The following is a 115,343-nucleotide window of genomic DNA, read 5'->3' on the forward strand; positions in this document are numbered from 1 at the left end:
CAGCTTGGGGCCGGCATTGCCCCAACGCATATCGATCAGACGCGGCGCCTGATCCGCAGCACGGCCGACGGCGTGAATCATCGGGAAACTCTGCTGTATCAGAGCCTCTCCGGCGATCACGCCGCAACTTGCTTCAAAGGTTTGCGCCAGATCTTCGGCGGCCTTCTGCAACTGCTCGGGCCCCATATCGGCTGCCGGTGTATTCACCAGATCACGGGTCAGCCCCTCGGCTGCGGCCAAAGCTTCGATCAGGTCTGAGTCAACCGTATCCGGAGCAATCAGCCGTGCATTGGCAGCCGACTGGGCGGCATACCGATCAAAGGTATAACCGGTCAGCAACCATCCCAGACACTCGACCTCGGCGACGTCAGTGGGAAGGCCTGAGGCAATCCGATAGGTGCCTTCGGGCAGGGCCTGCGCGGCAGCGGCCAGAGGGAACCGTTTGCGCGCCCGGCTTGCGGCTGTTCCGTACCCGGCCAGCGCATATTTTGGCGCGCCATCGCCACGCGGTATCAACAGAACCTGCCCTAAACCACCTGAGAACCCATTGGCGCCAACCCAGATCCGGATTTGATCTGGTTGGTCGGCCAGCCAGCGCTCCATTTCCGATTGGGCAATGATATGAAGGTCGATGGCCGTGTCTGAAGCGGGGGCGAAGGTGAGGGGCATGGGGGATCCGGCTGGTTTCGTGCTGCGCTCACACTAGCCGCCCACACTGCATCGGCAACCCCCGTTAGACAGAAAGGTCCTGTTGGTCCCAAACCGCTGTCAGGGATTTTTCACCCACGCGGATCAGACGATTGAGCGTGGCCCCAGTGCCCACGGCATCCCCGGCTTCGACCGTTTGTACCACGTCGCTGGCAACGCGGGCCAACACGGTCATTCCAGCCTGGTCGGCGATAGCGACCAGCGAGCGCGCGCATTTGCGCAGCTCGGTCCAGTCGCGCTGCCGCCAAAACCGCTCGCAATGGGAAAGCCGCACGGCCAGCTCTTCGATGGTGCGGCACAGCACATCAATCGCGTTGGTGTCCCCCAGATGAGCGCACAACCCCTTTAGCCTATCCGGATCAAGGCGTACGGATTCCTTTTGTTCAAGTGTGATTATCTTTTCCACCACATTCACCCCAATGTCTTATGCCCCCACGGCACAGTGGCGATATTGAGTACAATGGGTTTGCAAAACCTTGCGGCGAATACGGATAATGTCTCGAATTTTGCGAGAATTCAGGTTACAGCGGCCCTTAGTGCGAAGTTCAAGGATGACAAGATGGAATTTGCCAAACCATTGCCGACCTATCTGGCGAAGCGGTATCAAGGCTGGAAAGCCACAACCTTTTCGGAAAACCACGGGTGGTATAAACGTTTGGCAACGGAAGGGCAGCGCCCGCGTGCCATGGTGATTTCGTGCTGCGACAGCCGGGTGCACGTGACCTCAATGTTTGGTGCGGATCAGGGCGACTTTTTCATCCATCGCAACATTGCCAATCTGGTGCCGCCCTATCTTCCGGATGGGGATCACCACGGTACAAGTGCTGCGATTGAATATGCTGTGACCGCTTTGAAAGTGTCGCACCTGATCGTGTTGGGCCATTCGCAATGCGGCGGCATTCAGGGCTGTATCGACATGTGCAAAGGCCATGCGCCGCACCTGGAAGCGAAAGAAAGCTTTGTGGGGCGTTGGATGGATATCCTCAAGCCGAAATACGATCTGGTCTCGGATATCGAAGACCCTCAGGAACAAGCCCGCAACTTCGAGCGTCAGGCCGTCGTCGCCTCACTTGAAAACCTGATGACCTTCCCGTTTGTCGCGGACGCGGTGATAGGGGGTGAGCTGAGCCTGCATGGTCTGTGGACCGATATCGGCGAAGGGGGTTTGCAATGCTATGACCCGCAGCAAAAGGCCTTTGTCTCGGTCTAGGCTGTAAGATTCGGCCCCGGTCCATGTATCATCCCGGCATAACACCGGATTCGGAGTGGTTTCATGAGACTGATTAAGCGAATTTTTGGTTTTCTTTTGGTTCTTATCCTGGCTCTTGTGGGCATATCCTATTTGCTGCCCGGCAAGGCCGAAGTGTCGCGCAGCATAGCGATCAATGCCCCTGCTGATGCGATCTTTCCATATGTGAACTCGATGCAAGAGACGGAAAAATGGTCACCCTGGCTGTCACGCGACCCGGAAACGCAACTGAGCTATAGCGGCCCCGAGGCTGGCGTGGGCAACATTCTGAACTGGAGCTCTGAACACCCTCAGGTCGGCACGGGTTCGCAAGAGATCGTCGAAAGCGTCGAGAACGAGCTGGTCAAGACCGCGCTGGATTTTGGTCCGATGGGCAAAGCAACGGCTTCGTTTCAATTGCAGCCGGAAGGAAGTGAAACCCTCGTGACATGGGGTTTCGAATCCGATCTGGGGCTCAACCCGATGTCGCGCTGGATGGGCCTGATGATGGATGGATGGGTCGGTGGCGATTACGAGCGTGGTTTGGAAAACTTGAAAACCATGGTTGAAAGCCAGGGTTGAGGTGCGAAAAGGCTCTAATTCAGCTTGAAGCGGGCGAGTTTGCCCAAGTGGTCCGATCCCATATAGGGACGCAGCTCGATCGTGCCCTGGGTGCCTTCAGGCAGCAGGACATTGTCGATCGACAGCGGCAGGAACGTGCCCCCTAAGTAATGGGTGTTCTCAATGGTGCCGAACAGTTCGTTCCCGGCGGCCTCGGCAATCCGGCGCACGCTTGCGCCCCAAGGCACCATGTTGAAGTCACCGGCGATCAAAACCGGCGCGTCCAGGGCTGCGATGGTCTCTACCGCCTCTTTGGTCTGTTCGAATTGTTCGAAGGGAAAGGGCCAGTCCAAATGTACGGACACGGCCCAGATTTCCTGACCGTCTGGTGCGATCACTTTCACCCCGGCCAAACCACTTCCCTCGGTACAGAACTCGGTCCCCTCGACCACAGGCAGTTGCGTCAGGACAACGACGTGCTGATCGGGGCGAAACTGGCAAAATACGCGGTTTGGAAAAAACGCGAACATGTTGGCCATGTATTCGCGGTTATGGGCCGAGACCTCTTGCAGCGCGACGATATCGGCATCCGAGGCGATGATGTCATCGGCCAGAGAATAACGCGGCCAGGCTTTTTGCAGCAGGTTCTTTTGATACAGGGTCAGGCAGGTGTCATCGCAATCGCCGGACGGCCCCCTGAGATCGCCAAGGATCGAGCCGAAAGCAAGCGCGGAGAACAGAGCCGAAACCAGGGCCAGACGTATCGACCGAAGCAACACGAATGCAAGCGCGCACAGCAAAAGCAACGCACCGGCCTGCGGGCGCAAGATCGCCAGCGAGTCTCCTACACTCAGAAACCGCCCGGTGAATCCGGCCAACACAAGCGCAATCAGCAAGGCGCAGAAAACCACAAGCAGGGTATGCCACCGGGTATTGCCTGTGAAAACCGCCATATACTGCCTCGATTGCCCCGCTTGGATTGTATGACGCGGGTTATTGAGTTTTTGGAACCGAATGGTCTGCCCTACTCGTCAGGTGACGCGACACCAAGGGTTTGTCAAGAATTGCATTAGAGCTGCTATGCCAAGGTCAAATCTGACCAACAAAAAAGCCGCTTCTAGGCGAAGCGGCTTAAGAGGGTTGCAGAATATCAACCTTAACCCTTTTTCAGAACCTCACGGCCCAGAAGTTCGGCGATCTGTACCGCATTCAGCGCAGCACCTTTACGCAGGTTGTCTGAGACGCACCACAGGTTCAGGCCGTTTTCGATGGTTGAATCCTGGCGGATGCGGCTGATGAAGGTGGCGAAATCGCCTGCGCTTTCGATGGGCGAGACATAACCGCCGTCTTCGCGCTTATCGATCACCATGATGCCGGGGGCCTCGCGCAGGATGTCGCGGGCTTCGTCTTCGTCCAGGAATTCCTCGAACTCGATATTCACGGCCTCGGAATGGCCCACAAAGACCGGAACGCGGACGCAGGTGGCAGTGACCTTGATCGACGGATCGACGATCTTTTTGGTCTCGACCACCATCTTCCACTCTTCCTTGGTCGAGCCGTCTTCCATGAAGACATCGATCTGCGGAATGACGTTGAAGGCGATCTGCTTCTGGAACTTCTTGGGTTCAACTTCGGTGGTCGGGTTGTAGATGGCTTTGGTCTGATCCCACAGCTCATCCATCCCGTCTTTACCGGCACCAGAAACCGACTGATAGGTCGACACAACCACGCGCTTGATCTTGGCGCGGTCATGCAGCGGTTTCAGTGCGACAACCATCTGCGCGGTCGAGCAGTTGGGGTTGGCGATGATGTTCTTGTTCTTGTAGTCGTGGATCGCTTGCGGGTTGCACTCGGGCACGATCAACGGAATTTCGGGGTCATAGCGATAGAGCGAGCTGTTATCGATCACAACGCAACCCGCCGCAGCCGCTTTAGGGCCATAGGTCTTGGTTGCGTCCGAGCCAATGGCAAACAGCGCCATGTCCCAGCCGGTAAAGTCAAACGTGTCGATGTCCTGGGTCGTCAGTGTCTTGTCGCCAAAGCTCACCTCTGTTCCCAGCGAACGACGGCTTGCCAGTACGGCAATTTCATCGACGGGGAACTGGCGTTCTGCCAGGATGTTCAGCATTTCGCGGCCCACATTGCCTGTGGCGCCGGCGACAACGACGCGATAGCCCATTTCATGTCTCCAAAGTTAAGGACGCGCGTTCATAGCCGCGTTGCAGCAAAGAAAAAAGGGCAATCGGTGTGGATTTCGCCGAATTGACGCCGATTTTAACCGGTTCTTTCGCCCAACAGCGTCTGATAGAGGGCCACCAGCGTTTTTGCTTCACCATTGATGTCGAAATTCGCTTCGACATGGGCGCGTGCAGCCTGACCGGACAGTGCAAGGGAATCGCGGTTCTCCAGTATCTCTGCCGTGGCGTTGGTCATTTCCGATATGTTGCCGGGTTCGACTATGCGCCCCACTGAAACGTCTGTTACGATCTCAGAAAATGCGCCAACATCTGTCGCGACCACAGGCACGCCGCAGGCCATGGCCTCAAGCGGGGTCAGACCGAACCCTTCCCAGCGTTGCGGGGCGATGAACAGATCCAGCACCTGATACCATTCGGCGATCTGATCCACTGTGACCTCGGGCTTGAACAGGATACGATCAGAAAGCCCTGCGGCGGTGACCTTGTCTTTCAGCTCTGCCAGAAAGCCCGTGTGCTTTTCGGTCGCGCGGCCCATCACGATGCCTGAGACATCATCGAAAAGTCCACAAAGCGCGATCATGGTATCAACGAAAGCGTCCGTGCCCTTCTGATGGCGGATGCGACCATAGCAGCCCAGCACAAGCCCATCCGGCAGACCCAACCGCGAACGCAGCGCGGCTTTGTCCTGCGGCGGGGTGAAGTCTTGAAGGTTGATGCCGTGCAGGATGACCTGAGCATCACGCTCCAGATACCCGGCGGTTTTGCGCGAAGTGGCCACAAGTGCGTCCATCTTGCCGATCAGCCATTTGGTATAGCCGGTATGTGCCCGTTGCGAAGCGCTGGTGAACAGCAGCTTGAGCCGCAATCGCAGGACGTCGCGCAGGATCAGGCCCAGCAGCATCTCGGTATTGCGGCGGGCATGCCAAACTCGCAGGGTTTTGCGCGACAGAAATGGCAGGCGGCTTAGTGGGATATGCGGGATATCATCCGGCAGACCGGGCCCGGTGGCAGCGATGTCGATCCACTGCGCCTGGAGGGGCACCAGCCGCGCAATCGTTGCAGTGACGCCCGACAGTCTGCGCTTGAGATTGGGGGCAATGACAACCGGGTCTTTCACGCAGGTCTCCTGAGTAAGATCAGTCCAGGCTGTCGCGACTGAACAGATAGATCAAACAGCCGATCGCTAGCGCGACAGCGAAAAAGCCGAATATCGCTGTGTAGGGTGCGGTTGGGCTGATGTCTACCGTTGCCGCGTGGATGCGACCGGTTGCGAATTGGGCGATCCCCACACCGCCAATGCCAAAGAGGTTCAGCAGTGTGACACCACGCCCGACCAGATGGGGTGGGATGAATGCACGACCATGAGCCATGATGACAGGGAAAGACGCCCCGGTGAAACCGATGACCGCGGCCAGCGCAATGGAAATCCAGACAGCGTTCTGTATCCAGAGGCACAGCAGCACCAAGGCAAGGACACTCAGCGCGTTGCCGCCAAAGATCACCCATTTTCGGGTCTGTAAAAGGCGATCAAGCGGGCCATAGGCGAATGTGCCCGTGATCATCGCGGCGCCCATGACCAAAGTGGCCTGACCGATCTGGGTGATGTTTAGGTCAAAGACATCTCGCAAATAGGGCCCGATCCACAGACCCCGGAGCGCGGCAGAGGGCACATAGGCGACCAGCATCAAGGGCAAGATCGTCCAAAGCGCGGGCTGCTTGAGCAAATCCAGCAGCGAGCCTTTATGTTCGGTCACAACCTTTTCGGGGTCACGCACCGTTGCCCAGATCGCGATGGCGATGATCGCCGAGATGACAGCTAACCCCGTCAATGTACCGCGCCAGCCAATCCATTCCACCGCCAATGCGGTCGGGTAGGAGGCAACCAGGTTGCCGACCGAGCCAACCCCTAACATAACCGCTGCCAGCGTGGCGAATTTTGCCGGAGGATATTCCCGGGCGAAGATGAAATACGAGGCCATTAGGACGGGTGAGCATCCGACCCCGATCAGGGCCATCGCAAGGCTGACATGAAACGGTGTACTGGCCATGGCAAACAAGGCTGCCCCTCCGGCACCACCGATCATCAGCAGAACCGCCGAGCTTTGCCGGGGACCAACGCGGTCAAGCGCCCATCCGACCGGGATCTGCATGGCGGCAAAGACCAGAAACCAAAGCCCGGACGCAAAAGCCAGATCCTCGGGTGTGGCGCCGATATCTTCTCCGAGATCAACTGCCAGAACCGCCAGGAATGCCCTGAAAAACTGGCTGAGGACGTAAGCCAGACATAATACAATCAAACCTGCCTGCATCTTTGTCCTCCTTGTCTGCATGCTTTGCATGTCTGAGGAACGTGCACAAGCGCGTGCAATTTGCTGCCGGAGGCTGACAACATTCACAATTGCTCTAGCTTTTTCAGCATTTACACCTCACCGTTGAGAGACCCATGACCAACGCGATTTCAGACTTTTACGACTCGGTTCCCGTGACACGTGACTTTCTGGGTCTCAGTAACCCTGCGGCCTTTACACCTGTGCCCGATGATTGGGTCCTGGGTGTCGCGGATATCGTCAACTCGACCGGCGAGATCGCAAACGGGCGCTATAAGGTTGTGAATATGGTCGGGGCTGCCGTGATTTCCGCCATGATCAATGCGATGGATGGAAAGCTGTTTCCCTACGTGTTTGGCGGCGATGGTGCAGGGTTTGCGATCCCTGCTGCTGATGCGGAGGTCGCGCGCGAGACATTGGCCAAATTGCGCAGTTGGGCCCAAGAGGAATTCGGCATTTCGCTAAGAGCGGCACTGGTTCACGTAACCGAGATTCGATCTGCAGGGCGCGATCTGCGCGTGGCGCGTCATGCGCCCTCATCCGGGGTTGATTATGCCATGTTTTCGGGGGGTGGGCTGGCCTGGGCAGAGCAGCAGATGAAAGCTGGAACAATCGGGGTGCAACCGGCCGAAGACGATGCGCTGCCAGACCTGACTGGCCTGTCGTGCCGATGGTCCAACAGTCCGGCGCAAAATGGACAGATCGTGTCTGTTGTGATTCAGCCGACAGACAGAGCAACCGAAAGCGACTTTGCCGATCTGGCACAGTCCGTCGTTGCGGCCTCGGAAGGTCTGAGACGTGCCGGACATCCGGTTGCCGAACAGGGGCCGCCGATGAAGTGGCCACCGCCCGGTGTAACGCTGGACGCGCATGTGTCGCGTGCTGGGCGTAATTTAAAGCTCCACAAGATGCGGTTGTTGTTCGAAAACCTGATGATCGGGGGGTTGTTTAAGTTCAAAATCCGCCTGGGTTCGTTTGAGCCTGTGCGGTATCAACGCATGGTCAGCGAAAACGCGGATTTCCGTAAGTTCGATGACGGTCTGAAGATGACGTTGGATTGCGATTCTGAAACTTTGGCCAGGATCACCCAGATGCTGGATCGCGCAAAAACCGAAGGCAAGATCACCTATGGTCTGCACGCCCAGACCGAAGCAATGATGACCTGCTTTGTTCCGTCTGCGATGCGCGACGATCACGTTCATTTCGTGGATGGTGCGTCTGGAGGATATGCACAGGCCGCAGCTGAAATGCGCTCGAAATAGGCTCTAAATAGGGCTTCTTCTCTTCACAAATTCGAGATTTTGAAGATACCCCCGAGTGATGTAGAATCGCGTATGGCCGGTAAACTGCCCCTGACGTCTCGATCCTTGCCGATCGCGTTGCTGCGTGCTCGGGAAAAGGTGATGGGTCCCATACGTGCAACACTGACAGATGCGGGTGTAACCGAGCAACAATGGCGTGTCCTGCGCGTTCTGAACGAGCAAGGCCCGATGGAACCCACGCAAATTGCCGAACAAGCCTGTCTTTTGCTGCCAAGCCTGACGCGTATTCTGCGTAAATTGGAGCAAAAAGGTCTGATCGACCGACAGCCGGACGTGCAGGATCGACGTCGGCAAAAGATCCAGATCAGCCGCAAGGGGTTGAATGTCATCGAAGCAAATCTGACCGCAATCCTGGCGCAGGCCGACCGTGTGCGCGAAGCGCTGGGCCCGGATCGACACGAATTGCTGCTGGATCTTCTGGGTGATTTCAATACGCTTGAAAGCTGATCTCGCGCTTCGAATGGGTCGCGGACGCGTTCCGCCGAACCTCAAATGTCGTTAAACAGGGTCCCGTAACCAGCCATCCTGAAATACGACCTTGTCCAAGCCTGCAAACCTCCGGACCCGATCCAGCTCGGACTCAAGACGTTTGGTGCGGGCGTCAGACCAGCGGATTTTCCGTTCAGGCCATACGGCCTTTATGCTCAGTTCAGAAGCATCGCGCTGGGCTTTCATATCAATCCGCCCAATCAGGCGATCCCCTTCCAAAAGCGGAAAGACGTAATAGCCATAGGTGCGCTTGGCTTCGGGCACAAACACCTCAATGCGATAGTAAAAGCCAAATAGGCGCTCGGCCCTGTGACGATCCCTGAGCATCGGATCAAATGGGCTGAGAACACGGATACGTCCGGGCGCTGGCGGTACCGCTTGCGCGGTGGCCACGGCCTCGGGTCTGGTAAAGCATTTGCGCAGACGACCATCTGCGCACTCAACCTCGATCTCTTGAATTTCGCCTTTTGTTAGAGCCTGAGCACACCAGAGTTTCGCTTCGGCTGGCGCAACCGTATCCCAAAAGGCCGCGATCTCGCCTGACGTGGCAAAGCCAAGCCGATCCAGCGCCGCATTGCACAGCCAATCGACCGTTCGGTCTGCATCACAGGGCAAGACACCGGGACAAAGATGATGTTCGATCACCCGTTCGGTCAGGTCAAAGTGCTTTTGAAACCCGACCCGCCCCACGACGGTCAGAGCGCCAGACCGCCACAGATACTCCAGAGCGGTTTTCGATGGGTGCCAATCCCACCAACCACCGGATGTCTTTTCCTCATCCTTGCCGACATCAGATGAACAGACGGGCCCGTGGTCTTGGATATGGCGCAAGACGGTCTGAAAGCGTTCCTCATACCCGTCACGACGCCAGTTTTTCCATCGCGCTCGAAGCTTTTGTGCATCGCGCTGAAACCGTAAATGCCAATGCGGGTAGAACGTCATCGGAATGACAGCGGCATCATGGGTCCAGTGTTCGAACAGCGCTTTGTCGCTCTCGTACAGGCGTTTTAGGTTCTTTGGCCGGTAGGACGGGCGGCGCGAGAACAAGATCATGTCATGCGCCCGCGCGACGGTGTTGATACTGTCCAGTTGAACAAATCCCAACCGGTGGATTAGTTCCAGCAGATCTGCACCCTTGGCACCGCCCGAGGGTTGCTCGGCCAGCGCATGGTGGTGCATGAAAAGGGCCCGTGCGGCCCGGTTGTCCAGTCGCGGTAGCGCCAAGCGTCTAGCGCCGCTTCAACGTATCGCCAAAGTTGATCTTGGGCGTCAGGGTCACGCGGGTTTCAACCTCGGCCTCCGGATCCTCGAGCTGTGCCGCGATGATCTGCGCCGCGTTGCGCCCGATTTCCAGACGACAGGCATCCATTGTGGCCAGCTTGCGGGGAAGGCCCTGCAACAGTTCGACATTGTTGAACCCGGCCAGACCAATCTGACCGGGCACATCAATACCCTGTTCCAGCAGATACAACAGCCCACCCGCGCCGATCATGTCGTTCGAGTAATACAGAAAATCCAGATCGGGCGAGCGTTCCAGCATGGCCTGCGTCATCTCTCGCCCTTTTGCCAGGGCCGAGCCGCCGGAATAGAACTCGCGATCTTCGATTTCGATCCCGTTCTTGCCCAGAACTTCGGTAAAGCCTTCAAACCGCTTGCGGGCGCGGTGATCCAGCGGCATCTTGGTGCCCATGAACCCGATATGCTGATACCCGGCTTTCAGAATCGCCTGCGCCATTTCGCGCCCGGCGCGCCGGTGCGAGATACCAACCATCGCATCCACCGGTTTACCATCTGTATCCATGATCTCGACCACCGGAATACTAGCCGCATCCAGCATGGCGCGCGACGCCTCGGTATGCTCCAGCCCCGCGATGATCACCCCAGACGGACGCCAAGATAGCATCTCGTACAGAACTTTCTCTTCTTTTTCAGGAAGATAATCGGTGACGCCGACCACGGGTTGTAGCTCTGTATCTTCCAGAATCTGGTTGATGCCGGTCAGAACCTCAGGAAACACCATATTCGACAGCGACGGGATGATTACTGCAACCAGGTTCACCCGGCTCGATGCCAAGGCACCTGCAATCTTGTTGGGCACATAACCCAACTCTTTCGCCGCGGCCAGAACCCGAGTGCGCGTGGCATCAGACACATCGCCTCGATTGCGCAACACCCGGCTGACCGTCATTTCGGATACTCCGGACGCTTCTGAAACATCACGAAGGGTAAGCGGGCGTTTTGTGTCTGTTGTCACCGGAGGACCTGCGTCGTTGTTTTGTCCGATGCTATCGTAAACAAGGCAAACTGTTCAATACTCGAGCAAAGCCGATGACATCGCCGAAAAAGCCGGTTACAGACATCGACGCGCGGCCCCGTGGCTCAACTGGATAGAGCAGCCCCCTCCTAAGGGGCAGGTTGCAGGTTCGAATCCTGCCGGGGTCGCCAGGCGATCTTCAAAACTATGTGGTGTCTTTGCCTTGGGGTCCGTATGCGTTGGTCGTCGGCGCGTCGCCTGTTTCGCAGTGTGAACCTGCTCTACCGCTGCGGTTCGGGCTCACGAAATCTCATTGTCGATGGCAACAGCAAGAACCCGAGCGCGAAAAGCTCTGATCACTGCGAGCACTCCCGTGATCCGGTTGGAATGAAGTGTCACGATCATTCAGAAGGTCTGTGCCTTACCGGAGATCAGAAAAACACGTACAAAGATCAACCGGTATTGAGGCCACAACGCACATGGGCGAGCCTAGATGTGATGGGCTATTGCACTCGAGCCAAAACCAAACTATCCGAAACTATCTCTGCGGGTGGTGCTATCTAATCGCCTGTAAGACACAGTTTACTTGGCACTGTCGAGGAAAGTAGTGGTATGAAATCCGTATGTGGACCTATCTTTATTTTAGGCTTTCCTCGTTCTGGGACCACTGGGTTAGCGAGTGGATTAAGCTGTTTGGACGGATTTGCGTCTTACTCTAAAGAGGGTCATTTTATATACCTCTTTACTGAGGCAATACTGCGCATCAGAGACAATCGAGTTAATCCGAATTGTATCGTTCGGGAAGAAAGTGCCAAAGCTGCGCTGTTTTCTTCAATTGCCAAGGCCGTTGACGAAGCTTTTATTAATTCCCTGGATGCAGACTCTTTAAAGTGGATTGATAAAACACCTGATATTCAACAGGTGAACGCAATTCCAGCACTCATCGAACTGTTCCCCGAAGCGTGGTTTTTTTATATTTACAGAGATCCGCGTGAAGCTGTACGTTCGAACGTCGCAACTTGGCCAGATATCTTGAATGGAAAAGAGCTGGAAGTAGCGAACCGCTGGGTTAAATGCCAAGAGGCTTGGCGGAAAATGCGAAGTCATATCCCCGAAGAGAAGCGTTTGGAAATTTTTCAGCCTGACCTAAGAGACAGGCCTGAAAATGTTGTCGACGAGATTCGAAGATTTCTTTCTCTTGGAACCAGAGACTCTGAGGCGTTAGCTGCCTTTTGGAAACAAAACCGTGTTGTCAACAGACCAAACCATGGTGAGGCCGCAAAGAGTTACGATAAGCTCGTTTTGAGCAAAAAAATCATCAAGAAAGTTGACGAAATTTCCGCACAAGAAATACAAAATTGGCCAAAGATTCTGGAATAGTGAGATAATGAAAAAGCGCGCTGCGTTTATTGGACATACATTTCACGAAAAAACTGGGTCGAGTAAGTTTTTTCAAGAAATCGTATCGAAGTTCTTCGAAGTTGACTCTTTCTTTTTCGATCCAGCTGACCCTTACGGGTTTGACTATACTCCGTTTCTCGATAACGAGTATGAACATCTATTTTTTTGGCAATCAGAACTCGCAGCGAGCCGGCTTTACCATCACGTTTCCGGACAATTCAATATTATTCCAATGTATGATGGCTCGATTCAACTGAAAGAAGAATTTTGGCAACGATTTCCAAGAGCAACCTTTGTATCGTTCAGCTTTGCTATGCATTCCATTCTTCAAGCTGCTCGCTGCAACAGTGTCCTGGTTCGGTATTATCCCGAGGTCGAGACAAGGCTTTGGCAAGCTGACGGGCCATTATCTGCATATTTCTGGGAACGTCGACCGGGCACGGATTATGACGGAGAAACAGTAATCGAGGCGTGTCGCGTTCTTGGGATCCAAAAACTACAAATACATCTTGCCGGAGATTTTTCGTCTGAGATAGAAGAGCGAAAAGCAACACTGTTGGCTTCCGCTTCGTCTGGTGGGCCTACGATCGAGCTTGCGTTTTCCCAGTGGTACGAGAGCAAAGCACAGGCTATCGCAGAAGCGCGTAAACACGCTGTCTATTTTGCACCGCGTGAAGCCGAAGGTATTGGAATGAGCTTTCTTGAAGCAATGGCGAGCGGGCAAATTGTCATTGGACCGGATAAACCTACGCTTAACGAATACATTTCGGACGGAGAGACCGGGTTTTTGCTTGGAAAAAACCATGGTTCAGAAAGTCTTCCATCTCTGACCGAAAATGGTCTTTTGGAGATGTCAGACCGGATTCTCGAAAGCGTAGCGCGCGGTCGCAAGAATTGGCTGCAGGACGTGAAACGGCTTGAGGACGTTCTCACGCAGGGATACACCGCTAACATCTCGGATCCCGGATCCGAGTTTGAACGTCAGGTGACAATTCAAGCTGGTCTTCGTCAATGAAGATCTCGGTCGTCACAATTGTTCTTAACCCTGACAGTGACTTTGCCAGGACTGCAGAAAGCGTTCTCGCGCAGAATTACACAGAAGTCGAATGGGTCGTTCTTGATGGGTCCAGCTGGTCTGACCCTGGCCGCCAGTATCTCAATCGGTATAAAGAAGCCTTTGATTATTATGCGTCTTGCCCTGACGAGGGTGTGTACGCGGCGATGAATACCGCGTGTGAAAAAGCTACCGGTGAATATGTCGTGTTTCTGAATTCGGGTGACATCTTCTTCAAGCAGGGCACTTTGACAGAGGTCTCACAGTTTCTGCAAAGAGAACCCGATATTCTATATGGTGACCATGACTACGTGTCCGGCGGCGCGCATCATTTCCGAAGAGCTTCTGGAATGGATCAGCTCGCCAAGCGTTTATCTGATGGTAATTTAGAAGGTGGCTGGCATGGACGTTTTCCCTGCCATCAGGCAACCTTCTACAAACGTGAGTTGCTTGCGAAAGAACCCTTTGACACTCAGCTACGCATTGTCGCGGACCACGATCTGCTGCTTCGTGCGCATGCAAAGGGTTACCAAATTCAGCATGCTGAACTGTTCGTATGCAGGTACTATGGCGGAGGGTTTTCCGCACAAAACGCAACACGCTGCGTTGCCGAGTGGGCCGATGTTTACAGTAGATATTCAAACCATCCTGAGAAGGTAATCGAAAGGTTCTATGGTCAGGAATTTGTGAAACGGTATGTGCGGAGAGAAAAAATTCGGACAGAAAAACCTATTGAGACAAAAGATTCCAACGCGTCGACTGACTCTGACGAGATTACGTTCGACGAAAAATTTAGGTCGATTGCCCCAAGGTGGCTAAAGAAGGAAGGCCGTTTTGAGAAGCTTCTCGAAGACGAGCGTAGTTTATTGCAATTGGCTATCCGCTATCCGCATAAACTGCCTCGTCTCATCTACATCGGTCGAATCCGACGGCGAATGAAGAGAGATCGTTCGAAATAAGACCGTTTACGCATCGGTTTGGATACAAGCTGGCGCATAGCGCGATCGACAGCAAACGCCTCCAATCGCGCTAACTCACGAAAGCACATCGAGTGTGACCTGTGCAACTCTTTGCCATTTGTGAGTTGCCGACGCTGAAAAGGCACCAGCGGGCGTTTTGCCGAACAACGCTTGCCGTGCGCGCGATGGACGTGACCACTATCGAGCATCATTTCTTTGATGGTTGGAACGGCACATTCGATGGCATCTGGCATCTTGATGGTCGGTAATCTTGCAAACGTAAGTGTTGACCGTCGCACAGGTAGCCAATCTAAGGAGAGCGTTCAAAGGATCAGATCGACCACCGATCTGTCGCATTGTTCAAGAACAAGCCTTGCGTTGACAAGGTCGTTCTCAGTTGCTTTTTCAAGCGCTTGGTTTGGGTGATAGCCATGATCGAGCCATCTGTTTATCAGTCGCTCTTTGAGCACATCAAGCTTGGGTTCAATAAACACGCTCAACGACCAGTATTGGGTCAAAGGGCGCCATGCTGGATCTTTTAGAAAGAGATAGTTGCCCTCAACGACCACGTGTCTTTGAGACACGTCAATGCGCGCAGCGTTCTGAACGACGCAATCCCTGCTTCGATCAAACAACGGAACGGTGACGGTGTCTTCGCGTAATGCGCGCGAAAGAAGATCGTTGAACCCTTCGGTATCAAAGGTTTCAGGTGCACCTTTACGGGCCAGAAGACCGCGATTTGACAGAGTGTCATTGTCCAGATGAAAGCCGTCCATGGGCACCAGCCCGCAGGGTATCCCGTTTTGCTCAAGCCGTTGGCGGACCTTTTCGGCAAGCGTGGACTTGCCCGATGCGGGTGGCCCGGCGATTGCGATCAACTGGCGTGTGTCTTTGACCTTGGACGGCTTAATCAACGCAACAATGCGGTTGACCTGTTCCTCGAGATCCATGGGTGTCACGCAGCGGCTGTTTCCGGCCTTTTCGCGCCGGTCATATAAGCGACGGCGTCGGACATTTCATGGTCTTTCGGATCAATGACAGTCAGGCGCTTGCCAAGGCGGTGGATATGGATGCGGTCGCAGACCTCGAACACATGAGGCATGTTGTGGCTGATCAGGATGATCGGGATACCGCGCGCTTTGACATCCTGGATCAGGTCCAGCACGCGGCGGCTTTCCTTGACGCCGAGCGCCGCAGTCGGTTCGTCCAGGATAATAACCTTGGATCCAAAGGCAGCCGCGCGTGCCACAGCCACGCCCTGCCGCTGCCCGCCCGACAATGTTTCAACCGCTTGGTTGATATTCTGGATCGTCATCAGGCCCAACTCGGTGAGTTTCTCGCGCGCGAAATCCTGCATCTTCTTTTTGTCGAGTTGACCAAAGACTTTGCCCATGATGCCAGGTTTGCGCAACTCGCGCCCCATGAACATGTTGTCTGCAATCGAAAGTGCGGGGCTCATGGCCAGGGTCTGATAGACGGTTTCGATGCCTTGTTCGCGCGCTTCGATCGGTGATGAGAACGCGACTTTGGTTCCATCCAGAAACACCTCGCCCTGATCAGGGATGACGGCGCCGCAGAGGGCTTTGATTAGGGTCGATTTACCGGCCCCGTTATCTCCGATCACGCCGAGAATTTCACCGGGCATAAGCTCAAAATCGCAATGATCCAAGGCCGTTACACGCCCATAGCGTTTGACCAGGTTTCGGGCTTTGAGGATCGGTTCCATTATGCAGATACCTTTCTGATCCATTGATCAACGGCGACGGCGGCAATGATAAGCAGGCCGATCAGAAGGAAGGTCCATTGGGCGTCGGCCCCAAGCAGGCGCAGCCCAAGGGTGAACACGCCAACGATAAGTGCTCCGAATAGCGCGCCCAGGATCGAGCCGCGCCCTCCGAACAGCGATATGCCTCCGATCACCACCGCGGTGATGCTTTCGATATTGGCCAACTGTCCGACCGTGGGCGAGATCGATCCGATGCGTCCGACCATGGCCCAGCCTGCAAAGGCGCAGATCAAACCGGACAGCAGATAGACCGAAATCAGCGTGCGTTTGACGTTCACCCCGGCCAGTTCAGCGGCATCCGGGTCGTCGCCCACCGCGTAAACATGCCGCCCCCAGGCGGTCTGTTTCAGCGCATAGGCCAGCGTGAATACCAGCGCGAGCATGAAGATCACGCCCAGCGTCAGTTGTGCATCTCCAACTTTGAACTTGGTACCGAAGATTTGCAGCAAAGGAGCCACCTCTTCGATATCCGCGCTACGGATGGTTTCATTGGCGGAATAGAGGAAGTTCGCCGCCAGAATGATCTGCCAAGTGCCCAGGGTCACGATGAAGGGCGGCAGCTTCATATAGGCGACCAACCAACCGTTGATCAGCCCGCAGATCATACCAACAGACAGGCCGCACAGCACGGCAAGCTCCACCGGCATTCCATAGCGGAAGGTAAACTGACCCATCACAACTGACGACAGCACCATGATCGCACCAACGCTCAGGTCGATGCCTGCGGTCAGGATCACCAGGCTTTGAGCCGCGGCCACGATGCCCACGATCTGAACCTGCTGCAGGATCAGCGTCATGGCGAAGGGCGAAAAGAACCGTTGGCCAATCAGCATTCCGAACAGGATGACCGAGGCCAAAAGGACGATCAGCGGCACCAAAGCCGGATTGACATGCAGCGAGTGCTGGATGCGCCCGATGATACCCTTCCGTGTGTCTTCAAACTCGGCAACCGTGTCTTCGGCGCCGACCAGCCCCGATTCGAATTCCTTTTCTGCCTTGCTGTCGGACATGATCCCCCCTTGGCGCGTATGCAGGATTGCGGTGTTTCAGGCTTTGGGTGCCTGAGGCAGAACGGAGGGCACAGGCTGCGCCCTCCGTGATGTGCCCGGGATCAGATCAGCCCCAGCAGAGCTCTAGCCCTTCAGCCGATGAGATCGAAGGAACACCATCGACCGGGTTATCAGTGACAAGGGCCACACCTGTGTCGAAGAAGTCTTTGCCAGGTGTATTCTCAGGCTTCGCACCCGTATCGGCCCAGGCTTTCACCGCCTCAACACCCAAAGATGCCATCAGCAGCGGGTATTGCTGTGAGGTCGCGCCAATTGCACCATCGGCAACGGCCTGTACGCCCGGACAACCGCCATCGACGGATACTACGATCACATCATCGACTTTGCCGAAATCCTTCAGCGTCTCATGTGCACCAGCGGCTGCCGGTTCGTTGATTGTGTAAAGAACGTTGGTGCCTGCATCCATGGTCAACAAGTTTTCCATCGACTTGCGGCCACCTTCTTCATTGGCGTTTGTCACCTCGTTGTTCACGATCCGCGCGTCGGTTTCATCGCCCCACTTGGCCGGATCACCAAGGTCGATGCCAAAGCCCTGGAGGAAACCCTGATTGCGCAGAACGCCTACGGTGGGCTGCGATACGTTGATATTCATCATGCCGATCTTGGCCGAAGATGTATCGCCAATCGTGCCAGCGGCCCATTTTCCGATCAGCTCACCTGCCAGGAAGTTGTCAGTGGCAAAGGTCGCATCGGCAGCGTCAATCGGTGAAAGTGGTGTGTCCAAAGCAATGACCAAAAGCCCCGCATCGCGCGCCTGTTTCACGGCAGGAACGATGGATGATGTATCAGAAGCGGTCAGCAGAATGCCCGAAGCTCCGTCAAGGATACAGGTTTCAATCGCCTGAACCTGGGTTTCATGGTCACCGTCGATCTTGCCTGCAAAAGACTTGAGCGTCATGCCTAGCTCAGCTGCTTTTGCCTCGGCGCCTTCGCGCATCTTCACGAAAAACGGGTTCGTGTCGGTCTTTGTAATCAGGCAAACGCTTGTCTCTGCAAACGCCGCGCCAGACCACGCCACAGTGGCCGCAAAAGCGGCTGTCAGTAATGTCTTCATGATATCCTCCCAGTAGATCGGGCAGGCTTGGCCCACCCGCGCAATTGAATTGCGCTGTCAGGATCGTAATTGCGATTCGCCTCTGCGGTCAATAAATAAATCAACTTGATTTAGTATTGACGAGATATATGACCTGCCGCCATTCTAGTGCCGAAGGGAAAACGTGCCGTGGATGGACCGAATTTAAAACTATCTGATAACGTAGATAAATTTGAGAATTCGGGCTCAAATCACATTGCCATGCGCGAACGGAACGAACGTCTGGTGTTGACTATCCTGCGCCGCCAAGGACCTCTGCCCAAGGCCGATCTGGCCCGAAAGACCGGACTTTCGGCTCAAACCGTGTCGGTTATCATGCGTGCCCTGGAGCGAGACGGGCTGCTGCAAAAGGGCGAAAAGATCCGTGGCAAGATAGGTCAACCTTCGATCCCGATGCGATTGGCGCCAGATGGCGCTTATTTTCTGGGGCTAAAGGTCGGGCGGAGGTCCACTGAACTGACCCTTGTCAATTTTGTTGGGCAAGAGCTGGCGCATATCCACAAGGACTATGCCTATCCGACCCCGCAAGAGGTGCTGGCCTTTGTGAAAGACGCGGTCGCCGAGCTGTGCGCGACCTTGCCTGCGGCACAACAAGCCCGCATCGCCGGTATGGGTGTCGCCTCACCCTATTTCCTGTGGGAATGGGCGAATGTCATCGGAATAGAGCCGCAAAAGATGGCTGGCTGGAAGGGATTTGACCTTGCCGCCGAAATCGATGCCCTTGTCGATTTTCCGGTGTACCTGGGGAATGACGCAACCAGCGCCTGCGGGGCCGAACTCACCTTTGGAACGTCCGAGCTCCCACCCGATTTTCTCTATATCTATATCGGGTATTTCGTGGGCGGAGGTGTGGTGTTGAACGGCGCGCTTTACGCCGGGCGCGCGGGCAACGCAGGTGCGGTGGGGCCTTTTCCTATTCTGTCCCAGACAGGCGAGGCCTCGCAGCTTATCGACAAGGCCTCGATGATCGGGCTGGAACGCCGGTTATTCGCCCGTACCGGACAAGAGCAGCTGTCGTCTCAGGTCGCCGCCGAGTGGTCACCCGCCGAACATGAGATGGTCGAAGATTGGTTGGAGGATGCCATTCCCCCTTTGACTCAGCTGATTGTGGGCGCGTGTTCGATCATCGATTTCCCCGCGATACTGATCGACGGCAACATGCCAGACACTTTGCGCGACAAGATCGTGGCCCGCGTATCCGCGGCGCTGGACCAAATGCCGCTTTCGGGCCTGATCCGACCCGATGTACAAGCCGGAACGCTCGGAGCCAGAGCGCGCCCTTTGGGGGCAGCAAGCCTGCCACTGTCGGAACGGTTCATGCTTAGGACATAGGTGTTTTTGGGATCAGATACGAATGTCGAGATCTTGAAAAAGCCCGCGCCAGAAGGGCTGACCGTCCCAGAATGGACCGAAATGATGCATCTGCTGCACGGGTACAAAGCGCAACGCCCGGCTGGCGGACAGGGAGAGTGCCCAATCTCGCAGCCTGTCTGGATCTGCGATATGCCCGACAGTTTGTATTTCATCCGGCAACGTCGCGAGGGCCTCTTCGCGCGGCTGGGCGATGACGCTCAGGCTCATCAGCCCCGGCAAGTCCTCGGGTGCTGGTGCTCCGGCCACGAATACCGCATCCCCGTTTGCGGTGCGCACCGCATGCCAGCCATTGGCGCGGGCCACCTGATCGGCCATGAAGCTGTCAGATGCGATATGAACGGGCGGGTTTGTGCCCGTCTGCGCATCGCTCAGTTCCTTTAGCCGGTTGGCAGTAGCGATTGCGTCTTTGGGCTCTGCGTCGATCAGCACAAGGCTTTGCGGCGACGTGCATCCAGCCTTGCCATAGATCCTGAAGACACGCAGCAAAGTGGTCAGCGCCGCGTCATCAAGAGCGGCGGGATCAGCCCAAACCAGTGAGCTGTGATCGGCAAAGGCAAAGAAGGGTGTGCCGGGCTTGTGTGGCAGAGATTCGACCGACAATGCAGCGGCGTCAGAACCAAAGAAGATCCGCGCATCTGCGGCAGAAGACCAGTCTGCATTTCTGGGGTCGTGGCGGTCAAACTGTTCGACGGTCAGGTTCTGTTGCCAGAGCCGTGTCAGGATTGGCCCGGCCCCGTTTTCCAGGATTTCATCTCGCAGATGCGCTGTCAGGTTCTCTGAACCCGTTCCGGCCTTGGCGCGAACATGCGCGCCGGTCAAAAGACACAGAGTGGTCGTAAGCGGCCCCAGAAGGCTGACATTATTGGGCAGCCAGATCGCAACATGTGCGCGCGGGCGGGCGATGCGCACAGGCATTGAATCCAGTTCGTCGGATGCAGGCCCAAAACCTTGGGTGAACACCGCACGCAGGGCTGAGCCGCGCATAAAACCCAAAAGATACCCCCACTCGTCGCGGCTGAATGCCGGTGGGGCCGCACGCCGTGCCATGCGGGCTGTCACCTCGTCATATTCGGCGCACAAAGCGTCGAGCGCAAAGGGGAGCGCAACCTGAACCACGCCACCGTTGCCGTCGCGAAAGCCGTGGTAGACGGGGGAGGTGTCAGACATTGGCGCATCCCCGCGTCTCGGACTTGGGCAAGCGCCCCAGCAGCTTGAACCGACGCCCGGACCGGCCACAGGGGCAGGGATCGCGGCGCACTTCGCCCTGATCTTCGGTCAGCACGCTGTGGTAGGGCGCGCCGCGCGGTGTCACGTTCATCAACTGAAGCTGTGCGGGCGTGTCATAGATCACATCATGGCTGATCGGATCACGCCCCAGCACATCGGCCCAAACCGGGACATGGCGCCACCCCGCCACGCATTCGGGATAGAGCAACCCGTTTTGTTCAACCAGCCCGTAGTAGTCAATGATCTGAGATCCGGGGCCTGAAATCCCAAGCAATTTGTCTTTCAAAGCGGCGGGCGCAACCCGTTCGGATTCCAGCTTTTTCCAACCGCCGCTGTGCACATAAGTCACTTTTACATTACGCAGGCGTTCGGCCAGATCTGCGGGCATGTCGCTGCCTGCCCAAAGGCGCCACAAGACCCAGGTAAATCCATAAACCAGAACGCTATCGCTACTGTGCAGGGCATCGCGCAGGTGATCCCACAAGACCGCACTGTCATGGTCTTGCGAGGCCAGCCCGAAATACAGCCGCGTCGCAAACGGGCGCAGCGCAAGCCCCGCCGCGATACGGGCACTGACCGTGCCACGCTGCACAAGTGCTGATTTCGCGTCGAGGATGATCAGCGGTTGTTCGGCCTCACCAATGAAATCCGACAGTATGGCCCGGCTGCTTTTGGCTTGCAGCACTGTGCTGTCCCGATCCAGCGCGATTTGGCTTGAGAGGTTCGACGATGTGGCGGATGAGTTCAGCACCCTTTCATAGCGGATCGTCCCATCCTGGGTTTGAAACAACACATGTTTGAAGGCCGAGACATGCAGAAAGGGCAGATCCTCAACGCGCGCGACCGGTGTGAAACCGGGGAAAACCCGGGCGTATTCCGGGCAATGGTCGCTGTGAAATTGGGTCAGCCGGTTCATCTCGGCTAAGAACGCTGTATCGTCGCGTGGCCCATAGGCGGGCATGTCGATCAGCGTGTTCATTGCGCGCTGACCTCAGTGATCAACGCGGGCAGCGTACCGTGCCGCACCGTCGCGACGTTGGTGCGGGTGCAGACGTCGCGCAGGATGGATTTCCAATGTGCCTCGATCAAATCGGGCCAATCCAGGGGCAGGTCAAGCGCGGGGGTCGAGATCGAATTGGCCAGCGCCAACACCGCATCGCGGTCGATACCCACCGCTTTCAGGCGATCCGCCGCTTTGTCTGAACGCGTGAAATTATACCGCAGAACCGGGGCCAGAAAGCCCGAACACAGGCGGGCGTGACCCAGTTGATCCTCTCGTCCCATTGTAGCCAGTTCGGCCCGCGCGGGGGCCTCAAGCACATGTGCCAGCCCATGCACCAGACCAACCGAGGCCTGCGCCTGACCCGCGCTTGCCAGCGCAGACAGTTCGAACCATTCGGCATCGTAGGAGTCACTCAGGTCCAGCATGGTGTGTAGTACATCAGCAAGATCTGCGCGCAACGCGTCTGTCGCCAGGGGGGACAAGAGCCCTTCCAGAGCGTGAGTCAGCGCATCGCCTTTTGACCAGAGAAGCGCGTCCTCGGGCAGGGTCTGCAAAAAACCCGGCAGATAGGCCCGGTATTCGGGTCGGAATTCCGGGCCTTTCAGAATGGTCTTGGCACCGCGATCATCCAGTACGGCGATATCATTTGCCTCGGCCCCGCTACCGAACCGGGTCGGGATGGCCAGCAAGGCGCAGTCGGGTCGGTTGCGACCGCGCCAGGCTTTTGCCGCGTCCAGCCGCGTACCGCCGCCCAGCCCCACCACTAGTTCTGCATCTGATGGGGTCTCAGCCGGTGTCTCGACAACGGGAAGCGCGGCCAAAGAGGGCACATCCTGCGCTGCCGCCACCCTGCCGGTGATCACCGCGCGTCGACCCGACAGCAGATCGGGCAGATCCGTCAGGGCGATGCGCGGGGGCAGGTCAATCAAAGGCGACACCCTTGGCTTTCAGGAAGGTGATAATGTCCGTGACACTGGCCAGCGCAATGGCTTCTTCTTCGGTCGGGTGATGACCAAACACCTCTTCGACCCCAATCGCCACTGCAACCGTTGCCATCGAATCCCACGTCTCGACCCCGTCCCGCGTCAGATCAAGCGAGAACTGCCCGTCTTCGAGCAAAAGCACGTCCTCAAGCAGATCCTGCAGCTTTTCGAGATTGGTCATGAAGATATGTTCCTTTTACACGCGCTGATCCCAGAGGATTTCCTGATCCGGCAGCGTTTCCAGTGCCAGAAGATCGATTTTTGAATTGCTCAGCCGTGGCAGCTTGTCAACGCGAATGATTTGCAGCGGCCAATGTGCCCGCGGATGGGCCGCGCGAAACCTATGCAGGATGGTGCGTGCGGCGGCACGATCCGCCGACCCTGCCAGGAATAGCTGCACCCCAGGCTCGCCAGAGCGATCCTTTGCAGGTGCCAGAACGAATTCCTGATCCCATACGGTTTCAATGGTTTCCCGTAGCCGCAGCAGCGAGATCTTTTCTCCATGGCGCTTGAACACTTCGCTTGTGCGCCCCAGAAGCTGCCAATGACCCGAGCTATCCTGCTCAGCGCGGTCTCCGGTCGCGATCCAGCCATCTGGCGCAAAGGGAGTATAGCCCTCGGGCGCGACAGAGCCCAACGCGGCGTAGGGGCTTTGGAACTGCAGCTCACCGCTGTCAGAGCTGCGCAGGGTGATCCCGGTCAAGGGAGTACCAAGCTGACCCAAAGGCGGCGTGGTATCGGCCTGCACATGCGCGGTGACGTCCGCGATGGTCAGGCGCGGCATGGCTTCGGCGCAGCCGTAATTGTCAAAGAAACGTGCATTGGGAAACAGCCGGGCAAGGGTGTGGGACTGAGCCCAGGGAAACGGGCTGCCTGCAAATGCCACGGTCTTGATTTTGGGAAAGCTGACTTCACCCAAAGCGCTCAGCAACGGCACTTGGGCCGCTACAAGGCAGAGCAAACCCCGTTCGCGTTCCCCCAGAACCTTTGCGAAGTGGTCCGGATCGGACAAGCGCGCAAAGATCCTATTTAGACTCTGTTTCTGTGCCAGCACCCATTGGTTTACGAAAGAAAAACAATAGCTGAGCGGCAGGGTCATGATCGCCGTATCCCCGGGGGCCACGCCCTGCATCTGACCGATCTCAACGGCGATGGCTTCGGCACGTAGTCTGCTGGCCACCAGCAGCTTGGGCGCCCCGGTTGAGCCTGACGTGGCCAGCAAGACATGATCGGTGCGCAGCGTTTCGGGCAGCGCCTGCACGCAGGCTTCGATCCACGCGCTGTCCTGATCAAACCGGTGCGGCAGAAGGGCAAAGCTGGGCGTGCCGGGCTGCCACATCCGCGAAAGATCGTGCAGAAAGTCCGGGGTGGTTTGGTCGTGAAGGATCATGAGCGCGCAGGTGACAGGTCAGGAATTGTGGTTTTCAACTCTTATCCCTGCAAAGAGGGGAAGGAAACTCTTGTGACGAGGATAATCTTGGTCGGTATCCTGGTAAAATCACTTCGCAATTTGGTGTTCATGCGTTTGGCAATGGCATCGCGCGACCCGTTGTAATAGCACATGGGGCGAGACAAACGATGGGGCTTAGGGTGACGCAAGACAGCGACATGCCAAATTCGACCGAGGCGGCACATACAGAAGCCTGGGACGCGCTCAACGCCGAGCTGGATCAATGGCAGGCTCAAGGGCACATCGCCACGTTCTGGTGGCGCGATGATGATGCCTCGCGCCCCGGTCCACAGTTGTCGCGCCTGCTGTCGCTGTCGGCCAAGACGGGCACACCCGTTGTTCTGGCCTCGATTCCGGCGACTGCGGATGTTGCCTTTGCCGATACGGTCCTGGCCCATCCAACTGCCTATGTCGCGCAGCACGGGTATGCGCATATTAACCACGCCAAGGGCAGCGGTGACAAAGGGGCGTGGGAATTGGGCCGTCACAGACCGTTAGAGACTGTTTTGGACGAGCTGCAACAAGGCCGCCGGGGCCTGTCGGACCTGTTTGGGCCTGACCGGTTTCTACCTGTCATGGTGCCCCCTTGGAACCGCATTGACCCGAGCGTTGTCGCGGAACTTCCGGCGTTGGGCTATACCGCGCTGTCCTTGTGTGATGCGCGGCCGGCGGCAGAGGCCGCGCCGGGGCTGCGCTTGGTCAACAGCCATTGCGATCCAATCAAATGGAAAGGCGGCGCCCGGTTTACCGGCACGGCCAAATCCATATCGTTCCTCACCGACCATTTGATCGCGCGTCGGACCGGTTCTGCCGATGCGGCTGAACCCACCGGGCTGCTAACCCATCATATCGATCACGACGCCGCCACCTGGGATTTTTGCGAAACGCTTTTGGGGCACCTCACGGCGCATCCGGCTGTCCGGTTTCCCGCACCCAGCGAGGTTTTTGCGTCATGATCATCCGACCTGCCGAAAAAGAGGATACCGAGGCCGCAGTGGCGCTGCTGCATGGCAAGATGAACTCAAAACTGTCGCCAGAACGCTGGCGCGGCATCTTTGATTATGACTGGAACATGCCCAAGCCCAACTATGGCTATGTGGCCGAGGCTGATGGGCGCATTGTGGGGTATCTGGGGGCCGTTCACTCCCAACGCATGTTGCCGCAAGGGGTGCTGAACCTGACAAATATGTGCGCGTGGTATGTGGAAAAGGAATACCGTGGCAGTGCCGGGCTGCTGATGATGGTCCGGGCCACAGCGGACCCGGATCGACACTATACCAGCATGACCAGCACCAGCAATCCGCGCACAATGGCGGCGCTAAGGGCCTGCGGATTTGCCTCGTTGGACGATTATCGCTGGGACTGGCAGCGGCGCAGCGCCGGGTCGGAGGTGTTGGACGTGATCACCGATCCTGCGGATCTGATGCCACATCTTCAGCCGCATGAGGCGCGATATATGCAGGATCTGCTGCCCTATGGGGTGCGCCCGGTGTTGATGCGTCACCCCGAAGGTGAAAGCTTCGCCATCTTTTCGGTGACGCAAAAAGGGGCGGATCAGCCGTGGTGGGATGTGCTCTATATTCGTGACGCGCATGAGGGGTTTCTGACCCGTTTCGGGCAAGAGATCGCAGACGCCCTATTGCCAGCCGACAACGCGGTGCTTTCGGCAGATGCGCGGTTCTGCGGCGGTGACCCAGACGATGCGACGCGTATCAAACTGCCCGCACCGCGCTTTGTGAAATCCAAGAGCCTGAACGGGCCAGAGCTGGATCACCTTTATACCGAGCTTCAGCTGCTGTCGCTCAAGCTGGATTGAACCACGCGCCCTTGGGTGGCGCGCCAAGATGTGTCACAAGCAGTTGCAAACAAAGACCAAACCTCAGCAAAGGCCGGCCATGCTTACCAAGTTGCGCAAGATGTTTTATCGGGCACGGGGCTATTACAATGGCCGCCTCAATGGGGATCCGTTCCGGCTGGATCCCTATCACTCCAAATTCTGGCGCAAAGCGACCGCCGGGGATTGGGAGCCCGAAACCTTTGCCGTGCTGGACAAGTTTCTGTCGCCTGATCGCGACTATATCGACATTGGGGCCTGGGCCGGGGCCACTGTACTCTATGCCGCGCGCCGAGCGCGCCATGTGTGGTGTTTTGAGCCCGATCCCGTTGCCTATCGCTATTTGATCTGGAACCTCGAATTGAACGGGATCACCAATGTTTCGGCCTTTGGGGCCGCGCTTTGGGGAGAAACCGGAGTGATGCGCATGGCGAGCCTGGGCGGCGAGCCGGGGGATTCCATGACGTCCGTGCTTGGAGACACCAGCAAGGGCACCGAGGCACTGAGCCTGTCATGGGAGGTGTTTGAAAAAGCGGTGGATCTGAGCGATGTTTCATTGGTCAAGATGGATGTGGAAGGCGCTGAATTTGCGCTGGTGCCACATCTGCGCCCCTGGTTGCAACAACAACGCCCCGCTTTCTACCTGTCCACCCATGCGCCTTTTGTCGAGCAGGATGGCGGGGCTGTAGCGTTGCAAGAGCTTGCGAAGAATTTGGAGTTCTACGGCGGATGCAGCCTTGATGGGGTGGAACAGCCGGTCCAACAGGCTTTTTCCTCGGACCGGGCGCGAACTCAATTCCCAAGCTTTCTGTTCACTTGAAGCCCAATAGGGTCCGGGTTTTCACGTGACACGGAGTGCCCGCCAGGACACGGTAGAGTGACTTTTTGGTCACATGCTTTGCAGGGCGCGCCTAAAACCTTTGAGTGAATCAGCGTTCCCAACTAAACGGCGGTCTCACATCGGTCAATCGGACCCAAACCGTAACCCCTAGCAAAGAAAGGGAACCACATGCATATTCGCAATTTTGCCCTTTCGGGGCCGATCAATACCTAAGCTGAAATCAGATCAGGTTTGATCCCAATCGCTGGCGTTTGGCTGGCGTTTTTACATACGTTTTTGGGTACTATCTTATGGGCAATTCTGTCTTGGATGGTCGCGCGTCCGCTGTGATCAGCGACGGCATCATCACGAAATTCTATACATCTGCGGCCTGGATTGATGGTCGGGCCGAACAACAACTTGAGGACATCGCGGGATGGCCCGGCGTGCGCAAAATCGCGGCGTTCCCGGATCTGCACCCCGGTAAATTCGGGCCGATCGGTTGCGCCGTTCTGGCAAACCGGATCTATCCGCAACTGGCTGGGAACGATATCGGCTGCGGCATGTCGCTGTTCCAGCTGGATTTGCCTGTGCGCAGGCTGAAGTTGGACAAGGCGCTGCGGCGGCTGCGCGCGCTGGGTGTGCCGACCGATCACAGCAACGGAGCACGGTTGGAGGAGGCAGGCCTTGCGCCCGACCTCTTTGCTGATGCTTTGGGCACCATTGGTGGTGGCAATCATTTTTGCGAGGTTCAACAGTTGGACGACGCCGATGCTCAGGTCGGTCTGGACAAGACGCGCCTGTATCTGCTGGTGCATGCCGGCTCTCGCGGATTTGGCAATGCGGTTTTGGGTGCGCTACGCACGGGGGCCTTTGCGGGCCTTGCCGCAGACAGCGAAAGCGCGCGGGCCTATATTCGGGATCATGACCGGGCGGTGCTCTGGGCGCGCCTGAACCGTCAGATCATTGCCGAACGGGCCGCCGAGGCGTTGCGGGCTGAGCTGCAATTGGTGGTCGATGCGCCCCATAACCTGATCGAGGAGACAGCGCAGGGTTGGCTGCACCGCAAAGGGGCGGCGATTGCCGCGCGCGACTATGTTCCGCTGGCGGGATCGCGCGCAAGCGCAAGCTATCTGCTGGCGCCTGCTGGTCACGGTGACGCGCTGGGTAGCTTGGCGCATGGTGCGGGGCGGCGCTATGATCGGTCGTCGATGCATGGGCGGGTTCGGGCAAAGAAATCCGACCTTGAAGCCATGCAGCAAACCCCGTTTGGCGGGCGCATCCTGTGTGAAGACCGTGATCTTTTGGTTGAGGAAGCGCCTTTGGCCTATAAATCCGCCCAATCCGTTGCGGAGGATCTGCATCGCACCGGTGCGGCAGATTGCGTGGCGCGGTTCCATCCGCTCATCACCTTCAAGAAGGTCCGAGAGGGTGGGCCGAGATGAGCGCGCCTGACCATATCTCGCTTTTGGTGACCAGCGGCTCTGGCCCTGCTGAATGTCAGCTGGCGGTGGCGCATGTGCTAAAGGTCATGCGTTCCGAGTCCGAAGCATTGGCGTTGGATTTCGATGCGCATGCCGAACGTTCTGAACACGGCGTCAGATCTGTCGTGGTTGTCGTCAGCGGTGCAGCTGCGGCGGATTTCGCCCGAAACTGGCGCGGTACGATCCAATGGCGCGCGCCAAGCAGGCTCCGCCCATCGCATAAGCGCGCCAACTGGTTCATTGGCGTGTTCGATTTGCCCGTGCCCGCGATAGGTCCCGAACATCTTCGTGCGGGTGATGTCGTGTTCGACACGTTCCGCGCCGGTGGTCCCGGAGGGCAGCATCAGAACACAACGGATAGCGCGGTGCGGGCGACACACCGGCCAACCGGGCTTGCTGCGGTGGCGCGTGCGGCACGGTCACAACATCGCAACAAAGCGCTGGCGCTGGCGCGGCTTCAGCAATTGTTGGCCGCCCGCACCGCCGCGTCAGAGGCCGACCAGAAGGCGCTCCGCAATGGGCTGCATCACGCTTTACAGCGCGGCAACCCGGTGCGGTGCTTCAAAGGCCATGACTTTCGAGACGTAACAGGGGGCTAGGATGGCGATCGTGGATCAGTTTTTGACCAATGCCCTGACCAGCGACTTTTTCGCCGGCGGTCTGGCGCTGGGTGCCTTTGGGGTTGTGGTTGCCTTTCTGCGCCTTGCGTTCCTGTCGCTCTACCGTTTGGTTCTGCGGCGCATCTGGGTCAGCCTGACATTGGACAACCGCAGCCCGTCCTATCGCCATTTCTGCATCTGGATGGAGCAGAACAACGTTTTGTCCCAGTCCCGACATGTACGCATGATGGATGGCGAATGGGCGATTGGTACCAAGGGCTATGCGCCGTCACCCGGTCAGCACTGGTTCTTTTGGCAAGGCAAGCTGTGTCGTCTGGGCCGTGACATCGACGAAAAGTCGAAGGTGGGTGGCGCGCATAACCAACGGCCAATGGAAGTGTTGACCGTGACGGTCCTGTTCGGGCGGGTGCAGACCATTCTGGGCTGGATCGCCGAAGGACGCGCGATTTCACAGACCCGGGACCGTATCGGCCCTGGCCTTCATATCCTGAAAGGTGACTGGTGGGATCATGTGGGCGATGTGCCGCGCCGAGGGCTGGAGTCGGTGCTGGTGGATGATGACCGTATCTACAAGGTGCTGGAGGATATGCGGTGGTTCTATGGCGCCAGAACCTGGTACGCGGAACGCGGTGTGCCGTGGCGGCGCGGCTACCTGTTTCATGGCCCGCCGGGTACGGGCAAATCCAGCCTTATTCGCGCGCTCGCGTCAGAGCTTTCGCTGGATATCGCAACGCTCGATATCGGGCGGGTGACCCTGACCGATGACGATCTGCGCGAGGCGATGATGTGTGCCCCGTCCGGGTCCCTGATTGCCATCGAAGATGTGGATGCCGTGTTTACGCAGCGCGAGGGCGGGGAAAAGCGCTCGGGCGTCAGCTTTTCGGGCCTGCTCAACGCTATTGATGGCGTGGCGGCGCAGGAAGGGCGCGCGCTGGTCATGACAACGAACCACAAGGAACGGTTGGATCCGGCTTTGATCCGGCCGGGTCGTGCGGACGTGCATACCGAGCTTGGCCTGATCAGCGCCAGAACTGCGCGCCGCCTGTTTGATCGGTTTTTCCCCGGTGAGCTGGAACTGGCGGAGCGTTTCGAACAACATTTACAAGATCAAAGGCACAGCCCGGCCCGGATACAAGGTTGGTTGTTAGCCAACAGCAAAGATGCCGCCGCGGCTGCAACCGCATCTGGGCTTGTGCGCCAATTGGGCGACATAGCCGCCGAATAGACGCGCGGGACTGACGTTAGAGCGCGCTCCATTCCAACCCGAACTTCCCCAGATATTTCCTGAGCCGATCGGCGTCATTCTGGGTTTTGCGCTTTGCCCGCGACACAGCAAACAATGCACGTCCGGCCGCGCTCAGACTTGAGGACTGGCGACAGATACGGATCACTTGCGCCAGTTGCACCAGGTCAAACGGGTCCACATCCGACACCGCGTCGCCCATCACATCAGCCACCAGCTTGAAATCATCATTTGACTGCGCGGATTTCCAATCGGCCAAAAGTTTCTCGATTTCCGATGACACCATCGCGCGCGTGATCCGGCCACGGGGCGCAAGCGTGCACAACCTGCGGATCGAGCCCGAAAAATCGCGAAAATTGCCGGGCCAAAGGGTCGCCGGATCTTTGGCAAATTCAAGATATTGCGCGCGTGCATCCGCGTTGAATCCGACATGGTTGCCCAGATCACGTTCGCATCGTTCCAGCTCATGCCTCAGATTGGCCTCAATATCCTCAGTGCGGTTGCGCAGCGCAGGCAGGGTGAAACTCCAAGTGTTCAGCCGCGCCAGGAGGTCCGGGCGAAAGTCTCCTGAGGCCGTGAGGCTGCGCAGATCCCGGTTGGCCCCGGTGATCAGGTGAAACCGGCTTGAGATTTCATGGTCGGCCCCCAGCGGATAGAAGCGCCCGGTTTCAATTGCGTGCAGCAGGACCGACTGCATATTGGCGTTCAACTCGTCCACATCATCCAAAAACAGCACGCCGCCATCCGCCTCACGCAACAACCCGCTGCGTTCGGTCCCCGCCGCCCCAATGTATGATCGGCGCTGGCCAAACAAAGTGGCCATGGCATCGGGTCCGTTCAGCGTGGCGCAGTTGACGTGAACCAGACGTCCCTTGATGCGGCGTCGATCCAGTTTGAGGCTGTGTATCCGTTCGGCCAGTTCGGTTTTGCCGGTCCCGGTTTCCCCCAGCAGTAAAATGGGTTCGTCCGAGTTGCTGGCAATCAGCTCGATCCGGTCGATCAGTGCGTTGTACTGCGCGTTGCGCGTTTCGATCCCACCCTTCAGCTGGTCGCTATACTCACGCGACAGCTGATCGAAGCGTTGTTGCAAAGCGTTATATCGGCTGAGGTCCAGATCGATGATATCAAACTTTGGGACATCATCGTTCGGACCGGGAGGGCCGGTCTGGATCAGACGTGCGGGGATATGGCGGCTTTCGGTCAGCAGGAACCAGCAAATCTGGGCCACATGGGTGCCGGTGGTCAGGTGGACGTGATATTGCTCACGATCTTCGTCAAACCCATAGGCGCGGGCGAAATCGAACAGCTTGCCGTAGACCTCCTGGAAATCCCAAGGGTCGGCCAAATCCATGCGCTGCAGCAGCACTTCGGTCTGGGGCGACAGCTCTTCGATTTCGGCTTTGACCTGATGGGCCAGGCGATTGAACCTGTGGTCATGCAGCAGTTCCAGCCGGTCGACATTGAAATGGTCATGCATTGCCAGACTGGGCGTGGGCTTCCAGCGCCGTTTCTTGCCCATGTCCAGCTGCGTTCCAAGGAATCCAATGACGATGTTCTGCATGATATATCTAAATTTATAAAATCCGATCCATTCCTATCGTAATGTCAGGAGTGTATTTGATCAACTGGGGTAAAAGTTGTTTAATTACAAATATTTATGCGTTTTTCGGGTTTTTCTCGGTCCGGGGTGCCTGACATGGCAAAACGTCCTCAAGAAACAAACGAGGACAAAGAAATGGCGAACAAATCCGTGTTTGCATCGATCAAAGGCCGGTTGTTGCCAAAAGCGACAGCGAAGAACGCCCATGGCGCGCCGGCCTATGCTTATTCCGATGCCCATGCTCTGGCACAGGTCGCCGTGACCGGCACTTTCGGGGGCATGTTCTATCAAACGCCGCAGGACGAGCTGGAATACGTTCTGGATGTGGCCGAAGCCGTCGAGCCGCGCTTTCTGGCGCAGGCCGCGATCTATGCCCGCCGGTCGGGATACATGAAGGATATGCCCGCTGTATTGCTGGCTGTTCTGGCCCGGCGTGATCCGGTCTTGTTCCGGGTCGCTTTTGGCCAGGTGGTCGATAACGGCAAGATGCTGCGCAATTTTGTGCAGGTTATCCGGTCTGGTCAGACCGGGCGGAAGTCGCTGGGGTCTGCGCCAAAAGCAATGGTGCAGAACTGGTTGAACACCGCCTCTGACCGGGCGCTGCTGAACGCCAATATCGGGAATGACCCGTCTTTGGCGGACGTGATCAGGATGGTGCACCCGAAACCGGCCTCGGCCGAACGGGAGGCGCTGTTTGCCTGGATCGTCGGGCGGCCGTGTAATCTGGCACGGCTGCCACAGGCCTTGCAGGACTGGATCGCGTTTCGCGAAACCGGCAAAGGGCCGGTGCCGGATGTGCCGTTTCAGATGCTGACGCAGCTGGAACTGTCGACCGAGCATTGGGCGCGGATTGCGCGCAGAGGCTCGTGGCAGATGGTGCGGCAGAACCTGAACACGTTTTTGCGCCATGGTGTCTTCAACGTGGCCCGGAATTTGGATCATGTGGCTGCGTTGCTGCGTGACCCGCAGGCCATCGCCAAGGCGCGCGCGTTTCCGTACCAGTTGATGGTGACGGCACAGAACGTGTCTGGAGAGATGCCGGCCAAGATCGTTGACGCGTTGCATGACGCGATGGAAATCGCCGTGCAGAACGTGCCGAAGGTTTCGGGGCAGGTTGTTGTCTGCCCGGACGTTTCGGGCTCGATGACCTGGCCGGTGACCGGGTACCGCCCGGGTGCGACCTCGGTCGTGCGCCATGTGGATGTCGCGGCCTTGGTGGCGGCGTCCTTTCAGCGCGTGAACCGCGGGTGTCAGGTATTGCCGTTCGACTTCGACGTGCGTGATGTACGTCTGAGGCCGCGCGACACGATCCTGACCAATGCCGAGCGTTTGGCTGCTCTGGCCGGAGGTGGGACGAACTGTTCCGCACCGCTGGACTGGCTGAACAAACGTGGCCACGCACCGGATCTGGTGGTGTTCGTGTCCGATAACCAATCCTGGGTTGATGCCGGGAACGGGCGTCAGGGCACAGCGATGATGCAGGAATGGGAAGTGATCAAGCGACGCAACCCAAAGGCCAAACTGGTCTGCATCGATATCGCCCCTTACGGGACCACCCAGGCGCAGACGCGCAGCGATGTGCTGAATGTCGGCGGTTTCTCGGACGCGGTCTTTGACCAGATCGCAGCCTTTGCTGACGGTAAAACCGGCCCGGATCACTGGGTCGCACAGATCGAAAGGATCGCAATTTGAAAACGGGTCAGGCGGAATGCCTGTGGGACTACATTTAAGGTAATGTCACTGTCTCACAACCGGACTTGTCCGCCTGACTCAACCGAATTTTCCGGCGAATGCCGGTGGAACTACATACCCAACAGGTCGCGGGTTCGAGACCCGCCATCGCGCTCCGCGATGTAGCTCAGGTGGATAGAGCAGTTGGCCTCAATGTTTCACCCCGGTCGTGATTTGCTTGCAAACATGACCAACTTGTCGCCGGGACCCGAACAACATCAGGCAGAATGCCGGTGGGACTACATCGCTGAACCCGATCAGCACCCGTGAAAGGGTGCTGTCTCACCAACTCTTGTCTGCCTGACCCGAACAAAAGGAAAATCTCGGCGAATGCCGGTGGAACTACAGAATGTTAATCTCCGGGTCGCGGGTTCGAATCCCGCTCGTCCCAGCCCGTTAGGGAGGGACGGTAGCTCAGTCAGGTAGAGCAGGTGTTTCACCCCGGTCGTGCTTTGCACGCAAACACGACCGATTTGTCGTCGAGACCCAATTCGAAAGGAATACCCCGGCGAATGCCGAAGGAACTACATGGCACACCATGGGCAGGTCGAGCGGGTTCAACTCCCCTCCTTGCCGGCGCCAAGACGGAAAACGCATCTGCCCATTCAGGTGCGGGGCGGGCCTTCCAAACGTTTCTTCACCTTTTGTCGTCGGGGCCAGTTGAGCAAAATTATTGAGGTATCAAAATGGTAATCAATACAGGACAGCTTTGGGCAGTCGAGGCCACACATGAGGCACCGGCCCTTTTTGTAAAAATCTGTCGGTTGGATGAGTCTACACAGCAAGGTGTTCAGTCTGGCAAAATCGTAGGGGTCTCTTTGATTCCGCAAGATGAGCAAACGGACTATCCGTCGCTCTCACATGCTCCAATTCATGAGCATTCCCTTGGGCTGAGCGAATCTAAACTTATCGCTGACGACATCGCGCCGGACGAAGATTTTGACGAAGGCTACACAATTTGGCTGGAAGCCTATCAGGACGGAAAGGCTGGCGCGTTTTCGCTTTCGCCTTCGCAAGTCTATCACCTTGTTACTTCAGTTGCCCATGACGGGCAGAACTCGGACTAAGAAAATGACCGAAGAAAACACATTCGATCCCGTAACCGGGGACCACCTGAAAGACTGGGGTCACCACCCTGGCAAACAATTCCCCGCCCTGCTGGCGCGCGCGAATGAGATGCGGGCCGAGGGGTTCGGCCTGGTGCGCATTCGTCAGGAGTTGGAGGGCGAGATCCCTCCGGTCCCGCCGACGATGGATCTGCGCGCACCCGAAGAGGTGGCGTTTCACGAAAATATCGACGCGGGCGATGCGGATGAAGAGGACAACGTTCTCAAAGTGCGCGAGACCATGACCCAATTGATGCGGACCCCGACCATCGAGTCCGGGGCGATCATGCCGGATGCCTGTCCGGCTGGTCCGGTTGGCACGATCCCGGTCGGGGGTGTGGCCGCAGCGCGCAATGCGATCCATCCGGGGATGCACTCGGCCGATATCTGTTGTTCGGTCATGATCACCGATCTGGGCAATGCCGATCCCAAAGCGGTGCTGGATGCCGCGCAATCGGTGACCCATTTTGGCCCGGGGGGGCGACCGCAGGGTAAACGGTTCACAACCTCGCTGAAACTGCTGGATGCGTTCCGGGAAAATCCGTTTCTGGACAACCACAAATCTCTGCGCATGGCGCAAGAACATATGGGAACGCAGGGCGACGGGAACCATTTCCTGTTCGTGGGACGCTCGCGCAATACCGGGCGGACGGCGATTGTCACCCATCATGGCTCACGCGGGCCGGGGGCGGTTCTGTACAAGAACGGCATGGTCGTGGCAGAACGGTTCCGTAAGGAGCTGTCGCCGCAAACCGCCAAGCAGAACGCCTGGATTCCAGCCGATACCGAAGAGGGGCGCGATTACTGGGATGCACTGCAGCTGATCCGTAAATGGACCAAGGCCAACCATAACGCGATCCATCAGGCAACGGTCGAAGCCGCGCGTGTAGGCGACGTCGGCGATCGGTTCTGGAACGAGCATAACTTCGTCTTTAGGCGGGGGGATTTGTTCTATCACGGCAAAGGCGCAACCCCAGCCTGGGGAGACTATGCCGCCGATGCGACAGGTCTCACGCTGATCCCGTTGAACATGTCCGAGCCGGTTCTGATCGTGCGCGGCAAAGATGCCGGTCACGGTCTGGGGTTCAGCCCGCATGGGGCCGGGCGGAACTTTTCGCGGTCCGAGCATAAACGTCGGATGGGGTCGGTGACACCGGATGAGATGCTGAAGGCGGAAACCGAAGGCCTGGACGTGCGCTTCCATGCCGGTGGCGTGGACGCCTCCGAACTGCCGTCGAGCTATAAAAGCGCAGACAGCGTGGTGGCGCAGATCAAATCCTATGATCTGGCCGAGATCGAGGACTATATCGATCCCTTCGGCTGTATCATGGCCGGAGACGTTCCACCGTTCTGGAAAAACAAAAAGAAAGGTCGCCGGTAATTGCTGGCGACCTTTGTCTTGCCGGCTCAACCCTCGTGTCAAGAAAGGGAGATGTGCTTCGATTGCACAGGCATCCGAGCGGATATCATCAAGACCAGCACCAGCCTAACCACGCGCGGGGAAAACGATACATAGTAAACAGTGGTGAGCCGTACAGGATTCGAACCGCGGACCTACTGATTACAAATCTTATCAGCCCCTTTTCGACAGCATTGTAGCCAATTCGATTTGGCAGTAGATTCCTTTAAATAAAAGGAGTTTTTGCCTGCTGAGATTTCTATAAGACCCTTCCCAACTCTCTGCACTTTGCTTACCTTGTGCTTACCCATGTCATCTGGAAGCACTATGCCCAAAGCCCGATTAACAAAATCAAGTGTCGATCGCCTTTCAGCAACAAACCGGGACACGATCTATTGGGACGACGGTCTGCCGGGTTTTGGACTCCGTGTGAAAACGACCGGCGTCAAAAGCTTCGTAGTTCAATATCGCAACAAACAAACCGGTCGGTCGAAACGCAAGACACTTGGGCGATATGGGCCGACCATGTCTTTGGGCGTCGCCCGCGAAATAGCACGCGCGCTTCTTGCAGACGTAGTGCGTGGCGCAGATCCTGTCGCCGATGCTCAAAGCCTAAGGCATTCACCAACGGTGAACTCACTTGCCACGCAATACATGACCGAACATGCGGAACCGAAGAAACGTCCCGGTAGCGTTCGGAATGATCGGTCAATGCTGGACAGATACATTCTCCCCAAGCTTGGGGATCTTAAAGTCATTGAAGTGACGCATCAGCATGTTCAGAAGCTTCACAATCAAATGCGTGATACGCCCTATCAAGCCAATCGCACTCTGGCGCTCATGTCGAAAATGTTTGAACTGTCTGTGCGCTGGGGTCAGCGTTCTGACAATCCGGCGCGCGGCATAGAAAAGTTCCTCGAGGAAAAGCGGGACCGCTGGTTGTCAGACGGTGAGCTGCAAAGACTTTTAGTGGCTCTGTCAGAGCATCCAAATCAGGTTGCAGCCAACGCTATTCGCCTGCAGCTCCTGACAGGCGCACGGATCGGCGAAGTGCTGAATGCAAAATGGGAAGACTTCGATTTGGACCGCGCGACCTGGACAAAGCCGTCGCACCACACAAAGCAAAAGCGACGAGAGCATCTGCCGATTTCGTCAGCAACCTGTAATTTGCTTGCGGCAATGAAAGCAGGGGCATCTCCTGAAAGTCGTTGGTTGTTTCCGGGACGCTCTCCGGACCAACCGTACAAAGATCTGAAGAAATTTTGGAGCTCGGTCACCACATCAGCAGGTCTTCAAGACTACCGTATCCACGACAATCGGCATACGCATGCGTCGCATCTCGTTTCCAGCGGTCTGAGTCTGCCTATAGTCGGTCGATTGCTTGGACATACAAACCCCTCCACAACCCAACGCTACGCCCATCTTGCAGACGACCCGTTGCGGCAGGCAGCGGACGTGGTGGGTAAGAAGATCAGCGATGGCAGTTCCTGAAACCTGAGAATTTCCTGTGTTGCCGCCGGATGCTGTAGTGATTGCGCCAAGCTGGCAAGCGCTTGAATATTCCCGCTGATGTCATCACAGCCATAGACCGCATTGATCCTGGCCTAGTTGCTTAGGTCTGGGCGACGATCGGGTGCGCATTTAGAAAACGGTGATGTCGCAGAGCCTTGCTTTGTAGGGGGACACCTCTGTTTTTTTACGCGGTCCGGTCCGTTGGCTGCTGAAATTTCGAACACAGCAGCGGTGGTCCCGCTGCAATACCAATAGAAACTTGCTGTCGGACGGTTTGCCATCGGATTTCGGAGAATCCGTCGCTTTGTGTTATATTGCTATAACTTACACGGATTGGGAGGGCGCAACATTGTCAAAAAACATTAACCTTGAGGAACTCGTTGAAACATTGGGGCCGAAATTTGCAGATCGGATTGCGGAACTGGATTCGACGGACGAGTTTGTCGCGGAGAACTATGATGAGTTGAAAGAGGCAAAAGTCTTTTCGGCCCAGATACCGCAAGACCTCGGCGGTGGCGGCGCGTCACACAGCGAAATGTGCGCCTTCCTGCGCGCGCTGGCGCATCACTGCAGTTCCACTGCACTTGCCGTTGCTATGCACCAGCACCTCGTCGCCGCGGCGATCGTTAATCACCAGGCGGGAAGACCGGGCAAAGCGCTGCTGGAAAAGGTTGCAGGAGCTGAAGCCATCCTGATTTCGACAGGCGCCAACGACTGGCTTGAGTCCAACGGCAATGCCCAAAAGGTAGAAGGCGGTTATCGCGTCTCAGCGGTAAAGCCCTTTACAAGCGGATCGCCTGTCGGCACGGCCTTTGTCACTTCAGCGGCGCATGACGACCCGGTAGAAGGGCCACAAGTTCTGCATTTTCCGGTTCCAGCGAATGCGGACGGAGTGGTTTTTCTTGACGATTGGGAAACTCTTGGAATGCGCGCAACAGGCTCCCAAACGGTGCGTTTCGAGGAGGTATTCGTACCAGAGGAGGCGGTAGCGCTGAAACGTACACAGGGCGAATTCCACCCGGCTTTTAACGTTATCCTGACGGTTGCCCTGCCGCTGATCATGTCGGTTTACGTCGGCGCGGCAGAGGCCGCCTGCGCAATAGCTCGCGCTCAGGCCAGGAAAAGACTGCGGGACCCGGTTACACCATTCCTCGTTGGAGAAATGGAAAACCTTCTGACGACAGCACAGCTCGCTTGCGATGATCTGGTACGCCTTGCCAACGATTTCGATTTCGAGCCATCCCAAGACCTGTCGAGCACCGTTCTCATACGCAAGACAATCGTTGCAAAACACGTGATCGCGGCCGCTGAGAAGGCGATGGAAGTCTCAGGCGGCGCCGGTTTTTTCCGAAAAACAGGCATTGAGCGCCTTCTCAGAGACGTGCATGCGGCACAGTTCCATCCGATGACCGAAAAACGTCAACAACTCTTTACTGGCCGCTTGTCCATCGGATTGGACCCGGTGGACAAGCCTGCGAATGCGAAAATGGTAGCAGAATAAGCGGCAGCTTTGTCCGCAGAGCGTCAGCCGTCAGGGCTACCCCTGTCGTCATATCTTTTGCAAAGCGGACGTTCAGCAGCATCCCAATTCGCCCAATTTCGCTAATTGTGCTAAATTAAGATATGAGCCGAGTATTTAAGCATGTGTTTGCAATCACCTCCGCAGCAAGCCTCTCGATTTTGGCTGATCATTCAACTGCGGACACGGCATTGCCTGACTGCCCTGCGCTGCATCGGGTGCTCAACGAACCACCGGGTGAGCCGTTTGAGTGCATGTGTACTCCCGAGATCGCGAGAACTGAAGGGACCGTCAAGCTCTATGGAAGCGGTCCTTACGATTCCGTCAGTAACATCTGCATTGCGGCCATACACGCCGGTGTAACCTCTCAGGAAGGTGGACCTGTTCGCGTGGTTCCACGACCTCCTGAGGACAGCTTTGAAGGAACCATTGCAAACGGCGTGGCTAGTGAGAACTGGGGCAAAAGCCTATTCAACACTTGGGATGTTGAGGAGGTCGCGCGCTAGAAGAAGGATTTGATATATGGAATTTCAGACGTTGAAACCAGTGGCCTTGGCAGTCTTGGCTGCAGCGGGTTATGGCATTGCAACAATCGGAATGAAACTGGCCTCAGCCGAATGGACGGCAGTAGCGCTCGCGCTGATCATTTTGGGTTTTCTGGCTGCTACTCAATCCGAAGTGGTACTGATGCGGGCAGTCCCGCTTTCCGAACTGTATCTGATAATAATAGCGCTGGAGACGCTGATCGTACTGGCCTACGCCTACAGCATCGGCGAAGGGCTAGAGCCGCGCGATTGGACAGGTGGCGCGCTCATATTCGCGGGGCTCGCGATTGTCTCACACTGACAGGTCTGAGGCGAGGCTCTCGGATGAGATTTCTATCTGTTTGTTTGGCACTCTAGTTTCTTTCATCAACGCCACTGGCGGCACAACCAAGAGACGCAAATGACGCGGAGCAGGAGATAGCAGCGTTTTCTACGGACATAGCGCATTTCGCGACGTTGCTTCGCCTCAGTGAAGATATCTCTTTTTGGCAGAGTGTCTCGATCATGGGTGCCGAGTATGATTGGGAGTTCAGTTACAACAACCAAGGTACAGAAGTATCTGCGTGGACAGTTCGTCTTTACAATGCCTTGGAGGAATCCAAGTCCGAAGGGATTGCGGCCTCTCAAGCAATCGCAAGAAGCACAGTGCTCACTGATAAGGAAAAAAAGCAGGCAAAGCTCTTTTTGCTCAACACGAAGAAATGCGTAGGTATGGAGAGAAGGTCTACCGCTTGCTCAAGGAAGGCATCGTTTCCGAAGCATCAGATATCTATGAGGCGGAAGTTATTCAGCTTCGTCGCGATATTTCAATTTCAGCCACGTCAGCAGTAATCTTTCTACGAGATAGGCTCAAAAGGATTGCGCTAGAGGTTCGCTTAGGCAAGTAACCCGGCGCCAAGTCCAACGTCAGCTTTGTCCGCATTGCGGGCATCGGGCTGAAATCACTGAACGTCTGCACCGAGCCCAAAGCTGCCGTTGTTCCAGTCTGTGGGTGCCGCTCCGCAGCGAATGGCCGTTGTGAGCCCAGAGCGGACCAACCGCGAAATCTTTGCGCGCGGTCGCAGCATAACGAACCGCTGCGCCGCCGCATCCCTTCCACTGCACGGTTGAAGGAAATGCGGATGTTCAGGCAAGATGCGGCGATGATTCCAAGGGCAACGCCCGGCTTCGCGGACAAAGCTGTCGTTTGTTTCCGGCACCATCGATCGGCGAAATTGGCTTATAAACCAATAAAGAACGGGAACGGTTTTTCTTAGAACTTCATAACCGGGACCAATTTGAATAAAATCAAAACAAATGTCGAAAAAGGCGCGGCATTCTTGTCCGAGAAATGCTAGGATTGCGAGACATCGCTTTGCCTTCTTTTGGTTAATAAGCTCATATGTTGAGACGGTTCCTTGCCTTCGCTGCGTTTTGGGCAGCAAATACGACAAATCCGTCCCTTGCTCAAAGCGTAAATCCTGACGCCTCCGAGGCTGCTGCACGAGCGGCTTTGTCTGTCTTGAGTATCGCTGCCACCCCAAACGAGACTTTATCGTCGTTTTCATTTCTTGATGCTTCCGGAGGTACCAAGAGTCTACGCTCGACGCAGCTGCGAGGAGGCTACAAGCCGTTTGGAAACGGGCTGTATTTAGAAGGTCTTGTTGCCTATCAAAAGTATAATCCAGTACTCTTTTTCCCAGAGATCGCCTCCGGTACTGAGTTGGATGTAACTTGGTCCAGTGTGGCAGCAACTGTAGGCATCGGCTGGGAGTTTCCATTGGTTAATGAGTGGAAGATCCGACCGGTCGGACATGCCTCACTTGGCCAAGTAACTGCTGATGCCATTCTTGGCGACTTTCCATTGTTGCGGTCGGGATCCAGCTCCAACGAATTGATCGATGGAAATTTGAATGCATTCGGCATTGGGGCTTCGCTTAGCATTTTCAGAGAGGCACAAATTGGACGGTGGCAGGCAGAATATCGCATCCGCCAAACTTTCTTGGAGTTTGACCCGATCAACGAGCCGCAGGCTGGGAACGCAAGCGCGAGTTCTAATCAAACAACCCTGTTCTCACGTCATCGCTATCCGCTGGAAGACGTCAAAATCTTCGAACTCCCAACGCAACTTGTTCTGGATGCTGGCGTTGTGCTGTATCACGGTGACAGTGCAACCGTTCTTGATACCGATTGGCTAGCAACGGCCGGTATCGGACTTGAGATTGATACTCGTTTGACCGGCCTACCGGCCGTTGAAGCGGGACGTATAATGTTAAACGGTGTAGTTGCTGAAGAATTTTCCGGTTTTTCGGTAGGTTTCGGTCTTCGGTTCTAAGTCGAGACCGCTCCTGTCCAACAACAACCAGTAAGCTCAATATCGTTTTGAACCGCCACTTGTAAGAGCGCTGATTTGAAAAACGACTGAGTTGGACTCAATACGGTCGTTCGGCAAAAAACAGTGACGCGTTGCGTGCTCCGACTTTTGAAGCAGTTGGAACCATCTAATGTCCAATTTGGATACATAAATCGGCAAGGATCGGAATATCAGAATGTTTCACGTACTGAGTGCGTTCATCTCTTTGATTACCTAGCATTTTCCTACAGCCCCGCGTTGATCTTATCTGATGGTAATCGACTCGGGGCAGCTGATTAAAATCACCTCCATAAGCAACTACGCTATAACGTTGCAATTTTGCCGATGTACATTGTCCGTTGGTCTTGAGAGCAAACGTGTAATGCGATCAAACTAGGTTAACTCCCCGTCTAAATAGGGTTCGCGCGGTACCGGGAGTGGCTGGAGGGCGGGAAAAACCACAGGTTGACTTTGCCTGCCAATGTTCCGGTTCGGGATTTCTGGTCGAAATGAGACCCAGAAGCAAGACACGCGCAGCTTCGAATTACGAAAGCTCCACATTAACACAAATGAGGTATGTTGGCAGCCCCTGTGCGTTACCCTCTAAGACGCTTATTGCCTTGATTACCTGTCAATTTAGTTCAGTCTTTCGATAGGGGTAAAACTCCGTTGCGATCTAACGAGCTAGAAGCACAAAACAGTTGGGCACGCATGGCAAATTGGCCGCGGTTGTCGCTATTCAAACTTGTCGGTTGCGACCAGCTTTTGAAGCTCTTTCTTGATCAATTGAGGAACGAAGATGAATTGACCTTGAGACAGATATCGTTCGGACAACAGATCGAACACTTCTCGGGACAGTATGACCGGCAAATAATCCGAATGACCTTTAGCAACAATCTGGTGTTCGGTTTCCAGGTCGGTCACATCGTAACCGACGGTAAGGCTGCCCTCACGCGCAGGTTTATAACCAAGCAAAGCCAATCGATGATAGAAGGCCGCGCGGTATTTTTCGTCTCCTCGCACTGATGCCCTAAACAGTATCTGCCTGCCATCTGCGACTTCGATGATCTTTTGCAAAGTCACATCGGTTGGGTCGACCAGTGTCACATTCTCATATGTCCGCGCAATTGAGTTCAGCGTGACCCGATCGATCTCGGATTCGACAATCCCGTTTTCCGAGGCAGTTACAAAACGGCTCGTTTGTTCTCGATCTCCGACAATGAGGATACGTTTTTTTTTCCAGTCCTGCGATTTCTCAAATTCCCGGATTCGTCGAACAGCAATCTCGACGCGATAAGGCGGAGTGTCGTATTCCTCGGGTCCCGGTAGGAACAAATGATCGTCAACGACGGGGAAAAGTACATATTCGCCCGCATCCTTTGCATTGAACTGGTCTAGAACTTTTTCAAATCCGTCTTCACCATCTAGAGCCGAAAAGCGCCCCCATAGCGGCGAATAGTTAGGACGTACAGAAGAGATTGTTGGTCCGAGCGTGGGATCATCCAAAACCAGACTTTTTGCGATCCGGTCGCCGTCGCCGGCAAAGAGAAACGAAAACCCAGGTGCGAAGTCAAAGCGTCCCGTTCCCTCGACAACTGCGGTTTCTAATTTTTTGCGAGCCTCTTCTACTTGATCTTTCCAGTTGTTCTTGTGGATTTTCCGCCAAAGCAACCGGACCCCGGCAACGCCAAAAGCGTAAATAATAATGTTTGGTAGGTGGTACATAAGATGCTGTTTTTTAACCGGTTTGCCAACCAACCCCCATAGATAGTCGAGCGCTTTGGCCAGCCGTTCGGGAAGAAGAAAAAAGCCGGGCAGGATCTCGATCAGTTTCTCACCTACCTCGGGAAAAATGACCAGAACAGAAGCGAAGAATAAAGAAATCCATGCTGCAACCCGGAGCATGAATCTTCCGAAAGATGTATTGTCGGGAAAGCTGTGATCCAGAAACAGCGCAGCGACTTCTGCGCTGATCCGCTCGCCCGCATTGATCTGCTTGGCCAGCCTGATCAGTTTCTTCTTCGAAAGAGGTCCTTCCATTGCTGACCTGCGCAAATACTTGAACTAGCAAAAATACGTGACCATTGAAGGTATTCATACCTTCGAATGCACTAAAATAAAACGAAAACAACAATTCCAATGAATCCTCCGATTAAGAACTGCATGTCAGTTTCACTTAGCGGTTGAAATTTCCGTGCAACTCATTCGAATTCAACCGATAGCATCGGGAATCGTGTCGAAATCGGACACTGTTTTGGGCTTGGATAAATTCATTAACGCATGAGGGGCGGATAAAGCGGACGGAACTATGTTTAACTAAGTATTACAAACATCAAACTGTGATAGGTTCGCTGAGGATCTCAGATGCGTTTGTCCTGCCGCCGAAATGCAGCAGGTTCATTCAACAGTTCCAGCCCGGAGCGGACATTCGTCACTGAACTATTCAATTTCCGCGATGCAGACCTAGGGTTCATATGATTAAGCGACTTCGAACCAATCCATCATCCCAGTCGCCTGATGTGACAACATATGACAGTGGATCATCCATTTGCCAGGATTGTCCGCGACGAAAGCCAGCTCGACAGTTTCATCAGCAAGGATGAGAACGGTGTCCCGTAGGTCTTTGTAAGGGGCAGAAACACCGTTGCGTGACAGAACAGTAAAATGATGTCCGTGGATACCAGTAGCTTACTTCACCGATCGCACTCGCTGCGGCTGCACGAGTCCGGAAAGTCCGCAGAGCAGACATTGGGTGGATTTCACTGAACATCCGCCAAGCGGACAGCTTACCGTTCTATGTTCCGCTTCTAAAGTCTGTTTTGCGCACTTAACCCGCTTCCAACTCTTAGAAAGCCGGCTTTGGTCCGCGCCATTCAAGTTCTAGCGATCATATTCTGTGCACGGATCACGAGCGGCAGATCAATCATCTGACCATCAACCTGGAAGATGCCTTCCCCCCGTTCTGCGGCAGTTTCGGCGGCCTCTATCACGCGGCGTGCCCAGTCCAATTCGGCGTTGGTTGGTGTGAACACGTCATTAAGGACTTGGACTTGAGCCGGGTGAACAGCGTAGGATACTCGTCGCTTTTGCGCCAGTCGAATACGGAGGCATCCATTAGTGTCCTGTACCGAACCCCATTCAAAAGTGACCTTGAAAGAGGAGCCCGAGACCCATGTCAAAACACACCTCGGATAAACTGCGCATCAAGCGCAAACACCTCGTCTGGCTGAAGGACGCAAAGGGGCTGTCGCAATCTTCGATCGACAAAGCTGCAGCATCGATTGCCATCTATGACAGATGGCTCAAAGGTAAGGACTACAGGGCGTTCCATTCAGAACGGCCCGCGCGTTCAAACGCCATCTGCAAGCTCTGCGCAATGAACGAACGGGCGCGCCACTGTCGGAAGCTACGATCAACGGAGTGTTGCGCGATGTCATGAAGCTTTTTGACTGGATGGCGGACCAACCGGGGTACAAGTCCAGGATCTCGCGCGCGGACATTGCCTATCTCACGCCGGATCGCAAATCGGAACAGGCCCGTCGAAGCACCCTGTGGAAGCCGCATCCGTCCCATGAACAAGTAAATCACCTTTTGTCCATCGTGCCTGCAGAAACAGTGGTCCAGCGCCGTGACCGCGCCCTGATCGCCTTCCTTTTCTTGACCGGATCACGTGAAGGTGCCGCCATCACCGTGCAGCTGCGTCATGTCGATCTAGCCAATAAATGCGTGCAGTTTGACGGCCGTTCCGTGGATACAAAGTTTGGAAAGTCCTTCACGACCAGTTTCTTTCCCTTCGGTGATGATGTCGAAAGGATTCTGCTAGACTGGATCAGAGAGCTTCGTCAGGACCATCTTTTCTCGGACATGGATCCTCTGTTCCCAAAGACGCGCGTCGCTGTTGGCCCGTCCAGACGCTTTGAGGCAGTAGGTATCGCGCGCGAGCCGTGGGCGGGCCCGTCGTCAGCGGCCAGGATCTTCAAGCAAGCTTTCGTCAACGCCGGGCTGCCACCATTTTCGCCGCACCGCGTGCGAGATACGATCGCAGAGCTGGCAAAACTTCACTGCAGGACACCAGAGGATTACAAAGCCTGGTCGCAGAACATGGGACACAACGACGTGATGACGACGTTCAGCTCCTATGGCTCCGTTTCACATGGTCGTCAGGTCGAACTGATGCGGCGGTATCGCCGCCGTGGACCGTTGCCAGACGAGGACGGGTTATTGATGAATGATCAGCTCCGGTAGCGCACCCGAACGACTACGCGTTCGGGAGCAAGCCGGTATCCGTTCCAAGAGAGATTTTCGATCAACTCTTCGGGCCTATCAACTGACAGACCAGCGGACTCGAATCTCTTTGCAATCGTCCTTCGCGCGGTCAGTATTCTCCGCCTAACGACTTCGTCGGTTTCAACGCCTAATTTTTCGACGAGGTCGCCCGACTTCAAGCAGGGATACTCCAAAGGTTCGAGACCTTTGCCTGCTGCACGGAGCCACTCTTCAGCCAAAACGATCAACAGATCCACTGTGGCGTTTTTCTTAAGCTCAATATGTTCGCCGATCAAAACCAAACGTGAGGTTTTGTCGATTTCTATGGTCAGCGGTCGTTGCTCTTTCTCGTTTTTTCAACTAACGCGAAAGCTGTGAACTTGTCTATTGCATCGCGATCAAGCGCCTGCTTCTGCCAGACGGTTTTGCCATACCAGCCGCCCGCATATTCTTCGACAATTCTAGACACTTCAAATGTGTGCTGGGCGAGGGCTTTTTGAAATGTCACTCGCTGTGCATCGGTAGAAAAGCGTCGATCCTCGCCAGTGTGATTGGCGAGTTCCCGGCTCAGATAGTAGTCTAGCGAGCGGTATGTCAGCCGGGCAAAGAAATCCCGCGCGAGTCTCGCAAATGCATCGCCCGAGGCGAAGCTCGCGAGTGCTTGGCGAATTTCTTGCGGTGTAGGTTCAAACAGGGATGGCAACCGGTCGTGCAGCTGAACGGAAAGGCTTTCCAAGAGCGCGACCTTCGCCAATTCTCCTGCATCAGAGGAACTTCGGAGATCGAAGCTGTTGCGATCAATGGCACGATCCAAACCGGCCAGCAAGCCGGTCACTGAACTGAGTTCCGACGTCGCAATGCCCAAGTCAGCCAAAGCGCCTTCGAAGCCCGGAGCCCTTGCAAGCAAAGGCAGCCTCACGAGGAGATCACTTACAAACTGAAACCTAGGGTCACGACTCGCGCGCGAGAGATCTTTGTCGGATGCATCAGCCGCCGCCTCGGCGATCTCTTCTACCGACGCATCGGTTGCAATCAGATCAACGACCTCGCGCCACTTCCTGGACCGAGGCAACGTGCCAAGCCTGATGTGTCCCATCAGTTCCTCCCTTGTCTGCAGAGTTCTGCAACCCTCGGGCGAATGTAAAAGGAAAAATCGGCATCTATGCTTACCCTACGCTTACCCGACTTGAGTGTCAGGCGCGAGATCGTCTCGTAAGTCTTTGAAAAAAGTGGTGAGCCGTGCAGGATTCGAACCTGCGACCCACTGATTAAAAGTCAGTTGCTCTACCAACTGAGCTAACGGCCCACTCTTGTTTGGATCTGTGCGATCCGTGGCGCTCTCTAAGGTATTTCCCTGTGCAGGTTCAAGACCCATTTTTGCGCCTCGTTTCGCCCAACTCATTGCTGTGTCAGGCGTCCCGATAGGCGGCCTAATTAGGCAGGTGGCGCGGGGGGGTCAACCCCTTTTTTCAGGAATCTGCGTGGCAGGGTGGATTCCGTTCTCGGGCAGGGTTATATGCCCGCCATGCAAGGAATTATGGAAAACAATTTGCCGTTCATGAAGATGCACGGGCTGGGCAACGACTTTGTTGTCGTTGATGCGCGCGCGCATCCGGTTGGCGTGACGCCTGCGCTGGCCAAGGGAATCGGGCATCGGCAATTTGGCGTCGGGTTTGATCAGCTTGCTGTGATCGAACCCGGTGACGCGGACGCGCATCTGGTCTTTTTCAACGCCGATGGGTCAACCTCGGCGGCCTGCGGCAATGCCACGCGCTGCATCGCGCGCTTCCTGATGACTGAAAGTGGCAAATCCGAGCTGACGCTCACCACCGAACGGGGCACGCTCTATGCGCGCGACGCAGGTGATGGGCTTACAGCGGTCAATATGGGTGCGCCACAGCTGGACTGGCAGCAGATCCCGCTGGCCGAACAGATGGATACGCTAGAGCTACCGATCGAGGGCGCGCCGACCGCCACCGGCATGGGCAATCCGCATTGTACCTTCTTTGTCGAAGACGCCGAGGCGATTCCGCTGGCCGAATTTGGTGCGCGCTATGAACATCACCCGCTCTACCCCCAACGCACCAATGTTCAGGTGGCGCAGATCATCGGGCCGGACCATATCCGCATGCGTGTTTGGGAACGCGGTGTGGGTATCACTCTGGCCTCTGGCTCGTCGTCCTGCGCGACGACCGTTGCTGCCGCCCGACGCGGCCTGACAGGGCGGAATGTACGTATTGAACTGGATGGCGGCTCTATCTGGGTCGACTGGCGTGAGGATGGTGTCTGGATGACGGGCCCGACGCGCCATGTCTTCTCCGGCAACCTGACGCCCGAGTTCCTGAGGTCGCTGGGATGAACGCGCCCAAATTCACTACCTTGGGCTGCCGCCTGAACGCCTATGAGACCGAGGCGATGAAAGAGCTGTCGCAGCAGTCCGGACTGTCAAACGCCGTGGTGGTGAACACCTGCGCCGTGACCGCCGAAGCGGTCCGCAAAGCGCGGCAGGAGATTCGCAAGCTGCGCCGCGAAAACCCTGATGCACGCCTAATCGTGACCGGCTGCGCCGCCCAGACCGAACCTGAAACCTTTGCGGCCATGGTCGAGGTTGACGCGGTCATCGGCAACACCGAGAAGATGCAGCCAGACACCTGGACGGGCCTCGCCGCGGATTTCATCGGCGAAACCGAGGCCGTGCAGGTTGATGACATCATGTCCGTCACTGAAACCGCAGGCCATTTGATTGATGGGTTCGGCACCCGCTCGCGCGCTTATGTGCAGGTTCAAAACGGTTGTGACCATCGCTGCACCTTCTGCATAATCCCCTACGGCCGTGGCAACTCACGCAGCGTCGCCGCAGGCGTGGTCGTGGATCAGATCAAACGACTGGTGGACAAGGGCTATAACGAGGTGGTTCTGACTGGCGTTGACCTGACCTCCTGGGGCTCAGACCTGCCCGCGCAGCCAAAGTTGGGCGATCTGGTGATGCGTATCCTGAAACTGGTGCCGGATCTGCCGCGTCTGCGCATCAGCTCGATTGACTCAATCGAAGTGGATGAGAACCTGATGCAGGCTATCGCAACCGAGCCGCGCCTGATGCCGCATCTGCACCTGTCGTTGCAGCATGGCGATGATCTGATCCTGAAACGGATGAAACGCCGTCACTTGCGCGATGATGCCATCCGCTTTACCGAAGAGGCCCGCAAACTGCGTCCCGACATGACCTTTGGCGCGGACATCATCGCGGGCTTCCCAACCGAGTCCGAGGCGCATTTCGAAAACTCGCTGCGCCTGATCACTGACTGCAACCTGACCTGGCTGCATGTCTTCCCCTATTCGAAACGCGAGGGCACACCCGCCGCGCGGATCCCGCAGCAGGTGAATGGCAAGACCATCAAGTCCCGTGCAGCGCGCTTGCGCGCCGCTGGAACGGAACAGGTCGCCAAGCATCTCGCCGGTCAAATCGGCAAAACCCATCACATCCTGATGGAAAACCCCCATATCGGTCGCACGGAACAATTCACCGAAGTCAGTTTTGCAGCGCCCCAGCCCGAAGGACAGATCGTTACAACAAAGATCATCGGGCAGAACGAAACCCAACTGACTGCCTGATCGGCGCTTCATCGGGCCAACATATCCGGTGGGTGAGTTGGTCGCAGACCAAGAGGAGGGCCGAACCTCCGACCATTATAGAATAAGAAACCCCCGCAGCCTTTCGGTGCGGGGGTTTCGATTTCTCTGCTTTGGGTGACCCTAGTCCTTGCGGGCTTTGCCCTTGTGCGGCGCCCAGATGCGCTTGTTGACCAGGTAGAGAAGTACCGACAGGACAGACAGGAAGATAACGCCGACAAAACCAGCATTCTTGCGATCCATCATCTTGGGCTCGGCCGCCCACATCAGGAAAGCCGCTACGTCTTCGGACATATGTTCGACCGAATTCGAGTGGCCGTCAGCAAACTCAACCTGTTCATCCGACAGCGGCGGCCCCATCGAGATCCAGCCGCCCGGGAATGCGGTGTTCTCGTACAGGATCGTGCCCGCTTCTTCCTTTTCCTTGCCGGTGTAGCCATCCAGCAGCGATGCGATGTATTCCGCACCTCCCATGCCTTTGACCAACTGGTTGATACCCAGACCATAAGGCCCGTGGAACCCGGCACGCGCCTTGGCCATCAGGCTCAGGTCGGGTGCGCCAACAGCAGTGTTCGCCGGGAAGTGGTCGGTTGGAATCGCCGGGCGGAAATCGTCCAACTCCGGATCGAACACTTCGAAGTTGTCCGCTGCATAGACGATGACCTGCTCTTCGCTGTAACCCAGCGCTTCCAGATCGCGCAAAGGCACGTATTGAAGGCCGTGGCAAGCCGCGCAGACCTCGGTATAGATCTGAAGTCCGCGTTGCAGCTGGTTCTGATCCCAAGTGCCAAAGGGGCCTTCGAACGAGAAGTCGAAATCCTCGATATGCCCCTCGGCACCTGCCGCGAAAGAAGCAGCAGGTGAAAGAGCCAGAGCAAACGCGGCGCCGATTGCAAGTTTCTTGAACATGTTTCCGGTCCCTCTTCTTACTCGGCCGGCGTGGCGTCGGCGTCAGCCTTGCCATAATGCGCGTTGAAGTCGTCTTCGATGGTCTCGGGCTGTGGCAGCGGTTTCTCGATCACGCCCAAGACGGGCAGGATTACGAAGAAATACGCGAACCAATAGGCCGATGCGATCAGCGAGAAGGTTGCATAAGGCTCTTCCGCGGGCATCGCACCCAGCCACATCAGGGCAAAGAAGTCGATGATCAGCAGGTAGAACCACCATTTGAACATCGGACGATACTGACCCGAGCGCACATTCGAAGTGTCCAGCCACGGTGCTAGCGCCATGGCCAGGATCGCACCGAACATCGCCAGAACCCCAAAGAACTTGGCGTCGATGATGCCACCGGTGATGAAGCTGGCGAATTGCACAACCCAAACCTCACCGGTAAAGGCGCGCAGGATTGCGTAGAAGGGCAGGAAGTACCATTCGGGCACGATATGCGCCGGTGTCACCAGCGGGTTGGCCTCGATATAGTTATCGGGGTGACCCAGATAGTTCGGCATGAAGCCGACAATTGCCCAGAAGACAACCAGGATCACGGCCAGCGCGAACAGGTCTTTGATCACGAAATAGGGCCAGAACGGCAGGGTGTCTTTCTCGGCCTCGGCTTTCGATCCACGACGCACTTCAACACCTGTCGGGTTGTTGTTGCCAGTGGTGTGGAAGGCCCAGATATGCACGATCACCAGCGCCGCAATTACAAACGGCAGCAGGTAGTGCAGCGAAAAGAAGCGGTTCAGTGTGGCGTTGTCCACGGCGGGTCCGCCCAGCAGCCAGGTCTGGATCGCCTCACCCACAAACGGGATCGCGCCAAACAGGCCGGTGATCACGGTCGCACCCCAGAAGGACATCTGACCCCAAGGCAGAACGTAACCCATAAAGGCCGTGCCCATCATCATCAGGTAAATCAGCATCCCGATGATCCAGGTGATCTCACGCGGGGCTTTGTAGGAGCCGTAGTAAAGGCCGCGGAAGATGTGGATATACACCGCGACAAAGAACAGCGACGCGCCGTTCTGGTGCAGGTAGCGCAGCATATAGCCACCATTCACGTTGCGCATGATGTGTTCGACACTGGCAAAGGCCAGATCAACATGCGGCGTATAATGCATCACCAGCACGATACCGGTGACAATTTGCAACGCCAGGCAGAACGCCAGAACGATGCCCCAGATCCACCACCAGTTCAGGTTCTTGGGGGTGGGGATCATGATGGTATCGTAAATCAGGCCGACGATGGGCAAACGGCTGTTCAGCCACTTTTCGCCACCTGTTTTCGGCTCGTAATGATCGTGGGGAATTCCGGACATCAGTTGGGTCTCCCTTAGCCGAGTTTGATAGTGGTGTTGTCGACCCATTCCGCAGGCGGAACAGGCAGGTTCTCGGGCGCGGGGCCTTTGCGGATCCGGCCCGCCAGGTCATAGTGCGACCCGTGGCAGGGGCAGAACCAGCCGCCGAAATCTCCGGCATCACCCAAGGGCACACAGCCCAGATGCGTGCACACGCCCATCTGAACGATCCAAGCTCCGGGCGCTTCCCCTTCGGGCGACGGCATGACGCGATTGGCGTCGGTCGCAGGAGCATCGGCGTTCAGGTTGAAGTTCCGGGCCAGAGGGTCCGGCAGATCACCAACAGCCTCTTCATCCTGCTTTTGCGCCTCGGCAATCTCGGCACCGGTGCGGTGACGGATAAACACGGGCTTGCCCAGCCACTTAACGGTCAACTGTGTGCCCGGCTCAACCCCGCTCACATCGGTGCGGATCGAGGACAGCGCCTGAACGTCTGCCGACGGGTTCATCTGGTTGATCAGGGGCCATACGGCTGCACCGGCAGTCACGACACCTGCACCGCCAGCGACGTAATACAGGAAATCTCTGCGGGTGCCTTCGTGGTCTTCTGCGTGGGACACGAGGTTTTCTCCGATTGTCTGGCGCCCGCGAACGGGCAAATAGCTCGCGCACCGCACAAAGGCGGTGTCTTAAACGCGCTGTCTATCGACGCAAATAGATTTCGTCCAGCGGTCATAAACGCGCAATACGCCGCATCTGTGTAATTTGTCACCATGCGGCGGTGTTTTTTGATGTTTCGCCACCACATCTTTTGGTTCATCGACGAATCGAGCGCAGTTGATTCGGCGAGGGACTGCAGGATTGCAGAGATCTTGAAGGGTTGACCGATCAGCGCGGCGGAACTGTTGCCATCATGCTGGGGCGCTGGCTGATTGTTTCATACCAAGCCGCCAAGGCATCATTTCCGTTCCGCCATCCTCGCGCCTCGTGTCGCAGGTCCAGATAGCCAAGCGCACAGGCAACCGCGATGTGACCCATGTCAAATGGCCCCGACAGATGCGCCATCCACCGCTGATTCAAGACAGCACAAGCCCGGTCGATCTTAACCCATTGCGATTCGACCCAGGGCTCCCATTTCTTGTCATCGGGGCGCAGCCGATCTTCATAGGTCATCAGCAGGGCTGCATCCAAGATACCATCCGCCAATGCTTCAAGCGTCAAAACATCCCAGCGGCGCGCGCCCTCGGGATAGAACTGCCCGCCAGCCCGCGCGTCCAGAAACGCGCAGATCACCCGACTGTCGAACAAGGTGGGGCCATCCGGGCGCTCGAGCGCCGGAACCTTGGTCAAAGGGGCCTTGCCCAGCAAAGGTGCCGCGGGTGTAATTGGTGTACCGGCCACCGTTTCCAACGCAACATCCTCAAGCTGGTTGGTTTCATGTAGCAATACCATGACCTTGCGCACATAGGGCGAGGTGTGGCTGTGATAGAGTTTCATCGGCGCTCTCCTTGATCCACGCGACCTTACAAGAGCGGTGTGGAAACGAAACCCGTCAATTTTCGGCTTCCTTAATTGCCTGCATCAGGTTTTGCAGCTCTGATAGTTCAGAGCCAAACCCATGCGCACCAATCTGATCCGCTGCCCGCAGGCGCACTTCATCGGGTTTGTTCTGGTTCAGCTTCCATGTGCCTTGAATTTCGTCAACCCGGAACCGGCAGGGCACGATCATCCGCATCATGCGAGCCAGCGCTTCCTCGTTCATCTTTGCGGTCACCCAAGGCGGTTTCGGGCGCAGGCGATCCTCATAGAAGGCCGATTGCCGATCCAGAACGTCCCGCAGTTCTTCCGCTGGCCGCCGTTCCAAGACACCGGTCAAATGCACGGCGACATAGTTCCACGTGGGCACCTGATCGACGACCCCGTACCAATCGGGCGAGACATAGCTGTCTGGCCCTGACACCGCGATTCGCGCTGTCAAAGGCTGTTTCAGCGCGCCAACGATCGGATTGGAACGCACCAGATGCAGATCGGCCCAAGTGCCATCCTCAGCAAGTAGAAATGGCACATGGCTCAACAACGGCGCCACCTCGGTCGACAGCGCCAATACGCCAAACCCCCGTGTCCGGGCAAAGGCAATGTTGCGCGCGTCTGTCTCTTTCCGAAAGGCAGGGTTCGGGTGCATGGCAATCCTCCTGCCAAATGCTCTTGCAGAACCGCGCGCGCCTTGGCAAGGTCGCGACGTTCTCAGGGCGGGGTGAAATTCCCCACCGGCGGTATGCGGGCCACGCCCCGTCAGCCCGCGAGCGGCCCCAGACCGGGGTGTCAGCAGATCTGGTGAGAGGCCAGAGCCGACGGTGAAAGTCCGGATGAAAGAGAACGCGCAAACGGGCCGGTGATGCGGCGCGTCTGCTCGTGATCGCCTTGGGTGACGTGTCTGCAAACTCAGGAGGTCCACATGACACACACCCGCTTCGCCTTCATCAAAGCCAATTGGCATTCCGACATCGTTGACCGCGCGCTGGAGGGGTTCCTGGAACTCATCCCATCTGATCAGGTCGATGTCTTTGATGTCCCTGGCGCGTTTGAAATGCCGCTGCTGGCCCGCGATCTGGCCCAAACCGGTCAATACGGTGCCATAGCCTGCGCCGCCTTTGTGGTGGACGGCGGCATCTATCGCCACGATTTTGTCGCCCAGGCCGTGGTCGATGGCCTGATGCGCGCGGGCCTGGATACCGGCATTCCGGTCCTGTCGGTCTCACTGACACCCCACCAGTATCAAGAAACCGATCATCACAACGCCATCTACCGCGACCATTTTGTGCAAAAAGGGCGCGAGGCCGCCCAAGCCGCACTCAGCATCACAAAAACCCAGCAGGCCCTGAAAGCAGCCTGATCTCTTCTTCTGTTCGCAAATACCTCGGGGGTGAATTGAGCCGCAAGCTCAAGAGGGGGCTGGCCCCCTCCCCCCTTCTCACCGGAATCTGCTTGAGGCCAAAGGCGCGCACCGGTAATCACAGCGCGCAAAGGAGCACTGCCTCATGTCGATGAACAGCTTTGGACATCTTTTCCGCGTCACCACCTGGGGTGAAAGCCACGGTCCTGCTTTGGGGGCCACCGTCGATGGATGTCCGCCGGGCGTGGAGATCGGTGAGGCTATGATCCAGCATTGGCTGGACAAACGCAAACCGGGGCAGAACAAGTTTACCACCCAGCGGCGTGAGCCCGATCAGGTGAAAATCCTGTCAGGGGTGTTCGAAGGCCAGACCACCGGGACTCCGGTGCAGCTGATGATCGAAAACACCGACCAGCGCTCCAAGGACTACGGGGATATCATGGACAAGTTCCGCCCCGGCCATGCCGATATCACCTATTGGCAGAAATACGGCATTCGCGATTATCGCGGTGGCGGGCGCAGCTCTGCCCGTGAAACCGCGTCACGCGTCGCTGCCGGAGGGTTGGCACGCGAGGCGATCAAGCAGATCGTACCCAATGTGCAGATCACCGGATATATGGTCCAGATGGGTCCGCGCCGCATCGACCGTTCGAATTTCGACTGGTCTCAGATCGAACAGAACCCGTTCTGGACGCCTGATGCAACAGCCGCCGAGGACTGGGCCACTTATCTCGACGAGCTGCGCAAATCCGGCAACTCGGTCGGCGCGGTGGTCGAAGTGGTGGCGCGCGGTGTTCCCGCCGGGCTGGGCGCGCCGATTTATGCCAAGTTAGACACCGATTTGGCCGCCGCGATGATGTCAATCAACGCTGTGAAGGGCGTCGAAATCGGCGAGGGCATGGCCGCCGCCGAACTGACCGGTGAGGCCAATGCAGATGAGATCTTCATGGGGCAGAACGGCCCGCAATACAGCTCGAACCACGCGGGTGGTATTCTGGGTGGCATCTCGACCGGTCAGGACATCGTGGTGCGCTTTGCGGTCAAGCCAACCTCTTCTATTCTGACCACCCGCAAGACGATCACCAAATCCGGCGAAGAGACCGAGATCATCACCAAAGGTCGCCACGACCCCTGCGTCGGCATCCGGGCTGTGCCAGTGGGTGAGGCGATGATGGCCTGCGTGATCCTGGACCATTTACTGCTGCATCGTGGTCAAATTGGCGAGAACCGTGGTCAGATTGGCTGATCTTCACTCCCGTTTGCGCGCCATCGTCGCGCAGCGGATGCAAACGGATCCCGCCCATGATCTGGCCCATCTGGACCGGGTCTGGACCAATGCACAGGCAATTGCAGAGGATCATGTTGATCTGACGGTTCTATTGTCAGCATGCTATTTGCACGACCTGATAAACCTGCCCAAAAACGATCCCGACCGGCATCTTGCCTCGCGCCAATCCGCGCAAGCTTCAGAGCCTATTCTGAGGGATTTGGGCTTGGACGACCACCGGATTCGCGCCGCACAGCATGCAATCGAGGCGCATAGCTTTTCCGCAAATATTCCGCCGCGCTCGACCGAGGCGCGTATCCTGCGTGATGCAGATCGGCTGGACGCGCTGGGCGCCATTGGCATTGCCCGGTGTTTCGCCGTGTCCGGGGCTTTGGGCCGTGCGCTTTATGATCAGGATGACCCTTTTGCCCAGGAGCGCGCGTTGGACGATTTGAGCTTTGCCATTGATCACTGGAAGGTCAAACTGCTCAACCTTCCCGATGACATGCTGACCGAAGGTGGACGCGATCTGGCGCGCAAGCGGGTGGCCCAGATGCGCGGCTTTTTGGAGGTGTTGGCCCAAGAGGTCGGACACCCTCTGCCAGACAATTGGAAAACCGGCTGATTGGTACAATCCCGTCGTTGATCTTTCCGCAGCAAAGGCGCAGGGTCGCGCTCAATGGCACAATCCTTAACATCGCATCGACCCATGCTTGCCGTGGGGCTGAAACTGGCCGCTTTGCTTTTGTTCACGGCGATGTCTGCCCTGGTCAAAGCGCTGTCTGACGCGTTTCCAGCCGGTGAGCTGGTCTTTTTCCGCTCTCTTTTCGCCATTCCTGTGATCATCGCCTGGCTGATCTGGCGCGGCGAGTTGGTGCAGGGCTTTGTGGTCAAGAAACCTATGGGCCATTTTTGGCGCGGCGTGCTGGGAACCAGCGCGATGGGGTTGACCTTTACCGGCCTGAGCCTGCTTCCGCTGCCGGAAGTTACAGCTATTGGCTACGCCACTCCGATCTTTACGCTGATTCTTGCAGCTCTGATCCTGGGTGAGCGCATTCGCATGATCCGCATCGGGGCTGTTGCACTTGGTCTGTTGGGTGTTCTGATCATGATCTGGCCCCGGTTGGGCAGCACCCAGATGGAAGCTGCGGCAACTATTGGTGCGCTTTGTGTTCTGACCGCGACCGTTGCGCGGGCCTTTGTGCAGATCCACATCCGGCAATTGGTCAAGGTCGACCACCCCGCCGCGATCGTCTTCTACTTCTCGATGACCGCCAGTCTTCTGGCCAGCCTGACCGCCTTTTGGGGCTGGGTCATGCCGACACCAGAACAGGCTCTGATATTGGTCACAATGGGCTTGATCGGCGGAGTGGCGCAAATTCTGGTCACCTCATCCTATCGGTTTGGTCAGGCCTCGATGCTGGCCCCGTATGACTATGCAACGATGCTGTTTGCGATTTTCATCGGCTATGTCTGGTTCGACGAATTGCCGACAATGGCCATCCTATTGGGGGCGGCGCTGGTGATTGCGGGCAACATCGTGGTCGTCTGGCGTGAACACCAGCTGGGGCTTGAACGTGGCAAGGCGCGTTCTTTGACCGATCACAAACCGTGACTTTACCTTTCGCCAACTTCACCTAGGTTGGCCCGAACAGAGAATGAGGGTTCCCGATGAGCGACGCGCAGGATCACAAGGAAAAGATGCAGAAGGTGCAGGCCAAGCACCGCAAGAAAGTGTCCGAGGCCGTGGATCCGGGTCGAGGGCTGGTGCTGGTCAATACCGGCAAGGGCAAGGGCAAATCCTCGGCGGCCTTAGGGGTTGTGGTCCGGGCATTGGGCTGGGGTCAGAAAGTTGCCGTGGTGCAGTTCATCAAGGGAAAGTGGAAAACCGGTGAGCGCCGCTTTTTCCAGGAACGTGATCTGGTCACTTGGCACACGATGGGGGAAGGGTTCACCTGGGATACGCAGGACCGCGACCGCGATATTGCCGCCGCCACAGCTGCCTTTGGCAAAGCCTGCGACCTGATGGCCAGCGGTGAGTATGATCTGTTGCTCCTGGATGAGATCAACATAGCGCTGCGATACGAATACCTCTTGGTCGAGGACGTCATAAACGGGCTTGAGGCACGCTCGGAGAAGACCAGCGTGGTGCTGACGGGCCGGGATGCGCCGCAGGCCTTGCGCGACTATGCGGATCTGGTCACCGAAATGACCGAAGAGAAACACCCGTTTCAAGCCGGGATCAAAGCGCAGCGCGGTCTGGACTATTAAACGGAAAATGCCCCGGGTTGTCCGGGGCATTCCATGTGATGTTCTGTTTTGGCTTATGCGCGGCTTTGCGGATCCAGCGTTACTGACCAAAGCTCGGTATCGGCGCGGTCCATCAGACGCACGGTCATCTGCTGTGTCGCTCCGTCGATATCGACCAGACCAAAGAATTGCAGCCCCTCGCTGGGTGGCAGGTTCACGCCCTGACCCTCTTCCGGCGCTTTGACGAACTTGACCTCGGGCCCAAAGGTGCCATCCAGGCTGTTGGGACCGAAAGTGCCAGCGTGCAGCGGGCCTGAGACGAACTCCCAGAACGGTTCAAAATCCTGGAATTGGGCCTTGTTAGGGTCGTAATAGTGCGCGGCGGTATAGTGAACATCTGCCGTGAACCAGACCGTGTTGGTCACGCCGGCTGTCTTGATGAAACGCAGCAGATCCGCGATCTCAAGCTCGCGCCCCTTGGCCGGGCCGCTATCCCCATTCGAGATCGCCTCGGCCCCGGCTTGTTCTTTCCAGTTGTCCCAGACGATCAGGCCAATGGGCATGTCAGAGGCGATCACTTTCCAGGTGGCCTGCGACGATGCCAGTTCCTGCTTGAGCCATGCCAGTTGCTCGGCACCCAGAATGCGCGACTGATCGGTGATCTCATCCTCCATCGCCGGGCCGTTCGGGCCGCGATAGCTGCGCAGGTCCAGGAAGAAGACATCCAGCATCGGCCCGTACGAAATCTTACGATACACGCGACCGGGTTCAGCCGGGGTGATCCGCAACGGGGTCATCTCGTGGAAAGCACGACCGGCACGGGCTTGCAGCACGTGAACGGATTTTTCGCTATAGCGGTCATCCGAGATCAGATCTTTGGCGTCCGACCAGTTGTTGACGACCTCATGGTCATCCCATTGGAAGAAGGTCGGGCAGACAGCGTTCATGGCGCGGACATGGTCGTCCATCATGTTGTATTTCCACTGCGCGCGGAATTCGTCCAGCGTTTCGGCCACTTTGCGCTTTTCATCGATCAGGGTGGTGTTCTTCCAGATCACCTGCCCGTCTTTTTCCACCTCATCCTGCATTGGACCGTCGGCATAGATCGTGTCACCCGAATGGATGAAGAAATCCGGGCGGTGCTGCGCCATGGTGGCATAGGTGCGCATCCCATCGTCGTCGATGCCCCAGCCCTGACCGGCAGTGTCGCCCGACCAGGCAAAGCGGATATTGCGGCGCGAGGTGGGGGCAGTACGGAATTGACCGACAATAGGCTCTGATACGGCGTTGATATCGCTCAGGTCAGCGGCCACGAAACGGTAGAAGATGTCCTGATCCGAAGGCAGTCCGTCGATCAGCCGCTTGACGGCAAAATCGCTGTTGGGGATTGCGTCCATCGGTGGCAATTGGCGCGCGTCCGCAAAACTTTCGGTGGTTGAGACTTCCATCATCACACGGGCAGGGCGGTCTGTGCGGGTCCAGATCATACCCGAGGATGTATCTACGTCGCCCGACTGGACACCATGAGTGAAGACCGGACGCGATGCGGCTCGGCTGATGGCGGGCAGGGCCAGAGACGCAGCAAATGCTGTGCTTCCGGCCAGAAAGCTCCGGCGTGAGGGGCGAATGAGTTTGGTCATGAGGGCTCTCCTGGGTTGGGACCTTGGTTCAGGTCGCGCGGTTGGCGAGCGGAAAAGAGCCGCCATTTGTAAAACATTGGGCTCAGTTTCGTGAAAGTATCACAATGATCTTATGACAGTTGTGGATAACGCGTCTAGTTGTCGATGCCGTAGGTACGCCAAGGCGCGCGTTGCCCAGAATCAAAAACCCCCGCCGAAGCGGGGGCTGGTAAGGTTACGACCGGACCAGTTTTTCGTAATCTTCCGCGATCTCGCGGGTCAGGTCGCCGACCTCGAAGGTATACTCACCAATCTGGCCCACAGGGGTGACCTCGGCCGCGGTGCCGGTCAGCCAGCATTGCTCGAAATCGGCCATTTCTTCGGGTTTGATCCGGCGTTCATGTACGGTGATGCCTTTGTCTTTCAGCATCTGGATTACGGTCTGGCGGGTGATGCCGTTCAGAAAACAATCGGCCAGGGGGGTATGAACCTCGCCGTCTTTCACGAAAAAGACGTTGGCCCCGGTTGCTTCGGCCACGTAACCGCGCCAATCCATGAACAACGCGTCCGAGCAGCCTTTGGCCTCGGCCTTGTGCTTTGAGATGGTGCAGATCATGTAAAGCCCGGCTGCCTTGGCGTGAACCGGGATGGTTTCGGGGCTGGGCCGCTTCCATTCTGCGATGTCCAGCTTGGCCCCTTCGAATTTGGCGTCGCCATAATAGGCGCCCCAGGGCCAGACAGCGATGGCCATCCGCACTGGGTTTTTGGCTGACGCCACGCCCATATCTTCACCCGAACCGCGCCAAACCAGGGCACGCACATAGGCGTCCTGCAAACCGCTGGCTTTCAAAGCTTCTTCTTTTGCGGCTTCGATCTGGTCCACCGTGTAAGGCATCGGCATATCCAGTGCTTCGGCCGAAGCAATCAGGCGCTCGGAATGCTCGCGGCTTTTGAAGATCTTGCCGTTATAGGCGCGCTCTCCTTCGAACACGGAAGAGGCATAGTGCATTGCGTGGGTCAGGATATGCACATTGGCGTCGCGCCAGGGTACCAGCTTGCCATCCAACCAGATGGTTCCGTCACGATCGTCATATCCCGCCATGCTATCCTCCTGAACCGGCACGTTTTCCGATTGTTGCGTCATTTAGGTCCGTTTCGGACATAATGTTGCTCAAAAACTGCGATTCGATACCGCTGCGCCCTTGGAATGTCAATATCACTGACATAAGCTGAGGCGCAAAACCTACGAGGCAAACCATGTCTGATACCCGGCCCTCATCAGCCTTTGGCGGTGAAAGCCTTTTGTTTCTGACGGATGAGCAGCTGCGTCAGGGCATTGAGGCGATGTTCTTCGCATATCGCGGCTTTACCGCCGATCCCGATCGCATTCTGACCGAGATGGCCTACGGCCGCGCCCACCACCGGGCAATCCATTTCATCAACCGCGCGCCGGGCACAACGGTGAACAATCTGTTGGCGATTTTGGGTGTGACAAAGCAATCCTTGAACCGGGTCCTGCGCAGTCTGATCGATGATGGTTTGGTCGAAAGCCGGGTCGGAACAGTGGACAAACGCGAACGCCACCTATTTCTAACAGAACAAGGAAAGGCGTTGGAGGCGAAATTGTCAGATGCGCAACGTGCGAGAATGCGGGCAGCCTATAAGGATGCAGGCCCGGATGCGGTGGCGGGCTTTCGCAAAGTGCTTGAAGCGATGATGGATGCTGATATGCGTCATGCCTACACGAAATTGCGGGATACGACTTCATGAGCGAACAGGACGCCCATCTGCTGATCATTGACGATGATGAGCGGATCCGAGACCTCCTCAAGAAATTTCTGGTGCGCAGCGGGTTTCTGGTGACGTCAGCGCGGGATGCCGCACATGCGCGGCGGGTCTTGTCGGGGCTGGATTTTGATCTGATTGTTCTGGACGTCATGATGCCGGGCGAAGACGGTGTCAGCCTGACGCGGTCTTTGCGGGAAACGAATGCCACACCGATCCTGTTGCTGACCGCCAAAGGCGAGACCGAGCATCGGATTGCCGGGCTTGAGGCCGGTGCGGATGATTATCTGGCGAAGCCGTTTGAGCCTAAGGAGTTGTTGCTGCGGATCAATGCGATCCTGCGGCGCATGCCGGAAGCACCCGCGCAAGAGGCCATTGCAAAGATCCTGAACCTGGGCCCGATCCGTTATGACATCGAACGGGGCGAGATGTGGCAGGGCGAAGACCCGGTGCGTCTGACGGCAACGGAAAGCCAGTTGATGAAGATCTTCTCGGCCCAGCCGGGTGAGGCGATCAGCCGTGCCAAACTGGTCGAGGATCTGGGCCGCGACAAAGGGCAGGCGCAGGAACGGGCGGTGGATGTGCAAATCACCCGATTGCGCCGCAAGATCGAGCAGGATCCGAAACAGCCCCGTTATTTGCAGACCGTTCGTGGCGCGGGCTATATGCTGGCGCCGGATTGAGTGTGCCGCTGTGCGGCGATTTTTGCCTTCGGCGAGGATATTTTTAGCCAGATGAAGATGGGATCCCGATGACCACAGCGCTTTTGACCCATGCCGATTGCCTGAACCATGTCACGCCCGAGGGTCACCCCGAGCGAGTGGCGCGGTTGGAGCACGTGCTGCATGCGCTGGAGGGGTTGGAACTGAAGCGGGTCGCAGCGCCGATGGCGGCGGATGATGATTTGCTGAGGGTGCATCCCGAAAGCCATATTCGCGAGATACAATCAACGCGCCCAACCGAGGGCTATGCGCAGATTGACGGCGATACGTTAATGTCTCCCGGCTCGCTGGATGCGGCCTATCGTGCGGCAGGGGCGGCGGTTCGTGCGGTTGATCTGGTTCTGGGCGGCGAGGCGACGAATGCGTTTTGTGCCATTCGCCCGCCGGGGCACCATGCGGAATCCGAGACGCCCATGGGGTTTTGTCTGTTTGGCAATGCGGCTTTGGCGGCGAAGCACGCGTTGGATCATCACGGGTTGAACCGTGTTGCGGTGGTGGATTTCGATGTGCATCACGGCAATGGCACGCAGGATCTGCTGTGGGATGAGCGGCGCGCTTTGGTGATCACCAGCCAGCAGATGCCGCTGTGGCCCGGATCGGGCCGGCCCGATGAGACCGGAGCCTTTGAAACTGTTTTGAACATCCCTCTGGCCCCCGGAACAGGTGGTGGTGAGATGCGTGCTGCCTATGAAGCGCAGGCCTTTCCCCGTTTGCGAGCGTTCAAGCCGGAATTGATCATTATCTCGGCGGGTTTTGACGCGCATCAGGATGATCCTTTGGCCAATCTGAACTGGTCCACCGGTGATTTTGCCTGGATCACGGCCGAGCTATGCAAGATCGCCGATGAGCTGTGTCAGGGACGTATCGTCTCGACTCTGGAAGGCGGGTATGATCTGAACGCATTGGCCGAAGCGACACGCGCCCATGTGGAAGAACTGATGAAGGCAGCAAGATGACCGAGACCCCCGTTGATCAGATGACGTTTGAACAAGCGATGAAAGAGCTTGAGGCCGTTGTGGGCCAGTTGGAGCGCGGCGACGTGGCACTGGATCAGTCGATTGCCCTTTATGAACGTGGGGCGGCGCTTAAGAAACGCTGCGAGGACGAGTTGAAGCGCGCCGAGGAGAAAGTGGCCGCGATCACTCTGGACGCTGATGGTCAGCCCACCGGGACAACGCCTGTCGAAGGTCAGTAAATGTTTCGTGAAATTCTGGCGCAGGATGCCGCGCGTATTCAGGCCCAGTTCGATCTGGTTCTGCGGGCGCTGGACGATATCGAAGTGACACGTGCGATGGGGTATGCCACGCAGGGCGGCAAACGGTTGCGCGGGTTTCTGGTGTTGGAAAGCGCGCGTTTGCATAATGTTGATGTCGCGCGTGCGATCTGGCCTGCGACCGCGATTGAAGCCTTGCATGCCTATTCCTTGGTGCATGACGATCTGCCTTGCATGGACGACGATGACCTGCGCCGTGGACGCCCCACTGTGCACGTCAAATGGAATGACGGGATTGCTGTGCTGGCAGGGGACGCGCTGCAAACCTTGGCGTTTGAGCTTTGCACACGACCAGAGGTCGGAGGGGCTGAAACTCGCGCTGAATTGGCTCTAACACTGGCGAAAGCCAGCGGTGCTCAGGGGATGGTTCTGGGGCAGGCCTTGGATATCGCGGCTGAGACTGCGGCAGAGCCTTTGACCTTGGACCAGATCACCCGGCTGCAAGCGGGCAAGACCGGCGCTCTGATCGAATGGTCGGCCTGCGCGGGTGCGCGGTTGGCACAGAGCGATCCGGCCCCCTTGCGCCAATATGCCCAAGCGCTTGGCCTTGCTTTTCAAATCGCTGATGACATTTTGGATGTAGTAGGTGATGCCGAAAAGGCCGGAAAGCGGCTGCAAAAAGATGCCGACGCGGGCAAGGCAACCTTTGTTTCGCTGTTGGGTCTGGATGCGGCCAAGTCTCGCGCTGCCGAGCTTGTCGATCAGGCCTGTGCCGCGCTGGACAGCTATGGCCCCAAGGCAGAAACCTTGAAGCAGGCTGCCCGCTTCGTTATTGCCCGGGACAGCTAAGCCAGGAATGCCAAATGTCTGACCGCCCGAATACGCCTCTGTTGGACCTTGTGAACCGCCCTGCGGACCTCAAGCAGTTTTCAGACGCGCAACTGCATCAGCTTGCCAGTGAATTGCGGGCCGAGACGATCTCGGCCGTGTCGGTCACGGGTGGACATTTGGGTGCCGGGTTGGGTGTGGTCGAGCTGACCACAGCGCTGCACGCCGTGTTTGACACGCCGCGTGACAAGATCATCTGGGATGTTGGCCATCAGTGCTATCCGCACAAGATCCTCACCGAACGCCGTGATCGGATTCGAACATTGCGGATGAAAGACGGGCTAAGCGGGTTCACCAAACGCAGCGAAAGCCCATATGACCCCTTTGGTGCGGCGCATTCCAGCACGTCGATCAGCGCGGCGCTGGGCTTTGCCGTGGCGCGGGATCTGGGCGGTGTCACACCCGAAGGGCTGGGCGACGCGATTGCGGTGATCGGTGACGGCTCGATGTCGGCGGGCATGGCCTTTGAGGCGATGAACAACGCGGGCCATCTGAGAAAACGCCTGATCGTAATCCTGAACGACAATGAGATGAGCATCGCGCCGCCGGTGGGGGCCTTGTCGAACTATCTGTCCCGGATCTATGCCGAAGAGCCGTTCCAAGATCTGAAAGCCGCCGCAAAGGGTGCGGTGTCGCTGTTGCCGGAACCCTTCCGCGAAGGCGCCAAGCGCGCCAAAGAGATGCTGAAAGGCATGGCTGTTGGCGGAACCTTGTTTGAAGAGCTGGGCTTTTCCTATCTCGGCCCCATTGACGGGCATGATATGGACCAGTTGCTGCCGGTTCTGCGTACGGTCAAAGCGCGCGCGACCGGGCCGATCCTGATCCATGTGCTGACCAAGAAAGGCAAGGGATACGCCCCTGCCGAGCAGGCGCGCGACAAGGGCCATGCGACGGCCAAGTTCGACGTGGTCACGGGTGAGCAGAAAAAGGCGCCTTCAAACGCACCGTCTTATACTTCGGTCTTTGGCAAGACGCTGGTCGAAGAAGCCGCGCGGGATGACAAGATCGTTGCGGTCACCGCCGCGATGCCCGATGGCACTGGGCTGAACCTCTTTGCCGAACGCTATCCGTCCCGCTGTTTCGATGTGGCCATTGCCGAGCAGCATGGTGTAACGTTTTCGGCTGCACTGGCCGCTGGCGGGATGAAGCCGTTTTGTGCGATCTATTCGACCTTCTTGCAGCGTGGCTATGATCAGGTGGTTCATGACGTCGCCATTCAGCGCCTGCCTGTCCGCTTTGCCATCGACCGTGCAGGTCTGGTGGGCGCGGATGGGGCGACCCATGCGGGTTCTTTCGACATTGCCTACCTCGCCAACCTGCCGGGCATGGTTGTGATGGCCGCCGCGGATGAGGCTGAACTGATGCATATGGTCGCCACCGCCGTGGCCCATGACGCGGGGCCCATCGCCTTCCGCTATCCGCGTGGCGAAGGCGTTGGTGTTGATCTGCCCGAACGTGGCGAAGTGCTGGAGATCGGCAAGGGCCGCATGATTCAAAAAGGCGCGCGTGTGGCGCTGCTGTCTTTTGGCACCCGCCTGTCCGAGGTGCAGAAGGCCGCCGAGGCTCTTTCGGCCCGTGGCATTACGCCTACCATCGCCGACGCGCGATTTGCCAAACCATTGGACCGCGACCTGATCCTTGATCTGGCCAAAGATCACGAGGCGCTGATCACCATAGAAGAGGGCGCCGTGGGCGGGTTTGGCAGCCATGTCGCGCAGCTTTTGGCCGACGAGGGCGTCTTTGATCGCGGGTTGAAATATCGCTCGATTGTGTTGCCGGATGTGTTTATCGACCAAGCCAGCCCCGCCGACATGTATGCGGTGGCGGGCATGAATGCCGAACATATCGAGGCCAAAGTCCTCTCGGTTCTCGGTATCGCCACCATCGGTGAAAAACGAGCCTGATACAGCGAGATTGGCGCCTCAGTCGCCAACCGTGTTGATCAAGCTCTGCGCGCGTCTGAGGCCCGCGATCACATGGTTTTGCCCTCGTGTCAGTTCAGTGCGCGAAAAGCCCTGAAGCGTTTCTGCGCGCGTGGCGATCTTTGTCGCCTCTTCCAGGGCGGGCAGAGGTGGGATCGTCAGGGCCGGATCATGGCGGAACCGATCCGAGCGGTTGAAATTCAAAGGCACCAGAATGCGCGCAAGGGCCTGGATCACCTGATTGGCAGCCGATTCCGGGATCGCCCCGCTTTGGGCGCGCTCATAGAACGCCTCAAGGTCGGCCAGTAGGGCGGCGATGGCTGTTGATGTTCTGGACAGGTCAAAATGATCAGCCGCTTGCGTCTGATAGTCCGCGATGGTCGCCTGAAACTCGTGCATCGTGGCGCGCCAGTCCATGGGCAGGATGCCCGCATTGGCGTTGCGGAAGACGGCAAGTAGATAGACTTTGATATCGCGCAGCAGAATGTCCTTATCGGCAATCTCGAGCGTATCGTTTTCCGTATGCCACGCGATGTTCATGCCGCAGCCGCCGACCGCATAGTATCCCAACTCTTCCCGATGGGCGTCGGTCATGGCAGAGGACAGCATCAGATAGCTGGAGATGCCGATATCGTTGAACGAATAGTCCCCCGCGCGATGCGGACGTTCGGACTGGAGCGTTTTGCCGGCGACATCCTTGATGACCTTCGCCAAGAAATCATGCGCTTCGGACATGACCGAGACATTTATGAACTCGGTGGCCCAGCGGCAGCCGGGACTGTCGCAATTCACCTGCGCGACGCAGTTTTCATCGAGGTCCAGCGCAAACGTATCCGAATACCAGGTTGATCCTGCGTATCGCCCGGTCGAATGGCCTGGCCACCAACAGATCTTGACCGTGCGCCGCAGCTTGTCACGATTGGCCCAAAGGACGCGCGCGATCTCCAACATGGTCGCGTCGCCCGTGGCATTGTCGCCGACGCCCACATCCCAGCTGTCCAAATGGCCATGGAGCAGCACGTATTTTTCTGGCTCTTCAGAGCCGGTGATCGTGATTTCGGGTAGTTTCGAGGTGAACCAACCCTCTTCCATCTCGGTAAAGATCGTGGCCTCACCTCCGGCTTTGGCAATCTCGATCAGCGCCTTGCCGCTCTCCATATTCACCGCTGCTGCTGGGATTGCGGGCTTGCGATGTAGGTCACTTGCACTTGGGATACCCCAGATAGTGGTGCAAATCCCCCAATGGATATCAACGCCGGGATTGATGGCGATGACGCCCACGGCACCGCAGCCTTCCATCAAAGAAATGATGGCGGGGCTGGCAAAGCCTTCGGTCAGGACAATTTTGCCGCGCACACGGGCTTCCATCTCGGGCCCGGCCTCAAGCTGGCTTTCGAACGCATCCTCTTCGTCCATATTCGTGGTGCCCCGGATATAGACCAGCGGGCCACTAAAACCGTCCGGCGCATTGGCGCTGAATGCCGGAGGTTTGGCACGATAGGTCACGCCTTGTGCTTCGACCCGTGCCTCTCCGGGTAAGCTCAGGAAAAGCTCGGGTTCGCGTACGTTCACTTCGACCCCGTGTTTGGTCAGTCGTTCGACCACCTCATCCATACCGCGATTTACGTCGTTGGGATGCTCGCGCTTGAAGGTTGCGAAACTCTCGACCAGAGCCCAGGGCTCATCAATCGCGACCTGGTCAAGCAATGCGGTTTCTTCGGGGGTCATGGGGATCTCCAATGTTTTATTGAGTGAAACTCAGTAGCGTTGAATAAAACATTGACGAATAAATTGATTCCGCGCAACGCCCCCGTCCAGGAGGTGCGTGTGAAAGAAAAGTGGAAAGTGCCTAAAACTTGAGCACGTGCCCGGATCAGCCCAATGTCAGCTTTTCCGAGATCTCATTCGCGGCAGTGAGCGCCTTTTCGATATAGCTTGCACGCCGCACCTCATCGAGCCGAACCGACGCACCCGCCACCGACAGGCCTGCGATAATCTCGCCGGCACTGTTCTTGATCGGCGCTGCGATCGAAAAAGCTCCGTCATCCAGATCATTGATCGCCACGTTGTACCCATTGGCCCGGATCAGCAGCAAAACCTCGCGCAACCTGTTCGGGTCGGTGATCGTGTGGGGGCTGAATTGTTCAAGCTTGCTGGCCAGAACACTGTCGCGAATACTGGGTTCGGCATAGGCCAGCAGCAGCATCGAAGCGCCACCAGCATGGAGCGGTCCGCGCCTGCCTGGTTGGGCAAATAGCCTTATACTATGCAGCCCTTCGCGTGTTGCGATGGCAACAGAAGAGGTGGCCTCGCGGATCACGAGGTTCACGTTTTCACCCGTGTCGTCACGCAGGGCGTCCATCACCGGACGGGCAACTTGTAACAGCGCGCCTTCGCGCCCAACGCGCTCACCCAAAAGCGCCACGCGATACCCCAGCGAATAGATCGCGCGCTCTTCATCGCGTTGAACATAGCCATCTTCTTCCAGCGTTTGCAAAAGGCGGAACACGATCGATTTCGTCAGCCCAAGCTTGTCGGCCAAAGCCGTTGCGCCGATGCCGGGAGTCTCGGCCAACGCCTCCATCACGCGCAACGCGCGTGCCACGGCGTCGATGCGATAGGATTTGCGGTCATTTCCGGCTTCTACAGTTTCCTGCGACATGGATTGCTTTGACGCCCTTGCTTTTAATCGAATCTGTGTTTTACTGAATGAACGATAGCAAACCTGTTTCAGTGAGTAAAACAAAAAAGAATCCCATGGCGGTGACGTCAATGGGAGGCCACGGGAAAGGTACTGCACAATAGGCGGCGGATAATCGACCGTCACTATCGAAACAGCCCGCGTGCCCGTGGGCCAACCAACGGGAGAATGACCTTGAAGACTCTTGTTAAGGCCGCTGCAGGGGTAGCTGTCGGAGCATCGCTCTGGGCAGCAACCGCCAGCGCACAGGACCAAATCCGAACCATCGAACTTTTGACCCGACCGCAAGCCGCTCAACCGGCCGAGTTTCAGGCGATCCAGCTAATCGCGCAGGAATGGCGCAAGCTGGGGCTGGATGTGAATGTAAATGTCATGCCTTGGTCCCAGATGGCTGATGCTGTCTGGTATAACCGTGACGATTGGGATGTAACTGCGTGGCAGATGACGGGACGGCCCGAGCGGTCTGACCCGGATGAGATCATCTTCAACCTGTTCCATTCGTCTACGGCAGAGAACGGGTATAACTTCATCGGATATGAAAACCCCGAATATGACGCTCTGGTCGAAGAACAGCGCGTAACGGTCGATCCCGAAGCGCGTCAGAAACTGGTGTTGCGAGCACAGGAAATTCTGGATGCCGATCAACCCAACATGATGCTGGTTCACCCGCAGCAGGCTTTTGCCTTTGATAAGACCGTGTTTGACCCTGCAACCGTCGTGGATCAATCCGGCATCGGCATCCGCAGCTATTGGACCTGGCTGGAGCTGACACCCACCGGCGACCAGAAAGACATCATCGTCAACAGCTCGGACAATGTGATTGCGGTTAACCCGCTTTATATCTCGGGCGTGACAGACAACTGGCTGACCGAGTTGATTTATGACCGCCTGTTCCGGGTTGGTCCTGATGGTCTTCCGCAGCCTTGGGCTGCCGAAAGCTATGAATGGCGCGATGACACGACCATTGCGATCACGCTGCGCGACGGTTTGACCTTCCATGACGGCAAGCCGGTCACGGCCGAGGATGTGGTGTTTTCCTACGCGGCCACCACAGGGGGCGAGGCCCCGATGTACGCGCCATTTGGCAGCAATGTGGCCAGCGTTGACGTCGAAGGGGACAACACGATTGTCTTTTCGCTGAATACGCCTTCGGCCTCGTTCCTGACGTCAAGCCTGGCCAAGATCAACATCATCCCGAAACATGTGTGGGAACCGGTCCTGGCGGATCTGTCCACAAAGGATGAGAATGCGGAAAGCTATCAGGAAGATACTCCCATCGGGTCTGGTGCCTATAAGTTTGTTCGCTGGCTGCCGAATGAGGAAATCGTGCTTGAGGCCAATGCAGACCATTTCAATGCGCCCAAGGCCGAACGGTTCATCCTGCGCCTTGTGCCCAATGCCGAAGCCGCCCTTGGGATGCTGCGTTCGGGTGAGTTGAACTTCCTGACCGACTTCCAAGGCGACCCACAGGTTCTGCTGGATGCGGCTGAACAGGATGGCGATCTCGAGGTGGTCTCAACCGTTGATATCGGTTTCCGCTATGTGGCCTTCAACCTGCGCCGCCCACCGTTCAACGACCCTGCATTCCGCCGAGCGCTATCCGCAGCGGTGGACCGGCGCCTGATCGTGAACGCAGCGTTCAAGAAATTCGCTGTCCCATCGAACTCGGTCGTGTCCCCTGCGCTGGAATACTGGCACGCGAGCGATGTTGTCAGCGGGTTTGAAGCAGGCAGCGATGTGGCCAAGGCGATCCTGGAAGAGGCTGGCTATGGCGACATCGGTGATCGGCTGACTTATCCCGACGGTGTGACGGAAACACTCGCGGACTAACGCCTGTCGGCATGGCGCGGCGGGTAACTGCCGCGTCATTTTCTTAACATTAGACCCTATTGGGCCCCTCAGGACCAGCGATGAGCACCCTCAAGCCTTTCCTTATACGAACGCTGCAGCTTTTGCTTGTGCTCTGGGCGGTCGTGACGATCCTGTTTTTGATGTTTCGGCTGATGCCCGGCAATCCGCTGGCCGCCTATATCGACCCGACCTTCACAGCCGAACAGCAAGAGGCGCTTATTCGTCAGTTCGGTCTGGATAAGCCACTCTGGCAGCAATATTTCACCTATCTGGGCAATCTTTTGCAGGGTGAGCTTGGCGATTCCTTTCGCTACCGCACCCCTGTGGCCGAGCGTATTTTGCTGTTGCTCCCCAATACTCTGATCCTGACGTTTTCATCCCTGATCGTGGCCTATACCTTCGGCATTCTCGCCGGTGCCTGGCTGGCGTGGAAGCGCAACTCGCGGTTCGAGGCCGCGGCCTTGCCCGCCGTTCTGGCGACCCGCGCCATGCCCGAGTTCTGGCTGGGCATGGTCTTGCTTGCTATCTTCTCGTTCTCGCTTGGGTGGTTTCCCGCGGGTGGAACCCGTTCGGCGGGCACCAGCTATGACAGCCTTTGGCAGCTTTATACCTCGGCCAATTTCCTGTCTCATCTGTTCCTGCCGATGATGACGCTGGCGATCTATTCGCAAGGCCTGCCGCTGCTTTTGATGCGTTCGAACATGCTGGACGTGATGAAAGAGGATTTCGTCACCATGGCCAAGATCAAAGGCCTGTCGCCCTCGGCTGTGGTGATCCGTCATGGCGCGCGCAATGCGTTGCTGCCGGTGATGACGTCTTTTGCCATCGCGGTCGGCTATCAGTTACAGGGCAATGTGGTGGTTGAAAGCGTATTCTCTTGGCCGGGTCTGGGCCGAGAGCTGGTAAATGCCGTTGCAGCTTCGGACTACCCTCTGGCACAGGGGGCGTTTTTGATGATCGCCATTGTGGTGATCACCATGAACCTGATCGCCGATCTGCTTTATACCTTCCTGGACCCAAGGATTTCTCATGCCTGATACGACGATCAAGGCGTCTTCGGGTGTGGCGCGCATTTTCGAAGCCATCAAACTGCCGGTTGGCGACCCATTTGCGTTGGCGGGGCTGCTTATCTATGCGCTGTTTATCGTAACAGCACTGGCTGCACCGCTGATCGCGCCCTATGACCCGACCGAGATCCTCTATACCGCTGATTACGACCTCGCCTCGGACCTTTTGCCGGGACAGGAGGGGCATATTCTGGGCACCACATCGCTTGGGCGGGATATCTTTTCGCAGATTGTCTGGGGTGCGCGGTCGGCCTTGCTGGTTGGGTTCACAGCGGCCTTCATGGTTGCCTTTATCGGCTCGGTCGTTGGGCTGCTGGCGGGCTATTTCGGGGGTCATGTCGATGCGGTTTTGATGCGCTTGGCCGATGTGGCGTTTGGCATTCCGTTTCTGCCCTTCGTCATCGTGATCTCGGCCTTTTCCGAACCGTCGATCTGGAACACAGTTATTGCGATGGCTTTGGTTCTTTGGCGCGACACGGGCCGTGTGATCCGGTCACAAGTCCTCTCGCTTCGGTCGCGCGGATATGTCGAGGCTGCCCGCGTCGTTGGCTCATCCGATCTGAAGATCATCCTGCGCCATATAACCCCCAATATCCTGCCGCTCAGCTTTCTTTATGGCTCAATCGCCATTGGCTGGGCCATCCTGACCGAGGCGTCGATCAGCTTTCTTGGATTTGGCGACCCGGATGCGATCAGTTGGGGCTTTATGCTGCAGGACGCGTTTGCCAGCCAGGCGCTAGCGCGACAGGCCTATCACTGGTTCATTCCACCGGGCTTGGCGATCATCCTTGTCGTCAGCGCCGGGTTCTTCATTTCACGCGGGTATGAAAACCTGCTGTTCCCCAAGCTAGGTCGCTGAAATGGCTGAGACACTCCTTTCGATCCGCGACCTTTCCATCGCCTATGAGGTGGGGTCAAAAGACGTTGTCGCTGTTAGCGGCGCATCTTTTGACGTGCCGCAAGGCACCATCGTTGGCCTTGTCGGTGAATCCGGGTGCGGTAAGACAACGATGGCCCGCGCTTTGACCCGCGTGATTGCCGACAACGCGCGGATTGATGGCGGAGCGATGCAGTTCGACGGTCAGGATCTGGCGGCCTTGTCCGAACGCGACATGAACGCGCTGCGCTGGCGCGACATTTCCTTTATCCCGCAATCCGCGATGAACTCGCTCGATCCGGTCTATCGCGTGGAATACCAGATCATCGAGGTTCTGCGCGACCGGGGCGGGATGCGTAAGGCGCAGGCGCGGGCACGCGCCGTTGAACTGTTCGAGATGGTGGGCATTGATCCGGGCCGCCTGCGTGACTTTCCGCATCAATTCTCGGGCGGGATGCGTCAGCGCGCGGCGATTGCGCTGGCTTTGGCTCTGAACCCCAAGCTGGTTGTCGCCGATGAACCGGTGACTGCGCTGGACGTGATCATCCAGCGGCAGATCCTGGATCAACTGCGCGGGTTGCAGCGCGAATTGGGGCTGTCTGTCATCATGGTGACCCATGATATTTCCGTGGTGGCCTATATCTGCGACCGGACCGTGGTGATGTATGCGGGCAAGGTCGTTGAAAACTGCGATACCGCAACGCTTTTGAACGAACCGCTGCACCCCTACACCATGGGCCTGAAGAACGCGTTCCCCGATCTGCAATCTGCAGGCACGGGGGTTTTGACGCCTATCGCCGGCAGCCCTCCGGATTTGATTGATCCACCCAAAGGCTGTCGTTTTGCCGCGCGTTGTCCCTTTGCCACTGATCTGTGCCGCAACACCGAACCCGCGCTAACCGAGGCTGCGCCTGATCACCATGTCGCCTGCCACCGCGCCAGTGAGGCTGCTGTGCTGCGTGAAACTGCCAAAGATCCCGCGACATGGGGGGCAGTCGCATGACCGTACCTCTGATCCAGATGGAGAACGCCCAGCTTCACTACAAAATCGGTAATGCGATTTCGGCGATGATGGGCCTGCCAGCGACAGTCAAGGCTGTGGATGGCGTCAATTTGACCCTAAACAAAGGCGAAAGCGTCGGTTTGCTGGGGGAATCGGGCTGCGGCAAAACGTCGATGGGGCGCATCCTCGTCCGGCTGGAAGAGATCACAGGCGGGTCGGCGCAGTTTGACGGGCAAGAGATCAAGGATCTTTCGGGCGATGCGTTGCAGGCGTTCCGCAGCCGATCGCAAATGATCTTTCAGAACCCGTTTGACGCTGTGAACCCGCGTTACTCGATCCGCAAGACGCTGGAAGAGCCCTTGGCCAATGCCCGCATCCCACAGGCGGAATGGCAAGGCCGCATCGTCGAAGTGCTGGAGCTTGTGGGCCTGGGCGATCCGACGCAGTTTCTTGAACGCTTTCCGCATCAGCTGTCCGGTGGGCAATTGCAACGGGTGGTGATGGCCCGAGCGCTTATTCTAGAACCTGAATTTGTGGTCGCGGATGAGCCGGTCTCGATGCTGGATGTATCCGTGCGCGCCGGTGTTCTGAATGTGTTTCGCGATGTGCGCGACCGGCTGGGACTGACGGCGATCTATATCAGCCATGATCTGGCGCTGGTGCGTTATGTCTGCGACCGGACAATCGTCATGTATCTTGGCCGGATCATGGAGGACGGGCCAACCGAAGACATCGTGCACGCGCCGCTGCATCCCTATAGCCAGGCCTTGGTTGCTGCTGTTCCTACGCCCCATGTTGACCAAAGCCATGATCCCCTGCCCATCGGTGGTGGCGCGCCCGATCCGCGCAATCCACCTTCGGGCTGTGTATTTCGGGATCGTTGCCCCCGGGCGCAGGCGCGCTGTTCTGACGAAATCCCCTTGCCGCGCCCCATCGGAACACGCCGCGTCGCGTGTCATTTCGCCGAAGAATGATGCAGGCAGCGTCATATACCAGATCTGCGCCAATGCGCGCGAAGGGCCTATTAGGGCCTGTTTTCAACCTATCATACGGGAGAGGACCATGAACAAGCCGTCACGGCTCAGCGAAAAGGCGCTGTGCGATCCGGTCTCGCTTGAGATCATCCGCGGGGCGATTGCTGCCGCGCAATCCGAGATGGAAGCGCTGATCGAGCGCACCGCCATATCCGCCTTCATTCGCGAAAAAAAGGATTTCTATACCGCTTTGTTTGACGGCAACGGGACGATGGCGGTCGGCTCGATGGTGCCGATCTTTGGCGACATGACGCGGCCCGTGCTTGAGAAATTTCCGATGGAGACCATGCAAGAGGGCGACGTCTATTGGTACAATGATTGCTATGGCTCTTACGGTGCCATCTCGCATTCCAATGATCAGGTTTTGCTGGCCCCGGTGTTTCGGGACGGGCGCGTTTGCGCCTTTGTGATGAGCTGGGCGCATTTTGCTGATATCGGGGGTCTGCGCCCCGGATCGATCAGCCCGGATGCCACGGATATCTTCCAGGAAGGTGTGATGATCCCGGTCACAAAGATGATCGAGGCCGGTCACGTCAATCAAGCGGTTCTGGACATTTTTCACCGCAACTCGCGCTATCCTGACCAAAGTGAAGGCGACATGCGGGCGCTTATGGCCAGCGTCGAGCTGGGCGTGCGCCGGGTGGGTGAGATTCTCGACCGGTTTGGCCCTGATGTGACCGAAGATGCTTTGGCGCAGTTGTTGGAGCGCACCCGCAACCTTGTGCGCGACAAGATGGCCGAGACCTTCGACTATGGAACCCATTCCTTTACCGATGCGATTGACACGGATGGACATGGTAACGGGCCTTTCCATATGCGGTTTTCGCTGACGCGGGAAAAAGGGGCAGACGGTCAGGACCGCTTTACCTTTGACGCGCGCGACAGTGATGATCAAGCGCCTGGCCCGGTCAATTACCTGATGAATAAAGGGGTGCCCGGTATGGCGCTGGGCTTGTTCTACTTGGGGGGCGATCCCAGTCAGGTCTGCAACGCGGGTGGCCCCAATGCGCTGGACGAGGTGCTGTTTCGCAAGGGCAGTTTCCTGCAACCGGAATACCCGGCCCCGCTGGGTTTGCGCGGCTTGACCGCCATGCGGATGATTTCGGCGATGTGCGGCCTGCTCAACGCCGGTGGAGGCGAGGCACCTGCCGCTAATTCAGCCTATGTGGTCAATATCATGCGCGGGACATATCGTACCAAAAGTGGCGCGTTAGAGCCCTATTTGCTGGCCGATGGCATTGGTGTTGGCTATGGCGCGCGGGCAACGGCGGACGGGATTGATGCGGTCTATTTTGTTGCTCAGGAAAACTATCCGGTCGAGTTTCTGGAGGCCGGTTATCCGGTCACGATGCGCAGCTATGGGATCGTAGCGGATTCTGGCGGTGCGGGCCGGTATCGTGGCGGCTGTGGGATCGTGCGCGAATATGAGATCCTTGCCGAAGAGACCATGGTCGCCATCCGCATCGACAGCGTCAAGAACCCGCCCTGGGGCATTCACGGCGGTAAATCCGGCCGCCATGGCATTGCCATTGTGAACCCCGGTACACCGCAGGAACTGCGGCTCGATCCGCTCTCGGATGGAAATATGCTCAAACGCGGGGATATCTTGCGTATCGAAACAGGCGGCGGGGGCGGCTATGGCCACCCGTTCGACCGGCCTGCCGAGACCGTGTTGCAGGATGTCCTGAGCGGCTTTGTCACCGCTGATGCTGCGCGGGCCGAATATGGCGTTGTTGTCTCAGAGGATGCGATCGACGTTCCCGCCACCAACGCCTTGCGGGCCAAACGCCCCGAAACGCGCCGTTTTTACCGACAGGAGTATGTCGATGCCCTCGTCTGATATGTCCTTTGACCCGTCTTTTGCCGTTGCTGTCGATATCGGTGGGACCTTCACCGATATCTCGCTGATGGACAGGGTGTCGGGCGCGGTTTGGCGGGCCAAGACCGCCTCGGTGCCCAGTGACCCCTCGCAGGCGTTTATGACCGGTGTGAACATGGTGCTGGAACAGGCGGGCATCAGCGCGCAAGAGCTGTCAGGTGTACTGCATGGCACAACCGTTGCCACCAACATGATCCTTGAGGGCAAGGGCGCACGCACCGCCTTGGTGACCACGCGCGGCTTTCGCCACGTGCTTGAGATCGGGCGGCAGGACATTCCGCGCCATGCCAATCTGTTCACCTGGGTCAAACCCGCGCGACCCGTTCCGGCGGACCACATCCACGAGGTGGATGAGAGGATCGGCACCGGCGGGCATGTATTGCACGAACTGGATGAGTCCAGCGTCACCGCTCTGGTCGAAAAACTACGCGCCCAACAGGTCGAGGCTGTCGCCATCTGCCTGCTGCACGCCTATGCGAACCCGGATCACGAAAAGCAGGTGGCACGGCTGCTGCGCGCCGCTTTGCCCGATGTGGCGATCACCTGTTCCACGGATGTGCTTCCGGTGGTTCGCGAGTTCGAGCGGTCTTTGGCCACTGTTCTGAACGCAAATGTCATGCCCGGCGTGTCCACCTATATCTCACGGCTGGAAAACCGGCTGGCTGAGGCCAAGGCCAGCTCACCCTTGCTGCTGATGCAGTCAAATGGCGGTGTTGCAGGGACTGAGGCGATCCGAACCGCGCCTGCGCTTACGGCATTGTCGGGACCCGCAGCGGGGGTGGTTGGTGCCGTAGATGAAGCCGCGTCCTGCGGGATCAAGGATATCATCACCGTGGATATCGGCGGCACATCAGCCGATATCTGCCTGATCCGTGACGGGCAAGTAAACTTGACACAACAGGGCAAGGTGGGCGAATGGCCGCTTTCTCTGCCGATGGTGGATATGGTGACCATTGGTGCGGGTGGCGGGTCGATCGCGGCGGTCGCCAATAACACGCTGTCGGTCGGCCCCAATTCGGCTGGTGCGCGTCCGGGGCCTGCTGCCTATGGTCATGGCGGGGTCGAGGCGACGGTCACCGACGCGCACGTCACTTTGGGTAACCTGCCCCACGCGCTGCTCGGTGGTGCGATGTCACTGGACGTGGACGCCGCCAAAGCCGCCGTGACCAACAACGTCGCACGCCCCCTGGGGCTGACGCCCGAAGACGCGGCGCGCGGGATCCTGGCCATCATGAACAACAATATGGTGGGGGCGGTGCGTACGGTCTCGGTCGAGCGGGGCCATGATCCGCGAGACTTCACCTTGGTGCCCTTTGGCGGGGCGGGTCCCTTACATGGCTGCGCTTTGGCAGAACTGTTGGGCATTCGGCATGTCATGATCCCATCGGCCCCCGGGCTACTGTGTGCCGCTGGTTTGCTGGCCGCAGATATGAAGGCCGAATTTACCCGCGCACTGCCAATGCCGGGGCCTGTTGATCAGGATGCTGGCGACAAGATCCTGTCCGAATTGACCCAAGATGCCGTCACTTGGATGGAACATGAAGGCATCGCCCCTGATCAGCGCAGCCTTCAGGCGCGCGCGCTGATGCGCTTTCACGGGCAGGGCGGTGAGATCGCCGTGGATTGGGGTAGCACCGCGCAAGAGACCGAGGCCCGCTTTCGCGACGCACATACGGCATTGTATGGCTTCATACTGGACGCCCCGATTGAACTGGTCACATTGCGGATCGAGGCCGTTGGCAAAACAGAGCCAGTGGACAGCCCAAAGCTTGCGAAAACCGACCTGCCCGAACCCTTGCAGTTTCAAAAGGTGGTCTGGGAAGAGGGCGTTGTCGAAACACCGATCTATGACCGCGCCGCGCTGGGCGCTGAGGCGGTGATCAAAGGCCCGGCCATTCTGACTCAGCTGGACACCACAGCCATCATTGCCCCGGGCTGGGTGGCTACGGTTCATCCCTCGAGCGCAGTGCTGCTGACGAAAGAGACCACATGACCCAAACCCTGTTTGACCATATCGACCGAAATGCCGACAGCTTTGTCGAACGCGTCATGGAATATGTGCGGCATCCGTCGATTTCGGCCCATGATATCGGTATTCGGGATGTGGCGAACATGCTGGTCGCGCATCTGGAAGGTCTGGGGTTTGACGCAGGGCTTGTCGAGACACCCGGGCACCCGTTTGTGCTGGGGCACGCGACGGTTGACCCGCAAAAGCCGACGGTCCTTCTTTATGGTCATTACGATGTGCAGCCGCCCGATCCGTTGGATGCGTGGATCAGCCCTCCGTTCGAGCCGACACTGCGCGACGGCCGGATCTGGGCACGCGGCATCGGTGACAACAAAGGTCAGCATTTCGCACAGCTGCTGGCCATCGAAACGCATCTGGCGGTGAACGGCTCTTTACCCTGCAACATCATCTTCTTGCTGGAAGGCGAGGAAGAGATCGGTTCGCCGCAAATCGCTGATTTTGTGCGCCAGAACAGGGATCGTTTGCAGGCCGATCTCGTGGTGACCTCTGATGGGCCTCTGCACGAAAGCGGGGCTCCGGTGATCACCTTTGGTGTGCGTGGCGTGGCTTCGTTTGATCTTGTCGCCAAGGGGGCCGCGCGCGATGTGCATTCGGGAAATTACGGTGGCGTCGTCCCCAATCCGATCTGGACGCTGGTGCAATTGCTGGCCACGATGAAAGACCCCGAAGGCAACATCACCGTCGAAGGCCTGACCGAGCCGGTCATCCCGCCCACCAATCTGGAACGCGACGCCATCGCGCGCTTGCCCAATGACGAACAGGCGGTGATGGAGGATCTGAAGCTTGACCATATGGATGGTCCTGTGGATCGCCCCTATTGGGACCGGCTGATGTTTCATCCAACCCTGACGATCAACGGGATGCACGGGGGGTATAGCGGCCCGGGCAGTAAAACGGTGCTGCCAAATGAGGCCATTGCGAAATGCGATGTCCGGCTGGTCGAACCGTTGACCCCGGATTATGTCTTTGAACGGATTGAGGCGCATGTCGCACGTCACGCGCCCGAGGTTGAGGTTGTGCGGCACAATGGGATGTTGCCGTCAAAGACCCCGCTCGACAGCCCGTTTGCCAAACCTCTGCGCGAAGCGATTGTTGCCGCACGTGGAGTCGAGCCGTTGATCTATCCTACGGTGGGCGGCTCGCTGCCTGATTATGTCTTTACCAAGATCCTGGGCAAGGATGCTTTCGTCATTCCTTATGCCAACGCGGATGAGGCCAACCATGCGCCCAACGAAAACCTTGAGGTCGTTCGGTTCATCGACGGTATCAAGACCGGTGCTGCGGTTCTTGAGGCTTTGGGTCGATGTGAGGCCAACTCTGGATCAGCGACCCACTCCAAATAGACGCGCCGAGGTGGCCTGGTCGGCAACGATATTGGCGCCGTTCAGGGCATAGGCGGCATCCGATAGCAGGAATACCGCAAGCGCACCCATGTCGTCGGGCGTTGGTACCGTGCCATTGGCTTGCCAGCTTCGAAACATCTGGTCGATTGCGGGGTCTTCAGCGGCTGATGCCGCGCGTTCGGTCATTGTCAGCCCCGGTGACAGGCAATTGGTGCGGATTCCTTTTGGCCCAAGGCTCCAAGCCATGGCGCGGGTGGCCGCGACGATCGCACCTTTGGTGGCAGCGTAGCCTTCGAAGCCGTGATCCGTTGCGTCGGCATGGACCGAGGCGATATTGACCAGCGCACCTTTGGTGCCGTCCTCTGCCATGATCCGCGCGGCGGCCTGACAGCCCACCAGAACCGAGCGCTGGTTTACACGGTAAAGCTTGTCCCAATGGTCTATATCCGCCTCAAGGAACGGTGCCATTTCGGTTATGCCCGCATTGCTGACCAGCCCATCCAACCGCCCCTCACGCGCTCTGACGTCTTGAATGGCTTCGGTCAGGGCCTGGGCGTCGGTGACATCGACCTGCATGGCTTCGGCCCCGGCCTCGCGGATCCGCTGCAAACCGTCGGATGAGACGTCAAAACCGGTCGCGCGCGCGCCTGCGCCAATGACGGCTCTTAGGATCCCCAAACCGATACCCGCAGCGGCCCCTGTTACGATGATGACTTTATTTTCCAGTGATCCGCTCATTTGACCGCCCCTGCCGTCAGACCCGCAACAATACGTCTTTGGAAGATGATGAACATGACCAGCAAAGGCAACGAGCCCAGGACGGCCGCAGGAAACAGCATGTCGGGTTGCACGTTTTGATTGCCGACAAACCGATAGACCGAGATGGTCACCGTGAACTTGTCTTTGTCGGTCAGCAGTAGAAGCGGGTATGTGAAATCATTCCATACCATCAGCATGACAAACAGCGACAACGTGGCCGTAGCAGGCCCTAACAAAGGGCGAATGACGTACCAGAACACCTGCCAGTCTTTGCAATTGTCAAGCTTGGCGGCTTCGAGCAGCTCTTTCGGGATCGCTGCGATGAAGCCGACATAGAAGAACACTGCAAGTGGCAGGTTCAGCGCCGTGAAGGCCAGGATGATGCCTATGTGAGTGTCCAGCAGCCCGAGGTCGCGAAAGATCACATAGATTGGTGTGATCGTTACAAAATTCGGAGTTGCCAGGCCAAGCGCAACCAGCATGATGAACAGCCGCGAATACCGGCCTGTATTGCGTGCCAGCGGGAAAGCAGCCATCGATCCCAGAAGCGCCACAATGACCGTGACGGAAACCGTGATCCCGACCGAGTTCAAAACCGACCGCAGATAATTCATCGCCTCAAGCGCGTTTGCATAGTTCGACCAGGCAAAGCTTTTGGGCAAAGCAAGCGGTTGTTGAGCGATTTCGGTCGCGGTGCGAAAGGACATCGCGATCATGTAGAAAACGGGCAGCAGCATCGCCACGACCAGGCCGATGATTGCAGCATTCAAGGCAAACCGCCCGGTGGTTCTGGCAAGTTGGAGCATCACAGCTCCTCCTTGCGGCGAAGATACCAGTTTTGAATGACCGCCACAGCCACCACGATGACCAGCATGACAACCGACAGTGCCGAGGCAAAGCCGAAGCGGTAATTGCCGAACAGCTGCTCGATGATCTCAAGACTGAGGGTTCGCGTTGCCCCGTCCGGCCCGCCCCGCGTCATGATGAACGGTAGTTCGAACGTCTTCAGCGTACCGATGGTCGACAGAATGATGTTGATGGTGAACACCGGCGCCAGAAGTGGGATTTCAAGATATCGAAACCGCTGAAAGGATGAGACATTGTCAAGCCGCGCGGCCTCGTCAATGTCGCGCGGGATGTTGGCGTAGCCTGCCAGAAAGATGGCCGTGGTGTATCCGGTGAACATCCAGACATGGGCCACGGCAATGGCGTAGAGCGCCGTGGACGGATCACCCAGCCATCCCCGCGCCAGCCAATCCAGCCCCAGCATGTTCAGCATCGAGTTCAGGCCACCCGAAAACGGAGAATAGATGAACTGCCAGACATAGCCGACGACAACAAAGGACATCATCGCCGGTGTGAACAGGGCCGCTCGGGAAAAGTTGCGGATGGCGGGCAAGCGGTGCAGCAAGGCCGCCAGAACCAAGCCAGCCAGGGTTTGGACAGTCACCACAAAGGCCGTGAACTTGACGGTCACCCAAAGCGCCTCGGGGTATCGGCTGCGGCCTATAATACGTTCATAGTTCTTCAGACCGATATTTTCCGAAACGCCCACGCCCGTGAAGTTGGTGAAACTAATCTGGAACGTGAGCAATATTGGATAGACAAAGAACACGCTCAAAACAATCAGAGCGGGCAGGGTGAACATCACCGCAGAGCTTCTAGATACCATTGTCCTCGTTCCAGTGAGAAGACGCGTTAAAACGCGTCTTCAACTGCCTCGTCCCAACGTGTCAGAACGTCTTCGCTTGGCTTTGACGGGTCAAGCAGGAAACCGGTCAGGCTGTCCCAGATCTCACCCTCCAACGGTTTGGGCCATTGCAGCAGTGCAAAGGGATAATTGATGATACCGCCTGCGCTGCGCGCCGCATCATAAGGTGCGGCCTCGGCCGGGGTGCCGCTGGCACCGTCGTCAAAGGGCGAATAGGCGGATTCGGCATCCAGCATGACCTGAAGGTTCTCGGGCTGGGCAAACCAGTCTACGAAAGTGCGCGCGGCGTCTTTGTTTTCGCTGCCCGACGCGATGGACCAGCCGATGCCAAACAGATCAAGCGCGACGCCCGATGGTTGCGAGGTCGGGATCGGTCCGAACGCAAAGTTCAGCCCGTCGATCTGCTTGAACGCCGCGATATTCCACGCGCCCTGCGGCATCATCGCAAAATTGCCACCCTGAAATTCGGTCAGCGCCGTGCTCCAGGGATCCAGCCCCGCCTGCAGCGACGGATCAAAACAGCGGGCGTCAATCAGATCGCGGATCAGGTCGATCCCCTGGTTGAATGCCACGTCTTCGGCAAATTTCGCGTTACCTGATCCAAGCGAGGCCGCCGGGTTGGTTGTTGTCTCAAGCCCATTTGCGATCAGAAAGAGCGGTGCCTGAAAGCCGCCCGTAAAGATCATCGGGTTGATCCCCTCATCCGCAAGCGCACCGCAGGCTGATTTCAGTTCGTCCAATGTTGTGGGCATTTCTTCGACACCGGCCTGGGCCAACAGGTCCATATTGGCGAAATTTCCCATACCGATCACTTCGAGCGGCATGATGAAAGCGTTGCCATTCAAAGTCAGAGCCGCCTGCAGGCTTTCGGGAATACGCCCATACCATTCGGAATCTGTACCAAGGTTTTCCAGCAGACCGGCGTTGCCCCAAACCTCGACCAGCGGCATATCAGTCATCATGACGTCTGGTGGATTTCCGCCTTGCAGGCGCGGCGGAATGATCGTGTCGGTATCCAAGCGCCCGATGTAGCTGAGTTCGACATCAATATCGGGGTGTTCCGATTCGAATTTCTCGATCAGTTCGGCCAAACCCGCAGGCTCTGCCTCGTTGCCTTTCCAGGCGGTGACATCCAGTGTTACAGATTGACCAAAGGCCATTGTTGCAGTGACTGCCAATATCGAACTCGCAGCCGCCAAAGCCGAGCGCTGTTTCATGGTTTCCTCCTCGTTGGGATCCGCTGGTTGCGAATCTCTCGTCACGAAAATAGCATCATTTCTAAAAAATCGTCGATTATTTTTTTCATTTAGTATATATTGTGGTTCACACCACTGATAATCTGTTTTGAACTGAAGTTGGTGTGCCTTATGGTATATGCCTGCGGAAAATCGGGCCACAAATACTAATGAAGCGGAGTGCGTATGACGATTGAGCTGAAAACAGGCGACGAACAGACGGCCACGCTTTACCAGGCAATACTCGACGATATTTCCAGTGGAAGGCTTGTCGGCGGCCAGCGTTTGAAAATCTCGGCACTGGCTGATCGGTTTGGTGTCAGTGCAAGCCCGGTGCGCGAAACGTTGCGGCAGATGCAAGGCGAGGGCTTTGTCGAGATCCACCCCAATCGCGGCGCTACAATCAAACTGGCCGATGCCAGCACGATCCAGAATATCTTTGAGGTTCTTCAGCTGCTAGAGCCTTACTTCGTCAGTTGGTTCGCCGAGCATGCCCGCCCTGAGGACGTCGCGCGACTGAGCGAAATTCAAGAGAAAATTCGAACCTGCGGTGACGGCAACATGCTGAAATTCCGCAAGCTTGATTTGCAGTTTCACAGCGTGATCTGTCAGCACCATTATAATGACGTTGCCGCTGAAACATGGAAACGACTGCGCACGGCGCTGAACGTACACGCTGCGCCTCTGCGCATCAGTCAGGGGCGGTTGCGGAACATTCTGAAAGAGCACGATGATCTGATCGAAGCGTTTCGTCAGAATGATCCGGAACAGGCGGATCGGGTGATCCGCACCCATGTGGACGGGTCGTTTGTGCAGATGTCGCAGCAAATGCGCGCCTTGGGGCTGTGACCTCGGGTCTGAGTACCCGGATGTGACGGCTCGCGCCGCGGATTCTCTAACTTTGACCGGCTGATTTTTGCCTTTGTGCATTTTAAGTCGATTATTGCGAAAAAATCATCGACGATTTGTTATGTTTCATAGTATTGTTTTTAGCATTCGATTCGACGAACTGGGGAGGAGTGACGGTCGTGGGTAGCCTTGGGCTCTTTGAACACGGCAAGCAGGTCGGGTAATGCCAACGGGCCAACCGAACGTATTGCTGATTACGACGGACCAGCATCGCGGCGATTGCATGGGCTATGGTGTGCGAGGTGTGAAAACACCGCATATCGATCGTCTGGCAGCGACCGGGACACGGTTCGATACCTGCATCACGCCCAATCCAATGTGTCAGCCCGCGCGCGCGGCAATTCTGACGGGCAAGCTGCCTTATTCGAACGGTGTGCGCGACAACGGGCGCAACCTGGATGAAGCTTTGGGGCAAGACGGGATGGGTGGCGTGTTTTCACGCGCCGGGTATCAGACCCATTTCATCGGCAAGGCACATTTTTCATCAAATGAGACGTTTGACGCAACCGGACGTCCAGAATGCTATACTTCGACCGCAGATTTCCCGGCAGATTGGTGCGGGCCGTACTTCGGATTTCAACATGTTGAACTAACCCTGCGGCCGCATCATCACTGCGCGTGGAACGATCCCCCCTATACGTTGCATTTCGAGAACTTTCTGAACGGTGACGGGCTTGGCCGTGCGCGTTGGCAGCGTGCGAAAGAGCAGGCGCCGCCGGCTACAGATCATCCACAAGCCTGGCGAACCCCTCTGGGTGATCGCTGGCAATCCACAACCTGGATTGGTGACCGCGCTGTGGATCTGATCGAGAACAAGGGTGAAAAGCCCATATTTTCCTGGATTTCCTTTCCTGACCCGCATCCGCCGTTTCTGGCCTCGGAGCCTTGGTCGCAGATGTATGACCCGCAGGACGTCGTCATCGCCGAAAGCAGATCGCGAGATCTTGAGGGCCGCCCATGGTGGCACAGCGCCTTCTTGAAACACCGGCTTGCAGGCGATGTTGAGCGCGAAAATGCGGAAGGTGGTAAAAACTGGAGCGATATGGGCCGGCTGGACGAGGCCGAATTGCGGCAGATCACGGCGATTTACTTCGGCATGATCTCGGCAGTTGATCATCAGGTCGGTCGGATCGTCAAAGCACTTGAGGACATGGGCGCGTTAGAAAACACCATTATTGTTTTTGCCAGCGACCATGGCGAATGGCTGGGGGATCATGGGCTCTTGCTGAAAGGGCCGATGCTCTATGATGGGTTGCTGCGTGTCCCTCTGGTGATTGCGGGGCCCGGCGTCCCGCGCGGACGGGTGATCGACGACCCGGTCTCGACCCTGGATCTGCGATCGACGCTGGCAGAGCTGGCTGCAATCGACGCGACGGCAGGCAATGGGCGTTCGCTGGTGCCCGTCATGACCGGCGCGGAACGCCGTGACTTTGCTTTGGGCGAATGGGAAGTCGATGCGGAACGCAGTGGTGTTTCTCTGGACCTGCGCACCGTCAGAACGCGTCGCCACCGGATGTCGGTTGATCTGAGCACCGGTGCAGGTGAGCTTTACGATTTCGACACCGACCCCACTGAGACAACCAACCTATGGTCCGATGCGTCGCACAGACCGCTGCGCGATGAGTTGATGGACATGATCCACAGCCGACCAGACGACATGATTCCGGCAGCCCCACGCGTGGGCTGGCATTGAGAAGGACATGGAATGACTAAGATTGCCGCAATTGAACCTCTTTTGGCCCGGGTCGGGATCCGTAACCAGCTTTTGGTCAAAGTGACGACCGAGGACGGTTTGTACGGGTGGGGTGAATCGGGTCTTTCCTGTCGTGAAGGCCCTGTTGCGGCGGCTGTCGAACATTTTGCCGAGTTTCTCGTTGGCAAGGATTCCCGGCAGATCGGGCGCATTTGGCAGGAAACCTATCGCAGCCAGTATTTCGAAGGCGGTCGCGTTCTGACCGCGGCAATGTCTGCCATCGACATCGCCCTTTATGACATTCTGGGCAAACGCCTTGGCGTTCCTGTGTATCAGCTTTTGGGTGGTAAACAGCGCGATGAAATCCCCACCTTCCCAAGTTGTCAGGGCCGAAACGTCGAGGAACTGCTCGGCAAAGCCAGAGTTCTGGTGGACGCTGGCTGGGATTGTCTGCGCATCTACACTGGCGAGTTCGACGGGAATGGTGAATTCGACCCAAGGCGCAATCTGAACCGCGCTGCAAACGAATTGATCGCGTTGCGCAAGGAGTTTGGTCCAGAGCTTTGTATTGGCATTGACATGCATCACCGGCTTTCGCTGGCCGAGGCCGCCGACTTCTGTGCGCGGCTGCCTCAGGGTACTTTGAATTTTCTGGAAGAGCCCATTCGCTCGCAGACGCCGGACGCCTACCGCACGTTGCGTGGCATGACGAATATTCCGTTCGCCATCGGTGAGGAGTTTTCGTCGAAATGGGAGGCGTTGCCCTATATCGAAGGCGGCCTGACGCAATATATGCGGCTCGATATCTGCAATATTGGTGGGTTTACCGAAGCCATGAAAGTCGCGGGCTGGTGCGAGGCGCATTACGTCGATCTGATGCCCCATAACCCGCTTGGCCCGGTCTGCACTGCGGCCACGGTTCATATGGCCGCAGCGGTCGCAAATTTCAGTTGGGTCGAAACCAGGCAGGCTCAGACAGAGTCCCTGGGTTTTCACGACCCCGAGATTTTCCCGGTTCAAGTTCCGCTGGAAGGGATCACCTACAAAGTGCCGGATCGACCCGGTCTTGGCGTCGAGGTGGACGAAGAGAAGGTTCGAAACTCGAAACCCGAACATGTCGAGCCGCCGCATCTGTGGCGGCCCGATGGGTCTGTCACCAACTGGTGACACACACGCATTAGGAGGAGGAGAAAAAGATGAGTTTGGATTTTGGACATTTACGTCCGTTGGTTACGGCGCTTTGCCTGACCGCAGCGGGTACGCTGCCGGCTTGGGCCTATCAAGAAGCGCCGGCGCTGGCCGAAAAAGTGGCAGCGGGGGAGTTGCCACCGGTTGAAGAGCGGATGCCCGATGAGCCGATGGTGATGGAAACGCTCGACAGCATTGGCGAATATGGCGGCACCCTGCGCCGCGCCATCCTTGGGGGCGGTGATCAGCACAACATCCTGCGCCAGATCGGAACCGAACTTCTTGTGCGCTGGAGCCCCGATTGGAGTGAGGTGAAACCCAATATCGCCAAGAGCTGGACGGTGTCGGATGACGCCACGACCTATACGTTCGAACTGCGCCCGGGCATGCGCTGGTCGGATGGTGAGCCCTTTACCGCCGACGATATCATGTTCTGGTATGAAGTGTTTCTGGACGAAAGGCTGACGCCGTCGAAGCACGCGAATTTCGTTGATGCCGGCGGTCCGGTGCAGGTCACAAAGCTTGGGGATTACACGGTTGAATTCAAATTCAACGAACCGAATGGTCTGTTCCTGCAGGCACTCGCCTATGGGTTCGGCTACCCGCCCGTAGTCTATCCCAAACACTATCTGAGCCAGTTCCACATCGACCACAATCCCGATGTTCAGGCGCTTGTGGATGCCGAACCGGCAGCGACCGATTGGGTTTCTCTGTTCAACCTTAAAGCGGGCCCGATGCATACGCCGCTGTTCTGGCAGAACCCGGATCGCCCGACATTGCATCCGTGGAAGGTGAAAAACGCCTATGGCTCGGTCGACCGTGTTGTGGCCGAACGGAACCCCTATTTCTGGAAGGTCGATGAAGAAGGCAATCAACTGCCCTATATCGACGGCCTGACCTGGGATCAGGTCGAAGACGCCGAGACCATACTGTTGAAAGCCTTCAACGGTGAGATCGACTATATGGCGCGTCATATCGGTCGCCCGGTGAATCTTGCCGCTCTGACCGATAACAAAGATCGTGGCCAGTATGGCTTCTTTCAGGTCGGAGACATTCCCGGCAGCCAAACCGCCTTGCTGTTGAACCTCAACAACCCCGATCCGGTGAAAAACGAGATCGTCAACATGTTCGAGTTCCGCCAGGCGCTTAGCCATGCGGTGGATCGCCAGGAGATCAACGATCTTGTGTATCTGGGTGCTGGCCGACCGGTTCAAACTGCACCGCACCCGAACGCACCTTTCTATAATGAGGAATGGGCGACGCGGTATACCGAGTTCGATCCCGATCTGGCCAACGAATTGCTCGACGGTATCGGGTTGGATCAACGCGATGCGGATGGCTTCCGGCTGGGGCCTGACGGCAACCGGTTTACCCTGGTCTTCCTGGTCGCGGATGTCTTTGGGTGGCAATACCCGGATGTGGGCGAGCTGCTTCAGGGATATGCCAAGGATGTTGGCCTTGATTTCCAGATCCGTGCCTCTGACCGGTCGCGTTTGCAGGAAATCGCGTCAGCCGCCGAACATGACGCCTATATCTGGAACTGTCCCGGCGGACTGGTTGATGCCTACGTCAACCCGTTCTGCTATTTGCCGCGTGGAGGCGCTGTTTACTGGGCACCGAAATGGGCTGATTGGGGGACCGACCCGAATACCGGGATCGAGCCACCCGAGCACATCAAAGAGCTGTTCGAGATCTATCGCGGTGTGACATCGACCAGTGAACCGGCGGCGCAGGAAGCGGCTTTGCTTGAGCTGATCGAAAAAGCGAACTCGCAGCTGTTGACCATTGGTTTGATCCAATCAAACGGGGCCTTTGGGATCGTGCGCAACAACGTGCGCAACTATGTGGATCCGATGCCCATCGCCGGTCAGCTGTGGACGCCTGCGCCCTATACGTCGCAGGTGTATTTCGAAGGCGGCGCCAACCTGCCCTAAACGCCAATAATAGCGTCCGGCCCATCCGGGCGTGATTTCTGCGGGGTGAGCGTGTCCTCCATTAGCTCACCCCGTGTTATAACCGCGCTGCACCGCGCCTGAAACGGAACCAAGGATCGTGCTGGGATTTCTTTACCGCCGCATACTCTACATGATCCCGACAGTCTTTCTGGTTTCGGTGGTCACCTTTCTGATCATTCAGCTGCCCCCTGGGGACTATCTGGACACGTTGGCGGCGGAACTGTCCGATCAAGGCGGGCTGGACGAGGCAACGGCACAGGCGCTGCGTGATCAATATGGTCTGGGTCAGCCGTTCTATGTCCAATATTACAAATGGATCACGGGGATCATTTTTGATTGGAACTTTGGCATCTCGTTTGAAAAGAACGTGCCGGTCAATGATCTGATCTGGGACCGGTTGGGTTGGACCTTTGGGATTTCGGTTCTGACGCTGCTGTTCATCTGGATAGTCGCGCTGCCCATCGGGATCTATTCTGCCGTTCGGAAATATTCCTTTGGGGATTACGCCGCCACATTGTTCGGGTTCATCGGTCTGGCCGTGCCGAATTTCCTGCTGGCTTTGGTGATGATGTATGTGGCCTTCAAATATTTCGGCCAAAGCGTTGGTGGTCTTGTCAGCCCACAATATATCGGCGAGCCCTGGACATGGGACAAGTTCGTCGATCTGCTGAAACATATCTGGATGCCCATTGTTGTGGTTGGCACGTCGGGTGCGGCGGCGCTTATCCGTATCATGCGCGCCAATCTGCTGGATGAGCTGTATCGGCCCTATGTGGTAACGGCACGAGCCAAGGGCATGTCCGAGTTTCAGCTTCTGATGCGCTACCCCGTTCGCGTCGCGCTTAATCCATTTGTCTCAACAATCGGCTGGATCCTTCCCACGCTTGTGTCCGGTGAAATCATTGTTGCGGTTGTGATGAATCTGCCGACCACCGGCCCGCTGCTGCTGCGGGCACTATTGGTGCAGGACATGTACCTTGCCGGATCTCTGATCCTGATCGTCAGCCTTTTGACGGTGCTGGGCACGTTGATCTCGGATCTGTTGCTGGCGTGGATCGACCCGAGGATACGGTATCAATGAGCTTGGCAGACACACAATCCGAAGCCGCAAAGCAAGCGGATGTTGCCGTGCCCGAACTGCTGGGGCCGTGGTCGCTGATGTGGCGAAAGTTCCGGCGTCACCGGGTGGCCTATGTCAGCCTCTGGCTGGTCGGTTTCATCTATGCGCTGGCGCTGTTTGGGGATTTCTTTGCACCCGAACGTTTGGACGACACCAACCGTAGGGGCATCTTTGCACCTCCGCAGGGCATTCATTTCTTTGTGGAAAACGAAGACGGATCGCGTGAGTTTCAGCTTCACGCCAAGGCGCGCAAGGTGCAGGTCGATCAATCGACGATGCGGCGAAGCTATGTTGACGTTCCGGGCAAGATCATCCCGCTTGGCTTCTTTGTCGAAGGCTATGACTATAAGCTTTTGTGGCTGATCCCGTCCAACACCCATTTCTTTGGCCCGAAAGACCCTGATGATGTTGTCTATTTCCTTGGGGCCGACAGGCTGGGGCGCGATATCCTCAGTCGGATCATCATTGGCACCAAGATCTCGATGTCGATCGGTCTTGTCGGTGTGGCGATTTCACTGGTCATCGGCGTGTCGCTTGGGGGTTTGTCGGGCTATTACGGCGGCTGGGTCGACAATGTCATCCAGCGTTTGATCGAGTTTCTGCGGTCGATACCGACCATCCCTCTTTGGATGGGGCTTGCGGCTGCGATCCCATTGGGATGGCCGCCCCTTCGCACCTATTTCGTGGTCACTATCATCGTGTCGATGATCGGATGGACAAGCCTTGCGCGCGAGGTGCGCGGCAAGTTTCTGTCATTGCGCAGCGAAGATTTTATCGTTGCCGCGCGGTTGGACGGCTTGTCGGATTGGGAAGTGATCCGCAAGCATATGATCCCCAGCTTTTCCAGTCATATCATCGCGTCGCTCACACTTGCGGTGCCGATGATGATCCTGGCTGAAACCTCATTGTCTTTCCTGGGCATCGGGCTGCAACCGCCCATCGTGTCCTGGGGGACGTTGCTGAAAGAGGCTCAGAATATCCGCACGATTATCGAGGCCCCCTGGCTGCTGCTGGCGCCGGGCACGATGATTGTTGTGGCCGTTCTGGCGTTGAACTTCCTGGGGGACGGCCTTCGCGATGCCGCAGATCCACATGCCCACTGATTTGTCCATCGCCCCGCCCGAAGGATCTCCGCTGGTCGAGATACGGGGGCTAAAGACCCATTTCTTTACCGATGACGGTGTGGTCAAGGCCGTGGAAGGAGTTGATCTGGACATTTTCGCCAATCGGACCTTGTGCGTTCTTGGTGAAAGCGGCTGTGGCAAATCCATCATGGCGCGGTCGATCCTGCGGATCATTGACGCGCCGGGCAAGATAACCGCAGGCAGTATCACCTATCACGGGCGCGAAGGGCGGTCAGTGGATCTGGCCCGGGCGCGGCCCGGATCGAAAGAGCTGCGCGATATTCGCGGCAGTGACATCGCGATGATCTTTCAGGAACCGATGTCCTCGCTGGGTCCGATCACGAAGATCGGCAAGCAGATTGTCGAAACCTTGCACCTGCACCGAAACCTGAGCAAGGCTGAAGCGCGCGAGCTGGCCATCGAAATGCTGGCCAAGGTCGGCATCCCCAAACCTGCAGAGCGGTTCGAGGCCTATCCGTTCGAGCTGTCCGGCGGTATGCGTCAGCGGGCGATGATCGCAATGGCGCTGTCGTGCCAACCTCGGTTGCTGATCGCGGATGAGCCGACCACCGCGCTGGACGTGACCACCCAGGCGCAGATTCTTGATCTGATCGCCGAGTTGCAGGACGAGTTGAAGATGGGCGTCATGCTGATCACCCATGACCTGGGCGTGGTGGCCGAAGTGGCCGAGGATGTGGCCGTCATGTATATGGGGCAGATTGTCGAGAAGGGCGATGTCTACTCGATCTTCGAGAACCCGCAACACCCCTATACACAGGCTTTGCTGGCCTCAATCCCGCGTATGGGCATGACGCGGCAAAGGCGTTTGCCTGCGATTCAAGGCATGGTGCCACATCCATTGGCGCGCCCCTCGGGCTGTGCGTTCCGAACCCGGTGTAACCACGTCATCGCGGGCAAGTGTGATGCGCAGACCCCACCTCTGGTGCCGCGCGATGGCAGCGAGGTTGCGTGTTTCCTTCACGATGAGGGTTCCAAACATGTCTGACCCCATTCTGAAGGTCCGCAATCTGGACAAGCATTTCCCGATTGGCGGCGGGTTTTTCGGCAAGCCCACAGATATCGTGCGCGCCGTCGACAACGTGTCGTTCGATGTTGAGCGGGGCGAGACCTTTGGCATCGTTGGCGAAAGCGGTAGCGGAAAGACCACGCTGGGCCGCTGTATCATGCGCGTGTTGAGCCCGACAAACGGGGGCATGACGTTGCACCGGAAGGGCAAGGACTCGCTTGATTTGGTCACTGCCGACCGCACGCGCCTGACCGAAGCCTGGCAAGACATGCGTATGGTGTTCCAAGACCCGCAATCATCCCTGAACCCCCGCTTGCGCGTGCTTGAGATCGTTGGTCAATGCCTGCGCAAATCCGAAGGTCTCAGCGGCAAAGCGCTGTCCGACAGGGTGGGCGGTTTGCTGGAAGAGGTTGGGCTGCGCAAGGAATTCCTGATGCGCTATCCCAATGCCTTTTCGGGCGGACAGCGACAAAGGTTGGGCATCGCGCGTGCCTTGGCTACAAAGCCCGAATTGGTCATCGCGGATGAAGCTGTCTCGGCCCTGGATGTGTCTATTCAGGCCCAAACACTCAATCTGTTGCAGGACCTGCAAGAACAGTTCGCCCTGACCTATATCTTCATCGCCCATGATCTGGCGGTGGTCGAACATATCTGTGACCGGATCGCGGTGATGTATCTGGGTGAGATTGTCGAGCTGTCGACAACCCAGGATTTGTTCCGCGCCCCCAAACATCCCTACACCCGAGCGCTTTTGTCTGCGGTGCCTATTCCCGACCCGCGCGCGCGTCACAAAGCGAAACGACGCTTGCCGGTCGGGGATGGCGGCGTGCCCGACAAGGGTTGCCGTTTTGCCCCCCGATGCCCACATGCAACCGAGCTGTGTCGGAACGAAACACCCAAGGCCAAACCAGTGGCTGGCGCGGATGTGCTGTGCCACTATGCGGGCGAGATCTAGTGACCGGTCTCAGCCCTTCAGCGCACCGGCTGTGAGCCCGGATTGGAACTGGCGTGTCATCAGGAAATAGGTGACGACGACCGGCAGGGTCGAAACAACCACCGAGGCAAATACAAGCCCCCATTCGGTCGAATACGATCCTACAAAAGACACGATACCAACCGGCATTGTCTGAACTTCGGGTTCGAAGGCGATGATGAGGGGGATGAAGAACTCGTTCCACATCCAGACACCGTTCAGGATCGAGACCGACAGCAAGCCTGGTTTCAACAGCGGCAATACGACCCGCCGAAACACTTGCCATTCCGACGCCCCATCCATGCGGGCCGCGTGGATCAGATCACGCGGCAGGCTGGCGGCCAGCGGCGTCAGCACCAGCACACCCAGCGGCAGCCCCATGGCGATATAGGGGATGATCAGTGCAAATAGCGTACCAAAAAGCCCGACGGTCTTGAGCAGAATAAAAAGCGGCAGAATGATCGCATGGACAGGCACCAGCAGGCCCGCCACGAACAATGTGTAAAGCCCGGTCGAAAACTTGCGTTCTTTCAGAGACAAGCCATAGGCAACCATGGCCGACAGAAAGCTGGAGGCGGCAACAGCCGTTCCGGTCACGATGATCGTGTTGGGCAATGTCAGAGACAGATTAGCCTCATCCCAGGCGCGTTTGTAGTTCGAGAAGCTCCATGATGATGGCAGACCAAACGGGTCCATGAAGATCTCGCTCACGGACTTGAATGAGGCCAGGACCATGAACAAAAGCGGCAGGATTACCCAGGCAGCGGCCAATATCAGAACCGCAGTTCGCGCCGAGGTGACAAGGAATCGTGAGTTGGCGCTTGTGCGTTGAACCAGTTCAGTGGAACTCATGTCTCGATCTCCCGCGCGCGCAAGACTTTGAGGATCAGACGGCAGATCACTGCCATGACCAGCATGGTCAAAAGCGCCATGGCGACCCCAAATGCGAAGCGGATTTCAGCGCTGGAGAAGGATGAACTGCCGAAAGCTGTCCGATAGATCAAAGTGCCCAGCACATCGGTCGAAAAGTTCGGCGCACCAAGCGGGCCGGTCAGAACATAGACAACATCGAAAGTGCGAAAGGTTCCGATGAAAGTCAGGACGCTAAGCGCTGTGAATGCCGGAGAAAGCTGAGGGAAAGTGACGCGCCAAAAGATCTGACGGGTATTGGCCCCATCCATCGCGGCTGCATGGCGCAGCTCTTCCGATACGTTCTGCAATCCTGCAAGGTAGATAATGATCGCCCAACCCAGCGAGTTCCACGCGGTCACCGCAATGACGACACCCAAAGCTGAGGTCGGATTCGACAGCCATTGCAGCGCCAGAAAATCAAGCCCCACCGATCTGAGCGCCGGATTGATCAGGCCGATATTGGGCGACAGCATCAATGTCCAGACAAACCCCGTGGCCACCAGCGACAGAATGACGGGAAGAAACAGAACCGTGCGGTAGAATTCCATAAAGCGCGGTTTTTCGTTCAATAGGACCGCAATATAGAGCCCGACTGTGTGTTGAAACACGAGGATCGCCACAAAGATCGCCGCATTGTGTAACGCTGCACGGTAATAGGGCCAATAGCCTAGAATTTCGGTATAATTCGCCAATCCGATGAACGACACATCATTGCCAAGCCCGCTCCAGTCGGTCATCGACAGGCCAAAGGCAAACAGGATCGGAAAGATCATGACTGCCAAAAAGAAAGCCAGCCCTGGTAACACAAACCAGAGATGGCTGTAGGATGACCGTCTGTTTTTCGGATTGCTTTGCATGTGCGCTCTTGCTGGATCGGCTGCACCAAATGGCGCAACCGATCCTGTCTTGGTGTCAGTTGGCAATTTTGACGGCGTCCTGAGCCGCCTGAGCAAAGTCTTCTGGGCTCATCTCTCCCAAAAACAGGGCCGCTACGTTTTGCTGAACGACGGACCAGACATTGCCGGTTTCGGGCAGCTCATAGAATACGCGAACGTCGTTTACCTTTGCCGCCGAGGTGAACTCATCCAGGATGCGGTTTTCACTGGGCGTGACGTCTTTGTGCGTGGTCATCGTGATCGTATCGACCACCATCTGCTGCGCCTCTTCCGACAGCATCCAATTCAGGAATGTATAGGCCGCGTCTTTGTCTTCGGCGTCCGAGTTGACCAGAAAGATGTATTCCAGACCGGTCACGGTCGAGGGCGCATTATCCCCAACTGCGGGGAACGGCACGACACCGAGATCGACATTGGGGTTGATCTCTTTATAGCCGACATAGTCGGCCGAGCCGCCGGGCATCATCGCGCCGCGTTTCATCGCCGCCAGCGCCTTGCCTTCGACATAGGGTGTCGACAGAGCGCCAGGTTGCAGACAGTTCTGCCCGATCTCTTGCAGGAACCGGGCAGCATCGACCATGTCAGGGTCTGTGAATTTACGCTTGCCGGCGCGCAGATCCGCGAACCCATCTGCCCCCATAACCGAAGAGGTCAGCATCATATACATAAAGGATGGCACGATCCCGTCAGAGGCTGGCACAACCATCGGCGTGATGCCTTTGTCCTTGAGCGTTGTGCACATCTCCATGAACTCCGCCTGCGTCGACGGAGGCGTCAATCCGTTCTCTTCAAAGACATCCCGGTGGTAATAAAGACCCACGGAATAGGCGCCCAGGATCGGAACGCCCCACACCTGACCATTGGTTTCAATCGCTTCACGTGCCGCGTCGCGCAGGTTGGCAACGTCAACTTTGCCGGTCAGGTCGGTGATATAGCCTGCCTCGGCGGCGGCAACCGTCTCGGGCCCTGCGGGTAGGCCAAACAGATCAGGGGCTTCGCCTGCGGCAAGGGCTGTGTTCAGCCGGGCGGAGTAGTTGGTGCCTGCGATCTCTTCGAGATCGATCTTGATGTCGGGATGGGCGGCTTCGAATTTGTCCAGAATGGCTTCGACCGCCGATTTCCATTCAGGGTGCTGATGCCACATGGTCAGGGTCGTTTCAGCCAGGGTCTGGTTCGCGCAGAACGCCAACCCGGCAGCTGTGACAAGGGAACGGAACACACGTTTCTTCATTTTCTTCTCCTCCAAGTTGGTCTTGATGTCACTTCACTGGTTCAGCGCTCCTCCTGTCGCCGGATCAAAGAAGTGAAGGTTATCTGTGGCGATACGCGCGCGGACGCGGTCGCCGGAACGGGCTTTGGATCGCGGTGAAAAGCGGCAGATACACAATCCGCCGGATGTAGGCCCAAGCGGGGTTTCGACCTGATCCTGGGGTTGATCACCAACATGGACCTGCTCGGCCTCCAAGGCCAAATGAACCATGTGATCCGCGCCAAGCGACTCGAGATGTGCAATTTCGGCTGTGATCGTATCGCCCGCGCGCGTGTCTGGGGACAGGTCCGCGTCTTCGATATCTTCGGGGCGGATCCCAAGGACGACCTCACCTGTGTGTGCGGAGATTCCGGGATAGGCTTCGATGCTTTCGGGGGCGATGGTTAGGGTCTGGTCCCCAAGCGTAACTTGTTTGTCGCCAGTACCGCTCAGGCTGGCCCGAAACAGGTTCATCGGGGGTGAGCCAATGAAACTTGCCACAAATGTATTGGCAGGTTTTCGATAGAGGTCATCAGGCGTGGCCACTTGTTGCAGCACGCCTTCACGCATGATGGCCACGCGGTCACCCATTGTCATCGCTTCGACCTGATCATGGGTCACGTAGATAGTGGTCACATCCAGACGTCGCTGAATCTGGGCGATTTCCGAACGCATTTTGACCCGCAGTTTTGCGTCGAGGTTCGACAGCGGTTCGTCCATGAGAAACACCGAAGGCTGGCGGATGATCGCCCGCCCCATCGCAACCCGTTGCCGTTGGCCACCCGACAAGCGGCCCGGTCGTTGGTTCAAAAAGGCCGTCAGATGCAGCGTTTCGGCAACGGATTGAACACGCTTGGAAATTTCGGCTTTGTCAACTTTCGCGATCTGTAGGGGAAAAGCGATATTGTCGAAGACCGACATATGCGGATAGAGCGCATAGCTTTGGAACACCATCGCGATGTCCCGGTCGCGCGATTCAAAATCCGTCACGCGTTGTTCGCCGATAAAGACGTCACCCCCGGAGGGGTCTTCCAGTCCGCCGATCAGCTTGAGCGCGGTAGATTTTCCGCAGCCAGACGGGCCGACGAGCACAAGAAACTCGCCATCTGAAATCTCAAGATCGAGGTGATCCAGCGAAGGCTTGGCGGATCCATCGTAGACCTTCGAAAGCCCCTGAAGCGTAACGCTTGCCAAAAGCCCCTCCCAGCAGTTTTGGCGGAATATGCGCTTCGCATCGCAAAGGCGGCCGCATTTTGTTATATGTTCCAAACGAAATACTATATTATTTTGGCCATATCAACGATTAAATAGTTTGCGAGGCGCAGAGTGTCAGTGATTTTAGTGATCGCGGCTCTGTTTGATCAGGCAGGGGGGCGCTGGTTTCCGCGACGCTCTAGTAACCGGTGCGGCAGAGGGACCTGTTGGACTTTATGCTGAGTCTGGGCACACGCGCGTCACGCGCTGTTCGGCTCAGAACTGCTTGGGTGAAATAATGTCTTGGCTGGGTGCTTTGTTGGGCGCCTCGATCGCGCGTATCGCTGCCTTGGCCAGAAAGCTGCCGGCATTTTGAACATCCTCGCGCACCACTTTGATCGCGTGCCGGAAGTGCTGCAAGAACGGCACCGCTTCTTTTGCGAAGATATCCAGATCCTGACCCAGAACCCTGCCCGCCCCTTCGGCCCCGACGCTGGCAAAGATCGCCGCCGTCGAGGAGGGAGCGATAATGCTGTCGATATCGGTCCGTCTGAGCAGAAAATCCCTGATATGCTCTTTGATGTCCTCGCCGCTTTCATCGCTCGATGATCCGGGGATCGCCTCGAAATGCGCCTCGGTCTTCGCAATGGCTTCGCGCGCGCCTTTCAGCATGTCCTGTGCATAGTTTTGGGTCAGCGGCGGGGTCAGCATCGCAATGCGGCGACGACCGCTGCGGACAAGCTCTTGCGCTGCGATCCGCCCGAAGGCGACATTGTCAAAGTCGAAATAGGGGTGCTGATCGCGCCACTTCGTCCGGCCGTAAGTGGCAAAGGGGAATTGACGCCGCAGCAGATAGGCGACGCGCGGGTCTTCGACTTCGATCCGGTTCAGGATCAACGCATCCGCCGATCCGGTCTCAAGGATGTAGCGGACCGGCTTCATCGGGTCCTCGCCGGGAAAATAGGGCGTCACAATCAGATGGTAACGCGTGTCGCGCAGCGCATCCGCAATTGACGAGACCAGTTGTCCGGTGTGATCGGTCACCTCATGATCAGAGCACAGGACCAGTGAGATCACATTGGTCTTGCCGGTGCGCAAGCGCAATCCGGCCCTGTTGGGGACATATCCGATCTGTGAAGCGATCGCGCGTACCTTTTCCTTGGTCGCGACCCCAATATCCGGCGCATCGTTCAGTGCCCGCGATACAGTGGGCACCGCCAGCCCCGAAAGCTCGGCGATGGTGCGCAATGTTGGTCTGGGCTTGTCCGAATCCGGCATCTCTTGGTGCGCCTTGGTGGAGTTTGTTGGGCTTTATGGCGGCTCGATAGCTGCCGTTCGCCCTATTTTGAAAGACGAAATTAACCTGCGAAAGGCCGGAAGTAAATCCGTTGCAAGAAATTTCTAAAACGTTATAGTAGCGATCTATAACGATTTAGATTTGGGAGGAATCAATGAATCGCCTGGCGAAAATAATGGCTGGAACTTTTCTTGCAGGGGCCGGAGCGGCCCATGCAGCGGACCTTGAGGTCACGCATTGGTGGACATCAGGAGGTGAGGCCGCAGCGGTCTCGGAGTTTGCCAAAGCCTTTACTGAAAATACGGATCACAACTGGGTCGACGGCGCGATTGCCGGATCAGGTGGTACAGCGCGCCCGATCATCATCAGCCGCATCATCGGCGGTGACCCGATGGGCGCCACGCAGCTAAACCATGGTCGACAGGCGGAAGAGTTGATCGAGGCAGGTTTGCTGACCGACCTGACCGAGCTGGCAGAGAAAGAAGGCTGGAAGGATGTTGTGAACCCGTCCTCGCTGCTGGATGCATGCACCTATGAAGGACGCATCTATTGCGTGCCGGTCAATATCCATTCCTGGCAGTGGATTTGGCTGAGCCATGACGCCTATGAGACAGCGGGTCTGGATGTCCCCGCCGACTGGAACGAATTCGTCGCCAGCGCACCGAAACTGCAAGAGGCCGGTATTGTTCCGCTGGCGATGGGGCAGCAAAGCTGGCAGCAGAACGGTGCCTTTGGCGTCTTGGCTATCGCCATTGCAGGTGTTGACGCCTGGCGCAAAGTGGTTGTCGATCGCGATGCAGATGCGGCGATGGGCCCGGAATACCAAAAGGTGTTTGAAGCGATTGTGACCGCACGTGAGCTGGCTGCCGACTCAAACGTCCAGGACTGGAACCAGGCCACAAATATGGTGATCACCGGCAAGGCCGGCGCGCAGATCATGGGCGATTGGGCGCAGGGCGAATTCCAGATCGCCGAGCAAGTGGCCGGTGAAGACTATACCTGCCTGCCCGGTTTGGGGATCAATGAGATTCTGGATACCGGTGGAGACGCGTTCTATTTCCCTGTGATTGATGATCCGGCGGTGCAAGAGGCCCAGATGGCCCTGGCTTCGACCCTGATTTCCCCGGATGTGCAGGTGGCCTTCAACCTGAAAAAAGGGTCGCTGCCGGTGCGTGGCGATGTTGATCTGTCTGCGGCCAATGATTGCATGCAGAAGGGTCTGGATATCCTCAAGGCGGGTGGCATCCTGCCATCTGGCGAAATGAACCTGACGCCCGACACGCAAACCCAGATCGAAGACCTGATGGCCGAGTTCTGGTCGACCGATATGTCTGCCGGTGATGCGCAAGCGCGCTATGCCGACATCATTCGGTCCTCTGAGTAAAGCGCCACCACTCGCGCGCCTGTCCGGGATTAGGTAATCTCGGGCAGGTTTAAGCCGCGCCAAGGGACTATCATGTCAGATCTGTCGTCAATCGACACATCCGAGCGCAAGCAAGCGCAACGGCCTGTGTCACTGTTTCGCAACCTGTCCGCCAAAATCGCTTCGATCCCCATGATCCTGACCGCTTTGGTCGTGTTCGTGGGCGGAACGGCCTGGACGGTGGTGCATTCCTTTACCTCGTCGAAATTGCTGCCGAAGACCAATTTTGTAGGCTTCGAGCAGTATGAGCGACTGTGGACCACGCGCCGCTGGCTGGTGTCGCTGGAAAATCTTGCGCTCTACGGTATCCTGTCGTTGGTCTTTACCTTGGTCATCGGCTTTACGCTGGCCGCCCTGCTGGACCGAAAGATCAGGGGCGAGAACGTGTTTCGCACGATCTTCCTTTATCCCTTCGCGCTCAGCTTCATTGTGACGGGCCTGGCTTGGCAGTGGATTTTGAACCCCGATCTGGGCATTCAGCACGTGGTGCGCAGCCTGGGGTGGGAAAGCTTCACCTTCAACCCGCTGAACGACCCCGACATCGTGATGTATGGTATCCTGATTGCGGGGCTGTGGCAGGGTACCGGGCTGATCATGGTGATCATGCTGGCGGGTCTGCGCGGCATTGACGAAGACATCTGGAAAGCCGCCCGAGTGGACGGCATTGGCACCGTGAAAACCTATGTGGTGGTCATCATCCCGATGATGCGCCCGGTTTTTGTGACCGCGCTGGTGCTGATCGCAAGCGGCATCATCAAGCTTTATGATTTGGTGGTCGCTCTGACCAACGGGGGGCCCGGCATTGCCTCGGAAGTGCCCGCGAAATACGTGATCCAGTACATGTTCCGCGCGCAAAACCTAGGGCAGGGCTTTGCGGCTTCGACCATGATGCTGGTCTCGGTGGCCATCATCCTGATCCCCTGGGCCTATCTTGAATTCGGAGGGCGCAAACGTGGTTGATTTGACCTCATCCCGCAGCTTGGATGGCCCCCGTGGCCCCAAACCCAAACGCAGCTTCAGCCGAGCGAACATCTTTCTCTATGGCACGCTGATTGTTGTGTCTGTGTATTACCTGCTGCCGCTTTATGTGATGGTGGTGACCTCATTGAAAGGCATGCCGGAAATCCGCACCGGGAACATCTTTTCCCCACCGCTTGAAATCACTTTCCAGCCTTGGGTCAAGGCCTGGGCGCAGGCCTGTACCGGAATCAATTGTGACGGGCTGAGCCGGGGATTCGGCAATTCGGTCAAGATCCTGATCCCTTCGGTGGTACTGTCCATCGCCATCGCCTCGATCAACGGCTACGCTCTGGCGCGGTGGCGTTTCAAAGGGTCCGAGGTTTTCTTTTCGATCCTGATTGTGGGCGCATTCATACCCTATCAGACGATGCTGTATCCGCTGGTGATCATCCTGCGCGAGATCGGATTGATGGGCGATCTGGGTGGGCTGGTGCTGGTGCACACCATCTTTGGTATGCCGATCCTGACGCTGCTGTTTAGGAACTATTTTGCCTCGATCCCCGAGGATCTGCACAAGGCCGCGCGGGTCGATGGGGCCGGGTTCTGGAGCATCTATTTCCGCATCATGCTGCCCATGTCTCTTCCGATCTTCGTGGTGGCGATAATCCTGCAAGTAACTGGTATCTGGAACGATTTTCTGTTCGGCGTGATCTATACCAAGCCCGAAACCTACCCGATGACGGTGCAGTTGAACAACATCGTCAACTCGGTTCAGGGCGTCAAGGAATACAACGTAAACATGGCCGCTACCCTGCTGACCGGGCTGGTGCCGCTGATCATATACTTTGTCTCAGGCAAGCTGTTTGTGCGCGGTATCGCCGCCGGTGCCGTGAAAGGATAACCATGCATTCTGTCGAAATACGCGATCTTGATCTCAGCTTCGGCGCGGTCGAAGTGCTCAAAGGTCTGAACCTGAATATCGAGGACGGAGAGTTTCTGGTTCTGCTCGGTTCATCCGGCTGCGGCAAGTCCACGCTGCTCAACTGCATTGCCGGGCTGCTTGAGGTCTCGGACGGGCAGATCTTCATCAAAGACCGTAATGTTACATGGGAGGAACCCTCGGACCGGGGTATCGGCATGGTGTTCCAGTCTTATGCGCTCTATCCGCAGATGACGGTCGAGGGGAACCTGTCTTTTGGTCTGAAAAACGCCCGCATGTCGCGGGACGAGATCGCCAAGCGCGTCGCGCGGGCGGCCGAGATTTTGCAGATCGAACCGCTGCTGAAACGCAAACCCGCGGCCCTATCGGGCGGTCAGCGTCAGCGTGTGGCTATTGGTCGGGCGCTGGTGCGCGATGCGGATGTGTTTCTGTTCGACGAACCGCTCAGCAATCTGGATGCCAAGCTGCGTGCCGATCTGCGGGTGGAAATCAAGCGCCTGCACCAGCAGTTGAAGAACACCATCATCTACGTGACGCATGATCAGGTCGAGGCGCTGACATTGGCCGACCGTATAGCGGTGATGAAAGGCGGGCAGATTCAACAATTGGCCTCGCCCACGGAAATCTACAACCGGCCCGGTAACCGCTATGTTGCGGATTTTGTGGGCTCTCCGGCGATGAATTTCATCGATGGGATGCTGATCGAAGACCGGTTCGAGATGCAGGATCAGGTGCTGTCGGTGGCAGGTTATCCCTTTGCCAAAACGCCAGGCGGCCCGGCCACATTGGGCATCCGTCCCGAGCATATCGAAACCGGCGCTGCCGCCGAGGCTTTGCCGTTTCACACCGATGTTCCAGTTGAGGTGATCGAACCGATGGGGTCGGACACTCTGGCCTGGACCCGTTTTGCAGACAAGGCGTTCCGTGTGCGACTGGATGGGCAGACCGATATCCGCCCCGGTGATCAGCTGAAAATCGGGATTGATATGGCGAAAGCCTCGTTCTTTGACGCCGAAACCGAGGTGCGGTTGTGAAGGACATGCAGGAAAACGGCGCGATTGATCTGACCGGCCCGTGGCGCATGCGAGATGCGCTGGGCGAGTATGATCTGGCCGTCACGCTGCCGGGCGATGGGATCTCGGCGCTTTATGAGGCGGGCCTGATCCCCGACCCTTATTTTGCGCGCAACGAATATGATCTGCGTTGGATCGCCGAGCGGGATTGGGTGTTCGAACGTAAATTCCATCTGGATGATGTGGGCTTTGTTCTGACCCTGTCGCAGGTGGATACGGTGGCCGAGGTTAAGATTAACGGCACGCCTGTTCTGACCACAGATAACGTCTTCCGGTCTTATCGCGCCGATATCTCGAACGCGGCGCGGCGCGGGGAGAATACGTTGCGGATCACGCTGCATTCCAGCGTGCGCGAAAGCGCCGACCGTCAGGCGGCGCTGCCTTATCCGGTGCCCAGCCATCCGCGAAATTGTCCGATTCCAAACGGCAATATGCTGCGCAAGGTGCAGTGTGATTTCGGTTGGGACTGGAACATCGCGCTGGCGCCGTTTGGGATCTATGGCGATATCTGCCTGCGGCCCAAAGACCAGCCACATTTTTCGCAGATCACCACACGGCAGGCCCATACCGGAAACCGCGTGACATTGACCGTGCAGGCGCAGCTTGACGGCGCGGATCAAGCAGAGCTTTGCTTTGCAGGCGAGACCCAGACGGTTACCCGCGATGTGCATGGCCGGATCGAAGCGGCGTTCGAGGTTGAAAACCCGGATCTGTGGTGGCCGGTTGGGCTGGGTGCGCAGGTGATGCACAGCCTGACGCTCAGTGCCCAAGACGTCACCGAGACGCGCAGGATCGGGTTGCGCGACATGCGTCTGGTCACCGACCCCGATGAGATCGGCACCAGTTTTCGGGTGCAGGTGAACGGGGTCGACGTCTTTTGCCGGGGCGCAAACTGGATTCCCGCCGATGCTTTGCCTGGCCGGATTACGCCGGAAAAGACCCGCGATCTGCTGCAATCGGCGGTCGACGCCAATATGAATATGCTGCGCGTCTGGGGCGGTGGGCGGTATGAACCCGACAGTTTTTACGAGGCCTGCGATGAGATGGGGTTGCTGATCTGGCAGGACGCAATGTTCTCGTGCAACCTCTACCCGGCGCATGACAGTTTTCTGGATGATGTGCAGGCTGAGGTGACGGAACAGACCGCGCGTCTCTCGAACCACGCCTGCGTCGCGCTGTGGTGTGGCGATAATGAGCTGGTCGGCGCGCTGGGCTGGTATCCCGAAAGCGTAAAGGACCGTGACCGTTATCTTGTGGCCTATGACCGGCTGAACCGCACCATTGAACGCGCGGTCAAGGACGTGCTGGGCGAAGACGCCAATTGGTGGCCCTCTTCACCGTCCCTGGGGCGGCTGGATTTCGGCGATGGCTGGCATGATGACCGCGCCGGTGACATGCATTTCTGGTCGGTCTGGCATGAAGGGCGCGATTTTGATCATTATCGCGACGTGGCGCCGCGGTTTTGCAGCGAGTTCGGTTTTCAATCCTACCCGTCGATGGATGTGATCCGCAGCTTTGCCGAGGAACGAGATTTCAACATCGCCGCCCCGGTGCTGGAAAGCCACCAGAAGAACAAAGGCGGCAATGCGCGGATTGCCGAGACGATGTTCCGCTATTTCCGGTTCCCTGAGGGCTTCGAGAATTTCGTCTATCTCAGCCAGGTACAACAGGGTTTGGCTATCAAAACCGCTGTATCCCATTGGCGCGCACAAAAGCCGCGCTGCATGGGGACGCTTTATTGGCAGCTCAATGACACTTGGCCTGTCGCCAGTTGGTCTTCGCTGGATTATGGCGGCGGGTGGAAGCTGATGCACTATATGGCGCGCCATTTCTATGCGCCGGTCAGCACCACGCTTGTGCCCAGTGACGGTGCCTATGATCTGATCACGGTGAATGACACATCGGCCCCGGTTGAGGTTACTGTTGCCCTCTGCGCGCTGGGCATGGACGGGCAAGAGCGTGAGGTTGCGCGGGCGAAAGGGAGGGTCACGCCAGATCGTGCCGCCAAGCTGCTGCAGGTGCCCACCAGTCTGATTGCTGCCGACGAAATCCTACTCTACCGAACCACCCTGCCGGACGGATCTGTGCAGACCGATCACCATGCGCCCTTACCCTACAAGGCCTATGATCTGCCAGAGACACAGTTGGTCCTGACGTCTGAGCGTGATGGTGACAGATACAAGTTGACCGTCAGCACCGACAAGCCTGCCTTTTTCGCCGGTATCGAGGCCGACAAACCTGGCCGGTTCTCAGACAACGCGCTTTTGGTGCTTCCGAAAGAGCCGCGCCAGTTGACCTTCACGCCATCCGACCCGCACGCGCGCGTCGAATTCGTTCTGCGCGATCTGTATTCCGCCACATACGGCACGACCAACAAGGATAGATCATGACCGCTTTTGGATATCAGCTTTATAGCTCGCGCAATTTTGCGCCACTCACCGATACGCTTAGCTTGCTGGCCGATATCGGCTATCAAGAGGTCGAAGGTTATGGTGCGCTGTTTCAGGATGTTGAACTGCTTGGACAGTTGAGGGCAGGGCTGGACCAAACCGGGTTGCGCCTGCCCACCGCTCATTTCGGTTTGGATGCCGTGCGCCAAAACCCTGGCGATGTGGTCAAACTGTGCAAGGAACTCGGGGTCGAGATCGTCTTTTTTCCGTTCCTGATGCCTCAGGATCGCCCGGCGGATGCGCAGGGATGGACAGCGTTTGGTCAAGCTTTGGCTGAGGCTGGCAAGCCTTTGCAGGATGCCGGACTGTCCTTCGGCTGGCACAATCATGACTTTGAAGTTGCCGGTCTGGGGATAGCGGAAACGCCATTGGATCTGATCTTGCAGGCGTCGGATGAACTGTTGCTGGAACTCGACGTGGCTTGGGTTGCGCGCGGCGGGCGTGACCCGTTCGACTATATCGCCCGCTATGGTGACCGGATTTCTGCCGTTCACGTCAAAGACATCGCGCCCGAAGGCATGTGTCAGGACGAAGACGGCTGGGCCGATGTAGGGCAGGGCGTTTTGGACTGGTCGGCACTGTTTGCAGCGCTGAAAGGGACCAGCGCAAAGCACTTCATCATGGAACATGACAACCCGTCTGACCATGCACGGTTCGCCCGGCGTTCGTTCGAGGCAGCAACCGCATTTGCAAAGGACAACACATGACGAATTTGGGCGTAGGTATTATCGGGGCCGGAAACATCTCGGCCGCCTATCTAAGGCTCGCCCCGTTGTTCAAAGGGTTCAAAATGCGGGCCATTGCCGATTTGAACCTGGAAACGGCACAGGCACGGGCGGCCGAGTTCGGAATCCGGGCCGCGACGGTCGAAGAGTTGCTTGCGGCGGATGACATTGACGTTGTGGTCAACCTCACCATTCCTGCGGCGCATTTCGAGGTTTCGAAATCGGTGCTTGAGGCGGGAAAACATGTTTATTCGGAAAAACCGGTTGTTCTGACGCTGGATGAGGCCATCGCGCTGTCCAAACTGGCCAATGAGCGCGGGCTGCGTGTCGGGTCTGCACCTGACACTTTTCTGGGTGGCAGCCATCAACAGGCGCGGCAGCTGATCGATGATGGGGCCATTGGGCAGGTCGTTTCCGGGACAGCCTATGTGATGGGGCCGGGGATGGAGCATTGGCATCCAAACCCCGATTTCTTCTTTTTGCCCGGCGCTGGGCCGGTTCTGGATATCGGGCCTTATTACGTGACCAACCTCATCAACATGCTGGGGCCGGTGCGAAAGGTTGCTGCGCTGTCGCAGACCGCTTTTGCCGAACGGGTCATCAAGTCTGAGCCCCGGCGTGGTGAGACGGTTCCGGTGAAGACCCCCACAACGCTGATGGCTTTGCTGGAGTTTCAGTCGGGCGCGATCATAACGCTTGGCACCAGTTGGGATGTGAAGGCGCACACCCATAGCAATATGGAGCTTTATGGCAGCCATGGCTCGCTCTATGTGCCTGATCCGAACTTTTTCGGAGGTACGCTTTCCCTTGCGGGTGAGGACGGTGAGGTCAAAACGGTCGAGCCTTGGAACCACCCCTTTGGTCAGGCCAATGAAAACCTCGATTCAAATGAGCCGCGCGCCAATTATCGCTGTGCGGGGCTGGCCGACATGATTGCCGGTCTGCATGCGGGTCGCCCGCATCGGTGTGCCTTGGAACTTGCTGTGCATAGTGTCGATGTCATGACCGCTATTCTGAAATCGGCCGAGATCGGTTCGTTTGTCGAGATCGAGACAGATTGCACCCGGCCCGAGGCCTTCCCACCCGAACTGGCCCGGGGAATCCTGAACCCAGCTTGATTCCACGGGCGGGCGACACCTAAAACTGCTCATCGCTTTCGCAGCCTCGCCGTTTCCGCTCAATATTTAGGCGGAAGTGGACCCGAAAGCGGTGGGCCTGACCCTGCTGATTGAGGTCGGCCCAACAAGTGTCCAGATGGTCTGCATGAGCCAGAATCTGACAGTTGTTGTTGTCGAGCAGAACCAGGAACGCGCGTTCGCGATCGTTGATGCCTTGAAAGAGGCAGGTGACGCGGACGTGTTTGTGATCGGCAATGTCTCGGGCTTGGCGCGCCAGATTGCTGTGCATGACCCCGACATCGTTCTGATTGATATCGACAACCCTTCACGCGACATGCTGGAAGAGCTGACCGTCGCCTCCAGCCCGCTTGAACGCCCGGTGGCCATGTTTGTAACGGGCGCGGCGGGCGGTTTGGCCAAAGCGGCTGTTGAGGCCGGCGTATCGGCCTATGTGGTCGATGGCTTGCAGGCAGAGCGGATCAAACCGGTGATCGATACGGCCATTGCCCGGTTTCAGGTCCTCCGTCAGATGCGCGTGGAACTGGCCGAAACCCGCCGCGCACTGGAAGAGCGTAAGGTGATTGACCGGGCCAAAGGATTGATCATCAAGGCCAAGGGAGTTTCCGAGGACGAGGCCTATGCGCTGTTGCGCAAAACGGCCATGAACCAGAACCGCAGGGTTGCGGATGTGGCCGAGGCGCTGGTCACCGCGTCGGGGTTGTTGTCATGAGAACCGTCACTCTGCCCGTCGCCTATATGCCTCTGGTCGATGCCGCCCCCCTGATCGTTGCGCGCGAGATGGGGTTTGATCATGCCGAAGGCATCTCATTGGATTTGCGCCCGGCCCCGTCTTGGTCATCGCTGCGCGATATGCTGGCCTTTGGGCATGTGGATGCGGCGCATCTGCTGTCGCCAGTCCCGGTGGCGATGGCTTTGGGCTTGGGGGGCATTGCAACGTCGCTTTCTGCGGTTTCGGTCCTGTCGCTGAATGGCAATGTCATCGGCGTTGGTACGCATCTGGCCCAGCGGTTGGCGGATCAGGGTTTTGCCTTTGACTTTGCCGATGCGCAAGCGGCGGGTGCTGCCTTGGCTAAGGTGGCCGGTGATGTTTTGGTGTTCGGCGTGCCCTTCCCGTTCTCGATGCATGTCGAGCTTTTGCGCTATTGGGTTGCGGGCACCGATCTGGCCTCGAAACAAGTGGAAATTCGCACGGTTCCGCCCCCTCTGATGGCACAGGCGCTGGCCGGAGGGGAAATCGATGCGTTTTGCGTGGGTGAACCTTGGGGCTCTTTCGCGGTGGATGACAATGTCGGTGCGCTGCTTTTGCCCGGTCGTGCGATCTGGAGCTGCGCGCCGGAAAAGGTGCTGGCAGTCAGAAATGATTGGGCCGAGACCGAGCCGCATTTGCTGGGCAGTCTGATGCGCGCCGTGTGGCGTGCAGCGCGGTGGCTGTCGCAACCGGACAGCCGGACCACCGCCTCTGAAATGTTGTCGCGCAAAACCTATCTTGATGTCTCGCCCGAACTGGTTGACCGCGCGTTGATGGGTGAGTTCACCATATCGGCCCGCGGTGAGACGCGCCAAGTCGAAGGTTTTGTCGAATTCTTTGACGGTGCGGCCACTTTCCCCTGGCGCAGTCAGGCGAAGTGGGTGGCGCACCAACTGGCGATGCGAAACGGGCTGGATGCCAGCACAGCCGAACGTCAGGCTGCCAAGGTCTTTCGCAGTGATCTGTACCGGCGTGAGTTGCAGGGGCTTGGGGTCGAAACTCCCGGCGCATCCGAGAAACTGGAAGGTGCTTTGGCCGAGTCAACAGCCGTCGCTTCAGCCAATGGAAGCCTGATTCTGTCTCAGAATGTGTTCTTCGACCGGCGCATTTTCGAGCCAACCAGTTAAGTCTGCACAAAATTTTTGCATCGCAGCGTAGTTTGACGCTGCATTGCAGAAAAATCGGGGCGCAAACCTCAAAAAGGAATGACGTCGCCACCTGTCAGGGGCTTAATGAAGTCATCGGAAGGCAACGAAGCCCACCGACGGAATTCGCCCACAACGCAGGGCATCTAAAAAGAGCAAAGCCGCTCGACCAACCGCCAACTCCTCCCGGCGGTGTGTGTCGGCGGCTTTTTTTGTTTGCCCAATGGGCTGAACCGAGAGGGATGAAGATGAAAAAGCTAATTCTGAGCCTGGCAGCGACGACGGCCCTTGCCTCGCCTGTATTTGCCGAGCTGGAGCTGGAAAAAGACGAGCTGACCTTTGGCTTTATCAAGCTGACCGACATGGCGCCTTTGGCGGTTGCCCAGGAACAAGGGTTCTTCGACGACGAAGGCTTGTTTGTCACGCTTGAAGCGCAGGCCAACTGGAAAGTGCTGCTGGATGGCGTCATCGATGGTCAGCTGGACGGTGCACATATGCTGGCCGGTCAGCCTTTGGCGGCAACAATCGGCTATGGCACCGAAGCGCATATCATCACGCCCTTCTCGATGGACCTGAACGGCAACGGCATCACCGTGTCCAATGAGGTTTGGGAAGAGATGAAGCCGAACGTGCCGAAAATGGACGATGGTCGCCCGCAGCACCCGATTTCTGCGGCAGCGCTCAAGCCGGTGATCGAAAAATACAACGCCGAAGGCAAGCCCTTTAACATGGGCATGGTCTTCCCGGTTTCGACGCATAATTACGAGCTGCGCTATTGGTTGGCAGCGGGGGGTATCAACCCTGGTTATTACTCTCCTGAAAACATCACCGGTCAGATCGCAGCCGAAGCGTTCCTGTCTGTGACGCCTCCGCCGCAAATGCCGGCCACGCTCGAAGCGGGCACCATTTATGGCTATGCCGTGGGCGAGCCATGGAACCAGCAGGCCGTGTTCAAGGGCATCGGCGTTCCGGTCATCACCGACTATGATATGTGGAAGAACAACCCCGAAAAGGTCTTTGGCATCACCAAGGAATTCGCGGAAGAAAACCCGAACACGACCCTCGCCGTGGTCAAGGCGCTGATCCGCGCGGCTATCTGGCTGGATGAAAACGACAATGCCAACCGCGAAGAAGCGGTCGAGATCCTGAGCCGCCCGGAATATGTGGGTGCGGATTACGAGGTGATCGCAAATTCGATGACCGGCTTTTTCGAGTTTGAAAAAGGCGACCGTCGTCCGGCGCCCGACTTCAACGTGTTCTTCCGCTATAACGCGACATACCCGTTCTATTCCGACGCCGTTTGGTATCTGACGCAGATGCGCCGCTGGGGCCAGATCTCGGAAGCCAAACCAGACAGCTGGTATGACGAGGTCGCCAAGTCTGTCTATAAGCCTGAAATCTATCTGGAAGCGGCCAAGCTGCTGGTAGACGAAGGCCTGGCGAACGAAGCCGACTTCCCCCGGGACAGCGACGGGTACAAAGCGCCTACTCCGGCAGCGGACGTCATCGACGGCATCGGCTATGACGGCAAAGCGCCCAACGCCTATCTGGAAAGCCTACCGATCGGCCTGAAAGGTGACCAAAAAGTCGTTGGCACCGAGATCCAAGGCTAATTGAGCCGCGCATCGGCGACGGCTTGCGGCGGAAGGGTTCTTCAAATCCTTCCCCGCCCAGGCATCACTGATGCGCGATCCCTCCATCCAACTTCCCGCCACAAAGCAGGACCCGACACATGACCGCGATCGACCCCAGTTCCTTAGCTTCTGAACAGCGCAAAGAGCGTTTGTTCACACGTATCAACCAGGCCGACAAATGGTTTCAAGTGCTTGGCCTTGCTTGGCTGACGCCTGTCCTGAAGGCTGCTGCGGGCGATAACCCCAAAGCACAAGTCAGCGAAATCTGGCGTCTGTTGATCGTGCCGTTGTTGGCCATTGCGGCCTTTCTGGTCTTGTGGGGCACGCTGGCCCCAAAGGTCCAAACTTCTCTGGGGGCGATCCCCGGCCCGGCGCAAGTTTGGACCGAAGCGGTCAACCTGCACGAAGCGGCAAAAGCGACCGCTGAAAAACGGGCAGCCCATGAAGAGCGCGTCGAAAAACGCAACCAGCGTTTTATCGACCGGGGCCAGCCTGAGAAGGTGAAAGATATCCCCTTCACCGGCGCGCCATCTTATTACGCGCAAATCTGGACTTCGATCAAAACCGTGTTCTTCGGCTTTCTGATCGCCACTGTTGTCGCCGTGCCGCTTGGTATCGCGGCGGGCCTTTCGCCGACCGCAAATGCAGCGCTGAACCCGTTGATCCAGATTTTCAAACCGGTCTCTCCCCTGGCTTGGTTGCCCATTGTGACCATGGTTGTCTCGGCCGTTTACGTCACGCAGGATGGCTGGTTCGCCAAGTCCTTCCTGGTCTCGGCTATCACCGTAACGCTGTGTTCGCTCTGGCCTACGCTGATCAATACCGCTTTGGGTGTGGCATCCATCGACAAGGATCTGGTGAACGTCTCCAAGGTGTTGAAAATGAACACCTATACCAAGATCACCAAGCTGGTTCTGCCCTCGGCTCTGCCGCTGATCTTCACTGGTCTGCGCCTCAGCCTCGGTGTTGGCTGGATGGTTCTGATCGCCGCTGAAATGCTGGCGCAAAACCCTGGCCTGGGCAAGTTCGTCTGGGATGAGTTCCAGAACGGGTCGTCTCAGTCGCTGGCCAAGATCATGGTTGCGGTTTTGACTATCGGCATCATCGGCTTCCTGCTGGATCGGGTGATGTACGCGCTGCAATCCCTGTTTACCTTTACCAATAACCGGTGAGTGTGATGGGTATTCTAAGCATCAAAAACGCCTCGAAATCCTTTGGTGAGGGCGCCGGACGCACCGATGTGCTGAAGGGCATCGACCTGGATGTGGAAGAGGGTGAGTTCCTGGTCATCCTCGGCTTTTCCGGCACTGGCAAGACCACGCTAATCAACCTGCTGGCAGGGCTGGATACGCCCACTTCGGGTGAGGTCACGTTCAAAGGCGCACCGATCAAGGGTCCGGGCCCCGAACGCGGCGTGATCTTTCAAAGCTATTCGCTGATGCCGTGGCTGACGGTCAACGGCAATGTCGGGTTGGCGGTGGACACTGTGTTCCCGGGTCTCAGCAAGGCGGAAAAGGCCGAGAAGGTCGCGCATTACGTCAAGATGGTGGGCCTCAGCCACGCCGCGACGCGCCGTCCGGCGGAACTGTCGGGCGGGATGCGGCAACGGGTCAACGTGGCGCGCGCCCTGTCGATGAACCCCGAGGTTCTGCTTCTTGACGAGCCGCTTTCGGCACTGGATGCGCTGACCCGCGCCAATTTGGCCGACGAGATCGAACATATCTGGGAAGCCGACAAGAAAACCTGCGTGCTTATTACCAACGATGTGGATGAGGCGATCATTCTGGCCGACCGTATCATCGCATTGAACCCTGATGGCACGCTGGGGCAGGAGTTCCGCGTCTCGATCCCGCGCCCGCGTGAACGGGGGGCGATGAACAACAACGAGACGTTCAAGCGTCTGCGTGCTGATGTCACCAAATACCTGATGGATGTGGGGATCGAGGCCAAGGTTGAAGGCACGCGTCTGCTGCCTGATGTCACCCCGATCCACGGCGTGCCTGCTGCAGTGGCCGAGGCACAGGCCGGGATGATCGAAAACCGGTTCCTGGACTTCTCGCAACTGCACAAGGTCTATCCGACACCCAAGGGACCGCTGACCGTGGTTGAAGATTTCGATCTGAAGATCGACAAGGGTGAGTTTATCTCGCTGATCGGCCATTCAGGCTGCGGCAAGTCCACGGTTCTGACCATGGCGGCCGGACTGAACGAGATCTCGAAAGGCGCGATTAAACTGGATGGGCGTCACGTTGAAGGCGCTGATCCCGAACGTGCGGTGGTCTTCCAGTCACCCAACCTGTTCCCCTGGCTCAGCGCCAAAGAGAACGTGGCGATCGGGGTCGACAAGGTCTATCCCAAGGCCAGCCAGGCCGAGCGGCAGGATGTGGTCGAATACTATCTGGAACGGGTCGGTCTGGCCGACGCGATGGACAAATCCGCCAGCGATCTGTCGAACGGCATGAAGCAGCGCGTTGGCATCGCCCGCGCCTTTGCCCTGTCGCCCAAGCTGTTGCTGCTGGATGAGCCTTTCGGGATGCTCGACAGCTTGACCCGCTGGGAGTTGCAAGAAGTGCTGATGGAGGTCTGGTCGCGCACCAAGGTGACCGCGATCTGCGTGACCCATGATGTCGATGAGGCGATCTTGCTGGCTGACCGGGTGGTGATGATGACCAACGGTCCACAGGCGACCATCGGCAAGATCACCAATGTCGATCTGCCGCGCCCGCGCACCCGCAAGGCGTTGTTGGAGCATCCCGACTATTACGCCTATCGGCAGGAAGTTCTGGATTTCCTGGAAGAATACGAACACGGCGCCAAGCCGAAATCGCCCGCCCCCAAGGCGATTGCAGCGGAGTGAAACCATGAAACAAAGACTTGTTGTCATCGGCGCAGGCATGGCCTCGGGCCGGGTGTTGGAAACCCTGACCGACAACGCGCCGGATGCGTTCGACATCACCCTGTTCAATGCCGAGCCGCGCGGGAACTATAACCGCATCATGCTGAGCCCGGTGCTGTCGGGTGAGAAAACCTATGACGAGATCGTCACCCATGACGATGCCTGGTATGCCGAGCGTGGCGTGGCCTGCCGCTTTGGCGAAGAGGTTGCGAAGATCGACCGTGAAATGAAGGTGGTCGAGGGTGAGAAGGGTCATGTGC

107 protein-coding genes, 2 tRNA genes and 1 riboswitch (2 of these 110 only partly in view) are annotated in these 115,343 nt (G+C 57.4%); of the genes, 67 read left to right on the top strand and 42 right to left on the bottom strand.

Going from position 1 to position 115,343, the window contains the following annotated elements; all coding sequences use genetic code 11:
- Positions 1-669, bottom strand: partial view of a M17 family metallopeptidase gene (locus GOX45_RS02195; protein ID WP_171097529.1) — the 5' portion only. 714 nt of this gene lie to the left of the window's left edge; the window shows 669 of its 1,383 coding nt (coding positions 1-669); its start codon is at positions 667-669; its stop codon lies beyond the left edge, outside the window.
- A 64-nt stretch (positions 670-733) separates the two neighbouring features.
- Positions 734-1,123, bottom strand: a complete 390-nt coding sequence (locus GOX45_RS02200; protein WP_171097531.1) for a hypothetical protein — start codon at positions 1,121-1,123, stop codon at positions 734-736.
- 144 nt (positions 1,124-1,267) lie between these two features.
- Between GOX45_RS02200 and GOX45_RS02205 the strand changes: the two genes are divergently transcribed.
- The gene (locus GOX45_RS02205) at positions 1,268-1,918 is read left to right on the top strand and encodes a carbonic anhydrase (RefSeq protein ID WP_171098132.1); all 651 of its coding nucleotides are present in this window, start codon (positions 1,268-1,270) and stop codon (positions 1,916-1,918) included.
- A 63-nt stretch (positions 1,919-1,981) separates the two neighbouring features.
- Positions 1,982-2,518 (top strand): SRPBCC family protein, encoded by a 537-nt coding sequence (locus tag GOX45_RS02210; protein WP_171097533.1) that lies wholly within the window; start codon positions 1,982-1,984, stop codon positions 2,516-2,518.
- A 14-nt stretch (positions 2,519-2,532) separates the two neighbouring features.
- Here GOX45_RS02210 and GOX45_RS02215 read toward each other — a convergent pair whose 3' ends face one another.
- The 4 genes from GOX45_RS02215 to GOX45_RS02230 form a co-directional block, all read right to left on the bottom strand.
- Positions 2,533-3,450, bottom strand: coding sequence for an endonuclease/exonuclease/phosphatase family protein (locus GOX45_RS02215; RefSeq protein ID WP_171097535.1), 918 nt, complete (start codon positions 3,448-3,450; stop codon positions 2,533-2,535).
- Between the two features lie 203 nt (positions 3,451-3,653).
- Positions 3,654-4,676, bottom strand: coding sequence for an aspartate-semialdehyde dehydrogenase (locus GOX45_RS02220; protein ID WP_171097537.1), 1,023 nt, complete (start codon positions 4,674-4,676; stop codon positions 3,654-3,656).
- Positions 4,677-4,771: 95 nt separating this feature from the next.
- Positions 4,772-5,812, bottom strand: a complete 1,041-nt coding sequence (locus GOX45_RS02225) for a glycosyltransferase family 4 protein (RefSeq protein ID WP_171097539.1) — start codon at positions 5,810-5,812, stop codon at positions 4,772-4,774.
- A gap of 19 nt (positions 5,813-5,831) precedes the next feature.
- Entirely contained in the window at positions 5,832-7,004 is a 1,173-nt protein-coding gene (locus GOX45_RS02230; protein WP_171097541.1) for an MFS transporter, read from the bottom strand.
- A 134-nt stretch (positions 7,005-7,138) separates the two neighbouring features.
- Here GOX45_RS02230 and GOX45_RS02235 point away from each other — a divergent pair, with 134 nt between their 5' ends.
- Entirely contained in the window at positions 7,139-8,284 is a 1,146-nt protein-coding gene (locus GOX45_RS02235; protein ID WP_171097543.1) for a DUF3095 domain-containing protein, read from the top strand.
- A 72-nt stretch (positions 8,285-8,356) separates the two neighbouring features.
- On the top strand, positions 8,357-8,791 hold the full coding sequence (gene hpaR, locus GOX45_RS02240) for a homoprotocatechuate degradation operon regulator HpaR (protein ID WP_171097545.1): 435 nt from the start codon (positions 8,357-8,359) through the stop codon (positions 8,789-8,791).
- A 51-nt stretch (positions 8,792-8,842) separates the two neighbouring features.
- On the opposite strand, the gene GOX45_RS02245 is transcribed toward hpaR, so the two are convergent.
- Together GOX45_RS02245 and GOX45_RS02250 are read right to left on the bottom strand one after the other, a co-directional pair.
- On the bottom strand, positions 8,843-10,057 hold the full coding sequence (locus GOX45_RS02245) for a winged helix-turn-helix domain-containing protein (RefSeq protein ID WP_171097547.1): 1,215 nt from the start codon (positions 10,055-10,057) through the stop codon (positions 8,843-8,845).
- Positions 10,058-10,061: 4 nt separating this feature from the next.
- Positions 10,062-11,087, bottom strand: a complete 1,026-nt coding sequence (locus GOX45_RS02250) for a LacI family DNA-binding transcriptional regulator (protein WP_171097549.1) — start codon at positions 11,085-11,087, stop codon at positions 10,062-10,064.
- Positions 11,088-11,201: 114 nt separating this feature from the next.
- On the opposite strand from GOX45_RS02250, the gene GOX45_RS02255 reads away from it, so the two are divergent.
- From GOX45_RS02255 to GOX45_RS02275, 5 genes are all read left to right on the top strand, one after another.
- A tRNA-Arg gene (locus GOX45_RS02255) sits at positions 11,202-11,278 on the top strand.
- Positions 11,279-11,699: 421 nt separating this feature from the next.
- The gene (locus GOX45_RS02260; protein ID WP_171097551.1) at positions 11,700-12,467 is read left to right on the top strand and encodes a sulfotransferase; all 768 of its coding nucleotides are present in this window, start codon (positions 11,700-11,702) and stop codon (positions 12,465-12,467) included.
- A 7-nt stretch (positions 12,468-12,474) separates the two neighbouring features.
- On the top strand, positions 12,475-13,503 hold the full coding sequence (locus GOX45_RS02265; RefSeq protein ID WP_171097553.1) for a glycosyltransferase: 1,029 nt from the start codon (positions 12,475-12,477) through the stop codon (positions 13,501-13,503).
- Positions 13,500-14,501, top strand: a complete 1,002-nt coding sequence (locus GOX45_RS02270) for a glycosyltransferase (protein WP_171097555.1) — start codon at positions 13,500-13,502, stop codon at positions 14,499-14,501. The genes GOX45_RS02265 and GOX45_RS02270 overlap by 4 nt, the downstream gene beginning before the upstream one ends.
- Before the next feature lie 125 nt (positions 14,502-14,626).
- Complete coding sequence (locus tag GOX45_RS02275; protein WP_171097557.1) at positions 14,627-14,770, top strand: hypothetical protein; 144 nt, start codon at positions 14,627-14,629, stop codon at positions 14,768-14,770.
- A gap of 54 nt (positions 14,771-14,824) precedes the next feature.
- On the opposite strand, the gene GOX45_RS02280 is transcribed toward GOX45_RS02275, so the two are convergent.
- From GOX45_RS02280 to GOX45_RS02295, 4 genes are all read right to left on the bottom strand, one after another.
- On the bottom strand, positions 14,825-15,451 hold the full coding sequence (locus tag GOX45_RS02280) for a hypothetical protein (RefSeq protein ID WP_171097559.1): 627 nt from the start codon (positions 15,449-15,451) through the stop codon (positions 14,825-14,827).
- 5 nt (positions 15,452-15,456) lie between these two features.
- The gene (locus GOX45_RS02285) at positions 15,457-16,227 is read right to left on the bottom strand and encodes an ATP-binding cassette domain-containing protein (protein WP_171097561.1); all 771 of its coding nucleotides are present in this window, start codon (positions 16,225-16,227) and stop codon (positions 15,457-15,459) included.
- Entirely contained in the window at positions 16,227-17,297 is a 1,071-nt protein-coding gene (locus tag GOX45_RS02290; protein WP_171097563.1) for an ABC transporter permease, read from the bottom strand. The genes GOX45_RS02285 and GOX45_RS02290 overlap by 1 nt, the downstream gene beginning before the upstream one ends.
- A gap of 106 nt (positions 17,298-17,403) precedes the next feature.
- Positions 17,404-18,411: a substrate-binding domain-containing protein gene (locus GOX45_RS02295; RefSeq protein WP_171097565.1), complete on the bottom strand. Its 1,008-nt coding sequence runs from the start codon at positions 18,409-18,411 to the stop codon at positions 17,404-17,406.
- A gap of 240 nt (positions 18,412-18,651) precedes the next feature.
- Here GOX45_RS02295 and GOX45_RS02300 point away from each other — a divergent pair, with 240 nt between their 5' ends.
- Complete coding sequence (locus GOX45_RS02300) at positions 18,652-19,782, top strand: ROK family transcriptional regulator (RefSeq protein WP_171097567.1); 1,131 nt, start codon at positions 18,652-18,654, stop codon at positions 19,780-19,782.
- A 12-nt stretch (positions 19,783-19,794) separates the two neighbouring features.
- Here GOX45_RS02300 and GOX45_RS02305 read toward each other — a convergent pair whose 3' ends face one another.
- Genes GOX45_RS02305 through GOX45_RS02325 form a run of 5 tightly spaced genes read right to left on the bottom strand, consistent with a single transcriptional unit; the run spans position 19,795 to position 24,427 of the window.
- A complete protein-coding gene (locus tag GOX45_RS02305; protein ID WP_171097570.1) occupies positions 19,795-20,991 on the bottom strand; it encodes an acyl-CoA reductase in 1,197 nt (398 codons plus the stop codon).
- A complete protein-coding gene (locus GOX45_RS02310) occupies positions 20,984-22,030 on the bottom strand; it encodes a hypothetical protein (RefSeq protein WP_171097572.1) in 1,047 nt (348 codons plus the stop codon). The genes GOX45_RS02305 and GOX45_RS02310 overlap by 8 nt, the downstream gene beginning before the upstream one ends.
- Positions 22,027-22,983 (bottom strand): iron-containing alcohol dehydrogenase, encoded by a 957-nt coding sequence (locus GOX45_RS02315; RefSeq protein ID WP_171097574.1) that lies wholly within the window; start codon positions 22,981-22,983, stop codon positions 22,027-22,029. The genes GOX45_RS02310 and GOX45_RS02315 overlap by 4 nt, the downstream gene beginning before the upstream one ends.
- Complete coding sequence (locus tag GOX45_RS02320; RefSeq protein ID WP_171097575.1) at positions 22,976-23,218, bottom strand: hypothetical protein; 243 nt, start codon at positions 23,216-23,218, stop codon at positions 22,976-22,978. Before GOX45_RS02320 ends, GOX45_RS02315 begins: the two co-directional genes overlap by 8 nt.
- Before the next feature lie 15 nt (positions 23,219-23,233).
- Positions 23,234-24,427: a class I adenylate-forming enzyme family protein gene (locus GOX45_RS02325; RefSeq protein ID WP_171097578.1), complete on the bottom strand. Its 1,194-nt coding sequence runs from the start codon at positions 24,425-24,427 to the stop codon at positions 23,234-23,236.
- A 200-nt stretch (positions 24,428-24,627) separates the two neighbouring features.
- Between GOX45_RS02325 and GOX45_RS02330 the strand changes: the two genes are divergently transcribed.
- From GOX45_RS02330 to GOX45_RS02355, 6 genes are all read left to right on the top strand, one after another.
- Positions 24,628-25,443 (top strand): polysaccharide deacetylase family protein, encoded by an 816-nt coding sequence (locus tag GOX45_RS02330; protein WP_217350244.1) that lies wholly within the window; start codon positions 24,628-24,630, stop codon positions 25,441-25,443.
- Positions 25,440-26,303: a GNAT family N-acetyltransferase gene (locus tag GOX45_RS02335; protein WP_171097580.1), complete on the top strand. Its 864-nt coding sequence runs from the start codon at positions 25,440-25,442 to the stop codon at positions 26,301-26,303. Before GOX45_RS02330 ends, GOX45_RS02335 begins: the two co-directional genes overlap by 4 nt.
- 79 nt (positions 26,304-26,382) lie before the next feature.
- Positions 26,383-27,141 (top strand): FkbM family methyltransferase, encoded by a 759-nt coding sequence (locus GOX45_RS02340; protein ID WP_171097581.1) that lies wholly within the window; start codon positions 26,383-26,385, stop codon positions 27,139-27,141.
- Positions 27,142-27,452: 311 nt separating this feature from the next.
- The gene (locus GOX45_RS02345) at positions 27,453-28,586 is read left to right on the top strand and encodes an RNA ligase RtcB family protein (RefSeq protein WP_171097583.1); all 1,134 of its coding nucleotides are present in this window, start codon (positions 27,453-27,455) and stop codon (positions 28,584-28,586) included.
- The gene (prfH, locus tag GOX45_RS02350) at positions 28,583-29,224 is read left to right on the top strand and encodes a peptide chain release factor H (RefSeq protein ID WP_171097585.1); all 642 of its coding nucleotides are present in this window, start codon (positions 28,583-28,585) and stop codon (positions 29,222-29,224) included. The genes GOX45_RS02345 and prfH overlap by 4 nt, the downstream gene beginning before the upstream one ends.
- Before the next feature lies 1 nt (position 29,225).
- Positions 29,226-30,470, top strand: coding sequence for an AAA family ATPase (locus tag GOX45_RS02355; RefSeq protein WP_171097587.1), 1,245 nt, complete (start codon positions 29,226-29,228; stop codon positions 30,468-30,470).
- Between the two features lie 16 nt (positions 30,471-30,486).
- Here the strand turns inward: GOX45_RS02355 and rtcR are convergent, their stop codons facing one another.
- Complete coding sequence (gene rtcR, locus GOX45_RS02360; RefSeq protein WP_171097589.1) at positions 30,487-32,049, bottom strand: RNA repair transcriptional activator RtcR; 1,563 nt, start codon at positions 32,047-32,049, stop codon at positions 30,487-30,489.
- A 174-nt stretch (positions 32,050-32,223) separates the two neighbouring features.
- Here rtcR and GOX45_RS02365 point away from each other — a divergent pair, with 174 nt between their 5' ends.
- The 7 genes from GOX45_RS02365 to GOX45_RS02395 all read left to right on the top strand — a co-directional run bounded on the left by GOX45_RS02365 (position 32,224) and on the right by GOX45_RS02395 (position 40,201).
- Positions 32,224-33,780: an RNA-binding protein gene (locus GOX45_RS02365; RefSeq protein ID WP_171097591.1), complete on the top strand. Its 1,557-nt coding sequence runs from the start codon at positions 32,224-32,226 to the stop codon at positions 33,778-33,780.
- Between the two features lie 725 nt (positions 33,781-34,505).
- On the top strand, positions 34,506-34,886 hold the full coding sequence (locus tag GOX45_RS02370; RefSeq protein WP_171097593.1) for a hypothetical protein: 381 nt from the start codon (positions 34,506-34,508) through the stop codon (positions 34,884-34,886).
- Positions 34,887-34,890: 4 nt separating this feature from the next.
- On the top strand, positions 34,891-36,306 hold the full coding sequence (locus GOX45_RS02375; RefSeq protein ID WP_171097595.1) for an RtcB family protein: 1,416 nt from the start codon (positions 34,891-34,893) through the stop codon (positions 36,304-36,306).
- A gap of 345 nt (positions 36,307-36,651) precedes the next feature.
- On the top strand, positions 36,652-37,815 hold the full coding sequence (locus GOX45_RS02380) for a site-specific integrase (protein ID WP_171097597.1): 1,164 nt from the start codon (positions 36,652-36,654) through the stop codon (positions 37,813-37,815).
- 370 nt (positions 37,816-38,185) lie between these two features.
- Positions 38,186-39,337, top strand: coding sequence for an acyl-CoA dehydrogenase family protein (locus GOX45_RS02385; protein WP_171097599.1), 1,152 nt, complete (start codon positions 38,186-38,188; stop codon positions 39,335-39,337).
- Between the two features lie 122 nt (positions 39,338-39,459).
- Positions 39,460-39,861 carry an LCCL domain-containing protein gene (locus GOX45_RS02390; RefSeq protein ID WP_171097601.1) on the top strand — a complete coding sequence of 134 codons (402 nt, stop codon included), beginning with the start codon at positions 39,460-39,462 and terminating at the stop codon, positions 39,859-39,861.
- A gap of 16 nt (positions 39,862-39,877) precedes the next feature.
- Positions 39,878-40,201, top strand: a complete 324-nt coding sequence (locus GOX45_RS02395) for a 5-aminolevulinate synthase (protein WP_171097603.1) — start codon at positions 39,878-39,880, stop codon at positions 40,199-40,201.
- Between the two features lie 640 nt (positions 40,202-40,841).
- Here the strand turns inward: GOX45_RS02395 and GOX45_RS02400 are convergent.
- Entirely contained in the window at positions 40,842-41,333 is a 492-nt protein-coding gene (locus tag GOX45_RS02400; RefSeq protein WP_171097605.1) for a hypothetical protein, read from the bottom strand.
- Positions 41,334-41,401: 68 nt separating this feature from the next.
- Here GOX45_RS02400 and GOX45_RS02405 point away from each other — a divergent pair, with 68 nt between their 5' ends.
- The gene (locus GOX45_RS02405; protein WP_171097607.1) at positions 41,402-42,214 is read left to right on the top strand and encodes a hypothetical protein; all 813 of its coding nucleotides are present in this window, start codon (positions 41,402-41,404) and stop codon (positions 42,212-42,214) included.
- 753 nt (positions 42,215-42,967) lie between these two features.
- Here GOX45_RS02405 and GOX45_RS02410 read toward each other — a convergent pair.
- Both GOX45_RS02410 and GOX45_RS02415 read right to left on the bottom strand, forming a co-directional pair.
- Positions 42,968-44,272, bottom strand: coding sequence for a hypothetical protein (locus tag GOX45_RS02410; protein ID WP_171097609.1), 1,305 nt, complete (start codon positions 44,270-44,272; stop codon positions 42,968-42,970).
- Positions 44,273-44,710: 438 nt separating this feature from the next.
- Positions 44,711-44,911, bottom strand: coding sequence for a multicopper oxidase domain-containing protein (locus GOX45_RS02415; RefSeq protein WP_171098137.1), 201 nt, complete (start codon positions 44,909-44,911; stop codon positions 44,711-44,713).
- Positions 44,912-45,667: 756 nt separating this feature from the next.
- Here GOX45_RS02415 and GOX45_RS02420 point away from each other — a divergent pair.
- Positions 45,668-46,477 (top strand): site-specific integrase, encoded by an 810-nt coding sequence (locus GOX45_RS02420; protein ID WP_254445907.1) that lies wholly within the window; start codon positions 45,668-45,670, stop codon positions 46,475-46,477.
- On the opposite strand, the gene GOX45_RS21940 is transcribed toward GOX45_RS02420, so the two are convergent.
- The 3 genes from GOX45_RS21940 to GOX45_RS02430 form a co-directional block, all read right to left on the bottom strand.
- On the bottom strand, positions 46,465-46,800 hold the full coding sequence (locus tag GOX45_RS21940; RefSeq protein ID WP_217350245.1) for a hypothetical protein: 336 nt from the start codon (positions 46,798-46,800) through the stop codon (positions 46,465-46,467). The two genes, GOX45_RS02420 and GOX45_RS21940, sit on opposite strands and share 13 nt — an antisense overlap.
- Positions 46,801-46,826: 26 nt before the next feature.
- Positions 46,827-47,594, bottom strand: coding sequence for a hypothetical protein (locus GOX45_RS02425; RefSeq protein WP_171097611.1), 768 nt, complete (start codon positions 47,592-47,594; stop codon positions 46,827-46,829).
- A 134-nt stretch (positions 47,595-47,728) separates the two neighbouring features.
- A tRNA-Lys gene (locus GOX45_RS02430) sits at positions 47,729-47,804 on the bottom strand.
- Positions 47,805-48,014: 210 nt separating this feature from the next.
- Between GOX45_RS02430 and dapF the strand changes: the two genes are divergently transcribed.
- A complete protein-coding gene (dapF, locus tag GOX45_RS02435; protein WP_171098138.1) occupies positions 48,015-48,857 on the top strand; it encodes a diaminopimelate epimerase in 843 nt (280 codons plus the stop codon).
- Positions 48,854-50,110, top strand: a complete 1,257-nt coding sequence (gene mtaB, locus GOX45_RS02440; RefSeq protein WP_171097613.1) for a tRNA (N(6)-L-threonylcarbamoyladenosine(37)-C(2))-methylthiotransferase MtaB — start codon at positions 48,854-48,856, stop codon at positions 50,108-50,110. The genes dapF and mtaB overlap by 4 nt, the downstream gene beginning before the upstream one ends.
- A 141-nt stretch (positions 50,111-50,251) precedes the next feature.
- Here mtaB and GOX45_RS02445 read toward each other — a convergent pair whose 3' ends face one another.
- The 5 genes from GOX45_RS02445 to GOX45_RS02465 all read right to left on the bottom strand — a co-directional run bounded on the left by GOX45_RS02445 (position 50,252) and on the right by GOX45_RS02465 (position 54,547).
- On the bottom strand, positions 50,252-51,037 hold the full coding sequence (locus tag GOX45_RS02445; protein WP_171097615.1) for a cytochrome c1: 786 nt from the start codon (positions 51,035-51,037) through the stop codon (positions 50,252-50,254).
- 17 nt (positions 51,038-51,054) lie between these two features.
- Positions 51,055-52,386: a cytochrome b gene (gene petB, locus GOX45_RS02450; RefSeq protein WP_171097617.1), complete on the bottom strand. Its 1,332-nt coding sequence runs from the start codon at positions 52,384-52,386 to the stop codon at positions 51,055-51,057.
- Positions 52,387-52,400: 14 nt separating this feature from the next.
- A complete protein-coding gene (gene petA, locus GOX45_RS02455) occupies positions 52,401-52,985 on the bottom strand; it encodes a ubiquinol-cytochrome c reductase iron-sulfur subunit (RefSeq protein ID WP_171097619.1) in 585 nt (194 codons plus the stop codon).
- Between the two features lie 268 nt (positions 52,986-53,253).
- The gene (locus GOX45_RS02460) at positions 53,254-53,862 is read right to left on the bottom strand and encodes a glutathione S-transferase (RefSeq protein ID WP_171097621.1); all 609 of its coding nucleotides are present in this window, start codon (positions 53,860-53,862) and stop codon (positions 53,254-53,256) included.
- A gap of 55 nt (positions 53,863-53,917) precedes the next feature.
- On the bottom strand, positions 53,918-54,547 hold the full coding sequence (locus tag GOX45_RS02465; RefSeq protein ID WP_171097623.1) for an FMN-binding negative transcriptional regulator: 630 nt from the start codon (positions 54,545-54,547) through the stop codon (positions 53,918-53,920).
- Positions 54,548-54,601: 54 nt separating this feature from the next.
- Positions 54,602-54,747, top strand: a riboswitch (FMN riboswitch).
- A 52-nt stretch (positions 54,748-54,799) separates the two neighbouring features.
- On the opposite strand from GOX45_RS02465, the gene GOX45_RS02470 reads away from it, so the two are divergent.
- The 5 genes from GOX45_RS02470 to cobO all read left to right on the top strand — a co-directional run bounded on the left by GOX45_RS02470 (position 54,800) and on the right by cobO (position 58,796).
- Entirely contained in the window at positions 54,800-55,258 is a 459-nt protein-coding gene (locus GOX45_RS02470; RefSeq protein ID WP_256415678.1) for a 6,7-dimethyl-8-ribityllumazine synthase, read from the top strand.
- Positions 55,259-55,403: 145 nt separating this feature from the next.
- Complete coding sequence (gene aroC / locus GOX45_RS02475; RefSeq protein ID WP_171097627.1) at positions 55,404-56,504, top strand: chorismate synthase; 1,101 nt, start codon at positions 55,404-55,406, stop codon at positions 56,502-56,504.
- The gene (locus tag GOX45_RS02480) at positions 56,488-57,150 is read left to right on the top strand and encodes an HD domain-containing protein (RefSeq protein WP_171097630.1); all 663 of its coding nucleotides are present in this window, start codon (positions 56,488-56,490) and stop codon (positions 57,148-57,150) included. The genes aroC and GOX45_RS02480 overlap by 17 nt, the downstream gene beginning before the upstream one ends.
- 54 nt (positions 57,151-57,204) lie before the next feature.
- On the top strand, positions 57,205-58,140 hold the full coding sequence (locus GOX45_RS02485) for a DMT family transporter (protein ID WP_171097632.1): 936 nt from the start codon (positions 57,205-57,207) through the stop codon (positions 58,138-58,140).
- A 56-nt stretch (positions 58,141-58,196) separates the two neighbouring features.
- Positions 58,197-58,796, top strand: a complete 600-nt coding sequence (gene cobO, locus GOX45_RS02490) for a cob(I)yrinic acid a,c-diamide adenosyltransferase (RefSeq protein ID WP_171097634.1) — start codon at positions 58,197-58,199, stop codon at positions 58,794-58,796.
- A 53-nt stretch (positions 58,797-58,849) separates the two neighbouring features.
- On the opposite strand, the gene GOX45_RS02495 is transcribed toward cobO, so the two are convergent.
- Both GOX45_RS02495 and GOX45_RS02500 read right to left on the bottom strand, forming a co-directional pair.
- On the bottom strand, positions 58,850-60,415 hold the full coding sequence (locus GOX45_RS02495) for an alkaline phosphatase (RefSeq protein ID WP_171097635.1): 1,566 nt from the start codon (positions 60,413-60,415) through the stop codon (positions 58,850-58,852).
- Positions 60,416-60,629: 214 nt separating this feature from the next.
- The gene (locus GOX45_RS02500; RefSeq protein ID WP_171098140.1) at positions 60,630-61,496 is read right to left on the bottom strand and encodes a branched-chain amino acid aminotransferase; all 867 of its coding nucleotides are present in this window, start codon (positions 61,494-61,496) and stop codon (positions 60,630-60,632) included.
- 155 nt (positions 61,497-61,651) lie between these two features.
- On the opposite strand from GOX45_RS02500, the gene GOX45_RS02505 reads away from it, so the two are divergent.
- The 6 genes from GOX45_RS02505 to dxs all read left to right on the top strand — a co-directional run bounded on the left by GOX45_RS02505 (position 61,652) and on the right by dxs (position 66,906).
- Positions 61,652-62,164, top strand: a complete 513-nt coding sequence (locus GOX45_RS02505) for a MarR family winged helix-turn-helix transcriptional regulator (RefSeq protein ID WP_171097637.1) — start codon at positions 61,652-61,654, stop codon at positions 62,162-62,164.
- On the top strand, positions 62,161-62,862 hold the full coding sequence (locus GOX45_RS02510) for a response regulator (protein WP_171097639.1): 702 nt from the start codon (positions 62,161-62,163) through the stop codon (positions 62,860-62,862). Before GOX45_RS02505 ends, GOX45_RS02510 begins: the two co-directional genes overlap by 4 nt.
- A gap of 68 nt (positions 62,863-62,930) precedes the next feature.
- On the top strand, positions 62,931-63,857 hold the full coding sequence (locus GOX45_RS02515; RefSeq protein WP_171097640.1) for a histone deacetylase family protein: 927 nt from the start codon (positions 62,931-62,933) through the stop codon (positions 63,855-63,857).
- A complete protein-coding gene (locus tag GOX45_RS02520; RefSeq protein WP_171097642.1) occupies positions 63,854-64,096 on the top strand; it encodes an exodeoxyribonuclease VII small subunit in 243 nt (80 codons plus the stop codon). The genes GOX45_RS02515 and GOX45_RS02520 overlap by 4 nt, the downstream gene beginning before the upstream one ends.
- Positions 64,097-64,963 (top strand): polyprenyl synthetase family protein, encoded by an 867-nt coding sequence (locus GOX45_RS02525; RefSeq protein ID WP_171097644.1) that lies wholly within the window; start codon positions 64,097-64,099, stop codon positions 64,961-64,963.
- A gap of 14 nt (positions 64,964-64,977) precedes the next feature.
- Positions 64,978-66,906, top strand: a complete 1,929-nt coding sequence (gene dxs / locus GOX45_RS02530; protein ID WP_171097654.1) for a 1-deoxy-D-xylulose-5-phosphate synthase — start codon at positions 64,978-64,980, stop codon at positions 66,904-66,906.
- A gap of 18 nt (positions 66,907-66,924) precedes the next feature.
- Here the strand turns inward: dxs and GOX45_RS02535 are convergent, their stop codons facing one another.
- Both GOX45_RS02535 and GOX45_RS02540 read right to left on the bottom strand, forming a co-directional pair.
- Positions 66,925-68,652: a M28 family metallopeptidase gene (locus GOX45_RS02535; RefSeq protein WP_171097657.1), complete on the bottom strand. Its 1,728-nt coding sequence runs from the start codon at positions 68,650-68,652 to the stop codon at positions 66,925-66,927.
- Between the two features lie 145 nt (positions 68,653-68,797).
- A complete protein-coding gene (locus GOX45_RS02540; RefSeq protein ID WP_171097658.1) occupies positions 68,798-69,586 on the bottom strand; it encodes an IclR family transcriptional regulator in 789 nt (262 codons plus the stop codon).
- A gap of 207 nt (positions 69,587-69,793) precedes the next feature.
- Between GOX45_RS02540 and GOX45_RS02545 the strand changes: the two genes are divergently transcribed.
- The 8 genes from GOX45_RS02545 to GOX45_RS02580 all read left to right on the top strand — a co-directional run bounded on the left by GOX45_RS02545 (position 69,794) and on the right by GOX45_RS02580 (position 80,708).
- Entirely contained in the window at positions 69,794-71,455 is a 1,662-nt protein-coding gene (locus tag GOX45_RS02545) for an ABC transporter substrate-binding protein (RefSeq protein ID WP_171097660.1), read from the top strand.
- A gap of 80 nt (positions 71,456-71,535) precedes the next feature.
- Positions 71,536-72,513, top strand: a complete 978-nt coding sequence (locus tag GOX45_RS02550) for an ABC transporter permease (RefSeq protein WP_171097662.1) — start codon at positions 71,536-71,538, stop codon at positions 72,511-72,513.
- On the top strand, positions 72,506-73,402 hold the full coding sequence (locus tag GOX45_RS02555; RefSeq protein WP_171097663.1) for an ABC transporter permease: 897 nt from the start codon (positions 72,506-72,508) through the stop codon (positions 73,400-73,402). Before GOX45_RS02550 ends, GOX45_RS02555 begins: the two co-directional genes overlap by 8 nt.
- 1 nt (position 73,403) lies before the next feature.
- Positions 73,404-74,423 (top strand): ABC transporter ATP-binding protein, encoded by a 1,020-nt coding sequence (locus GOX45_RS02560; protein ID WP_171097665.1) that lies wholly within the window; start codon positions 73,404-73,406, stop codon positions 74,421-74,423.
- Positions 74,420-75,397, top strand: a complete 978-nt coding sequence (locus GOX45_RS02565; RefSeq protein ID WP_171097667.1) for an ABC transporter ATP-binding protein — start codon at positions 74,420-74,422, stop codon at positions 75,395-75,397. Before GOX45_RS02560 ends, GOX45_RS02565 begins: the two co-directional genes overlap by 4 nt.
- Positions 75,398-75,485: 88 nt before the next feature.
- On the top strand, positions 75,486-77,297 hold the full coding sequence (locus tag GOX45_RS02570) for a hydantoinase B/oxoprolinase family protein (protein WP_171097670.1): 1,812 nt from the start codon (positions 75,486-75,488) through the stop codon (positions 77,295-77,297).
- The gene (locus tag GOX45_RS02575) at positions 77,284-79,329 is read left to right on the top strand and encodes a hydantoinase/oxoprolinase family protein (protein ID WP_171097672.1); all 2,046 of its coding nucleotides are present in this window, start codon (positions 77,284-77,286) and stop codon (positions 79,327-79,329) included. The genes GOX45_RS02570 and GOX45_RS02575 overlap by 14 nt, the downstream gene beginning before the upstream one ends.
- A complete protein-coding gene (locus tag GOX45_RS02580; protein ID WP_171097673.1) occupies positions 79,326-80,708 on the top strand; it encodes a M20/M25/M40 family metallo-hydrolase in 1,383 nt (460 codons plus the stop codon). The genes GOX45_RS02575 and GOX45_RS02580 overlap by 4 nt, the downstream gene beginning before the upstream one ends.
- On the opposite strand, the gene GOX45_RS02585 is transcribed toward GOX45_RS02580, so the two are convergent.
- From GOX45_RS02585 to GOX45_RS02600, 4 genes are read right to left on the bottom strand one after another with little or no spacing between them, the layout of a single operon-like run.
- Positions 80,688-81,446, bottom strand: coding sequence for an SDR family NAD(P)-dependent oxidoreductase (locus GOX45_RS02585; RefSeq protein ID WP_171097675.1), 759 nt, complete (start codon positions 81,444-81,446; stop codon positions 80,688-80,690). The genes GOX45_RS02580 and GOX45_RS02585 overlap by 21 nt on opposite strands.
- Positions 81,443-82,273, bottom strand: a complete 831-nt coding sequence (locus tag GOX45_RS02590; RefSeq protein ID WP_171097676.1) for a carbohydrate ABC transporter permease — start codon at positions 82,271-82,273, stop codon at positions 81,443-81,445. Before GOX45_RS02590 ends, GOX45_RS02585 begins: the two co-directional genes overlap by 4 nt.
- Positions 82,273-83,139, bottom strand: coding sequence for a carbohydrate ABC transporter permease (locus GOX45_RS02595; protein WP_217350246.1), 867 nt, complete (start codon positions 83,137-83,139; stop codon positions 82,273-82,275). Before GOX45_RS02595 ends, GOX45_RS02590 begins: the two co-directional genes overlap by 1 nt.
- A 26-nt stretch (positions 83,140-83,165) precedes the next feature.
- Positions 83,166-84,395, bottom strand: a complete 1,230-nt coding sequence (locus GOX45_RS02600; RefSeq protein ID WP_171097678.1) for an ABC transporter substrate-binding protein — start codon at positions 84,393-84,395, stop codon at positions 83,166-83,168.
- A gap of 204 nt (positions 84,396-84,599) precedes the next feature.
- Here GOX45_RS02600 and GOX45_RS02605 point away from each other — a divergent pair, with 204 nt between their 5' ends.
- From GOX45_RS02605 to GOX45_RS02640, 8 genes are all read left to right on the top strand, one after another.
- Positions 84,600-85,262: a GntR family transcriptional regulator gene (locus tag GOX45_RS02605; protein WP_171097679.1), complete on the top strand. Its 663-nt coding sequence runs from the start codon at positions 84,600-84,602 to the stop codon at positions 85,260-85,262.
- Between the two features lie 223 nt (positions 85,263-85,485).
- Positions 85,486-87,015: a sulfatase gene (locus GOX45_RS02610; protein WP_171097680.1), complete on the top strand. Its 1,530-nt coding sequence runs from the start codon at positions 85,486-85,488 to the stop codon at positions 87,013-87,015.
- A 12-nt stretch (positions 87,016-87,027) separates the two neighbouring features.
- Positions 87,028-88,182 (top strand): mandelate racemase/muconate lactonizing enzyme family protein, encoded by a 1,155-nt coding sequence (locus GOX45_RS02615; protein ID WP_171097681.1) that lies wholly within the window; start codon positions 87,028-87,030, stop codon positions 88,180-88,182.
- A 29-nt stretch (positions 88,183-88,211) separates the two neighbouring features.
- The gene (locus tag GOX45_RS02620; protein WP_171097683.1) at positions 88,212-90,137 is read left to right on the top strand and encodes an ABC transporter substrate-binding protein; all 1,926 of its coding nucleotides are present in this window, start codon (positions 88,212-88,214) and stop codon (positions 90,135-90,137) included.
- Between the two features lie 118 nt (positions 90,138-90,255).
- Positions 90,256-91,239, top strand: a complete 984-nt coding sequence (locus GOX45_RS02625) for an ABC transporter permease (RefSeq protein WP_171097684.1) — start codon at positions 90,256-90,258, stop codon at positions 91,237-91,239.
- Complete coding sequence (locus tag GOX45_RS02630; RefSeq protein ID WP_171097686.1) at positions 91,236-92,381, top strand: ABC transporter permease; 1,146 nt, start codon at positions 91,236-91,238, stop codon at positions 92,379-92,381. Before GOX45_RS02625 ends, GOX45_RS02630 begins: the two co-directional genes overlap by 4 nt.
- Positions 92,371-93,408, top strand: coding sequence for an ABC transporter ATP-binding protein (locus GOX45_RS02635; protein WP_171097688.1), 1,038 nt, complete (start codon positions 92,371-92,373; stop codon positions 93,406-93,408). The genes GOX45_RS02630 and GOX45_RS02635 overlap by 11 nt, the downstream gene beginning before the upstream one ends.
- The gene (locus tag GOX45_RS02640) at positions 93,401-94,384 is read left to right on the top strand and encodes an ABC transporter ATP-binding protein (RefSeq protein ID WP_217350247.1); all 984 of its coding nucleotides are present in this window, start codon (positions 93,401-93,403) and stop codon (positions 94,382-94,384) included. The genes GOX45_RS02635 and GOX45_RS02640 overlap by 8 nt, the downstream gene beginning before the upstream one ends.
- Positions 94,385-94,393: 9 nt before the next feature.
- Here GOX45_RS02640 and GOX45_RS02645 read toward each other — a convergent pair whose 3' ends face one another.
- From GOX45_RS02645 to GOX45_RS02665, 5 genes are all read right to left on the bottom strand, one after another.
- A complete protein-coding gene (locus GOX45_RS02645; protein ID WP_171097692.1) occupies positions 94,394-95,254 on the bottom strand; it encodes a carbohydrate ABC transporter permease in 861 nt (286 codons plus the stop codon).
- Positions 95,251-96,087 carry a carbohydrate ABC transporter permease gene (locus GOX45_RS02650; RefSeq protein ID WP_171097694.1) on the bottom strand — a complete coding sequence of 279 codons (837 nt, stop codon included), beginning with the start codon at positions 96,085-96,087 and terminating at the stop codon, positions 95,251-95,253. The genes GOX45_RS02645 and GOX45_RS02650 overlap by 4 nt, the downstream gene beginning before the upstream one ends.
- 139 nt (positions 96,088-96,226) lie before the next feature.
- Positions 96,227-97,441, bottom strand: a complete 1,215-nt coding sequence (locus GOX45_RS02655) for an ABC transporter substrate-binding protein (RefSeq protein ID WP_171097696.1) — start codon at positions 97,439-97,441, stop codon at positions 96,227-96,229.
- Between the two features lie 33 nt (positions 97,442-97,474).
- Complete coding sequence (locus GOX45_RS02660) at positions 97,475-98,653, bottom strand: ABC transporter ATP-binding protein (RefSeq protein WP_171097698.1); 1,179 nt, start codon at positions 98,651-98,653, stop codon at positions 97,475-97,477.
- A gap of 276 nt (positions 98,654-98,929) precedes the next feature.
- Positions 98,930-99,931: a LacI family transcriptional regulator gene (locus GOX45_RS02665; RefSeq protein WP_171097700.1), complete on the bottom strand. Its 1,002-nt coding sequence runs from the start codon at positions 99,929-99,931 to the stop codon at positions 98,930-98,932.
- 194 nt (positions 99,932-100,125) lie between these two features.
- Between GOX45_RS02665 and GOX45_RS02670 the strand changes: the two genes are divergently transcribed.
- The 13 genes from GOX45_RS02670 to nirB all read left to right on the top strand — a co-directional run.
- A complete protein-coding gene (locus tag GOX45_RS02670; protein WP_254445909.1) occupies positions 100,126-101,334 on the top strand; it encodes an ABC transporter substrate-binding protein in 1,209 nt (402 codons plus the stop codon).
- Between the two features lie 72 nt (positions 101,335-101,406).
- Positions 101,407-102,333, top strand: coding sequence for a carbohydrate ABC transporter permease (locus GOX45_RS02675; protein WP_171097704.1), 927 nt, complete (start codon positions 101,407-101,409; stop codon positions 102,331-102,333).
- Entirely contained in the window at positions 102,326-103,234 is a 909-nt protein-coding gene (locus tag GOX45_RS02680; protein ID WP_171097706.1) for a carbohydrate ABC transporter permease, read from the top strand. The genes GOX45_RS02675 and GOX45_RS02680 overlap by 8 nt, the downstream gene beginning before the upstream one ends.
- 2 nt (positions 103,235-103,236) lie before the next feature.
- Positions 103,237-104,307: an ABC transporter ATP-binding protein gene (locus GOX45_RS02685; protein WP_171097708.1), complete on the top strand. Its 1,071-nt coding sequence runs from the start codon at positions 103,237-103,239 to the stop codon at positions 104,305-104,307.
- Between the two features lie 5 nt (positions 104,308-104,312).
- The gene (locus GOX45_RS02690; protein ID WP_171097710.1) at positions 104,313-106,736 is read left to right on the top strand and encodes a glycoside hydrolase family 2 protein; all 2,424 of its coding nucleotides are present in this window, start codon (positions 104,313-104,315) and stop codon (positions 106,734-106,736) included.
- Positions 106,733-107,503, top strand: a complete 771-nt coding sequence (locus GOX45_RS02695) for a sugar phosphate isomerase/epimerase (protein ID WP_171097711.1) — start codon at positions 106,733-106,735, stop codon at positions 107,501-107,503. Before GOX45_RS02690 ends, GOX45_RS02695 begins: the two co-directional genes overlap by 4 nt.
- Positions 107,500-108,639, top strand: coding sequence for a Gfo/Idh/MocA family protein (locus GOX45_RS02700; RefSeq protein ID WP_171097713.1), 1,140 nt, complete (start codon positions 107,500-107,502; stop codon positions 108,637-108,639). The genes GOX45_RS02695 and GOX45_RS02700 overlap by 4 nt, the downstream gene beginning before the upstream one ends.
- Positions 108,640-108,784: 145 nt before the next feature.
- Positions 108,785-109,369 carry an ANTAR domain-containing response regulator gene (locus GOX45_RS02705; protein WP_171097715.1) on the top strand — a complete coding sequence of 195 codons (585 nt, stop codon included), beginning with the start codon at positions 108,785-108,787 and terminating at the stop codon, positions 109,367-109,369.
- Complete coding sequence (locus GOX45_RS02710) at positions 109,366-110,535, top strand: ABC transporter substrate-binding protein (protein ID WP_171097717.1); 1,170 nt, start codon at positions 109,366-109,368, stop codon at positions 110,533-110,535. The genes GOX45_RS02705 and GOX45_RS02710 overlap by 4 nt, the downstream gene beginning before the upstream one ends.
- A 266-nt stretch (positions 110,536-110,801) precedes the next feature.
- A complete protein-coding gene (locus tag GOX45_RS02715) occupies positions 110,802-112,166 on the top strand; it encodes a CmpA/NrtA family ABC transporter substrate-binding protein (RefSeq protein WP_171097719.1) in 1,365 nt (454 codons plus the stop codon).
- Between the two features lie 119 nt (positions 112,167-112,285).
- Positions 112,286-113,359: an ABC transporter permease gene (locus tag GOX45_RS02720; RefSeq protein WP_171097721.1), complete on the top strand. Its 1,074-nt coding sequence runs from the start codon at positions 112,286-112,288 to the stop codon at positions 113,357-113,359.
- Between the two features lie 5 nt (positions 113,360-113,364).
- A complete protein-coding gene (locus GOX45_RS02725; RefSeq protein WP_171097723.1) occupies positions 113,365-115,044 on the top strand; it encodes an ABC transporter ATP-binding protein in 1,680 nt (559 codons plus the stop codon).
- Positions 115,045-115,048: 4 nt separating this feature from the next.
- Positions 115,049-115,343, top strand: partial view of a nitrite reductase large subunit NirB gene (nirB, locus tag GOX45_RS02730; protein ID WP_171097725.1) — the start only. Its footprint extends 2,141 nt past the window's final position; only the first 295 of its 2,436 coding nucleotides appear in the window; it begins with the start codon at positions 115,049-115,051; its stop codon lies off the right edge, out of view.

Origin of the sequence: Ruegeria sp. HKCCD7255 (assembly GCF_013031565.1) — a bacterium.
GTDB lineage: Bacteria > Pseudomonadota > Alphaproteobacteria > Rhodobacterales > Rhodobacteraceae > Ruegeria.

Bases quoted from the DNA above. Each gene is read 5' to 3' on its own strand.
- GOX45_RS02205 (WP_171098132.1), top strand. From the start codon at position 1,268: ATGGAATTTGCCAAACCATTGCCGACCTATCTGGCGAAGCGGTATCAA.
- GOX45_RS02210 (WP_171097533.1), top strand. From the start codon at position 1,982: ATGAGACTGATTAAGCGAATTTTTGGTTTTCTTTTGGTTCTTATCCTG.
- GOX45_RS02215 (WP_171097535.1), bottom strand. From the start codon at position 3,450: ATGGCGGTTTTCACAGGCAATACCCGGTGGCATACCCTGCTTGTGGTT.
- GOX45_RS02220 (WP_171097537.1), bottom strand. From the start codon at position 4,676: ATGGGCTATCGCGTCGTTGTCGCCGGCGCCACAGGCAATGTGGGCCGC.
- GOX45_RS02230 (WP_171097541.1), bottom strand. From the start codon at position 7,004: ATGCAGGCAGGTTTGATTGTATTATGTCTGGCTTACGTCCTCAGCCAG.
- GOX45_RS02235 (WP_171097543.1), top strand. From the start codon at position 7,139: ATGACCAACGCGATTTCAGACTTTTACGACTCGGTTCCCGTGACACGT.
- hpaR (WP_171097545.1), top strand. From the start codon at position 8,357: ATGGCCGGTAAACTGCCCCTGACGTCTCGATCCTTGCCGATCGCGTTG.
- GOX45_RS02260 (WP_171097551.1), top strand. From the start codon at position 11,700: ATGAAATCCGTATGTGGACCTATCTTTATTTTAGGCTTTCCTCGTTCT.
- GOX45_RS02265 (WP_171097553.1), top strand. From the start codon at position 12,475: ATGAAAAAGCGCGCTGCGTTTATTGGACATACATTTCACGAAAAAACT.
- GOX45_RS02270 (WP_171097555.1), top strand. From the start codon at position 13,500: ATGAAGATCTCGGTCGTCACAATTGTTCTTAACCCTGACAGTGACTTT.
- GOX45_RS02280 (WP_171097559.1), bottom strand. From the start codon at position 15,451: ATGGATCTCGAGGAACAGGTCAACCGCATTGTTGCGTTGATTAAGCCG.
- GOX45_RS02285 (WP_171097561.1), bottom strand. From the start codon at position 16,227: ATGGAACCGATCCTCAAAGCCCGAAACCTGGTCAAACGCTATGGGCGT.
- GOX45_RS02290 (WP_171097563.1), bottom strand. From the start codon at position 17,297: ATGTCCGACAGCAAGGCAGAAAAGGAATTCGAATCGGGGCTGGTCGGC.
- GOX45_RS02295 (WP_171097565.1), bottom strand. From the start codon at position 18,411: ATGAAGACATTACTGACAGCCGCTTTTGCGGCCACTGTGGCGTGGTCT.
- GOX45_RS02300 (WP_171097567.1), top strand. From the start codon at position 18,652: ATGCGCGAACGGAACGAACGTCTGGTGTTGACTATCCTGCGCCGCCAA.
- GOX45_RS02305 (WP_171097570.1), bottom strand. From the start codon at position 20,991: ATGTCTGACACCTCCCCCGTCTACCACGGCTTTCGCGACGGCAACGGT.
- GOX45_RS02310 (WP_171097572.1), bottom strand. From the start codon at position 22,030: ATGAACACGCTGATCGACATGCCCGCCTATGGGCCACGCGACGATACA.
- GOX45_RS02320 (WP_171097575.1), bottom strand. From the start codon at position 23,218: ATGACCAATCTCGAAAAGCTGCAGGATCTGCTTGAGGACGTGCTTTTG.
- GOX45_RS02325 (WP_171097578.1), bottom strand. From the start codon at position 24,427: ATGATCCTTCACGACCAAACCACCCCGGACTTTCTGCACGATCTTTCG.
- GOX45_RS02335 (WP_171097580.1), top strand. From the start codon at position 25,440: ATGATCATCCGACCTGCCGAAAAAGAGGATACCGAGGCCGCAGTGGCG.
- GOX45_RS02340 (WP_171097581.1), top strand. From the start codon at position 26,383: ATGCTTACCAAGTTGCGCAAGATGTTTTATCGGGCACGGGGCTATTAC.
- GOX45_RS02345 (WP_171097583.1), top strand. From the start codon at position 27,453: ATGGGCAATTCTGTCTTGGATGGTCGCGCGTCCGCTGTGATCAGCGAC.
- prfH (WP_171097585.1), top strand. From the start codon at position 28,583: ATGAGCGCGCCTGACCATATCTCGCTTTTGGTGACCAGCGGCTCTGGC.
- GOX45_RS02355 (WP_171097587.1), top strand. From the start codon at position 29,226: ATGGCGATCGTGGATCAGTTTTTGACCAATGCCCTGACCAGCGACTTT.
- rtcR (WP_171097589.1), bottom strand. From the start codon at position 32,049: ATGCAGAACATCGTCATTGGATTCCTTGGAACGCAGCTGGACATGGGC.
- GOX45_RS02365 (WP_171097591.1), top strand. From the start codon at position 32,224: ATGGCGAACAAATCCGTGTTTGCATCGATCAAAGGCCGGTTGTTGCCA.
- GOX45_RS02370 (WP_171097593.1), top strand. From the start codon at position 34,506: ATGGTAATCAATACAGGACAGCTTTGGGCAGTCGAGGCCACACATGAG.
- GOX45_RS02375 (WP_171097595.1), top strand. From the start codon at position 34,891: ATGACCGAAGAAAACACATTCGATCCCGTAACCGGGGACCACCTGAAA.
- GOX45_RS02380 (WP_171097597.1), top strand. From the start codon at position 36,652: ATGCCCAAAGCCCGATTAACAAAATCAAGTGTCGATCGCCTTTCAGCA.
- GOX45_RS02390 (WP_171097601.1), top strand. From the start codon at position 39,460: ATGAGCCGAGTATTTAAGCATGTGTTTGCAATCACCTCCGCAGCAAGC.
- GOX45_RS02395 (WP_171097603.1), top strand. From the start codon at position 39,878: ATGGAATTTCAGACGTTGAAACCAGTGGCCTTGGCAGTCTTGGCTGCA.
- GOX45_RS02410 (WP_171097609.1), bottom strand. From the start codon at position 44,272: ATGGAAGGACCTCTTTCGAAGAAGAAACTGATCAGGCTGGCCAAGCAG.
- GOX45_RS02420 (WP_254445907.1), top strand. From the start codon at position 45,668: ATGAAGCTTTTTGACTGGATGGCGGACCAACCGGGGTACAAGTCCAGG.
- GOX45_RS02425 (WP_171097611.1), bottom strand. From the start codon at position 47,594: ATGGGACACATCAGGCTTGGCACGTTGCCTCGGTCCAGGAAGTGGCGC.
- dapF (WP_171098138.1), top strand. From the start codon at position 48,015: ATGCCCGCCATGCAAGGAATTATGGAAAACAATTTGCCGTTCATGAAG.
- mtaB (WP_171097613.1), top strand. From the start codon at position 48,854: ATGAACGCGCCCAAATTCACTACCTTGGGCTGCCGCCTGAACGCCTAT.
- GOX45_RS02445 (WP_171097615.1), bottom strand. From the start codon at position 51,037: ATGTTCAAGAAACTTGCAATCGGCGCCGCGTTTGCTCTGGCTCTTTCA.
- petB (WP_171097617.1), bottom strand. From the start codon at position 52,386: ATGTCCGGAATTCCCCACGATCATTACGAGCCGAAAACAGGTGGCGAA.
- GOX45_RS02460 (WP_171097621.1), bottom strand. From the start codon at position 53,862: ATGAAACTCTATCACAGCCACACCTCGCCCTATGTGCGCAAGGTCATG.
- GOX45_RS02465 (WP_171097623.1), bottom strand. From the start codon at position 54,547: ATGCACCCGAACCCTGCCTTTCGGAAAGAGACAGACGCGCGCAACATT.
- aroC (WP_171097627.1), top strand. From the start codon at position 55,404: ATGTCGATGAACAGCTTTGGACATCTTTTCCGCGTCACCACCTGGGGT.
- GOX45_RS02485 (WP_171097632.1), top strand. From the start codon at position 57,205: ATGGCACAATCCTTAACATCGCATCGACCCATGCTTGCCGTGGGGCTG.
- cobO (WP_171097634.1), top strand. From the start codon at position 58,197: ATGAGCGACGCGCAGGATCACAAGGAAAAGATGCAGAAGGTGCAGGCC.
- GOX45_RS02495 (WP_171097635.1), bottom strand. From the start codon at position 60,415: ATGACCAAACTCATTCGCCCCTCACGCCGGAGCTTTCTGGCCGGAAGC.
- GOX45_RS02500 (WP_171098140.1), bottom strand. From the start codon at position 61,496: ATGGCGGGATATGACGATCGTGACGGAACCATCTGGTTGGATGGCAAG.
- GOX45_RS02505 (WP_171097637.1), top strand. From the start codon at position 61,652: ATGTCTGATACCCGGCCCTCATCAGCCTTTGGCGGTGAAAGCCTTTTG.
- GOX45_RS02510 (WP_171097639.1), top strand. From the start codon at position 62,161: ATGAGCGAACAGGACGCCCATCTGCTGATCATTGACGATGATGAGCGG.
- GOX45_RS02515 (WP_171097640.1), top strand. From the start codon at position 62,931: ATGACCACAGCGCTTTTGACCCATGCCGATTGCCTGAACCATGTCACG.
- GOX45_RS02520 (WP_171097642.1), top strand. From the start codon at position 63,854: ATGACCGAGACCCCCGTTGATCAGATGACGTTTGAACAAGCGATGAAA.
- GOX45_RS02525 (WP_171097644.1), top strand. From the start codon at position 64,097: ATGTTTCGTGAAATTCTGGCGCAGGATGCCGCGCGTATTCAGGCCCAG.
- dxs (WP_171097654.1), top strand. From the start codon at position 64,978: ATGTCTGACCGCCCGAATACGCCTCTGTTGGACCTTGTGAACCGCCCT.
- GOX45_RS02535 (WP_171097657.1), bottom strand. From the start codon at position 68,652: ATGACCCCCGAAGAAACCGCATTGCTTGACCAGGTCGCGATTGATGAG.
- GOX45_RS02540 (WP_171097658.1), bottom strand. From the start codon at position 69,586: ATGTCGCAGGAAACTGTAGAAGCCGGAAATGACCGCAAATCCTATCGC.
- GOX45_RS02545 (WP_171097660.1), top strand. From the start codon at position 69,794: ATGACCTTGAAGACTCTTGTTAAGGCCGCTGCAGGGGTAGCTGTCGGA.
- GOX45_RS02550 (WP_171097662.1), top strand. From the start codon at position 71,536: ATGAGCACCCTCAAGCCTTTCCTTATACGAACGCTGCAGCTTTTGCTT.
- GOX45_RS02555 (WP_171097663.1), top strand. From the start codon at position 72,506: ATGCCTGATACGACGATCAAGGCGTCTTCGGGTGTGGCGCGCATTTTC.
- GOX45_RS02560 (WP_171097665.1), top strand. From the start codon at position 73,404: ATGGCTGAGACACTCCTTTCGATCCGCGACCTTTCCATCGCCTATGAG.
- GOX45_RS02565 (WP_171097667.1), top strand. From the start codon at position 74,420: ATGACCGTACCTCTGATCCAGATGGAGAACGCCCAGCTTCACTACAAA.
- GOX45_RS02570 (WP_171097670.1), top strand. From the start codon at position 75,486: ATGAACAAGCCGTCACGGCTCAGCGAAAAGGCGCTGTGCGATCCGGTC.
- GOX45_RS02575 (WP_171097672.1), top strand. From the start codon at position 77,284: ATGCCCTCGTCTGATATGTCCTTTGACCCGTCTTTTGCCGTTGCTGTC.
- GOX45_RS02580 (WP_171097673.1), top strand. From the start codon at position 79,326: ATGACCCAAACCCTGTTTGACCATATCGACCGAAATGCCGACAGCTTT.
- GOX45_RS02585 (WP_171097675.1), bottom strand. From the start codon at position 81,446: ATGAGCGGATCACTGGAAAATAAAGTCATCATCGTAACAGGGGCCGCT.
- GOX45_RS02590 (WP_171097676.1), bottom strand. From the start codon at position 82,273: ATGCTCCAACTTGCCAGAACCACCGGGCGGTTTGCCTTGAATGCTGCA.
- GOX45_RS02595 (WP_217350246.1), bottom strand. From the start codon at position 83,139: ATGGTATCTAGAAGCTCTGCGGTGATGTTCACCCTGCCCGCTCTGATT.
- GOX45_RS02600 (WP_171097678.1), bottom strand. From the start codon at position 84,395: ATGAAACAGCGCTCGGCTTTGGCGGCTGCGAGTTCGATATTGGCAGTC.
- GOX45_RS02605 (WP_171097679.1), top strand. From the start codon at position 84,600: ATGACGATTGAGCTGAAAACAGGCGACGAACAGACGGCCACGCTTTAC.
- GOX45_RS02610 (WP_171097680.1), top strand. From the start codon at position 85,486: ATGCCAACGGGCCAACCGAACGTATTGCTGATTACGACGGACCAGCAT.
- GOX45_RS02615 (WP_171097681.1), top strand. From the start codon at position 87,028: ATGACTAAGATTGCCGCAATTGAACCTCTTTTGGCCCGGGTCGGGATC.
- GOX45_RS02620 (WP_171097683.1), top strand. From the start codon at position 88,212: ATGAGTTTGGATTTTGGACATTTACGTCCGTTGGTTACGGCGCTTTGC.
- GOX45_RS02630 (WP_171097686.1), top strand. From the start codon at position 91,236: ATGAGCTTGGCAGACACACAATCCGAAGCCGCAAAGCAAGCGGATGTT.
- GOX45_RS02635 (WP_171097688.1), top strand. From the start codon at position 92,371: ATGCCCACTGATTTGTCCATCGCCCCGCCCGAAGGATCTCCGCTGGTC.
- GOX45_RS02640 (WP_217350247.1), top strand. From the start codon at position 93,401: ATGTCTGACCCCATTCTGAAGGTCCGCAATCTGGACAAGCATTTCCCG.
- GOX45_RS02645 (WP_171097692.1), bottom strand. From the start codon at position 95,254: ATGAGTTCCACTGAACTGGTTCAACGCACAAGCGCCAACTCACGATTC.
- GOX45_RS02650 (WP_171097694.1), bottom strand. From the start codon at position 96,087: ATGATCTTTCCGATCCTGTTTGCCTTTGGCCTGTCGATGACCGACTGG.
- GOX45_RS02655 (WP_171097696.1), bottom strand. From the start codon at position 97,441: ATGAAGAAACGTGTGTTCCGTTCCCTTGTCACAGCTGCCGGGTTGGCG.
- GOX45_RS02665 (WP_171097700.1), bottom strand. From the start codon at position 99,931: ATGCCGGATTCGGACAAGCCCAGACCAACATTGCGCACCATCGCCGAG.
- GOX45_RS02670 (WP_254445909.1), top strand. From the start codon at position 100,126: ATGGCTGGAACTTTTCTTGCAGGGGCCGGAGCGGCCCATGCAGCGGAC.
- GOX45_RS02675 (WP_171097704.1), top strand. From the start codon at position 101,407: ATGTCAGATCTGTCGTCAATCGACACATCCGAGCGCAAGCAAGCGCAA.
- GOX45_RS02685 (WP_171097708.1), top strand. From the start codon at position 103,237: ATGCATTCTGTCGAAATACGCGATCTTGATCTCAGCTTCGGCGCGGTC.
- GOX45_RS02690 (WP_171097710.1), top strand. From the start codon at position 104,313: ATGCAGGAAAACGGCGCGATTGATCTGACCGGCCCGTGGCGCATGCGA.
- GOX45_RS02695 (WP_171097711.1), top strand. From the start codon at position 106,733: ATGACCGCTTTTGGATATCAGCTTTATAGCTCGCGCAATTTTGCGCCA.
- GOX45_RS02700 (WP_171097713.1), top strand. From the start codon at position 107,500: ATGACGAATTTGGGCGTAGGTATTATCGGGGCCGGAAACATCTCGGCC.
- GOX45_RS02705 (WP_171097715.1), top strand. From the start codon at position 108,785: ATGAGCCAGAATCTGACAGTTGTTGTTGTCGAGCAGAACCAGGAACGC.
- GOX45_RS02710 (WP_171097717.1), top strand. From the start codon at position 109,366: ATGAGAACCGTCACTCTGCCCGTCGCCTATATGCCTCTGGTCGATGCC.
- GOX45_RS02715 (WP_171097719.1), top strand. From the start codon at position 110,802: ATGAAAAAGCTAATTCTGAGCCTGGCAGCGACGACGGCCCTTGCCTCG.
- GOX45_RS02720 (WP_171097721.1), top strand. From the start codon at position 112,286: ATGACCGCGATCGACCCCAGTTCCTTAGCTTCTGAACAGCGCAAAGAG.
- GOX45_RS02725 (WP_171097723.1), top strand. From the start codon at position 113,365: ATGGGTATTCTAAGCATCAAAAACGCCTCGAAATCCTTTGGTGAGGGC.